We start from the raw sequence: 110,799 nt of genomic DNA, 5'->3' as shown, positions 1-110,799 counted from the left end.
GGTCATTTGCAAGCCGCGCTTCTTCCGCGAACTGACGATAGCGCTCGACGAGCTGTTGGGCGGTCCCCCGGATCTTGCCCTTCGCGCTCGTGCTCTCGAAGACACGGCTGCCGGGACCCTGCTGCTGCTGTGGCAAGCGGGGTTTGCCGGTTCGCCGTCTGTAATGTGGTTTCATGAGCCCATTTGATGAGGCAGCGGGAATGGCAGGGCGCTGCATCCTGCCGAGAGAGGCTGAAGCTGGTTTGTCAGCAAGAAAACATGAAAGCTTGGCAGCTTTTTCCAGGGTCGCTTCCATCGGATTGTGAGACGTCTATGCGGGGGACCGGAGTGGTTTGAGCCTTCCTGCATAGTTAACGGCCCGCCCGCATCCGCTTGACCGCAATGTCCCACCAGATGCGTTGGACCACGACCTCGATCTCCTCTGCCATGACGTCATAGCAGCAGAACGCAGACTTTAAGCTGGCCGGCGCCGTCACGATCATCGTGTCCAGCTCCTGTACGCCGTCACCAAGACAGGCGCTGACCCATCCCCGAAGAAAAGTGGCAAGGTCATCCTGGGCAGCAGCTTCGCCGCTCTGGTTGGAGGAATAAGCAGCGCGCGAGTGGCTAATAGTCGTGTCGGTCATCTGGCGTCCGCCGTGTTGCCGTCCGACCCTCGGGACGACTGTGAAAATCAGCAGCTCAGAACGTCAATCAACCGGCCTGTCGCTTTCCACAAAATGAATGGCGGGCCGGCACATGCAGAATGTGCAAAGAAGATCGTTTTGTCTATGCATAAGTCGCCGGCCTTAGCCGCAGACCTTCTCTGGCTCACGCACAGGTCCAAGCAGCGAAATCCGCCGCAACGAGTCCACCAGCACTGAGCCTATGGGTTCCGAGACCTTGCAGGCGCTGCCTTGTTGCGCCTGCCTGTAGTTCTTCAGGACCGCAATGATGCTGGGATCAATGATGCCCATCAGCGCACATCCTTCCGTTGTATTCTGCTCGACGTTTTCTTGTTTTGTGCGAGCATTTATTGAAACGACGTTACAAAGCGCAAGGGTTCCAAGGGTTTGATAAAAATCAGTCCTTGATATGCTGACCAAAAGGACAAGTTGCCCCTTACGTTAGCGTCAGACACAACTACTCCATCAGCCGGGCGGCACCTGTGTTGTTTTTATGTTTCCAAGTGTTCGCCGCCCGGCTGGAAGATCCAGCCAAGCCACGCTTCAGCGCTCAACCTGTGCCGGATCAGCAGCCTGTCCCCACCTTTTTGCCTTGTCGTGACCCGTAGTCCTTGACGATCAGGGGCATATCGGAACTATGACTAATGTTCACAGATTGTTCTGGGCCATGTTGCTTGATCTTCATTCTCTCAGCGTCACGCTGATCGACCGCGACTTGCCACTGACCGACATTCAGGTGCCAGCCGGTTTTCCCTCGCCTGCGGCCGACGATTTTGAGGACACGGTTGATCCTATGAAGTAGGTTGTTCGCCATGAACATGCGACCTTCTGGTGGCGCGTGTCGGGTGACAGCCTGGAGAGGTCGGTTCCTGTTCCATCCCAGTCACCGATCCATTCGCCCGCAGAGGGTCGCCACGATGCTGATGCGCCTGTCCGCAGGCTGCGTTGAGTAAGCGAGTGGGCGCTTGCAGCGAAAGAGATATCTTTCAATCCTAGATTCGGCTGGACATCGCGCCTCGCGTGGCGACCTGCGCGAAGGCGGCGAAGAGGCTGGTGGCATGGGCTCTGGCCTCTGCGTCGTCCAATGGGTCGTGGGGGTGCCCGATGCAGCCGCGATGAGGCTTTGGCAGGGGGCCTCTCGGATGCGGCCCTTTGGAAATCGGTCCTTCCGAAAACTCGCGGCCGGAGCGTCCGTTTCCTTTCGGTTTGGGCAGGAGGGGCTAGAAGGCCGTCGGAATGGCACAGACAAGGCAGGCAGAACATGACTCTCAGACGCTGGCTCGGCATCCTCATCGTCCTTGGGCTGGTCGCCGGCTCGTGGACCTGGTGGACGTCGCGCTCGACCGACGCGGTGGCCGAGGCGCCCGCGACGGTGCAGGTGGCACGGCAGGACGTGCGGCAGACCGTGCTGGCCTCGGGCGTCATCGAGGCGTCGCGGCTGGTATCGGTGGGGGCGTTGGTCAGCGGGCAGGTCCGGGCGCTGCCGGTGGAACTGGGGCAGCGGCTGAAGGCCGGCGATCTCGTTGCCCAGATCGACCCCGAAGACCAGCAGAACGACCTGCTGCGGGCCGAGGCCGCGCTGGCCCAGATCGAGGCGCAGATCGCCGCGCAGCAGGCATCCAACGTCGAGGCGCGGCTGGCGCTGGACCGCAAGCGCGAACTGGCGCAGCGCGGCTTGCTGACGACCCAGGACCTGGAGGCGGCCGAGGCGCAGCTTGCCGTGGCCGAGGCCAATGTGAAGGCCAGCGAGGCGTCGCGCGCGCAGGCTGAAATCGCCGTCCAGTCCGCCCGCGTGGCGCTGGAACGCACCCGAATCCTCGCCCCTGTCGATGGAACGGTTGTTGCCATCACCGTGCGCGAGGGGCAGACGATCAACGCCAATCAGTCCAGCCCGACCTTGGTCAAGATCGCCGACCTCGACACCATGGTCGTGAAGGCCGAGATTTCCGAGGCCGACATCGTCCATGTCCGCCCCGGCCAGCAGGCCAGCTTCACCCTTGCCGGCGATCCGAGCCGCAGCTACCAGGCCACGCTGCGGGCGCTGGAGCCCGCGCCTGCCGCCATCGCCGATGCAGACGAGATCGACACCAGCACCGCCATCTACTACCGCGCCGCTCTGGACGTGCCAAACCCCGAAGGCACCCTGCGGATCGGCATGACGGCCGAGGTCACGCTGATCCTGGCCGAGGCCGAGGACGTGCTGGCCATTCCCGGCACGGCCGTCCGCCCCACGCCCGAGGGCGGCGCGGTGGTGCAGGTCCACGACCCCGCGACCGGCGAGATCCGGCGGCGCGAGGTTCAGACCGGCATCGCCTCGGCCAGCCTGACCGAGATACGCGCCGGGCTGGAGGAGGGCGAACTGGTCGTCACCGGCCGCAGCGGCCGGCCCGGCAGCACTGCCCCGCAAGGTCCGCCCAGCGGCGGCGGCCGCATGGGCGCGCCGAGGCTCTTCTGACCATGGCGCCGCTGATCGAGCTGAAGGGCATCCGCCGCGACTTCCCCTCGGGCGACGAGATGCTGACCGTGCTGCATGGGATCAACCTGACCATCGAGGCGGGCGAGATGGTCGCCATCGTCGGCTCCTCGGGGTCGGGCAAGTCCACGCTGATGAACATCCTCGGCTGCCTCGACCGACCCAGCGAGGGAACCTATTTTTACGCCGGGCAGGACGTGGGGGCGTTGTCCGAGGAAGACCGCGCCCGGCTGCGGCGGCGGCATTTCGGCTTCATCTTCCAGCGCTACCAGCTGCTGCCCGACCTTGACGCGCTGGCGAATGTCGAGGTGCCCGCGGTCTATGCCGGCCATCCGGCAGGCGCACGCCGCACCCGCGCCGCGATGCTGCTGGAACGGCTGGGCCTCGGCCAGCGGATGGACCACCGCCCCCGCGCGCTGTCCGGCGGCCAGCAGCAGCGTGTTTCGGTCGCCCGCGCGCTGATGAACGGGGGCGAGGTGATCCTGGCCGACGAACCGACCGGCGCGCTCGACAGCCGCTCGGGCGCGGAACTGCTGGAACTGCTGCAGGAACTGAACGCCGAAGGGCATACCATCGTCATCGTCACCCATGACCGCGAGGTTGCGGCCCGCGCGGGCCGGGTGATCGAGATGCGGGATGGCCGGATCATCTCGGACAGCCGCAACCGCGCCCAGGCGGGGACAGGGCCGCGCGGAGCGGCCGGCCGCGAAGGGAACGGCATCGCGGCACGGATCGGCCGCTTCCTCGAAGCCTTCGTGGTGGCGGTGCGGGCGCTGAACGCACATCGCCTGCGCAGCTTCCTGACCATGCTGGGAATCATCATCGGCATCGCCTCGGTCGTTTCCGTCGTGGCGCTCGGTACCGGCAGCAAGGAACGAGTGCTGGAAAACATCTCGTCCCTTGGCACCAACACGATCACCGTGCGGCCCGGATCGGGCTTCGGCGACCGCCGGGCGCGGGCCATCGACACGCTTGTCGCGGCGGATGCTGACGCGCTGTCGGCCGAACCCTGGGCTGTCTCGGCCTCGCCCGAGATCCAGGCCACCGCCAATGTCACATGGCGCGGCACGTCGGCCAGCGTCTCGGTCCGCGGCGTGGGCACCGAGTATTTCGACGTCGGCGGCTTCACCGTGCTGGAAGGGCAGGCCTTCGGCCGCGAGACGCTGGCCCGGCGCAGGCAGGTGGCGGTACTGGATGTCGAGGCCGCATCCGCCTTCTTCCCAGACCCGGCCTCGGCCATCGGTCAGGTGCTGATGGTCGGCCGCGTGCCGCTGGAGGTGATCGGCGTCGCCTCGCAGACCTCGGCCGGGCCGGGGCCATCGTCCCCGCGGATCTTCGTGCCCTACACCACCGTCGCCATGCGGATCACCGGGCAGACGGTGGTGGATTCGATCTCGGTCCGCGTCGTTGACGACGCCGACATGGCCGAGGCCGAGGCCGGCATCGAGGCGCTGCTGACCGAACGGCACGGGAAGAAGGACTTCTTCCTGATGAACTCGGACACGATCCGGTCCTCGATCACCTCGACCACGCAAACGCTGACGATGCTGATCTCGTCCATCGCCGTCATCAGCCTGATCGTGGGCGGCATCGGGGTCATGAACATCATGCTGGTGTCGGTGACCGAGCGGACGCGCGAGATCGGCGTCCGCATGGCCGTGGGTGCCCGCCGGTCCGACATCGTGGCCCAGTTCCTGATCGAGGCCGTGCTGGTCTGCCTTCTTGGCGGATTGCTGGGCATTGCCCTGGCCCTGGGCGGCGGCATGCTGCTGGCGCAGCTGCAACCCGATCTTCGGCTCGTCTATTCGGCGCCGACAATGCTGCTGGCCTTCCTGTCCTCGACCCTGATCGGCATCGTCTTCGGCTTCCTGCCCGCCCGCGCGGCCGCGCGCCTCGACCCGGTGGAGGCGCTCAGCCGCGAATGACCGGCGCGTGTGCCGTCAGACAAATGCAAGTTCGTCTCAATGTTTGCAGATGATGGGTCTGGCGGCCGTGGGCCTCATGGCGGGACGAAGTGTAGGGTTTTATCTTGGCGGCGCCAAAAACGCGGCCTCCGCGGTGAAGACCACGGCTCAAGCGGCACAGCAAACCTTCAGGGGTGAGAACGCGATTGGTCGCAATGCGATGGCGTTTGCAGCGCATCTGGCGGTCTTCCGGGCGACAACAGGTGGGGCTGAGTTCATCAACCGGATGCAAGACAAGGCCCGCGCGTTGGTCAAGACATGACCCTGCTCGCGGGCAGTCGATCATGATGAATGGTGCTGCCCGGTGCATGTCACGATGACCACGGGCGCCAGAGCAGGGCCGCGACATCTGACAATCGCGTGCCGTGTCTGCGGCCAACAACGCCCTGTCGAAGCAATCACCGCAGAAGTTCAGCGGCACTGAGCTTGGCTGCCTGGACCAGAGCCCTCGCCAGTGCTGCGGCGTTTGCCGGTGCAAGGCAGGCAGGGCCCTTTGCGCAGTCTTGCGGCGCAAAGGGCGATCCGATGGGCACCCGGTAAGGGGTTCACTCAGCCGTCTGAGGGTCCTGCAGTTCCTGCGGCTGCTTGAGACATCTGCGCGTCCAGGCCCGCCTCCGGGCTGCGATCCTTATCCTCGTCCGGCGCGGTGAGGTCTTGGGACGCGGGCTCCCTGTCTGCCGCTGCACCGACCGGTCCAGCCTCTGACGCAGTCCTTGCCTTGCGTCCTCGGGTTGTCTTTGGCGCCTCGCCACCCTCGATGGCTGCAGCTTTCGGTTTGCGGCCCCTGCCCGATGCTGATGCCGCCGCCGGGGTTCCAGCTTCGGCCTTGGGAGGACGGGCGCGTTTTGCCTTTGGCGCCTCTGGCTCATCCCCTGCCGCAGCCTTTGGCTTGCGGCCTCGGGCCTTGGCCGGCTCCTCCGCGGCAGCATCCGCTGTCGGGCTGGCTTCCGGTCCCTGGCTTGCCTGTGCGGTTTTTCTGGCTTTCGTCGCTGCAGCCTTCGGCCTTGGCTTGCGGCCCCTCGCGGTCGTATCGGCCGAGGTGGCGGATGCTCGGGCCGCGTCTTCCGCGTCGATCTCGCGTTCCGCCTGCTGCCAATGCTGCGCGTCCCGGCCATGGGGCCGCCCCTCCATCTCCCAGAGGGAATGCGCGCGTTCCTCGATCCGCCGTGTGCGGTCTTCCATCATGATGAATCCTCGTGTGTGCGATCAACAACGTGTGGCCGTGTGATCAGGTTTCGGATCAGGACAGGTCCAGGTCGGCTGACCTTGAGGGCGGCATGCCTCGGTCATTCCTGGTCTCCCTTATGGCCTTGCTGTGCAGTCGATCATGAAAAAAGGCCAGGCAACATGCCTGACCTTGCTCGATGGTGTGTCCTCGCCAGGAGCAGTAAGGTGGTGAAGAAGGACGGCACCCTCGCTTACCCTGCTTGCAGATTGCCGGCCGACATCTTGCCCGCCGCTATCGGGCTGGATGAAGCCAAACCTTTTGGTGGCGTTGAAACATTTGACAGTCCCTGGGGCCATGATGGACCTCTTTCTGAAGAAGACTGCGGAACGCTGAGGCAGATGGCAGCGGAAGAGGTTTAGCAGTTATCCCAGCCGGATAATTGGATGAGGCATGCGCATTCTCTTGGGCGCATACCCCAAAAGTTAGAGCGAACCATCAGATCGCGAAATCGTCGAGCGACTTTCCGGCTTCCAGGGCCTCCGCAATCCAGCCGGGCTTTCGGCCGCGACCGCTCCAGGTCAGTTCGGGATTTGCGGGATGGCGGTATTTCGGCTCGGCCTTTTGCTTGGCGGGCTGAGCGGCCAGCATGTCTTCGAGCGAGGCAAAGCCCGCAGCCTTTGCGATTTCGGTCGCCTTCTGGATGGCTTCCTTTTTGCGACGGTTCTCGAAATCGGCAATGGCGGCTGCGGATTTCTTGTTGATCTCTTTCAGCTGCTCGAGTGACAGTTCGTTGTAATTGATGTCCATGACGGTCTCCTCTGATGCCTCTCGCAATACAGAAACCCTCTCTGGCAGGATAGTCTCCATCTACAGGGCTGGTTTGATCTTCAAGGAGAAATCGAATTACTTCATGTCGAGAACAATCAAACCGGCGCATGATCGCTGGCTTTCGGATGGCCGCGCATATTCACATCATCAGGAAAGAACATAAAGCCGGTGACCAAGACTGAGCTGCTTGCCACTATGGCCGAAAGTCTGGCATTGAGAAAAAGGATGTCTCTTCTATCTTTGATGCGCTGTCCGAGGTTGCGACCTCGATCGTGGCCGAAGGCGGCGCCCTCACCCTTCCCGGCCTGGGCAAGTTCTCCTGTCGGGATCGTCCCGAGCGACGGGTCCGCAATCCGTCAAGAGGCAAGGCGATGACAAAGCCTGCCCATCACGTCTTAAAGTTCACGGTGGCAAAGGCCCTGAAGGACAGCGTCAACTCTTAATCTCTGCCCACATGGCTTGCTCTCGCATGCAGTGCGGTCAAGCCGAAAAAGACAACCGGTCCATTCGGAGCCGTCCCGCCCGAGATGATTGCCAATCGGCATTGTTGGCTATCGTGTGTTATGGAATCTTCGGCCTGCGCGGGCTCAAAGGACACAGCACATCATGATTGGCGCCCTTGTCTCCAGGCATGGATGCGCGATGGTTAAATCCGTACCCCTCACATAATTTGCGACAAAGCCATGCCGTCCCGCCGCCACTTGATCCTTGCATTGCTTGCAGCCGGGCTCCCCTGGTCCTCTGCTGCAGGTTCTGGACGCGCCTTGTGGCAGATCTGGTGCGACCGCTATCTACGGGATGGACGCGTCGCTGACTGGCAACAGGGTATCAGCCATTCCGAAGGCCAAGGGTATGGCCTGCTGCTGGCCCAGGCAGCAGGGGATCGCGCTGCATTCGAGCAAATAGAAGAATGGACGCAGGTTCATCTGGCCGTGCGGCAGGACCAGCTGATGGCCTGGAGCCGACGGCATGAGGACGGGCGGATCGACTGGCATAATGCAACTGATGGCGACCTTTTCCGGGCCTGGGCGTTGCTGAGGGCGGATCGGGATTCAGGCTGGACCGGGCATCGGGACAAGGCGCTTGCCATTGCCCGCGACATTGCCGAGCTTTGCCTTGCATCCGATCCTCGTGCCCCGGCCGAATGGCTGCTGCTGCCGGGGGCCGAGGCGCGGCGGGCGCCGGCCCGCGTTCTGTTCAACCCCTCCTACATCATGCCCCGTGCCTTGCGCGAACTGGGCGATGCTTCAGGCGATCCGCGCCTTCTTCGGGCGGCTGATCATGGCGAAACGGTGCTTGCCGAACTGGCGGCGGCGGGGCGATTGTGGAACTGGGTGGATGTCGCCGCATCAGGCTTTCTGCCCCCCAAGGAACATCGGGCAACCTGGGGCTATGACGCGCTGCGGATCCCGCTTTACCTGGTCTGGTCAGGGCGTGGACGCCACCCGGCCGTCGCGGCCGCTCTGAAGAATCTTGAGGCAGGGGCCCAGCCCGGTCATGTCATCGTGACACGGGCCGAGGATGGCCGCCCCGAAACGCAAAGCGACCGCCCTGGCTTTCTTGCCTTGGGCGACGCTGCGCGTTGCGCGGACCTTCCAGGTGGGCCCTGGGACACGGGCGATTATTACTCGGACACGTTGCTTGCGCTCTGCCATCTCGCGCTTCGTGAAGGGGGATGTGCCGCCTGAGGAGGCGGTTTTCGGGATCCCTGAAAAGGCAGGTGACTCTTGGAATAACATCCTTACGTTGCATAAAAGTGCAGACAGCAACCGGAGCCCACTGATCCAATGAAATACAAGAGACTGATCCTTGGCCTGCTGGCCATCATCCTTGCCTTGTGGGTCATCGTGGGCGAACAGATGTCGGGCGCGACCGCAGATGCCGTGGTGAACGCGCCCATTGTCACCGTTCGCGCGACCGTGGCAGGAAACCTGACCGTGCCCGCGCGCCAACTGGGTGCCCGCGTGACACAAGGCGAGGTTCTGGCCAGCCTCAAGGATCCTGTCGTAGATCGGGTCCGGTTGGACGATCTGCTGATGGAGATGCGGCTGGAAGAGGCTGCGCGGACGCATATCGAGGCCTTGCTGGCCGAGACCGAAGCCGTGCATCAGGCCTTGATCGAACGCACGCAGATTTTCCGCGAACGTCGGCTTGAAGAGTTGCGCACCCGCCTTTCTCATGCAGAGGCACGGCTTGCAATCCTCGAAACTGGGGCCACGCTTGCGGACGAGACGCAGCAGCAGCTTCTGGCAGCGGTCGAGGATGGCATAGGGCGGCTGCCAGCCGAGCCACGGCTGGACGCCCTGGTGCTGGATCATGCGCGCGAGCGGGTCAAGGTGCTGCGGATCGCGCTGCAAGCGGCCGAGGAAAACGTCTTTCTTGGCGACGGCTATAACGACGCGCCGAACGCGGAACAGCGCGCGGTCGAATTGTCCAGCGAGATCGCAGCCCTCCAGACTCAGTTGGCCGAGGCCGAGGAACGGGTGGCCGCCTTGCGCGAGCGCGTTGACCGCGAACGGGTGCGCGTGAACAGCCTGACCGGCGGCGACTTGCAGTCCCCTGTGACAGGCATCCTTTGGGAGCTTCTGGAGGCAGATGGCGTCAATGTCCAACGGGGCGATCCGTTGCTGCGCCTTGTCGATTGCCGCGCAACGATGGTCACGGCCTCGGTGACCGAGCGTGTCTATAACAGCCTTTCGGTCGGGGATGCGGCGCGGTTCCGGCTGGGTGGGTCGTCCACCGTTTACGACGCGACGGTGGCCCGGCTGGCCGGCAGCGGAGCCCAGACGATCTATCGCAACCTTGCCGTTGCACCAAGCCAGCGTCATCTGGAACGATACGACGTTGCGCTGATCGTGCCGCAACTGGCGCAGCTAGAGGCCGAGGGCTGCATGATCGGGCGCACCGGTCGCGCCTTCTTCGAGGCGCGTCCGCTGGACGGGCTGCGCCGCCTGCTGCCATAAGATGCTGAACTTCCCGCTTCTCAGTGACCTTGGTTCCAGCACCGCGCATCTGCTGCTGGCAATCGGGATCGGGCTGACGCTGCCCTTCTGGGTCGATGTCCGAAACAACCTGCATCGCGGATTGCTGCTTTCCGCCGCCTTCCTGCTTGCGCTGCGCTATATCTGGTGGCGCGGGACCGAGACACTGGCGCCGGCGGGCCTGACCTTGGACATGCTGGCCAGCTACTCGCTGTTCGGCTTCGAGCTTTTGGCAATGGCCGGGACGGTCAGTTCCTATCTCATCATGTCCCGCATCACGCTGCGCTCGGAAGAAGCTGACACCCATGCCGGCTGGTGGGGCGAGAACGAGCCGCGCGTTGCCATCCTGATCGCCACCTATAACGAGGAACTTGAGATCTTGGAGCGGACCATCATCGGCGCCCGCGCCCTGCAGCATCGCAACAAGGAGGTGCTGGTCCTCGACGACAGCCGCCGTGACTGGCTGCGTGACTATTGTGCCGAGCAAGGCGTGCGCTACATGCGGCGCCCGGACAACAAGGGATCGAAGGCAGGCAATATCAACCACTGCCTCGACCGCCTGGCGGAAGATCCCGTGCCGCCCGACTTTGTTGCAGTCCTCGACGCCGATTTCGTGCCTCATCGCGGCTTCATCTCGCGGTGCTTGGCGTTGTTTCATGACCCTGAGGTCGGTCTGGTCCAGACGCCGCAGCATTTTTTCAACGCCGATCCCATTCAGCACAACCTGGGGATCAGCCACTCCTATCCCGACGAGCAGCGGTTCTTTTTCGATCACATGCAGCCCTCGCGCGACGGATGGGGCATTGCCTTCTGCTGCGGCACGTCTTCGGTCTGCCGCTGGACAGCCCTGCGCGAGATCGGCGGACTGCCGACGGAAAGCGTGACCGAGGACTTCATGCTGACGCTGGACCTGCAGGACAAAGGCTGGAAATCGGTCTATCTGGCTGAACCCTTAACTGAGGGGCTCGCCCCCGAGGGGCTGAAGGAATATGTCACGCAGCGTGCCCGCTGGTGCCTTGGGCTGATGCAGATCGCCCGCTCGCGCCTGGGGCCGTTGTCGAAAAACAACCTGCGCCTGCGCGACCGTTGGAGTGTCCTGGACTCGGTGCTGTTCTGGACCACCAGCTTCCCCTTCCGCATTGCCGTTGTCGTCTTCCCACTGCTCTACTGGTACTTCGGCACGATTGTCGTCGATGCGCAGTTGGCCGACGTTCTGACCTATTTCGGAGTCTTCTTCCTGTGGGGGCAGATGGTGCAGCGGGTGCTGATGCCCGGCATGGTGGTGCCGATCCTGCATGATGTGGGCCAGCTGATTGGCGCCATCCCGATCAGCCGGGCAGCCTTCACCGGCCTGTTCAAACCCAAGGGACACCCGTTTTCCGTTACAGCGAAGGGAGGCGACCGCACGAAGATCACCGTGCAGTGGCAGATGATGATGCCCTTCCTGATCCTGCTGGTGCTGACGCTGATCGCGCTGCTCTTGGGCATTTTCATGGACCGCTTCTCGTATCAGGATGCGGGCGACGGAAAGTGGGTGGTGCTGTTCTGGACGATCTACAACATATTCGTTCTGGCAATGACCGTGCTTGCCTGCATCGAACTGCCGCGCCGCGAGCGCCACATCGCCGACTTGCCGGACCGCGGCATTCTGGTGACCGACGGCGACATCCGCCGCTTATGGATCAGTTCGCTGACGATCGACCAGGCGCGGCTGCGCGGCAAAGGCTATCCCGTCGGCACCAAGGGGACATTGCGGCTGCGCGATGTCGGTGACATCCCGGTCGAGGTGATCGCACCCACAGTGGACGGCTGTCGGGTTCGGCTGCTGCCCACGGCCACGCAGCGCGAGGCATTGCTGGTGCGCTTTTACGCCGAGGGCGCGGCGCCAGGCACGGCGCGGGCTCAACTTGGCGGCCTGCTTGCGGGCCTCGGGCAGCGGTTATCGTTCAACTCTCGTCGCTGATGCGATCATGCTGAAGCCGCATCAGCGCCAATGAAAGCTGCGAAGCTTCCCGCGTTCCGCGCGAGATTGCGGGATATTCCTGCGACCCGTCTGCGATCCGCTCGGCCGAGGCGGCCAGCCGGCTCAGCGGCACCATGACTGCGCGCACGAAGGCAAGCGTCAGCAGCCCGATCCCCGCAATCATGGCTAGCAGCGCCCAATGCGCACCGCTTTGCATCAGGTCGATGCCGAATGGCAGTCGGCCTGCCTCGAGCCGCCCGATCATGCGCCAGCCGAAGTTCGGCAATTCGCCATGGGTCACCTGCGGCACCACGGTCGAGAAGTAGTCGCGTCCGTCCGGCCAACGTTCGCGCCCGCCCGCCTCGATCCCGGTCTGGGCCGCGCGCAGGATCTGCATCTCGCCAGCCGAGGGTGTTTCATTGGCCGAGGTGGCGGAAACATCACCTGCCGGGTTCAGCAGGTAAAGGTCCAGTCCATAGAGCTGCGCGGATGCGCGCAGTTCGTTCGTCAGCCAGGCGGCGTTGATATGCAGGCCCAGAACACCTGCCGGATTGCCGTTTTGATCCAACACCGGCAGCGCCAGATCGATAAAGCGCAATGGCTCGCCGCCCTCGCCCCCCAAAAGCTGGGCCAGCAGCACCGCATCATGAACGTCACCCGCAAATCCGCCGTTTAGCCCGCCCCTGAACCATGGTCGTTGGCTGACATCCTGGCCTTCCAGCAGTCCATTGGTCGCCGCGACCACAGTGCCGCCAAGATCGGCATAGCCCAGCCACGAGATACGGCTGCCATCGCCGCTGGCCCCCGTCAGCATGTGGCCCAACTCCTCGGGATTGAGCTGCGGCACCCGCTGCGCCAGGGCGAGCAGATCGCGCCAGTCGCGTTCAAGGGTGCGGGCAAGGTCCTCGGCTGCGGCATTGGTTCGGAAGCGGGCCGTATAATCCAGCGTGCTGTCGGTGAAGCGGTCTCCGCGCAGCAGGGCGAAGATCGTGGGCACAGCCAGCATCACCAGAAGGCAGGCCAATCCAAAGGCGATGCCAGCCTTGCGGAGCGTCAAGCGGGGATAATCGGTCATGGCGCCTCAGAACGTGTTGATGGAAAAGCCTGCGAAAACTTCATCTGAGCTGAGCTTGTAGCCAAGCCGCAAGCTGACCGGGCCGCCGGACAGGCGTTTCTGCACGGCAAGCGTGGTCTCGTGATAGGTCTTGCTGCCGCCCCGCGACAGTTCGATCCCAATGTCGGCCGGTGCATAAGTCAACTGACCCAGCAGGAACCAGGAGCGGTTGACCGTGCTGAAATCCCCCAGAAAATAGGCTGATCCGAAATCCGTGGGCACATAACGCTCGGCCACCAGCCGCAGACCGGCGGTCACATCGCTGCCCTCGTCCTCGTCGTCCTGAAAGCCAAGCGATGGGCCCAGCCGAAGGGTCGCGGGGGCATTGATGGGCAGGGCATAGGTCAGGCTGGCCGCGCCGGATCGGCCATCTTCGTATTTCGAGAAGTTCAGCCCATAGCTGAACTGTCCGCGCACCACTGTAGCAACAGCGGATTGAGTGCGTTCTCCGACATCAACCTGCAGGAACTCCCCATTCGCTGCCGCGGGCAGTGCTGGCGCCACTGCAATCCCCAAGGCAAGCGCCGCCAAGCCTGCGGGTTTCCTCCATACTGCCATTTCTGCCTCGTATCTGTGCCGTTGCAAGGATTATGCATGATTTTCGTCTGCATCAAAGAGTTGCATGAGAGATGCTTCTGCACGCCACGCGATAGATAGCGGAGCTGAGAGAACGCTTGACCTACAGCAGCCCTCACGTGAATCCTTGCTCAGGTGAGCTCTGCAACAACGCCTCTCCGATCTTCCCCGACCTGTATTGCAACATCATTCCCGATCAACCGGACAGCCCCTGGGTCGCAGCCTTTACTTACATCCGTGCCGCCATCGGTTTTTGCTATCTGGCCGTCATCCTGGATTCCTGCAGCCGCAAGGTCATGGGTATGCGCTGTCGCGGCACCTGCGTGACCGGCTGGTCGCCATCAGCCTTTACTTCTTAGACCTGGGCCTGGCGCACGAGACGGCCTTCCGCACCTATCTCGGCCTGAACCTGCAGGCGGCTGCGCAATCGCAGGATGGCAGAACACCCGGCCGTGGCGCCCGCCGCATCCAGGCCTTCATGCGTGTCTTGGAAGGGGAGACAAACATCCGTCCCGAACAAGCACGCTTCCTTGCTGCCGCTCCTGGCATGGCGACCGCGGCCGAGGCCATGATCGTGCTATTCGACATAGCAGGCCTGTTCGCTGAGGAGGCGCGGGCAGTTGTTGCAGAAACAGCCGAGGCCGTCTGCGACAGGATGCTGCCTTGGACATGAGGCCGGGACTCGGTTTTGAGATGCAGACTGGGTCCGAGCTACCGAAACGAACGACCCAAGATCTCCATGTAGGCAGTGGGTCACGATGGCCATAATAAGGGACAGTGTTGTCGCCATCACGAACGCTGTCACGCATATCTACCCTCGTATGTGTTAGAAAAAGCTCGCTGGAAGCTGCAACCTGTATCTACCGGCCTTGCTGGGAGCTTTCGTCATGTACCCATTGCCCCCCTCGGAGTCGGTATTGTTTGTCATCTACCTTGTTGCGATCACTGCGGAGGCGATGTCCGGTGCGCTTGCAGCGGGGCGGCGCAACATGGACATCTTCGGGGTAGCGGTCATCGCCTTTGTCACGGCGCTTGGCGGCGGCACTATTCGTGACCTGACCTTGGGCCGCTTTCCCATCGGCTGGACCCAAAAACCTGAATACGTTTATATCGTCATTCCGGACCGACCGAAGCCCGGTCGCCGCGGGCCGGCTTGGGGTCGGCGATCTGGTCGTGACCCGCGACGCGGGGCTTCAGCCGGTCCGCTGGGTGGGCAGGCGCCTTCTGGGCCGGGACGAGTTGGAAGCCGCGCCCCACCTGAGCCCCCTCCGCATTGCGGCGGGCGCCCTGGGCAAGGGCGTGCCCGAGGCGGACCTGATCGTCTCTCCCCAGCATCGGGTGCTGGTTCGTTCGCGGATCGCGCAGAAGATGTTTGGCACGGACGAGGTGCTGGTGGCGGCCAAGCAGCTTTTGCTGGTCGAGGGCATCGACATCGCCGATGACCTGGACGAGATCACCTATGTCCACGTCCTGTTCGACGACCATCAGGTGGTCTGGTCCAACGGCGCGGAAACCGAGTCGCTGCACCCGGGCCGGCAGGCCCTGGACATGATCGGCCAAGCCGCGCGCGAGGAGATCCTCGCCTTGTTCCCCGAACTGCGCGAGGCAGGCTTTGTACGGCCCGCTGCCCGGCCCATGGTGTCGGGCCGCATGGGCCGGAAGCTGGCCATGCGCCACGCCCAAAACCACAAGCCCCTGGTGGCGTGAGCGCAGGCGACGAAAAAGCAGGGACCCGCCCAAAGCCGGTCCTTCCAAGATCAATGGCCACCAAGGACATGCCGAACGCGGAACAACCGCTTCCGGTCTCAACGCTCTTCCCGAAAGCGCGGTCCCTGGAGGGAAGGATCTGGATCAGGACAGGCTAAGACTTTCCCGCTATAATCCGGCTGTCTGAAATCTTGAAGATGGGCTGAACCCTGTGGTGCCGCAGAACCGGTTGTCCGTGAAGATCGGGCAATGTCCCTAGCGCCCGCGTTAGCCAAGCGGGTCGATCCGCCCGGGCACGGCCCCATGGCGCTGCCCGGCGTGAATGACGGCACGGTCGGCAAGGACGCGATCACCATTCCTTGCGAACATGTCTTGCTGGCGCGGGTGAAGCTGCCGTCCGTTCCACGTCGCGATCGGCAGGCAGCCCTGCGTTCGGCCGTCGAGGATCTTCTTGCAGAGCCGCTGGACCAGGTCCATATCGCTGCGGGACCGGAACTTGGGCAGGATGAGCGTCTTGTCGCGGTTCTTCGGCACAGCGTCATGGCGGAATGGGCACTCCTTGCCGATGCAGGACATGCGCGTCTTGTCCCCGATGTTCTGGACCTGCCCGTCCCGCCCATGGGCAGCCTGCACGCGAGCGAGGCAGGCGGGCGGGTTCTGGTGCGGCTGCCCGATGGAACCGGCCTTGCGACGCGGACCGAGGTCTTTCCGACCTTCTGGCGTGCCGCGGGGATGCCGGGGATCGTGCTGTTCGGCGGCCAGTTGCCGCCAGAGCTTCAGATCGTCGCAGTGCAGGCAATGCCCGAGGACCCTCCCCCAGAGGCATTGACATTCGACCTGATGACAGACCGCTATGCCCGGAAGGGCCGGCGAAGGGTCAAGGGAATAGCCGCCGTCGCCCTGCTGGCGCTGATCGGGCATCTTGCAATCCTCGGCGCGGAAACGATCGCGCTTGAAAGGATTGCCCAGCGGCAGGCGGCCTTGGGGCGGGGCGAAGCTGCCGATTCCCCGACAGACCCGCAGACGATCCGTCCAGAGGCAGGACAGCAGCGGCAGGCAAACACGGCCCGCGAAGGACTGGCAACAGGCGGCGTTCTTCCGCTTCTGACCCAGGTCAGCGAAGCTCTGCCTGCCTTCGACGACGGAATGGTCGTCCGCACCCTGACGTTCGACGCCAGGACGGGCGAACTTGGAATGCTGGTCGAAGGACAGGATCTTGCCGCCTTGCACGATCTGGAAAGCCGACTTGGTGCCGCAGGGCTGAACATCTCCTCGGGGGCGGCAACAAGCAGCAATGGCACAGCCGAGATGCGGCTGGTCATCAGGGGGCCAATCCATGGACAATAGGCCGACATCGTTGCGGCTGCCTTTACGGGAATGGCTGAAGCTGAGCGGACGCGGGCGGATGGCAGCATGGGGCATGATCCTGGCTGTCACCGCCTTTCTGGTTCTGGACATCGCGTTGCGGCCCTTGCTTGCCGCCCGGTCCAAGGCCCTGGCCTCGATCGGAAAGCAGTCGAGATCGGCTGAACCGGCGCGTGCCTGGCACGATGACGGATCCGGGGATGTGCCGATTTCCGCCGTGGTCACCAGAACGGCCGCCGCCCGCGATCTGACGATCCGACGCATCGAAGCGGCAGATGAGGAAGTCGCACTGGCGATCGAAAAGGCGGACTTCAACGACATCGTCCGATGGATCGCCGAGCTTGAGATCGAACAAGGTCTGCGTGTCGTTGCCATGGATATGGATCGAACCACGGATCCAGGGATCGTGAATGCCACCATGACGGTGCGCCGGTGATGCCGGGAGTCCAGCCGGACAAGGTCCCCCTGCTGCCCTATGTCTTCGCACGGCGTCATGGTGTCCTGTTGCAAAACATCGAGGGTCGGACGACATGTCTGCACCGCTTCGATACGCCCCTCTTGGCCTTGGCCGAGGTGCAACGCGTCGCGGGATCCGCCATCGAGTATGAGGGTTTGCCCAACGCCCTTTTCTCCGAACGCCTTTCGCATCTTTACCGTGACGATGCGGTTTTGGCGTCTGCTGCGGCGGGGGATGCGGCGGGGGAGGGGGGCGGGCTTGGCTCTCTTGCGGACACGGCGGCGGTGGTGGACGATCTTCTGGACCGCTCGGGCGATGCGCCGGTGGTGCGGCTGATCAACGCGCTGCTGCTCGAGGCGATCCGCGAGCGCGCCTCCGACATCCATATCGAGACCGAGGAAAAGCGCCTGGTGGTGCGGCTGCGCGTGGACGGCATCCTGCGCCCGGTGCTGGAGCCCAAGCGCGCGCTGGCCCCCCTGCTGGTCAGCCGCATCAAGGTGATGGCGCGGCTCGACATCGCCGAAAAGCGCCAGCCCCAGGACGGCCGGGTGTCGCTGCGCGTGGGCCCCCACGAGATCGACGTGCGGGTGTCCACCATCCCCTCGCAGTTCGGCGAGCGCGTGGTCTTGCGGCTGCTGGACCGCGACCAGGCCCGGCTGGGGCTGGACCGGCTGGGCATGAGCGCGCGCGACGCCGAGGTCTTCGCCCGCCTGCTGGCGCGCCCCAGCGGCATGGTGCTGGTGACGGGGCCGACCGGGTCGGGCAAGACCACCACGCTTTACGCAGCCCTTGATCGGCTCAACGACCGGACGCGCAACATCATGACGGTCGAGGACCCGATCGAGTATTCGCTGGACGGCATCGGCCAGGTGCAGGTCAACCCGCAGGCCGAGCTGGGCTTTGCGCGCGGGCTGCGCGCCATCCTGCGCCAGGATCCCGACGTGATCATGGTGGGCGAGATCCGCGACCGCGACACCGCCCAGATCGCGGCCGAGGCGGCGATGACGGGCCATCTGGTGCTGTCCACGCTGCACACCACCACCGCCATCGGCGCGGTGTCGCGGCTGATCGACCTGGGGGTGGAACGGTTCCTGCTGGCGCCCATGCTGGTGGGGCTGGTGGCCCAGCGGCTGGTGCGCAGGCTGTGCCCGCATTGCCGCCGCCCCGACGCGGCCGGCCCGGCCGAGGCCGCCCTGCTCGAGGGCCTGGCCGTGGGCGAGCGGGTGTTTCGCGCCACGGGCTGCCCGGCCTGCCAGGGCCAGGGCTATGCGGGCCGCTTAGGCCTTTACGAGGTGATCGCCGTCAGCCGCGATCTCGAGGCGCTGATCCACGGCGGCGCCGCCGAGGCCGAGTTGACCCGCGCCGCCCGCCGCCACAGCCCCGGCCTTCTGGCCGACGGCCTGCGCAACATCCGAGACGCAAACACAACCGTCCAAGACGTCGCTCGCGTCTTCCAGGAGGAATGAGGCGACAAGGGCACCCCTGACCCCTTAGCCGAAGAATACTGCTCGGAATCAGTGGGAATGGTCGTGCTGATGCCCATCCGCATGGGTGTGACCGGACTGTCCGTGACCGGAGTGGTCGGCATGGTCATGACCCGCCGCCTCGGCGACCTCTTGCGGCTGGCCCAGCAGCTCCGTCTGCACCGCCAGGTAATGGATCAGATCCTCGACGTCGGTGTCGTTGAGCTGCAGGTTCGGCATGCGCACGGCCGGAAAGGCCTTGTCGAGTTCCACTGCCACCGGGTCCTTCCGGGCAAGCATCCGGTTGGGGACCTTCAGATAGGCTTTCAGCCATTCCCGGTCCCGGCGCAATGTCACGCCGGACAGGTCGGGTCCGACGCGGATGCCTTCGCCCACGGTGTGACATGCCGCGCAGGCGCTGAGAAACAGCCCCTCTCCGGGCGTGTCCTTGATGACCAGTTGCCCTGGGGTGATGGTCTCCAGGGAGGCGATGGCGGGTGGGAGCGTCCAGGCAGGGTCCAGCGACAGGATTTCCTCGGTCAGGACGACAAGGCTGCCCATCAGCGACGCGCGGCGCCATTCCCCTGTCGCGGCATTGCCGATGACCATGTCCGAACGATGCTGGGCCAGGCTTTCGCTGCGCTCTCCCATCTTGAAGCGGACGATGTCCACGTTCTCGGGACTGCCTGTCAGGAACATCCACCCGTCGGGCGCATCGAACGCATCTGCATAATCCCTGAGCCGCTGCGGCGTATCGGTTCCGGGATCGAGCGAGATCGAGTAGACGAAGATGTCCTTGCCGATCCGTTCGCCCAGCCAATCGACGACCTGGGCCATTCGCGCCGTCGACAACCCGCAGATGTCCGGGCAATCGGTATAAACGAAGTTCACGACCACGATCTTGTCGCGCAGAAGGTCGTCCCAGAAACGAAGCGTCACCCCATCCTGGTTCACCAGTTCGACATTCGGGAAGTAGGACCCGTCCCATTCCGCCTTGGCAGGGCCGATCGCTGTCACCGACAAGGTCGCGGCGCAGGCCAAGGCAAGCAGATGGCGGCGCATCCGTGTGATACGGCCCCAAACGGATCGGCATGTTTCTGACATGATCTGCCCTTTCAAGCGGCCAGCGACGCAAAACCGTCCCGGCTGTTGTCCACCATCAGGAAGGTTCCGGACCACCGCCCGTGCGGGTGGCGGTCCGGCTGTCTTGCCCGCGCGTGGGGACACGCGCCCGGTCCTAGATCCGGCCGCTTGGGAACGGGCGGAAGGATCGAGAGAAGGGGTTCCCTTCCGGCAGGATTTCCGGCGTCACATAAGTGACCCCGTTCGGGGACGGGTTCGGCGTCGGGATGACCGACCGATGGGTCTGGGAAACCTTGTCGTTCTTCTGGTCGGTCAGGATGTCATAGCGCATCACCATGGCCCAGTCCTCGTGGACGGTATTGTGGCAATGCGTCACATAGGCGCCGCCGAACTCGCCGAAGCGCACCTGGATCTTGAGCTTGCCGTTCACCCCAAGCCGCCAGACATCCTTGCGCGAGTTATGTTCCAGCGCGGTCAGGGCCTTGCTGCCCCGGCTGATGGTCCGGCCCTCCTCGAAATGCAGGTGCATCGGGTGATCCCAGCCGCCGCCGCCATTGATGATGGTCCAATGCTCCACCTCTCCGGGTCGGGGGATCAGCATCGAAATCCGGTTGGCGTTCAGGAAATGGTTCGATTCGCCGTTGATCCGAAGCGTATAGCCGAAACGCTCCTTTTCGCCGCAACTGGGGAAGCACTCGCCCGTCAGCTTGTCGAGTTCGCCGTCTGCGCCCTTGAATTCGATAACACGTTCGCGCACCGGCTGCTGGATCGGGATGACATCCGTCAGTTTCGCCGGAACGACGCTGCGATCGATGTCCGTGGCCCGATGGATCTTGCCCGGTGCATCCACGCTTTCGACCTGGCCCACGACGCGGAACTGCATCACGTCCCCGATGGCCGGGTCCCGGGACTTGCCTGCCAGCGTATCGGCAAGGCTCAGCTGCCCCGCCTGATCGTCCAGCAGATCCAGCGCGTCGTCGTCCGCAACACGGCGACCGCCGCAGCCTTCTACATGGAAAGCTTCCTGCATCCGCTGGTCGAAGGCTATATCGGCGACGAGGCTCCCTCTCCGGCCATCCGGCGCGCGTTGCAAGAGGTGCTGCCCGCAACCTCGATGGGCGACCGCATCCTGTCCTACAAGATCTGGCGCCCCGGAGGACTGGTCATCGAAGCCTCGGACGCGGACCTGATCGGAAAGACCTTCCCGCCCTCGGACGAGTTGCGCCAGGCCTGGGCCGGACAGGTCGCCGCGACATTCGAGGACGATGCCGAGGAGGAGGACGAAGCGGAACACGCGCTCGGGCTGCCGCTTCTGGAGATCTACAGCCCGATCCGCGCCGACTGGACCGGCGAGATCATCGCCGTGGCCGAGGTCTATGTCGCCGATCCCGCGTTGAAGGCCGACCTTGTCGCCGCGCGCAACAAGGCGCTGCTTTGGGTCGGCGGGGCGGGGCTGGCGCTTGGCTTGCTGCTTTACGCCATCGTCTATGGAGGCAGCCGGACCATCGAGGCGCAGCGCCGCGATCTCGACCGTCAGTTGGCAAACCTGCACAGGCTGTCCTCGCATAACGGGGCATTGCGCCGACGCGTGCAGGAAGCCGCGGCCCGCGCGGCGATCACGGCCGAACAGGGCTTGCGCCGCATCGGGGCGGATCTTCATGACGGCCCGGCCCAGTATCTGGCCTATGCCAGCCTGCGGGTGGATGCCCTTGGCCGTGCGATCGGGCCAGCGGCGCCGGAACTGGACGAGTTGCGCGATGCCCTGGCGCAAGCCATGTCGGAAATCCGGTCCATCTCGCGCGGGCTGGTGCTGCCCGACATCGCCGACATGTCGGCCCGGCAGATCGTCGAATTGGCGGTCGCGGCGCACCAGGCCCGCCATGGTCAGGTCGTGGTTCTGATGGTCGACCTGGACGGCACGGTGATCATGACCCCGGCATTGCAGGTCTGCCTGTTCCGCTTCACCCAGGAAGGCCTGAACAACGCCGCCCGCCATGCTCCCGGCGCGGAACTGGGGGTGGTTCTGTCCCGAAGCGGGTCGAACCTGCGGCTGGTCGTGCAGGACCGGGGTCCGGGACCGACCCCCGACAGTGTCCCGGGCCTGGGGCTCAGCGGACTTCGCGACCGGGTCGAGGCCCTGGGCGGACATTTCGGCCTTGAGCGCAAGAATGGAAGGACCGAACTGTGGATGGAGGTGGAGACATGACAAGGCACCGCGTTCTGGTCGCCGACGACCACCCGCTGTTTCGCGAAGGCGTTGCACGGACCCTGGCGGAAAGCACCTTGTTCGAGGTGGCGGGCACGGCCGCCTCCGGCGCCGAAGCGGTCGAGCAGGCGTCGCGCCTGGCACCGGACCTGGTTCTTCTGGACCTGTCGATGCCGCAGGGCGGATTGTGGGCCCTGGAACGGATCGCGCGGCTTGAACCCGCGCCGGTGGCCGTCATGCTGACCGTTTCGGAAGACAGCGAGGCCGTCTTTGCCGCCCTTGAAGGCGGGGCCCGGGGCTATCTTCTCAAGGGGATCGGCGGGACCGAACTTGTCGCCATCCTCCAACGCCTGATGGAGGGCGAAAGCCATGTGGCCCCCGCCCTGGCGGCGCGGATGCTGACCCGGATGCACAAGCCGCAAGACGCCCCGCCCGATCCGCTTTCAACCCTGACCGCGCGCGAGGAGGAGATCCTGCGCCTTGTCTCGGCAGGCCTGTCGAACAAGGAAGTCGCGCGCCGGCTGGATCTGCAGGAACGCACCATCAAGCATCACATGACCCAGATCCTGCAAAAGCTGCACCTGCGCAACCGGACCGAAGCCGCGATCCTCGCACAGCGCAGATGGGGCGACGGCTAACGCCATCGCCCCTCGATCCGTCGTTCGCGCGCTGCTCAGCGGGCGATGGCACCAAGGCGGTTGTAGTCCTGCCGGGTGGCGGGACGCTCGACCACCGTACGGTTCTGCGCATCCTTCAGTTCGTAGCGGCCGTTCTCCACCTCCTCGCGCCAGCCGTCGGAATAGGTCACCTCGATCCCGCGGTCCGAGCGTTCATAGCGCGTAGGGGTTGCATCCGGGGGGCTGCCGACCGATCCGCCACGACCTGCGGACCGGCCGCCACGATCGTCCTTCCCGCGGTCGTCCCCGCCGCGTCCACGCCCGCCGCGGTCATCGCCGGGGCCGTCATCACTGCCCCGGCCGCGTCCGCCGTGGTCATCCCCGGCGCGGTCATCGCCGCCACGTCCACGGCCGCCATTGTCATCGCCGCCACGTCCGTGGCCGCCGCCATGACCGCCGCCATGACCACCCCCGTGACCCGCGCCGTCATCGCCTCCGCGTCCGCCGCCATCGTCGCCGCCTCGGCCGCCGCCCCCTCCGTTATCGCCGCCGCCCCGGCCGCCGCCGCCATCATGGCCGCCGCCGTCGTCGCCGCCCCGAGCCTGGGCAAAGGCAAAGGACAGCGTTGGTCCCTTTCCGGGCGCAAAGTCGATCGTGACAGGCGCGGCAATCGCCGCCCCGGCCAACAGCAGCACCATCAGTCGCGATCTTGCCGAATGGCGCAGGAATGATGTTTGCAGTCGCATGAACGTGTTTCCTTCCTTGACCGGCCCCATGGCCGCTGATCACCCCTGCATTAAAGCACCGCGCGAGCCGCTGCGGATCGAACCAAGGTCCAGTCGATGCGGCGCAAAGGTTCGGCAAGGCCGCTGCCGGATGGACAGTTGCGGTGTCGCAGGCCTCGGCCTCTGCCATCCGATCGCTGCGACAAGGCCGCGTTCGGGGCGCCTGTCTGGACAGGCACGATCGACTTTGCGCCATCAAGGCGATGATGGACCGCGCTGCTGCCGCGGATCGCCTTGATTGACGCCCTGAACGGGCGTTGTTGCGGAACCTTCAAAACGTCACCGTGAAGGTCATCCAACGCCGGGGGCGTGTTTCCTCAGCCATGCCGCAGGCTGTGCAGCCTTGACGCGATGCCAGAGGATTCGGTCCTTCTGCGGCATCTGGACCGGCCGGACGGCATGGTGCAGGGTGCCGATACCACCCGCCCGGATTTGTCGCCGCATCCTTGGGCCTGTCGCGCATCCATGCCGACGACCTGAAACGACCGAAGGGCGGGATTCTGATCGGTGGCGCCCTGTGTCGCCGGGCACCGGACGCCACGAACGAGACCCGAAACTGGCCCAGTGCCGAGGCAGGAGCCGCGCCATGACCCATCCAGGAACACCGCCGGAAAAGGGCCAAGGGGACGACCCCACCGGCACTACCTTGCATCCCCCCCATCCTTCGCTGGCCGAGGCGACCCGAACCTGGGCACGCATCGCGCTTCTGTCCTTTGGCGGCCCGGCTGGCCAGATCGCCGTCATGCACCGGATCCTGGTCGAGGAAAAGCGGTGGATCGGCGACGGCCGCTTCCTGCATGCGCTCAACTTCTGCATGCTTCTGCCCGGACCCGAGGCGCAGCAGCTTGCCACCTATGTCGGCTGGCTGCTGCACGGCACGCGTGGTGGCCTGATCGCGGGGTTGCTGTTCGTCCTGCCCGGCGTGGTGGCGATCATGGCCCTCAGCTGGCTTTATGTCCTTTACGGGGATGTCGGCCCGGTCGAGGCGCTGTTCTTCGGCCTCAAGGCCGCCATCCTGGCCATCGTGCTGCAAGCCGTGGACCGCATCGGCCGGCGGGCCTTGAAGAACAACGCCATGCGCCTGCTGGCGGTGCTGTCCTTCGTGGCGATCTTCGCCTTTGACGCGCCCTTTCCGCTGATCGTGCTGACGGCCGCCTTGATCGGCTATCTTGGCGCGCGCGGCGGCCTGCGCGCCTTCTCCCCAGGCGGAGGGCACGGAGCCGTCGGCGGCACCCATGTCGATGATGCCGATACGCTTCTGGGCGAGGAAATGGCCGAGATGCCCCCCGCAGCACGGCGCGGCGCGATCCGGGCGGGCGGTGCGGCGCTGATCCTGTGGCTGGTCCCCGTCGTCCTGCTGGTCCTGGCATTGGGGAACGGGAATGTCTTTGCCGAGATCGCCGTTTTCTTCTCGAAGATGGCGGTCGTGACCTTCGGGGGGGCCTATGCGGTCCTGGCCTATGTCGCGCAGGAGGCGGTGGGAACCTATGGCTGGCTCCGCCCCGGAGAGATGCTGGACGGCCTCGGCATGGCCGAGACGACGCCCGGACCCTTGATCATGGTGTTGCAGTTCGTGGGCTTCCTTGGGGCGTTCCGCGGCGCGGGCTGGGACAATGCGCTTCTGGCGGGCACGCTGGGGGGTCTGCTGACCACCTGGGTCACCTTCGCCCCCTGCTTTGCCTTCATCTTCCTGGGCGCCCCCTACATGGAGCGGTTGCGGTCCAACCGGGCCTTGTCCGCCGCCCTTACCGCCGTCACCGCTTCGGTCGTAGGCGTGATCCTGAACCTGGCGATCTGGTTCGCGGTCCATGTCATCTGGCGCGAGGTGCAGCGGATCGAGGCAGGGCCCCTGTCCCTGGAACTGCCGGTTCCGGGCAGCATCGATTGGCTGGCGGCGCTGCTGTCCGTGCTTGCCCTGATCGCCGTGTTCCGGCTGAAGCTGGGAATGGCGACGGTGCTGGTGGGGGCGGCGGGGCTCGGCCTTGCTCTTTATGGTGCAGGCATGATCGCCTAAGCACAGCCTGAGCCGTGCCGAGGCAGGCGAGCGGGCCGACCATTATCTGTCCCGCGTGGGCGTGGCGCACCGGAAGGACGCCTATCCCGGCTTCCTGTCCGGCGGAGAGCAGCAGCGCGTCGCCATCGCCCGCGCCCTCGCGATGGAGCCGGATCTGATGCTGTTCGACGAACCGGCCAGTGCGCTTGACCCCGAGCTGGTGGGCGAGGTGCTCGTCATGCGCAGCCTGGCCGAGGAAGGCCGCACCATGATCGTCGTCACGCATGAGATGAACTTCGCCCGCGATGTCGCCCACCGGGTGGTCTTCCTGGACCAGGGCGTCATCGCCGAACAGGGTTGCCCGCGCGAGGTGTTGCGCAACCCCCGGACCGAACGCCTGCGGGGGTTTCTGGCCGCGCAGGCTGCGTGACCGGAAGGGCCGCCCCGACCAGGGGCGGCGCCGGCATCAGGCGGCCTGCGCGCCCTCGGCCCGGCAGATCATGCCGAACAGATCGCGGGGATCGTCGGGATCGGCGATCATGTCCAGGTCCTGGAAGAACCCCGTCCCGCGCAGGCGGCGGTGGATATGGCGCAGGGCGCTGAAATCCTCGATCGCGAAGCCCACGCTGTCGAACAGCGTCACCTGCGCCGCGTCGGTCCGGCCGGGCGCCTCGCCCGCAATGACCTGCCACAATTCGGTCACGGGATGATCGGGGCCGAGTTGCTGGATTTCGCCCTCGATCCGGGTCTGGGGCGGGTATTCGACGAAGATCTCGGCGCGATGCAGGATGGCCGGGGCCAGTTCGGTCTTGCCGGGACAGTCGCCCCCGACCGCGTTGATATGCACCCCGCCGCCGACCATGTTGTCGGTCAGGATCGTCGCGTATTGCTTGTCGGCGGTGCAGGTCGTGATGATCCGCGCCCCAAGGATCGCGTCCTCGGCGCTGTTGCAGGACACCACCCTCAGCCCCCTGCCCGCCAGGTTCGCCGCGCATTTGCGCGTCGCGGCAGGGTCGATGTCGTAAAGCCGCACCTCCTCGATGCCGCAGACGGCCTTCATCGCCAGGGCCTGGAATTCGGCCTGTGCGCCATTGCCGATCATCGCCATGACGCGGGCGTCGCGCGGGGCAAGCCATTTCGCGGCCATCGCGCTTGTCGCCGCGGTTCGCAGCGCGGTCAGGATCGTCATTTCGGACATCATCACCGGATAGCCGGTGGCAACATCGGCCAGAACGCCGAAGGCCGTGACGGTCTGCAGGCCCCGGCGCATGTTGCCCGGATGGCCGTTCACGTATTTGAAGCCGTATTGCTGACCATCCGAAGTGGGCATCAACTCGATCACGCCGATATCGGAATGGCTGGCGATGCGAGGGGTCTTGTCGAATTCCGGCCAGCGGCGGAAGTCGGCCTCGATGGCATCGGCCAGTTCGACCATCAGGCGTTCTACCCCTACATGAAGACAAGCCGCATCATGTTGTCAACGCTGACAAAAGGAACAAGAGCCTGGCGGGAAGGCGGGTTCATGCGGGTCTCCTTTTACACATGAACAGGTCGGGCGGCCGTTTTTGGCAGGATGCTGGACGAAACGGTCCAGCCACAACTGGACAATCTGTTGGTTCGGCATTAAAACTGGTCAAATCGGGCAGAGGGACTTTCCAAAGTGGACGATCTTGATCAGCGGTTGATCGCGGCCCTGCGTCGGGACGGCCGGGCTTCAGTCCAGCATCTTGCGGATCGCCTAGGGGTCAGCCGCGCCACGGTGCGGATGCGGATGGCCCGTCTGCAGGCGCGTGGCGAAATCCTCGGCTATACCGCCATTACGCGCGGCGACGTGTCGGACGCCCCCGTGCGCGGTCTGGTGCTGATCGGGATCGAGGGGCGGGGCGGCGACCGCATCATGGCACGCCTGTCGGGCATGGCACAGGTCTCGGCCGTGCATTCGACCAACGGCAAGTGGGACCTGATCGTCGAAATCTCGGCCGCTTCCCTTGCGGAACTGGACGAGGTGCTGCGCCAGATCCGCAACCAGGATGGCGTCGTCACATCGGAAACGAACCTCTTGCTGTCGTCACGCCGCACTGCAGCGCGTTGGACCTGACCGGAGGAATGCTGCCACCGCACCTGCGAAGGTCCCATCGGGACCTTGCTAGTACGAGGCTTGACATGCAAACTAGGCCCCCTGCCCTGCCTTGCTCAACGCATACGCCGTCGTCACCGGTGCTGTTCAACGTGAACACACTGATCCGCATTATAGCCGGTTGACGCGGATAAATTGAGACGGGCGTTGAGTGATGACGATCAGCGCAAGCCTCGAAGATGGCACCTGCCCTAGCCGATCTGATCCAACAGCGCCACAACCGCCGCCTCCAATCTGCGCCGGTCGATGGCTGAAAAATCACGCGGCAAGCGGATTTCCAGACAGCCGTTGGCAGCGATGCATTTCGCGTTGCCCTGCGGCCTCGGGATCTGGAAAGTGGTCTTAGCGCGGCCGGCGGGCGTCGCCGGACCGGACGCCTTGACAGGCGGCGCGTCTTCGGATGCGTCGGGCCCCTGCCCCGCGAAACGGCGCAGGACGTCCAGTTCATCCTTCACCGAACGGGTGTCCCAGTCCTTCAACTCGGCGGCGATGGCGGCGGCAAGACCCGGTATCTCGGCCAGGCGCTGCGCTAGGGCCAGACCCAATGCACGCGGGATCTCCTGAGGATAGAGCAGCACCTCTCCCAAAGCCTGGACCAAGGGGATGAAGTTTCGGATATAGCTGCGCTTCTGATATCCCGCCGACTTGAACAGGATTGCGACGGCGCGATCGGGATCATGTTCGGCCGTATGCGGGTCCATCGCGTAATGCAAGGCAAGCTGCGCCATTTCCGCAAACGAAATATCCTTGCGGACCATGTTCTCATCGACCATGCGGCGGTAAAGTTGTTCAAGGGCATCGCCTCGCGCCGCGATGCCGGCAGGAATGCGGCCCCAGGTTTCCGCATCGCCGGTTTCCTTCAGCAGCTGGCGATAGGCCGACAGGCGGCGCCATCCCTGGATCAGCTCAAAGCGCCCTTCCCTGCCCGGCTCAACCCGGATCGGATTGGACAGACCGATGTCTCGGATGGATTGCACCAGTTCTGCCAGTTCGAAGTCGGCCGCGGGCGCCCGGTCGCGGATCAGCTTGTGCGTGTCGATCGCATCCAGCGGGATCAGATCGACGATCAGCCCTGCCCGCTTCAACCTGACATGTTCCTGTGCCAAGGCATCGTTTTCGGCGCGGATTTCTGCTTCCAGGCGGGCGCGATCCCTCGTGGATTCGACGGTTTCGGCGATGGCCGTGGCCATGGGTCCGCGACGCTGCGGCTTGTCATCCTCCTTCCCCGCCGGGAAGGTTTCGGGCTCCTCGACAGGAACCTCGATATCGAACATGCGACGCTTGCGGCTCATGCCTTGTCCTCCAGCTTGGCCCAGGCCGCCAAGACATGCGACCGAAATTCCTCATATGCCTGGTCGAATGTGGCTCGGGCCCGCCGCCAGGTTCCCCGCGTCATCTCGCGATAGTCGATTTCATAGACCGAGCTCAAAAAACGCCCTGATTGCTCCACCGCGCGGGTCAATTCGATCGGATGTTGCGCCATGCGTTCGCCGAAGACCTGGCGAAAAGCGCCCAGCATAGCCTGATGCAGTTCATTGGCCGGTTCGAACCGAGTCATCAGGAAACGAATGTCCGCGAATGCCTTGGGCAAGGCGATCTTCCCCGTGGGGAAGTTTTCGAAGCCATGGGACAGATCCTCAAGCGCCTCGGCCAACTGGCCGATGAAGCTGGTGGTGGAATCGTATTCCCAGTAGCCGGGACCCGAGGGAATATAGAGCATGTCCGCCGCAAAGACGGCATTCATCGACTGATAGCCGATGGCAGGCGGGCAGTCGAACAAGATCAGGTCATAGGCGTCGTCCGGCAAGGCATCCAGGAACCGCGACACCGCGCCGAAGAAGGTCCATTCCGGGTTCAGGTGCCGATATTGGGCACTGGCAAATTCCACGAACGCCGCATTGGCGCAGCTTGGAACGATGTCGATGGTGGGCCAGGCGGTCTGCTTGATGAAATCACCGGGCCGCAACGACCCGAGACCCATGTCGCGGATCGAGGCCGGCAGCTTTCGCTGGGGCAGGGCCGTTCCCGATTCCGCACCGGCTGCGGCGGCGTTCATGCGGTCGGTCTCGCGTTCCAGATCGCGGGCCATGATGCCCCAGACGGTGTGATCCTCGCCCACGTCGTTCAGGCCCATGGAATGGGACAGCGTGGCCTGCGGATCAAAATCGACCACAAGGACGCGATAGCCATCCAGGGCCGCGGCATGGGCGAAGTGCAGCGCGACCGTGGACTTGCCCGCGCCGCCCTTGAAGTTCGCGATGGCTGCACGGAAGGCGCGCCGGTTGGCGGGGCGTGGCGGCATCAGGGATTTCTTGTTGACCCGTACACGCCGACGCAGTTCGTTGATCTCGTCCAGAGAGAACCACCGCTGGCGGCCGTCCTCCTCGACTTCCCCGAGGGGAAGGTTCGGATCAGCGGCCAGCTTGCCGCGGAAGGTGGACTGGTTCATGCGGAAGATCAGCTCGGCCACCTCCCAACTGGAGAAGCGACGAAGGGTCTTCTCATTGTCCGGGCTGAAGGTCTGCCGCCGAATCCAGCCCTGCATCTTCAGAGACTGGGCCTGCAAACGGGCGAGGTCTTGGTGTGTATACATCATGGGCCTTGTTTCGGTGGACGCAAATCATTGTCATCCCCGCTTTTACGCCGAATTTGCCACCTTGGCAAAAGGGATGTTTAGTCGATGCAAGAAGACGCCCATCTTCAAGGCAGACAGGACGAATCATGTCTGGCAGTCAATGACAGTTCGCCAAGTCATGACACGACAGATTGGGTGACGTGCCGCGTACAGCCACAACAAATAAGGGGACATTCCCTTCGGAATAGGGGACATCCAGCGCGGCCCCCTATACCAAAGATACCGTTTTTCGAGGGAAAGCAGCCCGGCCTATGAACCATCAAGACCGAATCTCTTGACAGAATCGGGAAGCAGGACGCAAATAGCGATGCGACGGTGAAAAGCGTTTGAGAGACGTCCCGGAAAGCAGGGGAACATCGTTGACGGGGCAGTTTCGGACGGACGGCGCGGCAAGAGGCGGGCAAGGGTATGGATCGGGTGCGGGCGGTCGGCCGAGAGGCGGCGGCAAAGAAGTACGACATCCTGTCGGCCATGGTGGCCCATGCTTTGGCGGGCGATCCGCAGGCACAGCGGCTGGTCCTCCGGCTGATGGCGCTGATTACGACCCGCTATAACTGGCAGGGGAACGAGTTGTCCATCGGTCAGCGCGAGATCGCGCGGCTGTGGTGCGTCGACGAACGGACCGTCAAGCGGGACATGGCGCGGCTGCGGACCATGGGCTGGATCACCGTCAAGCGTCAGGGCGCGCGGGGCAGGGTGTCGGTGCTGGGCCTGGATCTGGACCGGATCCTGCTGGACACGCGGCCGGCTTGGTCCAACATCGGTCCCGATTACGTCTCGCGGATGGGCGGCGCGGAGGCGGGCGAGGGCGGGGAACCCGACCGGACGGTGGTGCCCTTCCGCCGACCCGATATCGCCCCCGCAGAAGGGTTGTGGGGCGCGGCACGCCTGCGCCTTGCGGCCGAGGACAGGCCGCTGTTCGACGCCTGGTTCGCGGGCCTTTCCGATGGTGGGACGCAAAACGGCTGCCTGACCCTGATCGCGCCCAGCCGATTCCATGCCACCTATCTGCGGACCCATCTGATCGACCGTCTGCGGATTGCCGTCGGTCGCTGCGATGGTCGCGTGCGGGAGGTTCGGATCGAAGTGGCCTAGGACCCCCTCATCGCCCCAGCTTGGGCGCGCGGAAGATGCGGGTCCTGGCAAAGACGTCCTCGAGCCGGTTCAGGCGGTCCTGCACCTGATCGGCGCAATGGCCCTGGACGCGGCCAAGCAGCGCCTCGACCAGCAGCAGGATCGCGACGGTCGAATCCCAGGCCGCAGGCATGTCGATCCGGCAGGGCAGGGTGTGGTGGGCGTGCCCTGCCGCGGGGGACAGCCAGTGATCGGTCACAAGGATGACCCGCGCGCCCAGGCCCGCCGCCAGTTCGGCCATGTGCACGGCGTTGGATTCGTAACGGCGGATGTCGAAGATCACCACCACGTCGCCCGCCCGCAAATCCAGCAGCGCCTGCTGCCAGTCGGTCAGGTGGTCCGAGACATAGGTGACCCCCGGACGGATCACGCGCAGCAGGGTCGCCATGTAATCGGCATGGGCATGGGTCAGCCGCCCGCCCATCACCGCGACATGGCGGCAAGAATCGGCCAGAAGCGCCGCCGCTGCATCGAATTCCCCCGTCGCAATCTGGTCCAGGGTGGCATGGATGTTCGCGATCGCCTGTGCGGCGAAGGATTGCATAGGGTGGCGGCGGCGCTCCATCTCCGGCAGGTCCAGGGGCGCGGCCAGCAGGCGCCCCACCTCCGCCCGCAGGGCGGCCTGGTATTCGGCATAGCCCTTAAAGCCTAGCTTCTGCACCAGCCGCACGATGGTCGGCGCCGAGACCTCGGCCGCGCTTGCCAGCATGGTGATCGACCCCAGGGCCGACATCGGGAAATGCGACAGGATATGGGTCGCCGCCTGCCGTTCGGCGCGGGTCAGCGACGCAAGGCTGGCGCGCATCCGCTGTTCGATGGTCACGACGCCCCTCCTCGTTCTGGAATGATCCTATCAGAAGCAAACGAAAAGAAAAATTCTTGACAGAATGCAAGGACCGGGAGGACGCTGAACCAAAAACAGGGAGAAGAATCGTGGCCTTGCCACCATTTCAGCGCGTTTCCGCGCCCGATGACCTGTTGCCGCAAGGGGGCTGCTGATGCCGCCCCTGGCGCTTGGCTTCGTGCGCGTGGTCGAGGGGGTCAACCGCCGCATCGGGCGCATGGCCTTGTATCTGCTGTTCGTGCTGGCGGGCGTCCTGGCCTGGTCGGTCATCGCCAAAGCCTTCTTCCGGCCCGCCTTGTGGACGCAGGAAATGGCGCAGTTCACGATGATCGCCTATGTCGTCCTTGGCGGGGCCTATTCTCTGATGATGGGCGCGCATGTGCGCATGGACCTGCTCTATTCCCGCTGGTCCGCCCGGACGCGCGCGGCGGTGGATTGCGTGACGGTCTTTGCCTTGATCGTGTTCCTGGGGGTGATCCTGTGGGGCGGGATCGAAAGCACCATCTATGCGCTTGAGATCGGCGAACGGTCGCGCACTGTCTGGCGGCCCTATATGGCGCCGATCAAGATCGTGATCTGCCTGGGCACCTTGCTGATGCTGCTGCAATCGCTGGCCTTTCTGATCCGCGACATCGCCATCCTGCGCGGCACCCCCATCCCCGAGGGGCATGGCTGATGTCATACGAGCTGATCGCCATCTCGATGTTTCTGGGCATGTTGGCCCTGTTGCTGACCGGGCAGCGGGTCTTTGCCGGCATCGGCTTTGTCGCGGTGATCGCGGCGATCGCGCTGTGGGGGGACAGGGGAGGGCACGACCTGGCCTTCACCAGTGCCATCAAGCTGATGAACTGGTTTCCGATGCTGACCCTGCCGATGTTCGTCTGGATGGGCTATGTCATGTCGGAAACGCGCATGGCCGACGACCTTTACCGGATGTTTCATGTCTGGTTCGGCCCGGTGCCGGGCGGACTTGCCGTGGGAACCATCCTGCTGATGGTGCTGGTGTCAGCCATGAACGGGCTGTCGGTCGCGGGCCTTGCCATCGGCGCGACCATTGCCCTGCCGGAAATGCTGCGGCGCGGTTACGACAAGGTGATGGTCACCGGCATCATCCAGGGCGGATCGTCCCTGGGCATCCTGGTGCCGCCGTCGATCGTGCTGGTGCTTTACGCGATGATCGCGCGCCAGCCGGTCGGGCATCTGTGGCTGGCTGGCGTCTTTCCCGGCCTGTTGATGGCGGGGCTGTTCATCGTCTATGTGCTGATCCGCTGCGGCCTGAACCCGCGCCTTGCCCCGCGCCTGTCGTCCGACGAACTGGCCCAGATCACCTGGGGCGAAAGGCTGCGCCTGCTGCGGGCGGGCATCACCCCGCTGGTCATCTTCGGCGCGATGATGGGGCCCTTCGTCGCGGGCTATGTCAGCCTGGTCGAATCCTCGGTCGTGGGCGCGGTCATCGCCTCGGCGGTGGCGGTGATCAAGGGCCGCTGGACGCGGACCATCTGGGAAACCTGCCTGCGCGGCACGCTGAACGTGACCTGCATGTTCATGTGGATCCTGCTGGCCGCGCTTGCCTTTGGCGCGGTCTTCGACGGGCTTGGCGCGGTGCGCGCCATCGAATCCTTCTTCCTTGAGGAACTGGGCCTGACCCGGTGGCAGGTCATCATCCTGATGCAGGTGTCCTTCCTGATCATGGGGATGTTCCTGGACGACACGGCCATGCTGGTGATCGTCGCGCCCTTGTATATCCCGCTGGTGCGCGCGCTGGAATTCGACCTGATCTGGTATGGCGTCCTTTACACGATCACCTGCCAGATCGCCTATATCACGCCGCCCTTCGGCTATAACCTGTTCCTGATGCGGGCGCTGGCGCCGGACCATGTCACCCTGGGCGACATCTATCGGTCGATCGTGCCCATCGTCGGCATCATGATCCTGACGCTGGCGATCATCATGGCCTTCCCGCAGATCGCATTGTGGCTGCCCCAGCAGGTTTACGGACAATGACAACACGGGCGGGCCAAACCGCCCCTTTCCCCAACACATCGGAGGTTCGGATGACGACAAGACGCAAGTTTCTGATGACCGCCCCCCTGGCCGCAGGGGCCGCCACCCTGGCCGCGCCCGCCGTCCACGCCCAAGGCGCGCCGATCCGCTGGCGGATGCAGACCTATGCCGGCGCCGCCCTGGGCGAGCATGTGGTCAAGCCCGCCATCGACCGCTTCAACGCCATCGCCGAGGGCGAGATGCAGATCGAGCTTTACTATGCCGACCAGCTTGTCCCCACGTCGGAACTGTTCCGCGCCATGCAGAACGGCACCATCGACGCGGTGCAGTCGGACGACGATTCCATGCAGTCGCCCACCGAGGTGACGGTTTTCGGGGGCTATTTCCCCTTTGCCAGCCGTTACAGCCTGGATGTGCCGGTGCTGTTCAACCAATACGGGCTGAAGGAGATCTGGGAACAGGAATATGCCGCCGTGGGCGTCAGGCACATCTCGGCCGGGGCCTGGGATCCGTGCCATTTCGCCACCAAGGATCCGATCAACAGCCTGGCCGACCTGGAAGGCAAGCGGGTCTTCACCTTCCCGACCGCGGGCCGATTCCTGTCGCAATTCGGCGTCGTGCCCATGCAACTGCCGTGGGAGGATATCCAGGTCGCCCTGCAGACCGGGGAGCTGGACGGCATCGCCTGGTCCGGCATTACCGAGGATTACACCGTCGGCTGGGCGGACGTGACGCAGTATTTCCTGACCAACAACATCTCGGGCGCCTGGATCGGGCATTTCTTCGCCAATGCCGACCGCTGGGCCGAGGTGCCCGACAAGCTGAAGATGCTGATGGAGGTCTGTTTCGAGCAGTCACATTATTACCGCCAGTGGTGGTACTGGGGCGGAGAGGCGGATCTGCGCGTGAACGGGCCCAAGCTGCAACTGACCTCGATCCCCGACGCGGAATGGGCCACGGTCGAGGAACGCGCCCGTGTCTTCTGGGACGAGATCGCCGCCGAGTCCGAGGTTAAGGCCCGCGTGGTGGAAATCTTCAAAAAATACAACGACGTCATGGCCAAGGCGGGACGACCTTATCGCTATAGCTGATGCAGCCTGCCGCCGGGCGCGACAGCCCGGCGGCACGATCCTGGGAATGGACGATCATGCCTGCAAACCTGACACTCGACAGCCTGAAGACGGCCTTTGACGCCGGAGAGATCGACACCGTCCTGGTGGTCTTTCCCGACATGCAGGGCCGGCTGATGGGCAAGCGTTTCCATGCCGGCTTCTTCCTGGACGGCGGCCACGAGGAAACCCATTGCTGCAACTATCTGCTGGCCCTGGACATGGAGATGAACACCGTTCCCGGCTATCGCAGTGCGGGATGGGAACAGGGCTATGGCGATTACGTCATGCGCCCGGACCTGTCCACGCTGCGCCGCCTGCCCTGGCTGCCGGGCACCGCCATGGTCATCTGCGACCTGCTAGACCATCACACGCATGACGAGGTCGCAGTATCGCCCCGCGCCATTCTGAAGCGCCAGATCGCCCGTGCCCGCGACATGGGCTTCGACGCGATGATGGCGACGGAACTGGAATTCTACCTGTTCGACAACAGCTATGAAAGCCTGCGCGGCGGCATCGCCGGGCTGGTGCCGTCTTCCGGCTATAACGAGGATTACCACATCTTCCAGACCACGCGAGAGGAAGACGTGATGCGCGCGGTCCGCAACCAGCTTTACGGCGCGGGCATCCCCATCGAATGCACCAAGGGCGAGGCCGACGCGGGCCAGATCGAGGTGAACTATCGCTATTCCGACGCGCTCGACACGGCCGACAACCACACGATCATCAAGCAGGGCGTCAAGGAAATCGCCTGGTCGCGCGGCAAGTCCGTCACCTTCATGGCGAAATACGACACCGCCAAGGCGGGATCGGCGGCCCATGTGCACCAGTCGCTGTTCCAAGGCGGCCAGTCCGCCTTCCACGACCCGGAAGGCGATCACGGCATGTCTGCCACGATGAAGCATTTCCTGGCGGGCCAGCTTGCCGGGGCCGACCAGATGATGGTGTTCCTGGCGCCCTATGTGAACAGCTACAAGCGGTTCTGCACAGGGCTGTTCGCGCCCACCAAGGCCGTCTGGTCCTGCGACAACCGCACGGCGGGCTTTCGCGTCTGCGGCGAGGGGACAGGGGGCGTCCGCGTCGAATGCCGCATCCCCGGCGCGGATGCCAATCCCTATCTGGCCTGCGCCGCGCTGCTGGCCGCGGGCCTTGAGGGAATCGAGCGGAAGCTGGAGCTGGAGCCGGAAATCCGTGGCGACCTGTATCGGGCGCAGTCCGTGCGGGAAGTCCCCAAGACCCTGCGCGAGGCCGCGGAACGCCTGAAAACCTCGGATCTTTACCGCAGGGCCTTTGGCGATGATGTGGTCGATCACTATCACCACGCCGCCGAGTGGGAGATCGCCGAGACCGACCGCGTCGTCACCGACCACGACCTGCGCCGATTGCTGGAACGCGCCTGACAGGACCGACCATGAAAGACATCAACCTGATTTCCCCCATCGACGGATCGGTGCTGGTCCGGCGCACGCCGCTGGACCGTGACGCCGCCCAGGCCGCTGTGGCCCGCGCGCGTGCCGCGCAGGCGGATTGGGCCGCCCGCCCGCTGGATGACCGCATCGCCCTGGTCAAGGCGGGCGTCGCCGCGCTGACCGCGATGAAGGACGACATCGCCACGGAACTGGCCCGGCAGATGGGCCGACCCATCCGCTTCGGCGCGGGCGAGATGGGCGGCGTGAACGCGCGCACCGACTATATGGCCCAGATCGCCGCCGAGACGTTGGCGCCCAGGGTGATCGAGGACAGCGCCGGGTTCCACCGCCAGATCGCGCGCGAGCCGCTGGGCCTGGTCTTCGTGATCGCGCCCTGGAACTATCCCTATCTGACGGCGATCAACACCATTGTTCCCGCGCTGATCGCGGGCAATGCGGTGGTCCTGAAGCACGCAAGCCAGACCCTTCTGGCGGGCGAGCGTCTGGCCCAGGCCTTTCACGCGGGCGGCGTGCCAAGGGAGGTGTTCCAGAATGTCGTGCTGGATCACGGGACCACGGAAGGCCTGATCGCCGCGCGGGCCTTCGATTTCGTGAACTTCACCGGATCGGTCGCCGGGGGCCGCGCCATCGAACGCGCGGCGGCTGGTACCTTCGTGGCCCTGGGCCTGGAACTGGGCGGCAAGGATCCGGGCTATGTCCGCACTGACGCCGACCTGGATGCGGCGGTCGAGGGGCTGATAGACGGTGCGATGTTCAATTCCGGCCAGTGCTGCTGCGGGATCGAGCGGATCTATGTCCATGAGAGCCTGTATGACGCCTTCGTCGAAAAGGCGGTGGCCTGGACGAATGCGCTGAAGCTGGGCGATCCGCTGGACCCGGCCACGACGCTTGGGCCGATGGCGCATGTCCGCTTCGCGCAGACCGTGCGCGACCAGATCACCGAGGCCGTGGGGCAGGGGGCCCGCGCCCTGATCGACCCTGCCGGTTTTCCGCAGGACGACGGCGGCGCCTATCTGGCCCCGCAGATTCTGGTGGACGTGGATCATTCCATGCGCGTCATGGTCGAGGAAAGCTTTGGCCCCGTCGTGGGCATCATGCGCGTGTCGGGCGACGACGAGGCGGTGCGCCTGATGAACGACAGCCCTTACGGCCTGACCGCCAGCATCTGGACGCGCGACGACGATGCCGCAGCCGGCATCGGCGCGCGGATCCAGACCGGCACCGTCTTCATGAACCGCGCCGATTACCTGGACCCGGCGCTCTGCTGGACCGGCTGCAAGGATACCGGGCGCGGCGGCAGCCTGTCCTATCTGGGTTACCATTCCGTGACCCGCCCGAAATCCTATCACCTGAAAAGGGCGTGACATGAGCCTTGATGTCCCCAACCGCAACTGGTCCTATCCGACCGCCATCAAGTTCGGCGCGGGCCGGATTTCGGAACTGGCCGACCATGCCAAGGCGGCGAGCCTTTCCCGCCCGCTGCTGGTCACCGACAGGGCGCTTGCCGCCCTGCCCATCACCGCGGGCGCCTTGGATGTCCTGGACCGCGCGGGGCTGGGCCGCGCCGTCTTTTCCGACGTGGACCCCAACCCGACCGAGGCGAACATGCAGGCCGGGATTGCGGCCTTCAAGGCGGGCGGGCATGACGGGGTGATCTGCTTCGGCGGCGGCTCGGCCCTGGATCTGGGCAAGATGATCGCGCTGATGGCCGGGCAGCGCCCCGGCCTGTCCGTCTGGGATCTGGAGGATGTGGACGACTGGTACACCCGCGCCGATGCCGACGCCATCGCCCCCGTCGTCGCCGTGCCCACCACGGCAGGCACCGGCAGCGAGGTCGGGCGGGCGGGCGTGCTGACCAATTCCGAAACGCATCGCAAGAAGATCATCTTCCACCCCCGGCTGATGCCCACGGTGACCATCTGCGATCCCGAACTGACGGTCGGGATGCCTGCCTTCATCACTGCGGGCACCGGCATGGACGCACTGGCGCATTGCCTGGAATCCTATTCGTCGCCCCATTACCACCCGATGAGCCAGGGCATCGCGCTTGAAGGAATGCGCCTGGTCTTCGAGAACCTGCCGGTCGTCTATCGCCAGCCGGACAACCTGACGGCCCGCGCCCATATGATGAGCGCGGCGATGATGGGGGCCGTGGCCTTTCAAAAGGGCCTGGGCGCGATCCATTCGCTGTCCCACCCGGTCGGCGCCGTCTATGGCACCCATCACGGCACCACCAATGCGGTGGTGATGCCGGCCGTGCTGGACTTCAACCGTCCCGCCATCGAGGACCGCATCACCGCCGCCGCCGCCTATCTGGGCATCCCGGGCGGCTTCGACGGCTTCCGCAGCCGCATCGTGGAACTGTGTTTGGAACTGGGCATCCCCAAGGGTCTGGCCGCGATGGGGGTGGAGGCTGACCGCCTGGACGAATTGACCGAAATGGCGCTGGAGGATCCGTCCTGCGGCGGCAATCCGGTCGCCATGACCGCCCAGAACACCCGCGCGCTGTTTCAGGCCGCGATGTAAGGGCCGGGCGGCGTCCTGGGCCGCCCGGCGGGGCTGCCGCCTAGCGGCCGCCCTTTGTCTTGGGGTCGTGGGTGTGGTGGCTGTCGCGCACGCCGCCACCGCCCGAGACGTCCGAATCCGGGCCGTTGGTCGGCTCACCGGGCTTCGGGCCGCGGCCCTCCGTCGGGTCCGGCAGGTCGGGGCGCTGATGGCTGCTGCCGGGGCCGCCGTGGTGGCGGTTCGCGGCGTCGGTTTTGTCGGATGTGGACATTGTCTTACCTGTCCTGCTGGTGACCCTGGTTGGTCGTGTTCTGCTTGATGTTGCCCTGCCGGCCCTGCTGGTCCAGGTTCCGCTGGCGCTGATCGGGGATGTCGGCGTCGGTCTGAACATGGCCGCCGGGATCGCCGGGACCCTTGTCGCTGCGGTTTTCGGGCGGGACGGGTGGAAGTCGCTGGGACATGATGTTCCTCCTGTTCGTGGAAAGGAACGACTGGCGGCGAGATTTGTTTCATGCCCCCGCGAAGGGCAGGGGGTCAAGCCCCCGTCACCCGCCAGATCACGTCGCCCACATCGTCCGCCATCAGCAGCGATCTGCCGTCCGCGCCGACCACAACGCCGACCGGGCGTCCATAGGCCAGCTTCTCGTCCGGGGACAGGAAGCCGGTCAGGATGTCGCGGGGCGGGCCGGCGGGCGCGCCATTCGCGAAGGGCACGAAGATCAGCTTGTAGCCGCTGAGTTTGGACCGGTTCCAGGATCCGTGCTGCCCGATGACCATGCCCTCTCCAAAGCCCGGCAGCGTGCCTGCGGGCATCCAGCACAGCCCCAGGGATGCCGTATGCCCGCCCAGGGCGTAATCGGGGGTGATGGCGCGGGCCACAAGCGCCGGATCCTGCTTCACCCGGTCGTCCACGGTGCCGCCCCAATAGGAATAAGGCCAGCCATAGAAGCCGCCGTCGCGGACCGAAGTCAGGTAATCCGGCGGCGTTTCATCCCCCAGGCCGTCGCGTTCGTTGACCACGGTCCACAGCGTGCCGGTCGCAGGCTCCCACGCCATGCCCACGGCATTGCGCAGGCCGGATGCGAAGATCCGGGCCTTTTCGCTGGCCACATCCAGTTCCCAGATCGCGGCGCGGCCTTCCTCGGCCTCCATGCCCATGTCCCCGATATTCGACAGCGACCCCACGCCCGCATAGACCTTGGTCCCGTCAGGCGAGGCGATCAGGCTGCGCGTCCAATGCCCATGCGGCTTGAAGCTGACCAGCTTGCGTCCCGCACCCGTCAGAGAGGTCGCGCCGGGCGTATAATCGAAGACGACAATGCCGTCGGTATTGCCCAGATAGAAGCGATCCCCGATCAGCGCCATGCCGAAGGGCTGGTTCTGGTCCTGGACAAACACCTCTTGCACCTCGGCCACCCCGTCGCCATTGGCGTCGCGCAGCAGCGTCACGCGGTTGGCGCTGTCGCCGATGGCCTTGGCGCGGCGCATGGTGGCCTGCGCGGCATGATCCATCAGCGTCCTGGGCGGGCCCGCCTGTTCCTTGGATTCCGCCACAAGCACGTCGCCATTGGGCAGAACCTCGATCCAGCGGGGATGGTCGAGGCCGGTGGCAAAGGCATTGACGGCCAGGCCCGGCGCGCAGGTGGGGACATGCCCTTCCTTCCAGCCCCGCGCCACGGGCATCTTCAGGGTCATGATCCCCTGCGCCTTGGCTTCCGGGATCTGCGGGCTTGGGCCCATGGCCTGATGTCCCGGTGCTCCGATCCGGCGGACAAGCGCGACCGCGCCGCCCACCACCGCAGTCGCCCTTGCGATGAATTCCATGTTTGTCTCCAAGCTGTCGGGGGAATGATAAAGGCAGGGATGGCGGCATGACAGGGGGTTTCTGCCGGACGCCACGCCGGTCGAACGCGTTTCCATGGGGGCAGGTTTCAGCCCGAAGGCACCCCTGTCGCATGGCACCTTGACCCCGCTGCCGCTTCGGCCATGACTGTGGCGCATGATAGACCATGACGCGACACATCAACTGGCAGCCCTGCGTTCAGGCGCCATATCCGCCCGCGAACTGATGGCGGAAACGCTGGACCGGATCGACCGGGTCAATCCGGCCATCAACGCTATCGTGGCCCTGCGCGACCGCGACACGCTTCTGGCCGAGGCGGCGACCGCGCCACCCGGCCCGTTGCAGGGCCTGCCGGTGGCGATCAAGGACCTGGCGGACACGGCGGGGATCGTGACCACCTATGGATCGCCCGCGTTCCGCGATCATGTACCGAAGGCGGACAGCCCGATGGTCGCGCGGCTGCGCAGGGCAGGGGCGGTGATCATCGGCAAGACCAACACGCCGGAATTCGGCCTGGGATCGCACAGCTACAACCCGGTGTATGGGGTGACGCGCAACCCTTATGACACCGCGCGTTCGGCGGGCGGGTCCAGCGGCGGCGCGGGGGCGGCGCTTGCGGCCCGGATGGTGGCGCTTGCCGACGGGTCCGACATGATGGGATCGCTGCGCAACCCGGCGGGATGGAACAACGTCCTGGGTTTCCGCCCCAGCTATGGCCTTGTGGCAGGGGGAGGGCCGGGGGATCTGTTCCTGGCGCAATTGTCCACCGACGGTCCCATGGCGCGGTCGATCCGCGACCTGGAACTGCTGCTGTCCATCCAGTCCGAACACGACCCGCGCCATCCCCATTCCAGCGGGCCATACCGCCCGCAGCCGCCGGGCCGCAGGCTGCGGATCGGCTGGCTGGGCGACTGGGGCGGCGCCTATGCGATGGAGCCGGGCGTCCTTGACCTGTGCGAGACGGCGCTGCGCGTCTTCGCCGATCTGGGCCATGAGGTGACGCCCCTTGCGCCGCCCTTCCCGGCCGAGGCGCTGTGGCAGGCCTGGACCACGCTGCGAAGCTGGACCATCGCCGGCAATCTTGAGGTGCTGCTGCGCAGCGCGCCCGACATGGTCAAGCCCGAACTGCGGTGGGAAATCGAGCGCGGGCTGACCTTCTCGGCCGCCGATATCCGCCGCGCCAGCACCATCCGGTCAGACTGGTTCCGCCGCACCGCCGAGATGGAGGTCGATGTGCTGGCCCTGCCATCGGCGCAGCTTTTCGCCTTTGACGCCGACTGGCACTGGCCGCGCCAGATCGCCGGGACGGCCATGGACAGCTATCACCGCTGGATGGAGGTGGTGGTGCCGGCGTCCCTGACCGGGCTGCCGGCGCTGTCGGTTCCGGCGGGCTTTGGCCCCTCGCCCATGGGCCTGCAACTGATCGGTCATCGCGGCCAGGATGCCGCCATCCTGAACCTGGGCCGGGAATACGAGGCGGCCACCGACTGGATCGTACGGGTGCCTGCGATCTGAAAGCGTTCTGCCTTGCCGTGGCGTGGTCTTCAGGACCGGTTCCTGCCGCTTAGCGCTGTCCAAAGGATGCCGCAGCCCACGGCGCAGGCGATTGCGGCGGCGCCCCCGCGCAACCGGCCGGGCCGATAGGCTGTCACATGGGATCGCGCATCGTCCCCGAACCGGCCCGAGGCGCCGTGATCGCGGTCGGCGTCCATCGGGGCGAACAGGTTGTCGGGCCGGGGATGGGCCGCTTCCTCGGTCTGCTGCCCGGAATAGCCCTGGCTGGACAGGATCCGGTCCACAAGCGCAGGGGCGGCAGCATCGCCCAGGATCGCCTTGACCGCCGAACCGGCCAGCCAGACTTCCCTTGGGGCATCAAGGGACGCGCGATAAACGGCGCGGGCGATGGCCTCGGGGGAGTGGATCGGCGGCACCGGCTGGGCCTTGCGGGGCATCTTGTTGCGCGCCCAGTCGAACTGGGGCGTGTTGACGGCGGGCAGGTGGATCTCGGTCAGGCGGATGGGGCTGTTTTCGTGCAGAAGCTCGGTCCGCAGGGAATCCATGAAGCCGCGCGTGGCGAACTTGGCCGCGCAATAGGGCGCCTGCAACGGGATGCCGCGATAGGCCAGGGCCGAACCGATGCTGACGATGGTGCCACGGCCCTGGGCGCGCATGTGGCGCAGGGCGGCCTGGGTGCCGAAGACCTGGCCCAGATAGGTCACCTCAGTAACGCGGCGGAATTCGTCGGGCGTGACCTGGGACACCGGCGCCAGCACGGTCGCCATGGCGGCGTTGATCCACAGGTCAATCCGGCCCCAGCGGTCCATCACGGCCTGGGCCGCGTCATCGACCGCGCCCGCATCCGCGACATCGGCGGGCAGAACGAGGGCTTCGCCGCCTCGTTCCTCGGCATCGGCCCGCGCGCCCTCCAGGCCCGCCCGGCCCCGGGCCACAAGTCCCAAGCGCCAGCCATGAGCCGCGAATTCCCGTGCCACCGCCCTGCCGACCCCGGCCGAGGCGCCTGTGATGACCGCGATGCGCGGCTGCTGGCTGATCCCATCCATAGGCTTCTCCTTGTCCTGCTTGTCCTGCCGCTTTCCAACGCGCGGGCGGAGCAGGGGTTCGCCGGGACGTTGCCGGCCCTTGGGTGAACCGATGCCTTGGCGGTTGCGTTCGGCCCAGGACACCCCCTTGGGGCAAGCCGGATCACGGGAAAAAGGAGCCTGCATGGATATCAGCCGCACAGGCGATGTTTGGTGGAAGAACGCCGTCATCTACTGCCTTGACGTCGAGACCTTCCAGGACAGCAACGGCGACGGCATCGGCGATTTCGCCGGACTGACGCGCCGCATCGACCACCTGGCCCGTCTGGGCGTGACCTGCATCTGGCTGATGCCCTTCTATCCGACCGCGAACCAGGACGACGGCTATGACATCACCGACTATTACGGGGTCGATCCGCGCTTGGGGACGCTGGGCGATCTGGCGGTCTTCCTGCGCACGGCCAGGGACCGGGGCATCCGGGTGATCGCGGATCTGGTGGTCAACCACACCTCGGACCAGCATCCCTGGTTCCGGTCGGCGGCGTCGGACCGCAACTCTCCCTATCGCGACTGGTATGTCTGGCGCGACGAGATCCCCGAGGACGGCCCCGACGAGGTGATCTTTCCCGACCAGGAAGACAGCATCTGGGAATGGCACGAGGAAACGGGACAGTATTACCTGCACCGCTTCTATGCCCATCAGCCGGACCTGAACATCGGCAATCCCCTGGTCCGCGAGGAGATCCACAAGATCGTGGGCTTCTGGCTGCAGCTTGGCTTGTCGGGGTTTCGCGTCGATGCCGTGCCCTATCTGCTGGACACCCAGGGCCTGAAGGCGCCCCCCGACCTGGATCTGCACGACTGGCTGCGCGACCTGCGCAGCTTCGTTCAGCGCCGTTGCGGCGAGGCGGTGCTTCTGGGCGAGGTGAACCTGCCCTATCAGGAGACCCGGCGCTTCTTCGGCGACGACGGCGGGGGCGAGCTGAACATGTGCCTGGACTTCAACATGAACCAGGCGATGGCCCTTGCCCTGGTGCGCGAGGATGCGGGACCGCTGGTCCATTCCCTGCGGGCCATGCCCGAGCTCCACCCCGACGACGGCTGGGCGCATTTCGCGCGCAACCACGACGAATGGACGCTGGACAAGCTGACCGAGGCCGAGCGCCAGCAGGTGTTCCGCGCATTCGGTCCCGACAAGGACATGCAGTTGTTCGGACGGGGCTTGCGCCGCCGCATTCCCACCATGCTCAAGGGAAACGATGACCGGATCCGCTTGGTCTACAGCCTCGTCTTCGCGCTGCCCGGCGCGCCCGTCCTGTTCTATGGCGAGGAGATCGGCATGGCCGAGAACCTCGACATCCCCGGCAGGCTGAGCGTCCGCAGCCCGATGCAGTGGTCGGATGGGCCGAATGGCGGCTTTTCGACCGCGCCGCCCGACAAGATGCTGCGGCCCGTGGTTTCGGGATCCCGCTGGGGACCGGAGGCCGTCAATGTCGCGGACCAGGAACGTGACCCGGATTCCTTGCTCAACTGGCTGGAACGCCTGATCCGCCGCCGCCGCGAGATGCCCGAGGTGGCCTTCGGCGAATGGAGCTTCATCCCCTTTCCCGATGCCGCGATCTTCGCCCTGCGCTATGACTGGGGGGATCGCACGGCGCTGCTGCTGCACAACCTGGGCAAGCGGGCCTGCAGGTCCCGATGCCGCCTGGACGGGGGCAAGCCCATGGGCCGCCTGACCCGCATCCAGGGCCAGGGGCGCCTTGACCTGGACGCGGACGGGACCGCCAGCCTGGACCTGCCCGGCCATGGCTGCCTTTGGCTGCGGGCGGATCCAGCAGGCGAGGCCGGCTGACGGCCGCCGCCGTCGGAAGATGCCTGTTGCACCGGGCGGTCCCACCCTGTCACATGACGGTCCGACAGCCAGGGGGGGCATGATGACATTCGACAGTCTTGTTTCCGCGATGCTGGACGCGGATACCGTGCCGCCGCTTCTGGGCAGCGTCGTCGCCGGTGCCCTGATCGGCACGGACCGTGAATTCCTGGGCAAGCCTGCGGGCCTGCGGACGCATATCCTTGTCTGCTTCGCCTCGGCGCTGATGACGCTTTTGGGGCTGCGCATGGGGGAATGGACGGTGGTCTTTCCCGAAGGCACGCAGATCGTGTCGGACATGGCGCGGATGCCCCACGCCATCCTGACCGGGATCGGCTTTCTGGGGGCGGGGGTAATCTTCCGGTCGGGCTTTTCGGTCCACGGCCTGACCACGGCCGCATCGCTGTGGCTGACGGCATCGCTGGGCATCGTCTTCGGCGCGGGCCTGATGGAGCTTGCCACCATCGCGACGGTGATCTGCCTGGCCGTCCTTGTGTTCCAGCGGGCCTTGCGCCGGATGGCGCCGCCGCAGCCGGTCTTGCGGATCCGGGTCGTCGTGGATGCCGGAAGTTCCTATGACAGTGCCCGGCTGGCGGCCATCCTGGCCTCGGGCGGGATGCGCGCGGGGCCTGCGTCCATCAACCAGGCGCGGGCCAGCGGCCAGCGGTCCTATACGCTGCTGGCTTCCGCCTATCAGGACGCCCCTGATGTCGAACGCCTGGCGCGGGCGATCCGGGAAGACCCCGCCGTCCAGGAACTGGCGATCACGCCGCTGGAAAACGAACGGGCCTGACGGGGGGCGGGACAGTGATCAGGATTCGCCCGAACCGCCGCCGACGGGAAACATGTCCTCGCCGTAATGATGCAGCTTCATGTGGTGGCGACGGCACAGCCACCTGACCTCAAGCGGCTGGTCATAGCGGTCGTGATGCGCATCCACCTTTTCGATGCCGCAGACCTCGCAGGCCTGCCGTTCAAGCTTGCCCGTGGCAATGGCCTGCTGGACGGCAAGATGCGCCGAATACTTGGCCGGATTGGCCAGGCGCCAACTGGTCTGGCGGGTCTTGCTTTTCAGCATCGGGGCCTCTCGTTGGTCGGTGTCAGGCGCGGCAGCCTTGGGGGCGGTCATGTCTGCGATCCAGCGTCAGCGGTCTTCGGGTCAGTGCACCATAATGGAAGACGAAGGCCAATGCATCAAGCATTCTGTTCTAGGGGCGTGCGGACACCATCAGGAAGTCCCGCAGAAGGGCGTTGAAGGCCGCCGCGGATTCGACATTCACCAGATGCCGCCCCGGCAAGCCATGGTGGCGGCCGTCCGGAACGCCCTGGGCGATCGCCTGCAGATCGGCTGGCGGACAGACCGGGTCGTCGTCGCCCGATACGGCCAGGACCGGGACCGTGATCCGCGCCAGATCGTCCCGCAGATCCGCTTGCGCCAAGGCGGCGCAGCATCCCACATAACCCTCGGCCGAGGTGGTGGCGAAGGTCGAAAGGATGGCTTCCACTTCGCCAGGCCGGGTTGCGCTGAAGGCAGGGGTGAACCAGCGTTCGGCGGTGGCGGGAACAAGCCCGGCAAGGCCGTTGGCGCGCACGTCGGCCATGCGGGCGGTCCAGCTTTCGGCAGTGCCGATGCGGGCCGCGGTGGCGCAGACCGCAAGGCGGTCCAGCCGCGCGCGGGAATGGATGCCCAGCCATTGCCCCGTCAGCCCGCCGATGGACAAGCCGCAGAAATGGCTGCGCGGGATGGACAGCGCGTCCCACAGCGCAATCACGTCGCCGCCCAGGTCGGACAGGGCATAGGGGGGCGGCGGGGTGCCGGACTTGCCATGTCCGCGACGGTCATAGCGCAGGATGCGGAAATCCCCTGCCAGATCGGCGATCTGGGCGTCCCACATGTGCAGGTCGGTGCCCAGCGAATTGCAGAAGGTCAGCCAGGGCTTGCCCCCTTCCGCGCCGTCGATGCGGTAGTGGAGGAGATGGGTGGGCAGGTCCAGATAGGGCATGGCAGGATTTCCAATGGCAAAGGGCGCGCGGCCGACAGGGCCGCGCGCCATTGTTTCGTCGGGATCAGGCCGCGGCAAGCTGCGCGTTTTCGCGAACCCGGTTGTTGGCAAGGGCGAAGACCAGCATCGCCAGTGCCGAGACCGCCGCGGGGATCGCGAAGATCAGGAAGTTCTGGCCCAAGGGCAGTTCGCGCGCCAGCAGAACCCCGCCCAGGGTCGGCCCGACGATGGCGCCGATCCGGCCCACGCCCGAGGCCCAGCCAAGGCCCGCCCCGCGGACCGACAGGTTGTAAAGCTGGGCCACGCTTGCATAAAGCAGGATCTGCGTGCCGATGGTGGTGGCGCCCGCCACGAAGACCAGGGCGAACAGCAGGCCCGGCGCCGGGTTCATGCCGATCATCGCGATGGACAGCGCGGCGGCGGCGAAGAAGCCCACCACGACCTTGGGCAGCCCGAAGCGGTCGCCCATCCGTCCGCCCAGGATCGCCCCGGCCATGCCGCCGAAATTCAGCGAGAACAGCGACAACAGGCTGGCGCGTTCGGCATAGCCCGCCTCTTGCAGAACCTTGGGCAGCCAGGACGACAGCAGATAGACCAGCAGCAGGCAGCAGAAGAAGGACAGCCACAGCATCAGCGTGCGCAGGGCCCGGCCATGGCGGAACAGTTCGGCGATGGACGCCTTGGCGCCCTTGGCCTCGGTGAAGACCAGCCGGTCATCGGCGACCAGGGGTGCGGTCGGGTTGATGCGGGCGAAGATGCGCCTCGCTTCCTCCTGCTTGCCCTGGCGGATCAGGAAGCCCAGCGATTCCGGCAGCTTCCACAGGATCAGCGGCAGCAGCGCCAGGGGCAGCGCGGCGATGAAGAACATGGGCTGCCACCCGAAAGAGGGGATGATCCCGATGCCCAGCCCCGCCGCGACCATGCCGCCCACGGAATAGCCCGAGAACATCAGCGCGACCATGGTGCCGCGCAGGCGCTTGGGCGCATATTCGTTCATCAGCGCCACGGCATTCGGCATCAGCCCGCCGCAGCCCAGGCCCGCGATGAAGCGGAAGATCTTGAACTGCTCGGGCGAGGTGGCGAAGCCCGTCAGCACCGTGGCCGAGGTGAACAGCACGAAGCTGATCGCCACGCCCTTCTTGCGGCCGATCCGGTCGGCCAGCGGCCCCAGGATCAACGCGCCGAACATCATCCCGAACAGCGCCCAGGCCTGCAGCGCACCCGCCTGCGGCTTGGTCAGGCCCCATTCCGCGATCAGCGTGGGCAGGACGGTGCCCGCGACGAAGACGTCGTATCCGTCAACGATCAGCAGCGCGCCGCACAGCGCGACCACCATCCACTGAAAGCTGCCGAACGGGCCTTTGTCTATGGCCTCGCTCACGTCTATGCTTCTCATTGTCTTCTCCTCCCTTGTTGTTTGCTTGTGGGTCCGTCGGCCCGTGTCGCCTCCCGCGACGCCTATCCCGTGTCGCCTCCGGCGACGGGCAGCACAGAGCCGGTGATGTAGGACGCCTCGTCCGAGGCCAGGAACAGGATCGGCGCGGCCTGTTCCTCGATGGTGGCATAGCGGCGCATGAAGGCCGATTGCTTGACCTGTTCGACCACCTCGGCCATCCAGGCCCTTTCGGCCTCGCTGTCGCCCTCGGCGTTGCGGGGGATGCGGCGGGGCGGGGCCTCGGTCCCGCCGGGGGCGGTTGCGACGACGCGGATGTTCTGGCCCGCCATCTCCATCGCCAGCGACTGCGTGATGGCGTTCACGCCGCCCTTGGCCGCCGAATAAGGCACCCGATGGATGCCGCGCGTGGCGTTCGAGGACACGTTGACGATGGTACCGCCGCCCCGCGCCAGCAGATGCGGCAGCACCGCGTGGCAGCAGTAAAGCGTGGGCATCAGGGACCGGCGGATCTCGGCGTCGATCTGGGCGGGTTCGAATTCGACGAAGGGGCGCATTCGTATCGCGCCGCCCACGTTGTTGATCAGGATGTCGATGCCGCCAAAGATGTCGGCGGCATGGGCCATCGCCGCATGGGCGCCATCCCAGGTTTCCAGGTCGGCGGTGAAGGCCGCCGCATCGCGCCCGGCCTCGGCCGCGACATCCGAGACGAAATCGGCGCGGTCCACGAACAGGACGCGGCCGCCCTCGGCCGCCGCGCGCAGGGCCACGGCGCGGCCGATCCCCTGCGCGGCGCCGGTCACGACCAGCACCTTGCCCGCGAAGCGCCCGGCAAAGACCGCCCCCGTCATGCGCTGGCCTTCAAAGGCGCGTTGGGGGTGAACTTCTCGTAATGGAAGCTGGCCGGGCGGACGCCCTTTTCGTCAAGGTAATGGCGCACCGCATCGACCATCGGCGGGGGGCCGCACAGATAGACGTCCACCTCTCCGGCGGCCAGCATGTCCTCGGGCATGTGCTGGGTGACCCATCCCTTGCGCGGATGGGCCGAGGCGTCATCCGCGACCACCGTGGCGAAGGTGAAGTTCGGCAGGCGGCGCGCAAAACCCGCGATCCGGTCCACCAGCACCAGATCCTGGTCGCGCGTCACGCCATAGATCAGGTGGATCTGCTGGCGCGACCCGGCGCGGGCCAGAACCTCCAGTATCGACAGGAAGGGCGCAAGGCCGGTGCCGCCGGCCAGGAACAGCAGCGGACGGCCCGCGTCGCGCAGATAGAAGCTGCCCATCGGCCCGGTCAGATCCAGCTTGTCGCCGGGGGCGGCGCGGGCCAGCCAGCTGCTCATCAACCCGTCGGGGATCTTCTTGATCAGGAATTCCATCCGCCCTTCCGCCGGGGCCGAGCTGAAGGAATAGGACCGGCTGGCGGTGCTGCCCGGCACGCCGATATTGACGTACTGGCCGGGCAGGAAGGCGGGGGGAACGGCGCCTTCCTCGATCTGAAGCTCCAGCACGACCGCGGCATCCTTGTGCGGCTCGATCCGGGCGACGGTGGCCCCGATCTTCTGCTGGCCGGTCTTGCAGGACGCGGCCGTAACGGGCACCGACAGCACGCAGTCGGAGGACGGCACCATCTGGCAGGTCAGGACCAAGCCTTCTTCGGCCTCGTCCTCGGTCAGGGCGTCCTCGATATAGTCCTCGCCCAGGTCATAGGCGCCGCTTTCGGCGCGGCACTTGCAGGTGCCGCAGACGCCGTCCGAACAGTCCATCGGCAGGTTGATCTTGTTGCGGAAGGCCGCATCAAGAACCTTCTCGCCCTGCTTGCAGTCGATGAAGCGGGTGATCCCGTCCTCGAAGTTGAGCGCGATCGTATAGCACATGGTCGCCTCCTCCTTGCGTTGTGCTTGGTCTGGCGGCCGTCAGACGTGATAGACGTCGATGACCTGGCGGATGTAGTCGTTCTTCAGGACGATCTTCTTGGCGGCGATCACCAGCCCGTCATCCGTCCGGCGCAGGGTCACGAACATGGTGCCGAAGAACTGGTCCGTGGTCTTGTAGCGGTGGTTCAGCGTGTGGAAGTTGTAGCGCACGTCCACCTCGGACCCGCGATCCGCGACCACCTCGACATTGCTGACCGTGTGGCTGGTGCGGGGTTCGGGCGTCGATGCGCCGGACCGTTCGGTCTTGATGCGGAACACCCGATCCTCAAGCCCCTCGCGGTTGGGGTAATACATCAGCGAGATCTGGGACTGCGGATCCTCGGTGATCTGGTCGTTGTCGTCCCAGGCGGGCATCCAGTAGGTCACATCGGGCGCATAGCAGGTCAGCCATTCGTCCCACTGGCGGTCGTCCAGCAGGCGCGCCTCGCGATACAGGAAGGCGCAGATGGTGTTCATGTCCAGGCTGGTGCTGGTGATGGCGTGATCCAGGCTCATGCCGCTTCTCCCTTTTCGCCGGCCTTCTCGGCGGCAAGCGCTTCGCGCATGGCCTTGGCCCAGTATTCGTGCTGCACGACGAACAGGCCCTCGTCCTCGCTGCGTTCGCCCGACAAGACAGGGTTCAGGCCCATGCGGCGGGCGTTTTCATCGGGGCCGTGGACCCACAGGGGCGCACCGCGCGACATGTCGTTCCACAAGGGCGCGGCATAGGCGGTCTGGCAGGCGCGGAATTCCTCGAGGTCGTCCGAGGTGCCCATGCCCGAGACGTTGAAGAAATCCTCGTACTGGCGGATGCGGGTCGTGCGGTCGGCGGCGCTTTCGCCCTTCGGGGCAAAGCAGAAGATCGTGATTTCGGTCTTGTCCACCGACAGCGGGCGGACGACGCGGATCTGGGTGCTGAACTGGTCCATCAGGAACACGTTCGGATAGATGCCCAGGTTGCGGGTCTGGTTGACGATGAAGCCCGCCTTCTCCTCGCCCAGGCGGGCGACCAGGTCGTCGCGGCGGTTCCAGACCGGGCGAACCTCGGGGTTGCGGGTGTTGGTCCAGAGCAGGATATGGCCGTTCTCGAAGCCATAGACGCCGGCGACCGACTTGGACCAGCTGTTCGCGTCCACCGCCTTGGTGCCGGTTTCGCTGCGCCGTTCCATGGTGGTGGCATAGTTCCAGTGGACGGAACTCACGTGATAGCCGTCGCAGCCGTTCTCCATCTGCAGCTTCCAGTTGCCGTCATAGATGTAGGAGGAATTGCCGCGCAGCACCTCCAGACCCTCGGGCGCCTGGTCCACGATCTGGTCGATGATGACCTTCGTCTCGCCCAGGAAATCCTCCAGCGAGGCGACGTCGGGGTTGAGGCTGCCGAACAGGAAGCCGCGATAGCTTTCGAAGCGCGCCACGCGGGTCAGGTCGTGCGAGCCGTCCTGGTTGAACTGCTCGGGATATTGCGTGGTCTTCGCGTCCTTCACCTTCAGCAGCTTGCCGGTGTTGGAAAAGGTCCAGCCGTGGAAGGGGCAGGTGAAGCTGCCCTTGTTGCCCTGCTTGCGGCGGCACAGCATCGCGCCCTTGTGGGCGCAGGCGTTGATGACGGCGTTCAGCGCTCCGGTCTTGTCGCGGGTGATGACGATAGGCTGGCGGCCGATCCAGGTGGTGTAATAGTCGTTGACTTCCGGGATCTGGCTTTCATGCGCCAGATAGACCCAGTTGCCTTCGAAGATGTGCTTCATCTCCAGCGCGAACAGGTCTTCGTTGGTGAAGATGTCGCGGCGGCAGCGGAACAGTCCCGCCTCCTTGTCGTCCTGGACGGCGACGTCCAGCAGCTGGTCCAGGTCGCGGGCCTTTTCGATGATCGCGGACATGAGTTCTCCTCCCCAGGGGTGCGCCTGTCGCGGACGGGCCCCTGCCGATGTCGGTGATGAAAGATGGGGTAGGGGTGGACGGCCCTCCCCTCCAGGGGGCCGTCCGGGATGCGCTTACGCTGCGGCGCGGCGGCGCTGTTCGTTGACCTGGTTGTCGATGCCTTGAACCAGGGCGGTCAGGTGGATGTCGAAGCTGATCTCGGCGAAGGGACCGTTGAGGCCGTTGGCATGGATGCTGTCCTCGTCCGTCCGCTCGATCACATGGGGGACCAGGCCTTCGCGGGTGGCATAGGCGAAGTCGTCGTCGATCAGCGGATCGCCCTCGATGTTGATCTGGGTGGTCAGCTTGCGGTGCTCGTCGGCGCTGACGAAGAAGTGGATATGCGCGGGACGCTGGCCGTGGCGGCCAAGGGCGGTCAGCACCTTCTCGGTCGGGCTGCCGGGGGGCACGCCATAGCCCGAGGGCAGGATGCTCTGGAACTTGTAGCGGCCGTTTTCGTCGGTGATGATCGTGCGGCGCATGTTGAAGGGCGCCTGCTTGCCGGTCGGATCGAAGTGGGAATAGAAGCCCCGCGTGTCGCAGTGCCAGACCTCGACCTTGGCGCCGGCCAGCGGCTTGCCGTCGGACCCGTGGACCGTGCCGTGCATGATCAGCGTCTGACCGTCCGTGTCCGAGCCGTCATCCAGGCGGGCGAAGCCCACCGATTCCGGGGCGCCGGCGACGTAAAGCGGGCCTTCGATCGTGCGCGGGGTCGGGTTCTCGATCCCCAGTTCGGCGTCGATGGCGTCCAGGCGCTCGTCCAGGAAGTGGTCGATCCCCAGGCCCGGCGAGATCAGGCCCGCCTGACCGGCGGCGCCCAAGTCGTTCAGCCAGGCCACGCCGGTCCAATATTCGTCGGGGGTGATGTCCAGGTCGTCGATGGCGCGGAACAGGTCCGACATCAGGCGATGCACGATCTGCTTCATGCGCGGATTGCCATCGCTGCTGTTCATGCCGCTGAGTTCCTTCAGGAACTCCTGCACGTCGGGACGGTCGAAAATCTTGACGGTCATTCTTCTCTCCTCCTGGATTCGCTTGGAAACTGGGCAGGACGGCCCTCGCTCCGTCCCGTTTGGGGATGGCTTCAGGTATCGTCGTCCCGGATCGCGGACGGGTGACGCAGCAGCGGCGTCACGGCGATGTCCATGAAAGGGAACAAGGGCAGGCCCGACAGGATGTCGTGCAATTCGTCGTTGTCGCGGACGTCGAAGATGCTGACGTTGGCGTATTGCCCGGCGATCCGCCAGATGTGGCGCCATTTGCCCTGGGCCTGCAGATCCTGCGAATAGGCCTTTTCGCGCGCAAGGATGTCGGCGCGTTCATCGGCGGGCAGGTCGCGGGGGATGTTCACATCCATGGTCACATGAAACAGCATGGTCACGCCTTTCCGGGCAGGCTGATGGTCTTGCGGATGCCGTCGCGTGCGAAGAAGGCCACGCGATCCTCGTCCAGCGTCAGGCCAAGGCCGGGGCCACCCGGCACGGTCAGTTCGAAATCGCTGTAATCCAGAGGCCCGGCCAGGATGTCCTCGGTCAGCAGCAGCGGGCCGAACAATTCGGTGCCCCATTGCAGATTGGCGAAGGTGGCGAAGGCATGGGCGGAAATCACCGTGCCCACCGCGCCTTCCAGCATCGTGCCGCCGTAAAGCCCGATCCCTGCCGCATCCGCGATGGCCGCGACGCGAAGCGCGTTGAAGGCGCCGCCGCTTTGTTCCAGCTTGACGGCAAAGACATCGGCGCCCTGGACGCGGGCGATCTCGAAGGCGCTTTCGGGGCCGGTCAGGGATTCGTCGGCCATCAGCGCGACGGGGAAGCGGCGCACCAGCCGGGAAAGGGCTGCGGCCGATGCCACCGGCTGTTCGACCAGGTCGCAGCCCGCGTCCGCCAGGGCCGCCATGCCGAAGGCGGCCTCGCCTTCCGACCAGGCCATGTTCACATCGACGCGCACCGCCGCACGGTCGCCAAGCGCGGCCTTGATCGCCGCAACATGGGCGATGTCGTCGCGGAGGGGGCGGGCGCCGATCTTCAGCTTGAAGATGTTGTGGCGGCGCAGGTCCAGCATCCGTTCAGCCTCGGCGATGTCGCGGGCCGTGTCGCCCGACGCCAGCGTCCAGGCCACCGGCAGCCGGTCGCGGCGCCGCCCGCCCAGAAGCTCGCTGACCGGCAGGCCCAGGCGCTTGCCCTGGGCGTCCAGCAGCGCACATTCCACGGCGGATTTGGCGAAGCGGTTGTCCTTCACCATCTTGCCGATCCGCGCCATCAGCGCCTGCACCCGCGTCGCGTCCTGGCCCATCATCACCGGGGCGAACCAGGTGTCGATGTTGGTCTTCATGCTTTCGGGGCTTTCGCCGCCATAAGCCAGCCCGCCGATGGTGGTGCATTCGCCGATGCCGGTGACGCCGTCGCTGCAATGGACGCGCACCAGCGTCAGGACCTGACCGTTCATGGTGGCGACCGACAGCTTGTGCGGACGGATCGTCGGCAGATCGAGGATCACCGTCTCGACCCCGGTAACGACCGGGGCGACGAGGGCTGCGGACAGGGGGGCGTATGGCTGGTTCATGGGTTGAATGTGCATGGCCCTGCCGCCTTGCGTCCAACACCATTTTGGTTTGAAACCATACCCGGAAGGTATAATGGATGCTAAACTGTTGAGGATGGGGGTGATCGTCAGCCGAAAGATACCCAAACCGACCTGAATTTTGCTCTCTCGGGACCGGAGAAAAGCCGTGGATCTGCGTCAATTGCGTTACTTCGCCGCCGTTGCGCGGGAACGGAACTTCACCCGCGCGGCCCAGGCGCTGAACATCGCGCAGCCCCCTCTCAGCCGTCAGATCCAGTTGCTGGAAGAGGAACTGGGCGTCGCCCTGATCATCCGCAGCAGCCGGCCGATCAGGCTGACCGATGCGGGGCGGCTGTTCTATGAACAGGCGTTGCAGGTGCTGGGACGGGTGGACCAGATGAAGGACGCCACGCGCCGGGTGGGGGCGAACCGCAACCGGCTGCTGTCCATCGGCTTCGTCGCCTCGACCCTGTATGGCGGCTTGCCGCTGCTGGTCAGGAAGCTGCGCCAGAACGCGCCGGAACTGGACATCCAGTTGCTGGAAATGCTGTCGATCCAGCAGATCCCGGCGCTGAAGGAAGGCCGGATCGACCTCGGCTTCGGGCGGTTGCTGCACAACGACCCCAACGTCACCAGCACCGTCCTGCGGGAAGAACGCCTGGTTGCTGCGCTGCCCCGGGGGACCGCGCTTGCCCGGGAAACGGGACCGCTGGCGCTGGCGGATCTGACGGGCCAGAAGCTGATCGTCTATCCCAAGGAGCCGCGCCCCAGCTATGCCGATCAGGTGCTGGCGCTGTTGCAGGATCGGCTGGTGCAACCCGCCGAGGTGCTGGAGGTGCGCGAAATCCAGACCGCCCTGGGCCTTGTCGCGGCCGAATCGGGGATCTGCATCATCCCCTCGTCGGCCCGGCAGATGCGGTCGGATGTCGAATACCGCCTGATCGGCGACTCCGGTGCCTTGTCCCCGGTCATCCTGAACCACAGGGCCGGGGACAATTCACGCTATCTGGCAATGGTCAAGGCGCTGATCGGGGACATGTATGCCGAAAACCCTGCCTGGCTCGAGGCAAACAACCTTCCGCGTCGCCCCTAGGATTGCGGATCATCGCCGGACTTGCTTATGGAACCCGACCCGCTAACCTTCCGGGTGTCTTAACAGTGAACATTGGGGGGTTTCCATGCCGGATGGCAGCATCGCGCCGTCGCGCCGCAGCGTCGTCGTCACCGAGTTTACCAACAGTGTCCTCGATCCCGCGGCAGCCATGCTCGGCCCGGTCGAGAATGGCGGCACCATCATTGCCAACACCGCGCCCGGCTGCTGGGGTCCGATGATCACGCCCCGCCTGCGCGGCGGCCACGAGGTCACGACGCCCGTCCGCGTCAACGGGGCCGAGGTGGGCGACGCCGTTGCGATCCGCATCCGCGACATCACCGTGACCTCGGCGGCCACGGCGTCCGGCCACGACAGTTCGCCCGAGGGGTTCTGCCTGGGCGATCCCTATGTCGCCGCCCGCTGCCCGGTCTGCGACACCGTCTGGCCCGAAACGCATGTCGAGGGGATCGGCCCCGATGCGGTGAAATGCGACCGCTGCGGCAACCCGGTCACGCCCTTCCGCATCGTCCACGGCTATACCGTCACCTTCGACGAGACCCGCAGCGTCGGCCTGACCCTGCCCGCCGGGGCGGCCGAAACCATCGCGCGGGACGCGGACAGCTTTGCGGCCCTGCCCGACGGCAGCCGCCAGCATTCGATCCTGACCTTTGCCCCGTCGGACATGCCGGGCACGCTGGTGCGGATGCGGCCCTTCCTGGGGCAGCTTGGCACCTGTCCTTCGACCGCGATGCCCGACAGCCACAATGCGGGCGATTTCGGCGCCTTCCTGGTCGGCGCGCCCCATGACTATGCCATCAGCGCCGAGGATCTGGCACGCCACAAGACCGACGGGCACATGGACATCGACGCGGTGCGCGCGGGCGCGATCATCGTCTGCCCGGTCAAGGTGCCGGGCGCGGGCGTCTATATGGGCGACATGCACGCGGGCCAGGGCGACGGAGAGATCGCCGGGCACACCATGGACGTGGCAGGCAGCGTGACGCTGCAGGTCGAGGTGGTGAAGGATTATCCCATCGACGGCCCGGTCCTGTTCCCGCTGGCCGAGGACCTGCCGCCCCTGGCCCGCCCCTTCACACCGGCCGAGATGGCGAAGGGACAGCGTCTTGCCGCGAAATGGGGGGCAGGAGAGATCGAGCCCCTGGCCCCTGTCAGCGTGATAGGCACCGCCCCGAACCTGAACGCCGCCATCGAGAACGGCCTGGAACGCGCGGCCACCCTGCTGGGCATGACGGTCCCCGAGGTGCGCAACCGCGCCACCATCAATGGCGCGATCGAGATCGGGCGCGCGCCGGGCGTGATCCAGGTCACCTTCCTGGCCCCACTGGCCAGACTGGATGCGGTAGGCCTGGGCGGCTACGCGCGCGAGCAATACGGGCTGTGACGAAGGCTTGGCGCCGGGGTGACGATTTCGTGGCCTGCGGCGGCAGTGCGCAATGGTCGATGGATGAAACGGCGGAGGGTGCCCGTCCGTAGAGCCGGCAAAAGCCCCCTTTGGATCACCCGTGTTTGCAGACTGCGGCCCTGACATGTTGCGATGGAGGGTGTTCGCACGACCCTCCACCGCATCCGTTTCATGTATGGCGGATCTCGGTCCCAAGAACCTTGAGGCATTCGCGCATGAAGGCCGCAAGCCCGGTCCAGCCCTTGGCCGAGACCATGGTGCCGTCCACATAGGCCTCGTGCGGCTTGACGTCGATATAGGTGCCGCCGGCCAGGATCACCTCGGGCTCGCAGGCGCCAAGGGCCGCGACCTTCTTGCCGCGGATCACGCCATCGACCGCGACCAGGATCTGCACGCCGTGGCAGATGGTGAAGATCGGCTTTCCGGTTTCGTGGAAATGGCGCACCATCGTCTGGATGCGCTTGTCGGTGCGGATGTATTCCGGTCCCCGGCCGCCCGCGCAATAGACGGCGTCATAATCCTCCAGCACGATTTCCGAGAAGGTCTGGTTGATCTCGGCCAGGTGCCCGAAGCGTTCGATATAGGTCTGGTGTCCCTCGAAGTCGTGCAGGCTGGTCTGGATCATCTCGCCCTTCTTCTTGTCGGGGCAGACGACATGGACGGTATGCCCGACGGCCTCCATGCCTTGCTGGAAGACGAAGATTTCATATTCCTCGGTGAACTCGCCGCAGAGCATGAGGATTTTCTTGCCACTCATCCGTGGTCTCCTTGTGTCAAATCGAAGCCGGAGGCCGCTGGGCCTCCGGCGCAGTCGTCAGAACGGGCTGTCGGGGAAATAGAACTGGTCGGCGTTTTCCGGCGTGATCAGCGGCGCATCCAGCTTGAAGTTGCCGCGCATCGGCGCCTGGCCGGAAAACTGCGCCGCCGTCATGTAGATGGCCGACTTGATCATTGACGGAGGGTAGGGGGTCGAGATGGGCGTGACGGGATCGCCCGCCTTCACCATCTCGATCACGTCCTTCATGCCGTTGCCGCCCAGGGCATACTTGATCTCGGTCCGGCCCGACTGCTTGACCGCTTCCAGCACGCCCAGAAGCATGTCGTCGTCATTGGCCCAGACCGCGTCGATATGCGGATACTTGGCCAGGTAATCCTGCATCAGGCTGAAGGCCTCGTCCTGGTTCCAGTTGGCATACTGGATGTCCAGGATCTCGATGTTGGTGTCCTTCATCACGTCGGTGAAGCCCTGGATGCGTTCGTCGTCGATGACGGTGGGGATGCCGCGCAGCACGACGACCTTGCCCTCGCCGCCCAGCTTCTCGGCCATCCATTTCGCGGTATTGGCGCCCACGGCGATGTTGTCGCCCGCCACATACAGATCCTGGATCGTCGGGTCGGTCAGGCCCCGGTCCACGACGGCGATATAGGTGCCGTTCGACTTGACCTGCTCGACCGGGCCGGTCAGTTCCTCGGAGGTGAAGGGCAGGATGACCAGGGCGTCCAGGGTCTGCCCGGCGGACAGGTCTTCCAAAGCCGATACCTGGGCCGTCGCGGAAGGCGAGGTCTTCACGATCACGTCGATATTCGGGAATGCGGCCTCGATCTCCTTCTCGGCCTGTTCGGCGTGATAGACCACGCCGCCGGTCCAGCCATGCGTCGCGGCCGGGATCGAGACGGCGATGGTGCGCTTGTCCTGGGCCACCGCCCCGCCTGCGGTCAGCGCCAGCAGGCTTGCGGCGGTGGCCAGTGTCAGGGCGCGTTGGGTCAGTCTTTTCATTGTCGTTCCTCCCTTTGGAAAAATCCTCGCCTCTCCCTGGGCGATTACTTGATGAAGCGGTGTGCCAGCATGGCCAGGATGATGATCACCCCCTGGACCGCCGCGACGAGGTATTCGGAGACCATGTTCGACAGCACCATCAGGTTGGCGATCACTTCCAGGATCAGCGCACCGGCGACCGTGCCCCAGATGCGGCCCTTGCCGCCGCGCAGAAGGGTGCCGCCGATCACCACGGCGGTGATGACCTGCAATTCCCACAACTGCCCGGTCGTGGGGGTTGCTGCCCCCAGGCGAGGGATATAGCAGATCGCGGCGATGGCCACGCACAGCCCCTGGATCACGAAGGCCGTGGTCCGCACCCGCGCCACTGAAACGCCCGAAAAGCGCGCAACATCGGCGTTCGACCCCGCCGCCATGCAGCGCCGCCCGTATTTGGTGCGATACAGGATGAAGGCGCCGACTAGGACCACGGCCAGCGTCACGACCACGGGCAGGGGGATCCCCAGCACATTGCCGAAATAGACGGGACGATAGGGGTCGCGCAGCGCCCGGTCGATGGGGATGGATCCGCCGTCCGACATCCAGGTGATCAGCGCCCGGAAGATGCCCATCGTGCCCAGCGTGGCGATGAAGGGCTCGATCTTGCCCACCGTCACGATCAGCCCGTTCAGCAAGCCGCAGAGCGCGCCGACGATCAGCCCGAAGCCCGCGCCGACAAGGATGGCATTGGCCCCCATGGTCGGTTCCAGCCGGTTCATCGTCAGGATCATCACGCCCGTCACGAAGGCCATCATCGAGCCCACGGACAGATCGAGGCAGCCGGACGAAATCACGAAGGTTGCGCCCACGGCGATGATGGCGATGAAGGCCGAGCGGGTCACGACATTGGCGATGTTGGTGCCGGTCGCGAAATTGGTGTTGATCAGCGTGCCGATCAGCACGACAAGGGCCAATGCGATGAAGGGGCCCATGTCGGCCCAGCGGATGCGGCGCGGTGCGCCGGCAATCTCCGTGGTGACGCTTGTCATCCGGGTCTCCTCCCCCCTGACGTCCGGTTCAGGTGTGTGTTCTGGCCGCCGGGTCATGCGGCCCGGCTTCTTGTTTTTCGCCACTGGTCGCCGCATAGACGACGTTCTGTTCGGTGATGGCCTCGCCTGTCAGTTCCGCGACGATGCGCCCCCCGCGCATCACCAGGACCCGGTCCGACAGGCCGACCAGTTCGGGCAGTTCGGACGAGACGACGATCACCGCCTTGCCCGCCCGCACCAGCCGGTCGATGAAGTCATAGATCTGGCTCTTGTTGCCGATGTCGATGCCGCGGGTCGGTTCGTCGATGATGACCACGGCGGGATCGGTCAGCATCACCTTGGCCAGAAGCAGCTTCTGCTGGTTGCCGCCCGACAACTGGCCCGCCGACAGGTGGCGGTTGCGCACGCGGATGTCATAGGCGTCCACGGCGCGATCAAGGGCGCGATCTTCCCCTGCATGGTCAAGCCGCGTGCCGGGATGCACGCTGTCCAGGGCCTGAAGGGTCAGGTTGGTGGCGAGGGGCTCGTCCAGAAGCAGCCCCTTGCCCTTGCGATCTTCGGTCAGATAGACCAGCCCCGCCGCCTGCCAGTCGCGCACGCTGCGATGCGTGACCTCGTGCCCACCCAGCGTGATCCGCGCGGCCTGCGAGGGCCGAAGGCCCATCAGCCCCTCGAACAGCTCGGTCCGACCCGATCCGATCATGCCGCCGATGCCCAGGACCTCGCCGGGGCGCAGCACCAGGCTGGCTTCCACCGCGCCGTGTTCGACGGACAGGGCGTCGATCACAAGCTGGGGCGCGACTGCGGGCAGGGCGCGCTTGGGCGGATAAAGCGTGCCCAGTTCCCGGCCCACCATCAGGTCGGCCATGGCGCGCTGCGTCAGCCCGGCGGGCCAGGTGCCGATCATGCGCCCGTCGCGCAGCACGGTCACGCGGTCGGCCAAGGCCTCGACCTCGTCAAGCCGGTGCGAGATATAGAGGACGGCCGCGCCCCGTGCCCGAAGGCCGCGCACCACGTCCAGCAGCGCCGCGACCTCGTCATTGGCCAGAACGGCCGTGGGTTCGTCGAAGATCACGACGGTGCGCGGCTCCAGCAGCGCCCGCGCGATCTGCACCAGCTGGCGCTGCGCCAGGGGCAGGGACCCCACGCGGTCGCGCGGATGGCAATGCGCGCCGATCGAGGCCAGGACCTCGGCCGTGCGGCGGCTCATGGCGCGGTCGTCCACCATCGGACCGCGCGTCAACTCGCGGCCCAGAAACAGGTTTTCGGCCACGGTCAGGTCGGGGGCCAGCAGGATTTCCTGATGCACCAGAACGACGCCCGCCGACTCGGCCGCGGCGGCATCGGGAAAGGCCACCGGCGCTTCCCCCATCAGCAGGCGCCCGGCCGAGGGCGCGACATGGCCGGATAGCAGCTTCATCAGCGTGGACTTGCCCGCCCCATTCTCTCCGATGACGGCGTGAACCTCGCCCGGCAGGATGTCCAGCGTGACATCCGACAGGACCGTGACCGGCCCATAGGCCTTGCTTAAGCCTTCGGCCCGAAGGGCAGGCCGGGCAAGGGCGGTGGCCGACACGGGCATGGTCGCCGCGTTCATTCGAAAGCCAGCATCAATCGGTCGCGCGAGCGCGAGATATGTTCGTGCATCGCCGCCTGCGCCCGGGCGCCGTCGCCGGCGCGAAAGGCGGCCAGCAGGTTCTCGTGTTCTTCAAGCGCCTCTTGCGTGACGCGGCTGTGGAACATCAGGCGGAACAGGTGCAGGTGCACATGCTGGTCGGCGAAAGCCTGGCGGATCACCTCGTTCCCGGCGATCTTCAGGATCGCGTCGTGGAAATGCGCATCGGCGCGGGCAAAGCGGGAATAGCGGCTGTTGCGGTCCACCGGCGCCTCGCCATGGCCCATGTCGGCGGCTGCTTCCTCAAGTTCTTGCAGGCTGTCCGGGGTCAGGTTCTGCGTGGCGATCCGGGCGCATTCCGGTTCCAGCAGAAGGCGAAAGGCGAACAGATCCTCGAACGCCTTGCGCGACAGTTGCGGCGCGGCGCTGTAGCCGATCAGATGCGCCTTGCGCACCAGGCCTTCACGTTCCAGCCGGGACAGGGCCTCGCGGACGGGGGTCTGGGACACGCCCAGGTCTCGGGCCACGACATCCACGGGAATGCGGGCGCCAGGCGCGATCTCCAGGGACATGATGCGTTCGTAGATGCTGTCATGGACGCCATCCACGATGCTGGCCGGTCGAACCATCTGGATGCCCTGGCTTTCCGCTGCGCTTCCCAATTCTGCACCTTTCATCTGCGGTGTTTGCAAGACGATGGTTTACAAAGATCGGATCGGATGTCAAATACAATATCATATAGGATACGATAAGCAGATCGGGACGGGCATGGTGGGTCGCGTCCTTGTTCAAGCGGCACATGAAGCGGGAGAGGAACAGAATGACGCATTTCGGCACGATCAGGCCGCCGCGAGAGATCATCTTCGGCCCGGGTCAGCGGCAGGTGCTCGGGCAGGTCGCTGCCAGGCTGGGGCGCCGCGCTCTGGTCGTCACCGATGCCCGCTTGGCCGGCGATCCCCAGTTCCAGGCGATGCTGGCGGATTTGAACGATCACGGGCTTGCGGTGCAAGTCGAAAGCGGAACCCTGCCGGACGTTCCGGTGGACAGCGCCCTTGCCGCCAGCCAGGCCGCGCGCGGCTTTGCGCCCGATCTGGTCGTCGGGATCGGGGGCGGATCCTGCCTCGACATGGCGAAATGCGTGGCCCTGTTGCTGACCCATGGCGGGCAGCCGCAGGACTATTACGGAGAGCTGAAGGTGCCCGGGCCGATCCTTCCCCTTATTGCCCTGCCCACGACGGCGGGCACCGGATCCGAGGTCACGCCGGTCGCCGTCCTGTCCGATTCGGCGCGCAGCCTGAAGGTCGGGATCTCCAGCCCGCATCTGGTGCCGACGGCGGCGATCTGCGATCCCGACCTGACGCTGACCTGTCCGCCCGGTCTGACGGCCATCGCCGGGGCCGACGCCCTGACCCATGCGATCGAGGCGTTTACCGCCATTCGTCGTCCCGTCACCGCGACCTTGACGCAGGAACGGGTCTTCGTGGGAAAGAACGCGCTGTCCGACCAATTCGCCCTGACCGCGATCCGCCTGCTGTGGCAGGGGCTGGAACGCGCCTGCCGGACGGGCGCGGATGCCGAGGCGCGTGCCCGGGTGATGCAGGGCGCGCTGTTCGCCGGGCTGGCCTTCGGCGTTGCGGGCACCGCCGCCGCCCATGCGATCCAGTATCCGGTGGGTGCCCTGACGCACACCGCGCATGGTGCCGGCGTGGCCTGCCTGATGCCCTGGGTCATGGAATGGAACCGCCCGGCCATCGCCCCTGAACTGGCGCAGATCGCCGAAGCGATGGGCCTTGCCTCGGCCGACGAGGTGATCCCCGCCGTCCGATCCCTGTTTTCTCGCATCGGGATCCCTGAGACGCTGTCGGGCCTGGGCCTGCCCGAGGATCAGATCGGCTGGGTGGCCGACCAGTCCTGCGGCATCGAGCGACTGATCCAGAACAATCCGCGCCCGATCGACCGCGCCGACATGACCCGCCTGCTGCAGGCCGCCTTTTCCGGCGACGCCCGCATCCTCCAGTAAGCCCGAAAGGACTGGCCATGAGCCTCGACACCCTGAACGCGACGGATTTCGCCGATCCCGGCCTTCATGCGGCTGGATTGTATATCGGCGGCGAATGGCTGCCCGGCGGCGGCATCCCGGTCGTGAACCCCACGACGGCGGGAACCCTGGCCGAGGTGGCGGATGCCACGGTCGCCGATGCCCTGCGTGCCGTGGACGCGGCCGAGGCCGCCGCTGCCGGCTGGCGCGCGACCCCCGCCCGCCAGCGGTCCGAGATCCTGCGCCGCTGGTTCCACCTGATGACGGACCATGCCGAGGAACTGGCCCAACTGATCTCGCTGGAAAACGGCAAGGCGCTGCCCGATGCGCGGGGCGAGGTCGCCTATGCGGCCGAGTTCTTCCGCTGGTATGCCGAGGAAGCCGTCCGCATCGCGGGCGAATTCCGCCATGCGCCGTCGGGCGCCAACCACATCCTTGTCGATCACGACCCGATCGGCATCGCGGTCCTGATCACGCCCTGGAACTTTCCGGCGGCCATGGCCACGCGCAAGATCGGCCCGGCCCTGGCCGCCGGCTGCACCGTGATCCTGAAGCCCGCCAGCGAGACGCCGCTGACGGCCTATGCCATGGCCCGGCTGGGGGCCGAGGCGGGGGTGCCCCCCGGCGTGGTCAACGTCCTGACGACCAGCCAGCCCGCGCCCGTCACCAATGCCATGCTGGCCGATCCGCGCGTGCGCAAGCTGTCCTTCACCGGCTCGACCGGGGTGGGACGCGTGCTGCTGGCCGAGGCGGCGAAAAGCGTGGTGTCCTGTTCGATGGAACTGGGCGGCAACGCGCCCTTCCTGGTCTTCGACGATGCCGATCTGAACGCGGCATTGGACGGCGCCATGATCGCCAAGATGCGCAACGCAGGAGAGGCCTGCACGGCCGCGAACCGCTTCTATGTCCAGTCCGGCATTCACGACGCCTTCGTGGCGGGGCTGACCGAACGCATGGCCGCGCTGAAGGTGGGGCCGGGGACGGACCCCGCCACCCAGGTCGGGCCGATGATCACGACGCGGGCCGTCCAGAAGATCGGCCGCCTGGTCGAGGAGGCGGTCGGCCTCGGAGCCCGCGTCACCACTGGCGGCGCGGCGCTGCCGGGGTCCGGCTTCTTCTTCCCGCCGACGGTGCTGGACAATGTCAGCCCGGATGCAGCCATTGCCCATGAGGAGATTTTCGGCCCCGTCGCGCCGGTTTACCGCTTCGAGACCGAGGACCAGGCGATCCGGCTGGCCAATGCCACGGAATACGGGCTGGCGGCCTATGTCTATTCGGGCGATCTGTCGCGCGCGCTGCGGGTCGGCAAGGGGATCGAGGCGGGGATGATCGCGATCAACCGCGGCCTGATGTCCGACCCGGCCGCGCCCTTCGGGGGGACCAAGCAAAGCGGGCTGGGACGCGAGGGTGGCGTGACGGGGATACTCGAGTTCATGGAGCCGAAGTATTTCGCGGTCGCGTTCTGACGGGGCGCAGGATGCAGGATCTGTACCGGAACCGCGACTTCATCCCGGATTTCGATGCCGTGATCCAGGAAACGGCCGCACGCTCTCGGGCCATTGCGGACACTGTGCGGATCATTCGCGATCTTCCCTATGGCAGCCGGTCTCGGGAAAGGATGGACATCCTTCTGCCCCGGGATCCTGAACCGGGGGCGCCGCTGCACCTGTTCATCCACGGGGGCTATTGGCGGTCCGGCAGCAAGGAGGACCACCACCTTGTCGCGGCCCCGGTCCTGGCCGTCGGTGGTGTCGCGGCGATCGTGACCTATGACCTGATGCCGGGCATCCGGCTTGGGACCATTGTCGCGCAGGTCAGGGCCGCCGCGCGGCATCTGGTGGCGATGGCGCCCGGACTTGGCGCGGATCCGGCGCGGCTGACCGTCAGTGGGCATTCCGCAGGGGCGCATCTGGCCTGCTATCTGGCCGGGCATGGCCCTGGCGAAAGGACCCGGCCCAACCTGCCCGCGGTGCGCGGCCTGCTGCTGGTCAGCGGCATCTATGACCTGTCGGACATACCCGGCAGCTTCCTGAAGGACGAGGCCCGGATGACCCATGAGGAGGCGAAGGCCTGGTCGCCCCTGACCTCCCGCCACGATCCGGCGCCCCGGCGGATCATGACCCGCGGGGCGGATGAGACAAGCCCCTTTCACAGCCAGGCCTCGGCAATGGCTGACCTGCTGAAGGAAGGCGGCGCCAGCGTTGAACTCAGGTGCGAGCCGGGGCTCAACCACCTGACCGTCGTTCAGGCCCTGGCCGATCCGGCGGCGCCGCTTGGGCGTCTGCTGGGGGAACTCGTCGCCTCGAGCTGAAGCGGCGGCCGACACCTTTGCCACCAAGAAAAGACGTGCCTGGCGCAGTGGATCGCCAGGCACCGTTGGAACCGGCAGCCTTGCAGGTCAGGTCCTGCCTTGCCGCCGGCAGGACGTCACATCACCCCCGGCCGCCGAACAGCTTGTTCAGCAGGCGGCTGAAGACCGATCCGCCTTCGGCAGCCGGTTGCGGCGACGGGGCAGGGCGATGCGGCGCCGAGGACGCGGCCGGTTTCGGCTGGGCGGGCGCGGGCTCGGGGCTTTTGCCGGCAGGGGCCGAAGGCAGTTTCCCCTCTCGCTTGGCGACATGGGTGGCGATGGCGTCCATCAGCGGCGGGGAAAGGGTGTCATAGGGGGTCAGCCCCAGTTCGCGCAGGCGCGCGCGGATGCCGTCCATGCGGGACGGCGCGACACCCGATTCGATCACCGAACTGACGAAGGCCGCGAATTCGGGTGCGGCCCATCCGTCTTCCTTCGACAGTTCGGTATGGACGAAGTCCAGGCCATAGAAAGGATGGTCCTTGTTCTCGATCCGGCCATACATGTGCACGCCGCAGCCGGTGCAGGCATAGCGCTGGATCGGCGCATCCTTGTTGACGATCTGCAGCTTGTCGCCGTTTTCCACAACCTCGATCGCGTCGCGCGACACGACCGCGACCTGGCTGAAGATCGCGCCCTCGGGCTTCCAGCACTTGGTGCAGCCGCAGACGTGGTTATGCGCCGTCTGCGCCCCGACCCGGACCTTGACCGGGTTTGTCGTGCATTTGCAGGTAAGCGTGCCGCCGGAAAAATCCGGCCTGGCTCGTTTGATGCCGCCATCGACGGCAGGGTGAATAAGGACGGCCTGTGTATTTTCCATGGGCATCTCCTCCGGTGACCAGATCATCCCAGTCTCTCTCCCGCCGGGATGAAGGGCAGACTAACAGAAAACTATGGTTTGGGCATTTGGACTTAAGGGTGTTCTAGCCAGAGGTCCAAGGCAGGCCGTATGCCGGATTGCCGGGATGATGTCGGCAGACCGGCTGTTCATGCCGCTGCGTCCATCGTCGGAACCAAAGACTGGCCAGGCAAAGGCCTTGAAAGGTCGCACTGGCGCCCAGGTCACCCCGCCGGTGCCGCCGCGGTCGAGCGGCGCACCACGATTTCCACGGGCAGGGTGGTCAGCGTCTCGGCCAGGGGCTTGCCCGACAGGCTGGACAACAGCCGCTCGGCGGCGATGCGGCCCAGGCGGCGGCGGTCTTGGCGGATCGTGGTCAAGGGCGGGCGGGAATAGGCGGCAAGCGCGATGTCGTCGAAGCCCACAACGGACACGTCCTGGGGGACGCGGACGCCCAGTTCCGACAGGCCGGAAATGCAGCCGATCGCCAACTGGTCGGAACTGCACAGGATGGCGGTGGGCCGGGACGGCATCCGCATCAGGTCGCCCGCCGCGCGAAAACCGTCGCGGATCTCGAAGCTGCCGCCGGCGATTCGCGAAGGGGGAAGCGACAGCCCCGCCTGCGCCAGGGCGGCCTCGGCCCCTTCGCGGCGTTCGCGGGTCAGCACGTTGCCCTCAGGGCCGGTCAGCAGCGCGAAGTCGCGGTGGCCCAGCCCGACCAGGTGCTGCACGGCCAGGGCCATGCCCGCGCGGTTGTCGCTGCGCACCACGGGAAAGCCGCGCCCATCGGGCCATTCGCAGGCGAAGACCACGCGGCCCGCCACGTCGCTTGCCGCAAGATCGTCCAGGATGCCCGCCGGCAGGGCGCCGTCCAGGCAGATCAGCCCGTCGGCCCGCGCGGCCTGCAGATGGGTGACGGGCGATTGCCGCCGCGCCTGCTGGGACAGGCTGTCGGTCACCAGCAGATCCAGGCCCGCAGGCGTCAGGCCGTCCTGGATGCCCGCGATGATCTCGGAAAAGAACGGGTTGCCCAGGTTCGGCACCAGGGCCAGCACCGCGTCGGCCCGGCGCACCCGCAAGGATCGGGCGAAGGAGTTCACGCGATAGTCGTGTTCCTCGACCACGGCCATGACCTGCGCCCGCGTTTCGGGCGAGACGCGGCCCGGATGAGACAGCGCGCGGCTGACCGTCGCCGTCGAAACCCCCGCCAGCCGAGCGATGTCCTTGATGCCGATAGCCATGATGTCCCGCCGATAGGTTTGCATGTAAAGGATTACATTTTTTCTTGACGGAAAGGCAATGGTCATGAGATGCAGTTTGCAGCAATCGTTTACATCGGCAGGGAAGAGGCTGAACCGGTTGCTGCCTGCGCGAGACCCGCGCCGGGACAAACGGGAGGATGACAATGCAAAAGATTTCGATGCGCCGCCTGCTGGCGGGCGTTGCCGTGACAATGTTGCCTGCGACGGCGATGGCGGCCGATCTTGAGGTGACGCACTGGTGGACCTCGGGCGGCGAGGCTGCGGCCGTGCAGGAACTGGCCCGCATCTTCGAGGAACAGACTGAACATAGCTGGGTCGATGGCGCCATCGCCGGTTCGGGTTCGACCGCGCGGCCGATCATGGTGTCGCGCATCATCGGCGGCGACCCTATGGGCGCCACGCAGTTCAACCACGGCCTTCAGGCGCAGGAACTGGTCGAGGCCGGGCTGATGCAGGACCTGACCGAGGTGGCCGAGGCGAACGGCTGGCGCGACACCATCAACCCCGTCTCGCTGCTGGACGCCTGCACCTTCGAGGGCCGCGTTTATTGCGCGCCGCTGAACATCCATTCGCCGCAATGGATGTGGACCTCGCTGTCGGCCTTCGAGAAGGCGGGCGTCGAACCCGCGACCACCTGGGAGGAACTGAAGGCCGCCGCCCCTGCGCTGCGCGAGGCGGGCATCCTGCCCCTGGCGCAGGGGATGCAGGGCTGGCAGACGGCGCTGCTGCTTTACGGCATGATCTCGGGGATCGGCGGGGCCGATTTCTACAACCAGGTCTTCGCCGAGCGTGACGAGGAGGCGCTGAACAGCGACACGCTGAAGAACATCTTCGCCGAATATGCCATCGCCCGCAACCTGGCCTCGGGCGGCAATCTCAGCGACTGGAACATGGCCACCAACCGCATCATCGAGGGCACGGCCGCGGCGCAGGTGATGGGCGACTGGGCGCAGGGCGAATTCGCCCTGGCGGGCAAGACCGCTGGCACGGATTACGGCTGCCATATCGGCCTGGGGGGCGAACCCGTCATCGCGACCGGGGGCGACGCGATCTATTTCCCGGTGAACAGCGACGCGGCCGTGACCGAGGCGCAGCGCGCCCTGGCCCAAGTGATCCTGTCCGAGGAAGCGCAGGTGGCCTTCAACGCGGCCAAGGGATCGCTGCCGGTGCGCGGCGACATCGACCTGGCTTCGGTCAACGAATGCACCCAGGCGGGTCTGGAAACCCTGAAGGCCGGCAACACGATCCCGACCATCGACCTGGTGATGTCGTCGGATTCGCGTGGCCAGATCGAGGATCTGACGGCCGAGTTCTTCGGATCGGACCTTTCCGCCGAGGACGCGCATGCGCGCTTCGTCCAGATCGTCCAGTCCGAAATGTGATGCCGTGCCCGGCCCCCTGCGGGCCGGGTCTTTTCCCCTGACCGGAGGCACCCTCATGGCCCGATCCGGCCCTCCCATCCGATTGCTCCAGAACTGGCCGGCCAAGCTTGCCGCGGCCCCGATGATCCTGACGGCCCTTGTGGTCTTCATCGGCTGCTCGCTCTGGACAGTGGTCCATTCCTTCACCAATTCGCGCCTGCTGCCCCGGCTGGATTTCGTGGGCCTGGCGCAATACGAACGGCTGTGGTCCACGCCCCGCTGGCAGGTGTCCATCGAGAACCTGGCGATCTATGGCATCTGCGCCCTGGTGCTGACGCTGGCGATCGGCTTTCTGCTGGCCGTGCTTCTGGACCAGAAGATCCGGTTCGAGGACGGCTTCCGCACCATCATCCTGTTCCCCTATGCCCTCAGCTTCATCGTCACGGGCGTCGTCTGGCAGTGGATCCTGAACCCCGATTTCGGGTTGCAGCACATCGTCCGCGGCATGGGCTTTTCGGGCTTCAGTTTCGACCCGCTGAACGATCCCAACCTGGTCATCCTGGCGCTTCTGGCGGCGGGCATCTGGCAGGGCGCGGGGCTGACCACGGTCATCATGCTGGCCGGCCTGCGCGGCATCGACGAGGATGTCTGGAAGGCCAGCCGCGTGGACGGGATCCCCGCCTGGAAGACCTATCTGTTCATCATCCTGCCGATGATGAAGCCGGTCTTCGCCACCTGCGTGGTCCTGATCTCGGCCGGGATCATCAAGCTTTACGACCTTGTCGTCGCCCTGACGCGCGGCGGGCCGGGCATCGCCTCCGAAGTGCCCGCTAAATACGTCTATGACTACATGTTCGGCAACCAGAACCTGGGGCAGGGCTTCGCGGCCTCGACCATGATGCTGGCCGCGGTGCTGGCGATCATCATCCCCTTCGCGCTGTTCCGCATGGGAAGGAAACGCCATGTCTGACGCGGCATACCCCGCGGCCGCCGCCGCACCGCCCCGCAGCGCCGCCCCGCGCGGCCGGCTGCTGGACGGACCGGCCGGCCTCGTCCCCACGCGCCGCCTGTCGGGCAAGCGCATCATGATCTATGGCGGGCTTCTGATCTTCTCGGCCTATTACCTGCTGCCGCTGTGGGTGATGGTCATGACCTCGCTGAAGGGAATGCCCGAGATCCGCATGGGCAACATCTTCGCCCCGCCGGTCGAGATCACCTTCGAACCCTGGGTCAAGGCCTGGTCCTCCGCCTGCACCGGGCTGAATTGCGACGGGCTGTCGCGCGGCTTCTGGAACTCGGTCGCCATCGTCATACCGGCCACGATCCTGTCGATCGCGGTGGCGGCGGTGAACGGATACGCCCTGGTCAACTGGCGCTTCCGCGGGTCCGAGGTGTTCTTCACCATCCTGATCTTCGGCGCCTTCATCCCTTATCAGGTGATGATCTATCCCATCGTCATCATCCTGCGCGAAATCGGGCTGATGGGGTCGGTCTGGGGGCTGGTGCTGGTCCATGTGGTCTTCGGGATGCCCATCATCACGCTTCTGTTCCGCAACTACTTCTCCTCGCTGCCGCCGGAACTGTTCAAGGCCGCCCGCGTGGACGGCGCAGGCTTTTGGGGCATCTTCCTGCGCGTGCTGGTGCCGATGTCGCTGCCGATCTTCACGGTGGCGGTGATCCTGCAGGTCACGGGGATCTGGAACGACTTCCTGTTCGGCGTGATCTACACCCGGCCCGAAAGCTATCCGATGACGGTGCAGCTGAACAACATCGTCAACTCGGTCCAAGGCGTGCGCGAATACAACGTCAACATGGCCGCGACCCTGCTGACCGGCCTTGTTCCGCTGACGATCTACTTCCTCTCTGGCAAACTCTTCGTCCGCGGCATCGCCGCAGGCGCCGTGAAAGGCTGACCCATGGCACAAGCACTCCGCGCCGAACCCCGACCGGAACTGGACGGCGTCTCCGTCTCGATCCGCGACCTCAGCCTCGCCTATGGCGCGGTCGAGGTTCTGGGCGACCTGAACCTGGACGTGAACGAGGGCGAGTTCCTGGTGCTGCTGGGCGCCTCGGGCTGCGGCAAGTCCACGCTGCTGAACTGCATCGCCGGGCTGCAGCCCGCGACCAAGGGGCAGATCTTCATCTCGGGGCAGAACGTCACCTGGGCCGAGCCGTCGGAACGCGGCATCGGCATGGTCTTCCAGTCCTATGCGCTCTACCCGCAGATGACGGTCGAGGGGAACCTGTCCTTCGGCCTGAAGAACGCCCGCGTGCCGCGGGACGAGATTGCCCGCCGCATCGCCCGCGCCGCGTCCACGCTGCAGCTTGAACCGCTGCTGAAGCGCAAGCCCGCGGCCCTGTCGGGCGGTCAGCGCCAGCGGGTCGCCATCGGCCGCGCCCTGGTGCGCGACGTGGACGTGTTCCTGTTCGACGAGCCCTTGTCGAACCTGGACGCCAAGCTGCGGGCCGAATTGCGCGTGGAACTGAAGCGCCTGCACCAGAACCTGGGCAACACCATGATCTATGTCACCCATGACCAGATCGAGGCGATGACGCTTGCCGACCGCATCGCCATCATGCGCGGCGGCAAGATCCAGCAGCTTGCCACGCCCGACGACATCTATCGCCGCCCCGCGAACCTTTACGTAGCGGGCTTTATCGGATCGCCGCCCATGAACCTGCTGCCGGGCCGGCTGGAAGGCAACATCTTCCACGGCCCGCTGGTGGCCGATGTCACCGGCTATGACTTCACCACCCGCCCGCGCGGCGGCGAGGCCGTGCTGGGCATCCGCCCCGAGCATGTGCGCACCGGCGAGGCGGCGGCAGCCCTGCCCATCCGGGCCCAGGCCCGGGTCGAGGTGGTCGAGCCGATGGGCGCTGACACCCTGGTCTGGACGCGGCTTGGCGACACCCCTTTCCGCGTCCGCCTGGACGGCGAGGACCGCGTGCGCGCGGACCAGATGCTGTCCATCGGCTTTGACCCCGCCAGCCTGTCGCTGTTCGACGCGGCGACCGAGACGCGGATCTGAGACTTTCCCACGGAGAAGATGATGAAACTGTCCCTGCAACTTTATTCGGCCCGCTTCGCCACGCCTTATGCCGACGTGATCCGCCGTCTCGGCGCACTTGGCTATGACGCGGCCGAGGGCTATGGCGGCGTCTTCGACGACCTGCCCGCCATCGCCGAGGCCCTGTCGGCCGCAGGCATGACCATGCCGTCGCTGCATGTCTCGCTGGACCTGATCGAGGAAAACCCCGACCGCGTGGCCCAGATCGCGGGCCAGGTCGGCGCCACGATGATCTTCGCCCCCCATATCGGCCCCGACCAGCGTCCCGCGGATGCCGCAGGATGGCAGGCCTTCGCCGCCCGCCTTGCCGCCGCGCATGGGGCGATGGCCCAACGCGACCTGACCTTCGGCTGGCACAATCACGACTTCGAGTTCCATGCCCTGCCCGACGGCCGGACGCCCATGCAGATCATCCTGGACGAGGCCCCGATGATCGACTGGGAAGCCGACATCGCCTGGATCGTGCGCGGCGGCGGCGATCCGCTGGACTGGATCGCCCAATACGGCCCGCGCATCACCGCCGCCCATTTCAAGGACATCGCGCCTGCGGGCGAAAAGACGGACGAGGACGGCTGGGCCGATCCCGGCACCGGCACGATGGACTGGCCCGCGATCCTGGATGCCCTGCGCGCCCAGGCCCGCGTCGAGGTTCTGGTGGCCGAACATGACAAGCCCGCCGATTTCGACCGTTTCGCGACCCAGGCCCATGTTGCCTGGCAGACCCTGAAAGGCTGACACCATGAGCGATCTTAGACTGGGCCTGATCGGGGCCGGCAACATCTCGGCATCCTATCTGGGCCGGGCGCCGCATTTCGCGGGCATCCGCTTCGTCGCCGTGGCCGACATGAACCAGGCCGCGGCCGAGGCGCGGGCGACCGAATACGGGATCGAGGCGCGCGGCGTGGACGCGCTGCTGGCAAGCCCCGACATCGACCTGATCGTGAACCTGACCATCCCGGCCGCGCATTTCGACATCTCGAAACGCGCGCTGCAGGCCGGAAAGCACGTCTATTCCGAAAAGCCCTATGTGCTGACGCTGGAGGAAGGGCGCGAACTGGCCCGCATCGCCGCCGAACGCGAGCTGCGGATCGGATCGGCGCCCGACACCTTCCTGGGCACCAGCCACCAGCTTGCCCGGCATATCGTGGACAGCGGCGCCATCGGCCGCGTCACCTCGGGCACCTGCGCGGTCATGTCCAGCGGCATGGAAGGCTGGCACCCGAACCCCGATTTCTTCTTCCTCAAGGGCGGCGGGCCGGTTCTGGATCTGGGGCCCTATTACATCTCGAACCTCGTGCAGCTTCTGGGGCCGGTGGCCCGCGTCGCGGCGCTTGCCTCGACCCCCAGCCCGACCCGGACCATCGGATCGGCGGCCCGCAAGGGCGAGGAGATCCCGGTCGAGACGCCGACCACGATCCACGCCCTGCTGGAATTCGAAGGCGGCGCGGTCATCAGCTTCCAGTCCAGCTGGGACGTCCACCAGCATGACCTGAAGCCGATGGCGCTTTACGGCACCGAAGGCACGCTGCACATCCCCGACCCCAACTTCTTCGACGGAGAGGTGCGTGTGACGCGCCGCGCCGATCCCGCCCCGCTGCCCGCCTGGGACCACCCGCTGGGGCCGCCGAACCGAGAGACGAACAACGGCAAGAGCGTCGCCGACTATCGCGCGTCGGGCCTTGCGGACATGGCGCTTGCCATCGCCGAAGGCCGCCCGCACCGCTGCAACGACGAACTGGCGCTGCACGTGGTCGAGGTGATGACCGCGATCCTGCAATCGGGCGAGGAAGGGCGCTTCGTGCCCATGACCACCACCTGCGCCCGCCCCGAGGCGCTGGATCCACAGGCCGCCGCCAGCCTTCTGGCCCAGCCCGTGCCGGCGTAGGAAAGGAACCATCATGGCAACCGACACGCAGCGGGGCATCAAGGGCCCCGCAATCTTCCTGGCGCAGTTCGCGGGCGACGCCGCGCCTTTCGACACCCTGCCGAACATTGCCCGATGGGCGGCGGACCTGGGCTATCGCGGCATCCAGGTGCCGGTCGATCCGCGCTTCATCGACCTGGACCGCGCCGCCGAGTCGAAGGACTACTGCGACGAGATCGCGGGCACCTGCCGCGAGGCGGGGGTCGAGATCACCGAGCTTTCGACCCACATGCAGGGCCAGCTTGTCGCCGTCCATCCGGCCTATGCCGCGCAGTTCGACGCCTTCGCGCCCCAGGCGCTGCGGGGCAAGCCGCGCGAGCAGTCGGAATGGGCGGCGGGGCAGGTCATCAAGGCCGCCCGCGCGTCCCGCCACCTGGGCCTGGACGTCCAGGTGGGCTTTTCGGGCGCGCTTGCCTGGCCCTATCTCTATCCCTGGCCGCAGCGTCCGGCGGGCCTGGTCGAGGAAGCCTTCGCCGAACTCGCCCGCCGCTGGAAGCCGATCCTGGACGCGCATGAGGAACAGGGCGTGGATTACGCCTATGAGTTGCATCCGGGCGAGGATCTGATGGACGGTGCCAGCTTCGAGCGTTTCCTGGAGGAAACCGGCAACCATCCCCGCGCCGCGATCAACTATGACCCGTCGCATTTCGTGCTGCAGCAGTTGGACTACTTGGGCTTCATCGACCATTACGCCAGTCGTATCCGCGCCTTCCACGTCAAGGATGCGGAATTCCTGCCCTCGGCCCGGCAAGGGGTCTATTCCGGGTTTTCCGGCTGGACGGACCGGGCGGGCCGCTTCCGCAGCCTGGGTGACGGGCAGGTGGATTTCGCGGGCGTCTTTTCGCGCCTGACGCTGGCCGGCTATCGCGGTTGGGCGGTGCTGGAATGGGAATGCTGCGTCAAGTCGGCGGCCCAGGGCGCGGCAGAAGGCGCGCCCTTCATCGAGGCGCATCTGATCCAGCCGACCGAGACCGCCTTCGACGACTTCGCCGGGGGCGAGGCGTCCGACCGTGCCGCGCTGCGCGCCATGCTGGGCCTGGGCTGAGGGATGCAGCGCATCCCCTTGGGCATGGTGGGCGGCGGCCATGGCGCCTTTATCGGCGCCGTGCACCGCATCGCGGCGCGCATCGACGACCGCTTCACGCTGGTGGCCGGGGCGCTGTCCTCGGACGCCGCCCGTGCTGCGGCCTCGGCCGAGGCCATCGGGCTTGGGCGCAGCTATCACGACTGGCGCGAGATGGCACGGGCCGAGGCTGCGCGGCCCGACGGCATCCGCGCCGTGTCGGTCGTGACGCCCAACCACCTGCACCTGCCGGTCGCCCGCGCCTTTCTGGAAGCGGGCATCCACGTGATCCTGGACAAGCCCCTGACCGCGACCCTGCCCGAGGCCGAGGATCTGGCCGGGGTTGCCAAGGACAGCAAGGCGCTGCTGATCCTGACCTACAGCTATTCCGGCTATCCGATGATCCGCGAGGCGCGGCGGCTGGTGGCCGAGGGGACGTTGGGCCGCATCCGGCTGGTCCATGCCGAGTTCGTGTCGGACTGGCTTGCCCGTCCCGGCCGCGCCGAACAGCAGGGCTGGCGCGCGGATCCCGCCCTTGGCGGCGAAGGCGGCGCGATCGCCGACATCGGCACCCATGCGGCGCATCTGGCGACCTATGTCTCGGGCCTGCCGATCGAAGCGGTCGCGGCCGAACTGACCGCCTTCCTGCCGGGCCGTCAGATCGACGACAACGGCCATACGATGCTGCGCCTTGCCCAAGGGGCGCGGGGGATGCTGTGGACCAGCCAGGTCGCGGCGGGGTCCGACAACGAAGTGCGTCTGCGCGTCATGGGCGACAAGGCGGGACTGGACTGGACCCATGCCGATCCCAACCGCCTGCGCCTGACCCGGCTGGGCGAGCCGTCGCAGATCCTGACGCGCGGCGGCCCCGAATTCATGGGCAGCGCGCGCCTGCCCTCGGGCCATGCCGAAGGGTATCTCGAAGCCTTCGCCTCGATCTATACCGACGCGGCCGACGCCATCGGGGCGGGGCGGGTGCCGCCCGGCCTGCCGGGGATCCAGGATGGCCTTGACGGAATGCGCTTCGTTGCCGCCTGCATCCAGTCAAGCCGCGCCGACGGGGCGTGGCAGCCGCTTTAAGCGCAGCCCCGGACGACTGTCATTCCGTTCACGCCGACCGGGGGGCTTGTCGCCGCTGCTTGCCCTTTCGTCATCGCTTGTGGTAATACTTCCAGGTATTACTGCACTTCGTGAAGGATGGGCCATGCGCATCACGACAAAGGGTCAAGTCACCATTCCCCAAAGCGTGCGTGACTTTGCCGGGTTTCGACCGGGGGACGAGGTTGATTTCGTCATCGGCGACGACGGCGTGGTCCGGGTCCTGCCAGCGGGGCAAGGTGTGCGCCACAAGGCAAGCCGCCTGCAATCGGTCATCGACGGATTGCGCGGCAGTGCGGATACCGGACTTTCCACGGATGAGATCATGGCGCTGACCCGCGAATGACGCCGGTCTTGGTCGATGCCAATGTCCTGATCGACATCGCGACCGGCGATCCCGAATGGGCGGAATGGTCGGCGGAGTCCCTGATGCAGGCGGGGCGCGATGCCCGGCTTGTCATCAATCCGCTGATCTATGCCGAAGTTTCGGTCGCCCACAGCCGGATCGAGGCGCTGGAGGCGCTGCTTCCCGAAGATGTCTTCCACCGCGAACCCCTGCCCTGGCCCGCCGCCTTCCTGTCGGGCAAGGCCTTCCTGGCCTATCGACGCCGGGGTGGGGTGCGGCGCTCTCCTTTGCCGGATTTCTATATCGGCGCCCATGCTGCCATCCGTGGCTATCGGCTGCTGACCCGCGATCAAGGGCGATACACGACCTATTTCCCGTCGCTGGACGGGATCTCGCCCCAGTAAGGCGCACATCATCCAATCCGTCCGTTTTGCCGGCCCCTGAAGAAGCGGTCGGCTGTGACGTTTTTCAGCTTATGCTTGACAGAAGTCACGATCTGGTTTTTACAAATGTCAGGAGGCGGTTGAATTTGGTTTTCGTGCTGTGACGGAGGGGCGATGACACCACGGATCGACGAACCGCTGCTGCGGGCGGTCGGCTTCCGCAAGTCGTTCAGCGGCGTTCCCGCATTGCGCGACGGGCAGTTCACGCTGATGCCGGGTTCGGTCCACGCGCTGTGCGGCGGGAACGGCGCGGGCAAATCGACCTTCCTGAAGATCCTGATGGGCATCCACCATCGCGACGCCGGCACGCTGCTGCGCAACGGCCGCGAGGTTTCGTTCGACAACCCCTCGCAGGCGCTTGCCAACGGCATCTCGATCATCGAGCAGGAACTGAGCCCGGTCCCCGCCATGACCGTTGCCGAGAACATCTATCTGGGCCGCGAGCCGGTCGGCTTCCTGGGCCGCATCCGCTTCGCCGAGATGAACCGCAAGGCCCAGACGCTGCTGGACAGTTTCCATTTCGGCATCCGCGCCGACAGCCTGATGATGGATCTGACCGTGGCCCAGACCCAGCTGGTCGAGATCGCGAAGGCGCTCAGCTATGACGCCGAGGTGATCATCATGGACGAGCCGACCTCGGCCCTGGGCGAGGCCGAGGCCGACCAGTTGTTCGCCGCCGTGGCCACGCTGAAGGCGCGCGGCAAGGGCGTGATCTATGTCAGCCACCGCCTGTCCGAGATCTTCTCGATCTGCGACAGCTATACGGTCTTTCGCGACGGCGCCTTTATCGAGACGGGAAGCCTGGCCGACATCACCAAGGACCACCTGATCCAGTTGGTCGTGGGCCGCCCCCTGACCGAGGAATTCGTCAAGGAAAACACCCCCGCACCCGCCCCCGTGCTGTCGGTCCGTGGACTTGCCGCCGATCATGGCGTCCGCGACGTGACCTTCGACCTGAAGCGCGGAGAGATCCTGGCCCTTTACGGTCTGATGGGATCGGGGCGCAGCGAAATCTTCGACCGCCTGTTCGGCCTGTCCAGGCAGACCGAAGGCCGGATCGAGATCGACGGCGCGCCTGTCACCATCCACTCGCCCCAGGATGCGATCCGGGCGGGGCTGGCCTATGTGACCGAGGATCGGAAGGGCTCGGGGCTGGTGCTGACCAGCGACGTGCGGTCGAACCTGTGTCTTGCCACCCTTGGGCGCCTGTCGGCAGGTCCGGTGATGAACGCGCGGGCGGAACGCGGCGCGGCCCAGCGGATGATCGACGACTTGAAGATCAAGACCGCCTCGGATCGGCTGAACGTGTCCAACCTGTCCGGCGGCAATCAGCAGAAGGTGGTCCTGGGCAAGTGGTTCCTGACCGAACCCCGGATCCTGCTGCTGGATGAACCGACGCGCGGCGTCGATGTGGGCGCCAAGCGCGAGATTTATCGCGTGATGTCGGATTTCGCGCGGGCAGGCGGCTCGGTCATCATGATCTCGTCGGAAACGGACGAGGTTCTGGGCATGGCCGACCGGGTGGTGGTCATGCGCGACGGCGGTGTTGCCGGACAATTGGAACGGGCCGAACTGTCGGCCGAAGGATTGCTGCATCTGGCGGCCTGACCGGGCGCACCGGCGCCTGACCAGGACCGCAGAGGGAGGATGGACGTGGACAACCAGATCAAGGCTGCCGTGCCTGCGGGGGCTGGAACGGAACAGCCGCGCACCCTGTCGTCGCGGATCGGGCCGGTGGCACAGCGCTATGGCATCCTGATCGCGCTTGCGGTGCTGTGTGTCGTGCTGTCGCTTGTCAGCGACAACTTCCTGACCTCGCGCAACATCATCAACGTGCTGCGCCAGACCTCGATCAACGGGATCCTGGCCATCGGCATGACCTTTGTCATCCTGACGCGCGGGATCGACCTGTCGGTTGGATCGGTCGTCGCCATGGCAGGCGTCGTGTCCGCCAGTTTCGCCACCACCTCGGCGGTGGGCTTCATCCCCGGCGCGCCCTATGTCGCGGCCGTGCCGCTGGCCGTGGGGGTGCTGACCGGGATCGCCTTGGGCGCGCTGTCTGGCCTTGCGGTGGCGCGCTTTGCGGTGCCGGCCTTCGTGGCCACACTGGGGATGCTGTCGGCGGCACGCGGCCTGACGCTGATCTATTCGGGCGGCCGCCCCATTCCGGCGCTGACCGACGGCTATCGCTGGATCGGGACCGGCGACATCGCGGGCATCCCCGTGCCGATCATCCTGTTCGGCCTGGTCTTCGCCCTGTCCCATTTCGTCCTGACCCGCACCCGCTTTGGCCGCCATGTCTATGCGGTGGGGGGCAACCCGCACGCGGCCAAGGTGTCCGGCCTGCCGGTCCGGCGCATCCGCTTCCTGGTCTATGTCATCTCGGGCGGCTTGGCGGCCATTGCGGGCATGATCCTGACCGCGCGGACCGGATCGGCGCTGCCGCAGGCGGGCGTGGCCTATGAACTGGACGCGATCGCGGCGGTCGTGATCGGCGGCACCAGCCTGGCTGGCGGGATCGGGCGGGTGACCGGCACCGTGATCGGCGCCCTGCTGATCGGGGTCATGAACAACGGCCTCGATCTGCTTGGGGTCGAATCCTATTACCAGCAGGTGATCAAGGGCGGGCTGATCGTGGCCGCCGTGATGCTGGACCGGTCCCGCCGGACCGAGGAATGAATCCGGCCCTCAGGGGCCGCGATCCGAACCGTTTAGCTTGTCACTGAGGGAGGAAATCCAGATGAAGGCACGGACGACGATGATGACGGCAAGCGTTCTTGCGCTTGCGCTTGGCACCGCCGCAACCGCGCAGGACACGATCAAGATCGGTCTTGCCCCTTATGGCCTGAACGCCGAGTTCATGCAGCTTTGGACCAATGCCGCCGAACAGCACCCCGCCGTCACGTCGGGACTGGTCGAACTGACGGTGTTCGACGGCCGCTATGACGCCCTGGTCCAGCAGGACCAGTTCGAAACGATGATCACCCAGGGTTTCGACGCGATCGTCTTCGCGCCCATCGATGTCGAGGCCGGGGCGACCGCCGTGCAACTGGCCCATGACGCAGGCATCCCCGTGGTCGGGTCGAACACGCGGGTGAACAGCGACCTTCTGACCTCCTATGTCGGGTCCGACGATGTGCAGGCCGGATACCTGGAAGCCAAGGCGGTGCTGGACAAGATGGGCTGCACCGGGGCAGTCGTCGTGATCGAGGGCCCGATCGGCCAGTCCGCCCAGATCCAGCGGGGCGAGGGCAACGAGAAGGCTTTGGCCGAATGCCCCGAGGTGACGGTGCTGGAACAGCAGACCGCCAACTGGTCGCGCGCCGAGGCCCAGAGCCTGATGGAAAACTGGCTGACCTCGCATGGCGAGAATATCAAGGGCGTCATCGCGCAGAACGACGAGATGGCGCTTGGCGCGATCGAAGCGATCAAGGCCGCGGGCATGGACGTGTCCGACTTTGCAATCGCGGGCGTGGACGGCGTGACCGATGCGCTGAACGCCGTGAAGGCCGGCCAGATGGCCTCGATCCTGCAGGACGGCGCGGCCCAGGCCCAGGGGGCCATCGACGTGGCGATCAAGGCGGTCAAGCCCGACTATGAACCCATGTCCGAGATCTGGAGCCAGTATCCCGACATGCCGTGGAACGGCGGCACGGACGCGGAATACAACGTGCCCTGGACCCCGGTCACGGCCGAGAACGTGGACGACCTGCTGGCGGCACGCCAGTAACCGTCTTCCCCCCGGCGGCCTCGGTGCCGCCGGGGATTGTCGCGGACCATGCCCCCGCGATCACGCACGTCATTTTGCAAGGAGCCTTTTCCATGCCAGCACCCCTCGATTTCTCTCTGGCGGGCAAGACCGCCGTCGTGACCGGCGCCGCCTCGGGCATTGGCCTGGCCATCGCGCAGGCCTTCGCCGCCAAGGGCGCGGCGGTCGCGCTGCTGGACATGAACGCCGACGCGGCATCGCGCCATGCGGACACGCTTGGGAACAACGCCCGGGCCTTCGCCTGCGACGTTTCCGACAACGGCAGCATCGCGGCAGCGGTCGAGGGTGTCGTCGAGGCTTTCGGGGGTATCGACATCCTGGTCAATTCCGCCGGGATCGTTGACCTGGCCCCGGCCGAGGATCTGTCGGACACCGCCTGGCGGCGCACCATCGACATCAACCTGACCGGCAGCTTCGCCATGGCCCAGGTGGTCGGCCGCAGGATGATCCAGGCCGGAAAAGGCGGGCGGATCATCAACCTGGCCAGCCAGGCGGGATCGGTCGCGATCGACGGCCATGTCGCCTATTGCGCGTCCAAGTTCGGCATCATCGGCGTGACGAAGACCCTGGCGCTTGAATGGGGGCGCCACGGCATCACGGTCAATTCGATCTCTCCGACGGTGGTGATGACCGACCTGGGCCGCAAGGCCTGGGAAGGCCCCAAGGGCGAGGCGATGAAGGCGCAGATCCCCACGGGCCGCTTTGCCGAACCCGAGGAGATCGCCGCGGCGGCGGTGTTCCTGGCCTCGGACGCGGCGGCGATGATCAACGGCGCCGACCTGCTGGTCGATGGCGGCTATACGGTGAAATGAGGGGCGATCCGATGGATGCGATGTCAGGAAAACGGGCCATGCAGCGTTTCGTGAACGACCCGGACGATCTGGTCGATGAAACGGTTGCGGGGTTCCTCAGGGCCCATGCGGATCTGGTCCGGCGCGATCCGACCAATCCGCGCGTGGTCGTCTCTCGCCAGGCGCCGCAAGAGGGGCGCGTGGGGATCGTCACGGGGGGCGGGTCGGGGCATGAACCCGCCTTCATCGGCTATACCGGCCGCAACCTGGTCGATGCCGTGGCCGTGGGCGAGCTGTTCTCGTCCCCCACGGCGAAAAGCTTTGCCGATGCGATCCGCGCCGCCGATGGCGGGGCAGGGGTCGCGGTGCTGTACGGCAATTATGCGGGCGACAACATGAACGTCCGCATGGCGTCCGAGATGGTCGCCGCCGAGGGGATCGAGGTCGCGACGGTCGTGGCCAACGACGACGTCTGTTCCGCGCCCTTGTCCGAACGCGACCGGCGCCGGGGCGTCGCGGGCGAGATCTTCATGTGGAAGATCGGCGGCGCCAAGGCCGCGCTTGGCGGAACCCTGGCCGAGGTCCAGGCGGCGGCGCAGCGGGCGATCGACGCCTGCCGGTCCGTCGGGGTGGGGCTTGGACCCTGCACGCTGCCCGCCGTGGGCCATCCGAACTTCCAGATCGAACCCGGCACAATGGAGGTCGGCATCGGCCACCACGGCGAACCCGGTGCGCGTGTGGAACCCCTGAAGGCCGCCGACCAGGTCGCCGACGACATGCTGAACATCGTGCTGGAGGATCATGGCCTGGCACCGGGAACCGAGGTCGCGGTGCTGGTTTCGGGCTTGGGCGCGACCCCGGTGAACGAACTGTACGTTCTTTATGACCGGATCGAGGTCGGCTTGGAAAAGGCCGGGCTGACGGTGCATCGCGCCTTCGTGGGCAACTATTTCACCTCGCTTGAAATGGTGGGGGCGACGCTGACGGTGATGGCGCTCGATGCGGACCTCAAGGCGCTGCTGGACGTGGAATGCGCCTCGCCCGGCCTGACGGTTCTGGGCACGCCCGTCGCGCCGGTGGCGCAGACCGCTGCTGCCTCGCGTCGTGCCGTGCGGGACGCCGGCGCGGGCGACGACACCCCCCGCGCGCCCGAGGCCCTGGGCGCGCCGCGCCTGCCGCTGTCGGACGGGTCGGGGATCGTGCGGGAACTGGCATCTGTCATCGTCGCGAACCGGGCCTATCTGTCCGAGATCGACGGGTTGATCGGCGACGGTGACCACGGCATCAACATGGCCAAGGGCTTCGGCCGCGCGGCCGAGCGTCTGGAAGGCCGGGACCAGCCGCTGGATCAGGCGCTGAACGTGCTGTCCGATGTGTTGATGTCGGAAATCGGCGGGTCGATGGGGCCGCTTTACGGCTTCCTGTTCGGCAACATGGCCCGGTCGGTCGAGGGCCGCGCAGCCGTCGATGCCGAGGGCTTTTCCGTCATGCTGAACGCAGGCCTTGCCGGGGTCCGCAAGACAGGATCGGCGCAGGTCGGCGACAAGACCCTGATGGACTGCCTGATCCCCGCAGTCGCGGCCTTCGACGCAAACCGGGGACAGGGCTTCGTCCCGGCCCTTGCGGCCATGGCCGAGGCGGCGCGGCAGGGACGCGACAGCACGGTGGACATGGTGGCCCGGCTGGGACGGGCCAGCCGCCTGGGCGAACGATCACGCGGGGTTCTGGACGCGGGGGCCACCTCCTGCTGCCTGATCCTGACGACGCTTGGCGACAGCGTGGCGCGGCGGCTGCGGGAGGGCTGAAGGACAGGTCCGACGCCACCGCTTGCCACCCTGCGCGGCACCATGCCATGAGGTTGCCATGCTGATGTTCACGCGCACCGACCTTTCCGACCTGTTCCGCAGCCTGGCCGAGCGTATGGCGGCGGAACAGGATACCCTGGCCGAACTGGACGGCGAGATCGGCGATGCCGACCACGGCGTTGCCATGGCCCAGGGCTTCGCCGCCGCCACGCGCGCCCTGATCGAAGCCGAGGCTGACGGCCAGACCCTGGCAGACGGGCTGACCCTTGCGGCAACGACGCTGCTGAACGCGGTCGGCGCGACCACCGGGCCGCTTTACGCCAGTGCCCTGCTGCGGGCCGCGCAGGTCTTCGGGGCGCAGCAGGGGGTGCCCTTTGCCCGGCTTGCCGACCTGATCCCCGCCATGGCCGGCGGCATCGTCGATCGCGGCCGGGGCAAGCCGGGCGACAAGACCATGGTGGACGCCTGGCTTCCCGCCGCCCACGCCGTCCAGGATGGGCAAAGGCGCGGGCTGGACACCCCCGCCATCCTGCGCGCCGCCGCCCTTGCCGCAGCCGAAGGGGCCGAGGCCACCCGCGCCATGATGGCCGCCCAGGGACGGGCCGCCCGCCTGGGACCGCGCAGCATCGGTCACCTGGACCCCGGCGCGGCCTCGGCGGCGGCCCTGCTGGACAGTCTGGCCCGCTGGGCCGAAACCGCCGCCGGACGGAGGGGCTGATGGCGCAGAACCCTGCCCAGCGGACCCCGCCGCCCTTGATCCCCTTGCGTTTCGGTGAGGACGCGCTGCTTTGGGCGGCCTGGCTTTACTATGTGGACGGGCTGACCCAGAACGACATCGCGGCACAGATGGGCATATCCCGCGCCTCGGTGAACGCCTATCTGGCCGATGCGCGGACCCGCAATATCGTCTCAATCGAGATCGACCCCGACCGTTATCGCGCGCTGAGCATCGCCCAGGCCCTGCGCGACCATTTCGGGCTTCAGGATTGCCTGGTGATCCCGTCCGGGGCGGGCGACCGGCCCTTGATCGACCGGCTGGGGGCGGCGGGCTCTCAGGCCCTGTCGCGTCTGGTCCAGTCGGGCGACACCATCGCGGTGACCTGGGGGCGCAGCGTGCTGGCCCTGGCACAACAGCTTGACCGCGGCGGGTTGCAGGATCTGCGCGTGGTCCAGGCCACCGGCGGCACCACCGCCAAGATCCCCTGGACCCCCGAGGCCTGCGCGACCCGCCTGGCCGAAGCGCTTGGCGCGCGCTGCATCCCGATATCGGCCCCGGCGATCGTGTCCGCGCCCGAGATGCGCGGCCTGCTGCTGTCCGAGGCCGTGGTGGCCGAGCAGATGCAGGTGCTTTCCCAGGCCAACCGGATCGTGTTGGGCATTTCCTCGCTGCGGCCGGAAAGCACCATCCATACCAGCGGCTTCTTCGACGATGTGGCGATGCATTCGCATTACCACGCGGCGGTGGGCAGCATCGCAGGGCGCCTGATCTCGGCCCGGGGGGAGCCGGTGGATGGGCCGCTGGAGGGCCGGACGATCGGGATCGAGCTGTCGCAATTGAAGACCATTCCCTGCCGGATCGGCGTGGCGGGCGGCATGGACAAGGTGCAGGCGATCCTGGCCGCGTTGCGGGGCGGCTATGTCAATGTGATGGTGACGGACGCCGACACGGCGCGCGCCATCCTCGCCTCGGAAGGCTATGACGAGGTGCCGGGCAGCCGGCGCGAGGGGGAACGGCCGCCCCTGCCGGAACGCACAGGGGTCAAGAAATTCCTGAACCGCCCGCAGGACGCCGTCAACGAAACCGTCGCCGGGGCGCTTCTGGCGCATGAAGGCGTGCTTGCCGCCGTGGACGGCGCGCCCAGGGCGCTGCGGGCCGTTCGCGGGCCACGGCCGGGCAAGGTCGGGCTGGTGATCGGCGGCGGGGCGGGCCACGAGCCGGGCTTCTTCGGCTATGTCGGAGAGGGTCTGGCCGATGCGGTGGCCATCGGCAATGTCTTCGCCGCCCCGCCCCCGGATCCGATCCTTGCCGCCACGCTGGCCGCGGATGGCGGTGCGGGCGTGCTGCACATCTTCGGCAACTTCTCGGGCGATCTTCTGAACTTCGAGATGGCCGCCGAAATGGCGGCGGCAAGGGGCGTCCCCGTGCGCGCGGTGGTGACGACCGACGACATCGCCTCGGCCCCCGCCGACAACCGTGCGGCGCGGCGCGGGGTGGCGGGCAATGTCTTCGTCTTCAAGGTGGCGGGCGCTGCCTGCGACCGGATGATGCCGCTGGACGCCTGCGCGGACATCGCCCGGCGGGCCAGCCAGCGGTGCTATTCCATGGGCATCGCGCTGGAACCGGGCGCGCTTCTGGATTCGCGCAGGCCCAGTTTCCAGCTTGGTCCGGGCGACATGGAGATCGGCGTGGGCGTGCATGGCGAACGCGGCATCGCCCGCGCGCGGCTTGCCTCGGCCGATGCGGCGGCCGACCTGATCCTGGACCGAATCCTGGATGAGATGCAGCCCGCCGAGGGCGACCGGGTGGCGCTTCTGGTCAATTCGCTGGGCAGCACCCCGCAAATGGAACTGTATATCCTGAACCGTCGCGTCCGGCAGCGGCTGCGCGCGCGCGGGATCGAGGTCCATCGCACGCTAATCGGCCATTACTACACCTCGCTGGACATGGCCGGGGTGTCGATCACCGCGCTGCATCTGGACGACGAACTGGTTTCGCTGCTGGACCACCCTTGCCGGTCGCCCGCCTGGACGCAGCCCTGAGGGGCGCGTCGTCCGTCAGGCCAGGCGTTCCAGCAGGTCGCTTGCGACGTCCAGCCGATCCTCGGGGCCGGGATGGTGCAGCGTCAGGCGCCGGTCCTCGACCGCCAGCCCTTCCAGCCCGCAAGCCAGCGGCGCGCGGTCATCCATGCTGACGCCTTCGCGGAAACACAGCGAAACCCCTTCGGGACCAAGGCTGAGCGTTTCGACCCCCAGCACGGCCCCAAGGGCGCGCATCCCGGCCGCGCGCAGCAGCGTCTCCACCGGCTCGGGCAGGGGGCCGAAGCGGTCGGCGATCTCCTCGGCCAGGCGGGCCACCTCGTCAGCGTCGGCGGCGCGGGCGATCCGGTGATACAGGTCGAGGCGGTTTTCCGGTTCCGGGACATAGTCGGCGGGGATATGGCCGGGTTCGCCCGGCACCTGCGGGGGCGGGGGAACCTCGGCCTCTCCCTTGGCGCGGCGCAGGGCTTGGGCCAGCATGTGCTGGTAAAGGCCAAGGCCAATCCGCTGGACATGGCCCGCCTGCCGGTCCCCCAGCAGATCGCCCGCGCCGCGCCGGTCGAGGTCGGCGGCGCTGATGGCCATGCCCGCGCCAAGACGGTCCATGGCCTGCAGCGTTCCCAGGCGCTTTCGCGCATCCTCGGACAGATCCTCGCCTTCGCCGGTCAGAAGGTGGCAATAGGCCTGCACCGGGCCACGCCCGACCCGGCCGCGCAACTGGTGCAACTGCGCCAGGCCGAACAGCGCGGGGCGCAGGATCACCATGGTGTTGGCGCGGGCCACGTCCAATCCGCTTTCGATGATCCCGGTCGCCAGCAGGACATCGCCGTCGCCCGCGGCGAAGCCCACCATCACCTCGTCGATCTCTTTCGCCGAAAGGCTGCCATGGGCCACGCGCAGCCGCAGACGGGGAAGCAGGCGTTCCAAGCGTTCGGCCACCGGCGCGATATCCTCGATCCGGGGAACGACGACAAAGCTTTGGCCGCCGCGGCGGTGTTCGCGCAGCAAGGCCTGGCGCAGGGTCGTGTCCCCGTCATCGGCCAGAAGCGTGCGGATCGGGCGGCGACGGGCGGGCGGCGTGTGAAGAACGCTGAGATCCTGCAGGCCCACCATGGCGGTCTGCAGGGTGCGCGGGATGGGGGTCGCGCTCATCGACAGGACGTGCAGGCCCTGGCCCAGTTCGCGCAGCTTTTCCTTGTGGGCCGCGCCGAAGCGCTGTTCCTCGTCGATCACCAGAAGGCCAAGATCGGCGAAGCTGACGTTCCTGCCCAGCAGCGCATGGGTTCCGACCGCGATGCGGACGGACCCGTCGGCAAGCCCCGCGCGCAGGGCGGCGGCGGGCTTTCCGGTGACCAGTCGGGACAGGTGGCCCACGGTGATCCCGAAGGGGGCGAAGCGGCGGCGGAAAGTGTCGTAATGCTGCCGCGCCAGGACGGTGGTGGGGGCGCAGATCGCAACCTGACGCCCGCTCAGCGCCGCCGCCGCTGCTGCGCGCAGGGCGATCTCGGTCTTGCCGAAGCCCACGTCGCCGATCACCAGCCGGTCCATCGGCCGACCCGAGGCCATGTCGGACAGCACCGCGCGCACCCCCGCCGCCTGGTCGGGGGTGGGCTGGAAGGGAAAGCGGGCGATGAACCGTTCATAATCGCGGACAGGGGGCACCAGTTCCGGCGCCTTCGCCGCGTCGCGCGCCCGGGCGAGCGCCACAAGATGATCGGCAAGCCTTGCCAGGGTCTCGGCCGTGGCATCGCGCCGCTTCGCCCAGGCCGTCCCGCGCAGCCGGTCCGGCTTGACCCCCGCATCGGCGCTGCCATAGCGCCAGATCCGGCCCGCGTCATGGGTCGGCACCATCAGCCGTTCGTCGCGGGCGAAGGTCAGGCGGATGGCCTCGCTGCCCGGGTTGTCGGGGTCCAGGGGTTCCAGCCCCTCAAGCCGCGCAAGGCCGTGGTCTTCGTGGACGACGATATCCCCCAGGTCCAGCCCGGCCGAAGGCAAGGCCTGCAAGGCGACCATCCGGCCGCCCGACCGGGCGCGGCTGCCCAGCAGATCCTGGGCGGTGATGACGGCCACGTCTTCCGCCACCGCCCCTTCCGCCAGATCGGCCAGAAGAACCGCCTTGTCATGGCGCAGGGCCTCGGCCCAGCCGGCGACGGGGACGGGTGGCTGTCCGCCTGCCTGCGTCGCCATGCGGGTGATGCGCGCCCCTTCCCGATCCGAGCCTGCGACAAAGACCACCCGCCGTCCCGCCACCGCGTCGCTGTCCAGAAACTGCGCCAGCCGGGCCCGGGGACGAGCGACGGCGGCGAATGAGGGCACTGGGCTCCATTCCCCTGGCGAGAGCACTTCGATCCGCGACGCCAGATCCGCCCATTCCGCCGGTCCCAGATACAGGGCGTCGGCCGGCAGGGGATGGGCGCCATCGGCTTCGGCCTCGGCGCGCGCTTCCCCTAACCGCGCAAGCCGCCGTTCCGCCAGGGCCAGGGTCCCCGGAAGCGCCAGGATGCGCGCATCCGGCATGTGGTCGGGCAATGTCGCCAGGGACGGCCATGCCTTGGGCAGGCGATGTTCGGCGCCGCGTTCCCACGGATCATCGGCAGGGGGCAGTTCCGTCACCGGCACGATGTCCAGCCGGTCGATGTCGCCGGTGGACCGCTGGGTCACGGGATCGAAGCAGCGCAGCGCCGTCACGACACCGTCCGACAGCTCGATCCGGCAGGGCAGGGCATCGCCACCGGCAAAGACCTCGATCGTGGCGCCGCGCAGGGCGATCTCGCCGGGTTCGTCGATGCGGTCGTCGGTGACATATCCGGCGTCCCGGGCAAAGGCGTCGAGGGCGGCCGTGTCCAGCCGATCGCCGGGCCGGATGCAAAGGCTGCGCAGCGCTTCGGGCGGCGGCAGGCGTTGCAGCAGGACGGACAGGGGGACCACCACGATGTCGCCGGGTTGCGGATCCTGCAGCCGATGCAGGACGGCCATGCGGCGGCCCATGGCATCGGGCGTCGGCGAGGCCCCGTCGAAGGGCAGGCAATCCCATGGCGGCAGGAACAGCACCCGGCGGTCCGGCAGCGCACCGGCCAGGAAGGCGGCCAGGGCCTCGGCCGTCCGTTCGTCGCGGGCCACATGCAGGATGCGGTCGGCCGGGCCAATCGCGCGCAAAAGGGTCAGCGCCTCGACGCAGGGGGGAAGGGGATCGGACATCTGCACCTCTGATCGTCGCTGTGGTCAGGGGATCTGCCCGCGTCTTCTGCCTAAATCCGTCTGCCATGCCGCAGGTTCCGCTTCACGCGGGGGCAGGCCGCCCGGATTGTTGCCGCGATCCAGCAGCATGGTTGCAGGGACAGGGGCAATGGGGTGGCTTGATTATCATAATAGTATGATCTTAAATCATTGAACCTTGCCTTTTGGCATAAGGACTCGTCGGGGGGCGGACGCATGCGAACGGCAGGATCGGTGGCAAAGGGCGACAGGATCGCGGTGATCGGCGGCGGGCTGATCGGGACGAGCTGGGCGGCGCTGTTCATGGCCTGGGGACATGATGTCGCCCTGTTCGAGCATGACGAGACGTCCCGCAAGGCCATCCCCCGGGCGATCAGGGGGCCAATCGGGCAGGTTGCGGAACTGGCGTCGGGTCTTCCCGCGCCGGGACGCCTGCATCTGGCAGACAGCCTTGAGGACGCGGTCACGGGCGCGGCCTGGATCCAGGAAAACGTGCCCGAGAAGGTTCCCCTGAAGCGGGCGATCTATGCCGCGATCGAGACTGCGGCCCCCGCGGGCGTCACCATCGCCTCCAGCACGTCTTCGCTGGTCTGGTCGGAACTTTCGGCCGACATGGCCGACCCTTCGCGGCTGATCACCGCCCATCCCTTCAACCCGCCCCACCTGATGCCCCTGGTCGAAATGTTCGGCCCCGACGCCGCGCGCGTCCAGGCGGCCGCCGCCTTTTATCGCAGCCTGGGCCGCCACCCGGTCTTTCTGCGGCGCGAGGCCGTGGGCCATATCGCCAACCGCCTGTCCTCGGCCCTGTGGCGAGAGGCGGTGAACATGGTGGCGGAAGGCATCGCCGACGTGGACCAGATCGACGCGGCCCTTGTCCATGGTCCCGGCCTTCGGTGGTCGGTGGTGGGGGCGCACATGGCCTATCACCTGGGCGGCGGGGCAGGGGGCATCGGGCATTACCTGTCCCATCTGGGTCCCAGCCAGGAAAGACGCTGGCAGGATCTGGGGCAGCCCCGACTGGACGCGGCAACCTGCGCCAGGCTGGTCGATGGCATCGCGGCCGAGGCCGGGGGCCGCGACATCGCCACGCTGGAGGCCCTGCGCGACGCGGGACTGATTGCGGTCCAGCGGGCCTTGCGGGAAAAACGGCCCTGACCCGCCGGTGCTTTCGACATAAGAACGGGAAAATGGCTTGCCGGAACAGCCTGCAATCCCCGACCCCAGCAAGGTGATGCCGACATGTCCAGGACGAATTCCCCTACGCCGCTTTATCACCGGGTCTATGCGGTGATGAGAGAGCGGATCGTCAACGGCTATTATCCCGACGACGTGCCCGTTCCCAGCGAGGCGGAACTGTCGGACAGCTTCGGCGTCAGCCGGATCACCATCCGCAAGGCGATGGAGATGCTGTCGGCCGAAGGGCTGATCACCCGGATGCGCGGGCGCGGCACCTTTGTCACCGACCGGGCGCAGAAATCGGCCCTGAACCGGGCGGTCGTGTCCAACATCAACGGGCTGTTCAGCTATCTCAACACGGTGGGCCAAAGCACGCGGCTGAAGGTCATCAGCCTGGATCGGGGCGAGGCGCCGCCCCGGATCTGCGCGCAGATGGGGATCGCCCCCACCACCGAACTGGTCCGGTCGGTCCGGGTGCGTGAACTGGACAAGCGGCCCTATTCGCTGTCGATGGCCTATCTTCTGCCCGATGTCGGGGCCGGGCTGACCCGGCAGGATCTGGCCACGACCAACATGATCGACCTGGTGCAGCGCGAGGGTGCCGTGGTCGAACAGGTGGAACAGGTGCTGACCGCGACGCTGGCCGACGAATATGCGGCCGGGCTTTTGCAGGTGCCGATCGGTGCGCCGCTGATGCGCGTCAACCGCTTCTTCTTCAACGACCGGATGGTGCCCTTCTATGCGGCCGAGATTCTGTATTGCGCCGACCGCTATGAATACCGCGTCTCGCTGAAGCGCGAACAGGGACGGGATTTCCTGCTGGACGGCTCTCAGCCGGGCTGAGGCGCGAAGCCTTGGCGCAGCACGCGGCCAAGCTGCTGCGCAAGATCGGGGCCGGTCTCGTCCAGCAGGCGACAGGTCTGGTGGAACGGCTCGTCCCCGCCCCAAGCCGCCCGCATCAATGCGGCGGCTTTGGTCCGCACCTCGGATCGGGACAGGGGACGGGAACTGTCGCCCTTTGGGGCCATCACCTCGGCCTGGACCTGGCTGCCGTCGGTCAGGTCAAGGGTGACGCGGGCCGGGCGGTTTTCCGGGTAAAGCGCATCCAGCCGGGGATCCGCGACCAGCCGGACACGCGCCGCCATGGCTTGAACCTCGGGGCGGCGCAGGCGGTCCGGCGAAAAGCCGTCATGGTGCAGCGGGCCGAGGCACAGCGACAATGCCGCCGCATGACGAAAGCTGAAGCGCGCGGCAAGATCCGTCCGGGGGTCGGGGGAATCGTATTGCAGCGCCGTGGAATAGACTTCGATCGTGACGGCTGCGATCCGGTCGGGGTCGATCCCCTTGGGCGTATCGCGCAGCGCCTCGATGCAGTCGAGCATCGGTCCCAGATGGGCGCAGACCGGATGCCATTTCAGATAGGCCGACAGGATCTCGGACCGTGACCAGCGACCGTCCGCGCCGATGCCTTGGGTCAGCAGGGCAGGGTCGAAGCCCTCCCCCGCGCGTGGACCGAAGAAGCGTTACAGGGTCGCGCGGGATGGCGCCAGACCCGCAAGGGCTGCGCGGGCGGCGGTGATGCCGTTCTGCGCGCCAAGGCCCACGAACAGGTGATGCACCCCCGCGCCTTCCATGCAGGTGTCGCGAAAAGGAAACAACGCCACCGTGGCGGCATTGCCGATGGCGGCTTCGATCAGCCGTGCGCGTGCCTCGCCGTCGAGGCCGCGTCCCAGGATAAAGGCGGCGGCGACAGCCGCGCCGATGCAGCCGAAGGTGCCCGTGTCGTGCAGCAAAGGCTGCATCCCGCCAAGCGCCGCGCCGATGCGGGCCGAGACCTCGTAGCCAGCTACGACGGCGTTCAGGAAATCGCCGGTCGTGGCACCCGTTTCTTCGGCCATGGCTAAGGCGGCAGGCAGGACATGGCTCATCGGATGGCCCCGCGCGCGGCGGTGGCCGTCCTGAAGCTGCAGAACCGTCATTGCCATGCCGTTGGCAAGGGCGGCGGTTCCTGCGGATGCACCCTGCGTAAAGCCCATGACGGAGGCCGGCCCGGCGCCGCCGGCAGCCACGACGGCGCTGCGTGCGTCGCTGACCGAGGGATGCGCGGCCCCCGCCGCCATGACGGCAAGGGTGTCGAGGATGAAGTCGCGCCAAACCGCCTGCTCCTGACGGGGCAGGGCGCCGAAGTCGCTGCGGGCGGCGGCAAGCGACAGGATGCGCGCGGCGTCCGCCATCTCAGCCCTTGGCCTGGGCTTCGGCCTGGGCGCCTGCCTTCATCATGGCCCGCAGCATGTCCAGGCGCGGCTCGACCGGCGCGGGGTATGCGGCGCGGCCATGGCGCAGGCCAAGCGCCAGGAAGGCCTCGACCAGCTTGTAGGTCAGGGGACCGGGGTTCACCACGGGAACGGGCAGGTTCGCGGCCAGGTATTCGCCCGCCTGGTGCATGGTGGTCGAGCCCAGGCAGATCACCTCGGCCCCGTCCTCCTCGATGCAGCGCAGGGCCACGTCGCGCATCCGGGGGAAGACTTGGTCCTCTTTCCCGCCCAGCAGGTTCGCAAAATCGGGCGGCTGGTCGAAGCTGCGGACGGATGCGCATTGCCGGTCGAAGCCGTATTCGCGGATCGCCTTGCGATAGCGCGGCAGCGCCGGTTCCCATTGCGCCAGGACGGAAAACCGCCCGCCCAGCGTCAGCGCATACAGCATGGACGCCTTGCCCGCGCCGATCACCGGGATGTCGAGGACCGACCGCAGCATGACCATGCCGCTGTCCGACATGGTGTCGATGCAGACCGCGTCGAAGCCTTCGTCCTGGGCGGTGCAGCCCGCCTCGAAGATCGCCATGTCCATCAGGCCCCAGTCATGGGGCGACATGAAGGACGTGGGCCCGCAGGTCACGGGGCGATAGGTCAGTTCCCAGTCGGCGGGCAGGGGGACGTAACCCGACTGCGCCTCTCGGTTGCGGATGCCCTCGGCATCCAGGGCGAAGGGGACGATGACAAGGATGCGGGTCATGCGCGGTCCTCCAGGAAGGCGGCCCCGGCGGCGCCGATGGCGCGGATCATGTCGTGCTTGGGGGCCAGCGGCGCGGGCCAGGTGGCCTTGGAATGGGTCAGCCCCAGATCCAGCGCGACCGAGGCCAGCTTGTAGGTCAGCGGGCCTGGATTGATGACCGGCACGTCCAGGCGGCTTGCCAGCCAGTCATGCGCCTCGTGCATGGTGGTGGATCCCAGGATCAGCACCTGCGCGCCGTCCTCGTCGATGCATCTGCGCGCGGCATCCAGCAGCAGGGGAAAGACCTGATCCTCTTTTCCCGACAGCAGCGCCTTGTTGTCGGGCGTCACGCCGATGGACCGCATCGAGGCGCATTTATGCTCCATCCCCAACTCGCCCAGCGTCTTGGTGTAGAGCATCTTCCAGCGGTCCCACATCATCAGGATCGAGAATTTTTCGCCCAGCATCTGCGCGACCAGCATCGAATGCCGCCCCGGCGCGATGACCGGGATGTCCAGGACCGACCGCAGCATCGCCATGCCGCTGTCGGACATGGTGTCGATGCAGACGGCATCGAACCCCTGCGCCTGTGCGTCCAGTCCTGCGTCCAGGATCGAGAAGTCGGCAAGCGCCATGTCGTGCTGGCTGGAATAGTTCTTCGGTCCGACGCGCACGGGGCGATAGTGGAACTCGATCCCCGGACCCAGGTCCACGGCGCCCATCTGCGCCTGCCGCCGGGCCAGATCCTCGTCCCCCATCGGGAAGGGGACGATCACCAGGACTTTTCTCATCGTCTTCTCCATTCGTGTCAGCCCCCTGCCGCGATGCGCGCGGCGGTGATGCCGGCAAGGCGCCCGAAGGCCGTGGCCGACAGCAGCCCGTTGCCGGACAGGTAGCCATAGTTGGAATCGCCCGACAGGCCGCGCGCCGCGCCACCCCCCGCCATGAGGTTCGGCAGCGGCGTGCCGTCCGTCCGCAGCACCCGCGCGTCGTGGTCGATGACCAGACCGCCCTGGGTGTGGAACAGCGCGCCGTTCACCTTGACCGCGCGGAAGGGCGGGGCCAGCACCTGGTCGGGCGCGAAGCTGCGGCCCAGGCGGTCGGGTCGGCCCGATGCGGCGGCGGCGGCGATACCATCCAGTTCCGCCTGCAGCGCATCCAGCGGCAGGCCGGTCGCGGCGGCCAAGTCCCCGACCGTGTCGGCGGACTTCACCGCGCCCAGCTTGCGGATCTCGCGATAGTCGTGGAAATCCAGCGCGGCTTCCTCGCAGCGGGCATCGAAGATGTCCCAGGCGACATGGCCGGGCTGCGCCGCGACCTCGGCCCCGTGTTCGGAATAGCCGCGCATTTCGTTGGAAAAGCGGCGGCCGTCCGTGTTGACCAGGATGCCGCCCTGCGTGACGACCGCCCAGGTCAGCGGCAGTCCGTGTGGATGGGCGACCGATCCGTGGCCCTGATACGCGCCCATGTCGGCCAGTTGCGCGCCCAGTTCCGCGCCCCATTTCACCGCATCGCCCGTGTTCGACAGGTGCCCGCAGCATTCCGCATCGGCGATCTCGGGAATGTGGCGGCGCACCATGTCCGCATCGCCCGCGAAGCCGCAGCAGGCCAGCACCAGGGCCTTGCAACCCAGCGTTTCCATCGCGCCGTCTGGGCGGCGGAACCTGACGCCGGTGGCCCGGCCTGTCCCATCCACGAACAGATCCTCGACCGATGCCCCCGTCAGCAGGTCGATGCCCGCGCGCGACACAGCCGACAGCAGCGCCTGTTCCAGATCGGCCCCGGTGCGGCTGTCCGGCCCGTGCATCCGCATCCGCGAATGGCCGGGATAAAGAAAGCCCGTCACCAGCCGGAAGCCCACGCCGTGGTTGTCCATCAGCCAGTCGATCATCGGCCCCGAGGTCCGGGCCGCCAGCAGCGCCATGTCCTGCGGCGTGCGGCCGTGGGTCTTGGCCACGATGTCGGCGGCGAACAGGTCCGGGTCGTCGTCGATCCCGGCCTCGCGCTGCAGCCTTGTGCCGGCCGCCGGGATCAGCCCGGCGGACAGCGAGGTCGAGCCTTGCGGGTTGTCGTCGCGTTCCAGGATCATCACCTCCTGTCCCGTGTCATGGGCGGCAAGCGCCGCGACAAGGCCGCAGGCGCCCGCGCCGACCACCACGACCGGCATCTCGAAGTCGAAATCCACGCCATCGGCGGAGAGAACGGCCATCTGGGTAATCCTTATGGTCAGTAATCAGTGCGGCTGTTTTCCGGGGTGCCGTAGCGGGCTTCCAGTTCCTGGACCTCGGCCATGCGGGCGGTGTCGAAGAACTGCTTGAAGCTCATCACATGGGGGGCGACCGAGGCGATGGTTTCCTCGCGCTTCAGCACCTCCAGCGTCTTGCGCGCGGCCTCGCAAGCCGACAGCAGCAGCCAGTTGGGATAGATGATCAGCTTGAAGCCCAGAGCCTCGATTTCCGAGCGCGTCAGGAACGGCGTCTTGCCCGAGGTCGCCATGTTGTAAAGCAGCGGGATGCCCGGAAAGCGCGGCGCGATGTGCGGCAGGTCGTCGGGCAGGGGGCTTTCGATGAAGATCACGTCGGCGCCCGCCTCGCGATACATCTCGGCCCGGTCGAAGGCGGCGTTGCGGCCGTGCAGCGCCAGGGCGTCGGTGCGGGCGATGACCACGAAGTCGGGGTCCACGCGGGCGTCCACGGCGGCCTTGACCTTGGCGACCATGTCTTCCGCGCTGATCAGCTGCTTGCCCGACAGGTGGCCGCAGCGCTTGGGCAGCACCTGATCCTCAAGGTGGACTGCCGCCACGCCGCCGCGTTCATACAGCTGGATGGCCCGGCGCACGTTCAGCGGCCCGCCAAAGCCATTGTCGGCATCCGCGATCAGCGGCAGGTCCGAGGCGTCGGCGATGCGGGTGGCGTTGTCCACCATCTCGGTCATGGTCAGCAGGCCCACGTCGGGATAGCCCAGCCGCGTGGCCGAGGTTCCGGCCCCGGTCATGTACATGGCTTCGAAGCCTGCCTCGGCGACAAGGCGGGCATACATGGCGTCCACCACCCCTGGGGCCATGAGGGCCCGTTCGCCTGCCAGGGCCTGGCGCAGGCGGCGCGTGCGTGTCAGCGACATTTCTTCGTTCTCCGTTTGCGTCTGTTGTGCCGCCGGACGACGCGCGCCCGGCGGGCGGGCCGTCAAAGACCCAGATAGGCCTGGCGCAGCTGCGGGTCGGCCAGCATCCCGGCGGCGCCCCCCTGCATCACCAGATGGCCCTGTTCGATCACATAGGCCCGGCTTGCGACGTTCAGCGACTGCATCACGTTCTGTTCCACCAGCAGCACGGCGCAGCCCTCGGCGTTGATGCGCCCGATCAGGCCGAACATCTCCTCGACCATCAGGGGCGACAGGCCCAGGGACGGTTCGTCCAGGATCAGCAGCTTGGGTTCGGACATCATGCCGCGCCCGATCGCCAGCATCTGCTGTTCGCCCCCCGACAGCGTGCCCGCAAGCTGGTCCAGCCGTTCGCGCAGGCGCGGGAAGATCGTGCAGATGCGGTCGAAGTTCTGCTTGCGGTTGGCGGTGGCGCGCCGGAAGGCGCCGAGTTCCAGGTTTTCCGCGACCGACAGGTTGGGGAAGATCTTGCGGCCTTCGGGCACCTGGGCGATGCCAAGCGCCACGATGTCGCGCGGCTTCATGCCGGTGATCTTCGCGCCCTCGAACCGGACCTCGCCCGCACTGGGGCGGATGAAGCCCGAGATGACGTTGTTCAGCGTGGTCTTGCCCACCCCGTTCGACCCCAGCAGGGCCACGATCTCGCCCGCCTCGACGCGCATGTCGATGCCCTGCAGCACGGCCATGGAGCCATAGCCCGCGCGGATGCCGGAAATCTCAAGCATGGTTCCCCTCCTGCAGGCGGGCGGCGGCGCCGTGGCCCAGATAGGCCTCGACCACGCCGGGATCCTGGACCAGTTCCCTGGGCGTGCCATGGGCGATCATCTTGCCGTGGTTCAGCACATAGGCGGTCTCGGCCAGGCTCATCACGGCCTGCATCACATGTTCGATCATCAGGAAGGTATGCCCTTCGTCGCGGATCTGGCGGATGATGCCGACGATTTCCGACACTTCGGACGGGATCAGGCCCGCCATCACCTCGTCCAGCAGCAGCAGTTTCGCGCCGGTGGCAAGCGCGCGGGCCAATTCCAGCCGCTTGCGCCCCGCGATGGTCAGCGACGAGGCCGGGCGGTCCAGCATCGCGCCCATGCCCAGCCGCTTGCCGACTTGGCGCGCCACGGCCATCGCCTCGGCCCGGTCGTGGTGGTGCAGGTATGCGCCGACGGCGATGTTTTCCTGGACCGTCAGGCCCGCGAAGGGCTGCACGATCTGGAAGGTGCGGATCATGCCCATGGCGCAGATGCGGTGCGGGGGCAGGCCGGTGATGTCCTGGCCCATGAAGCGCACCGTGCCCTCGTTGGGCTTGGTGAAGCCCGCGATCATGGTGAAGCAGGTGGTCTTGCCCGCGCCGTTCGGACCCAGCAGGCCGACGATGCCGCCTTCGGGCACGTCCAGGGATGCATCGCTGACCGCCTTCAGGCCGCCGAAGCTTTTGGACAGGTTGCGGACCTCAAGCATTGTCGTCCTCCTTCTTGCGGAAGGTGCCGATGCGACCGGCAAGCCCCATCAGGCCCTGCGGCAGGAAGCGCAGCGCGCAGATCAGGACCACCGCGTAAAGCACGAAGTTCAGGCCCGGCGCGTTGTGCAGCAGGTGTTTCGCGCCTTCGCCCAGCAGATGCAGGCCCAGCGTGCCGATCAGCGGTCCCCAGACGGTGCCCGCGCCGCCGATGATCGGGCCGATCAGCGCCTCGATCGAGACGGCGCTGCCATAGACGACGGCGCTGTCGATGAACAGCCAGACCTGCAGGTAAAGCACCCCCGCCAGACCCGCGAAGGCGCCCGAGATCGCCATGGCCTTGACCTTGATGCGATAGGTGTCGATGCCAAGGGCGCGGGCCGCGTCCTCGTTTTCGCGCACGGCGATCAGATAGGCGCCGAAGCGCGAATATTTCAGCCAGGCGGTCAGCGCCATGACCAGGGCCACGATCACCAGCAGGATCGTATAGACCACGGTACGGTCGTTGAACTGCAGCGTGGACAGCCCCGGATCAAGCCGCAACTGCAAGCCGCTGCCGCCGCCGGTGATGGCGAATGACGACGCGCAGATCCGCAGCACCTCGGCAAAGGCCAGCGTGACAAGCGCGAAATACGACCCCTTCAGGCCATAGCGGAAGGCAAGCGCGCCGATGAAGGCGCCCATGGCCGCGCCCGCCACGATCCCGGCCGCAAACGCGATCCAGGCGTTGATGCCATACTGCACCTGCAAGATGGCCGAGGCATAGGCGCCGGTCCCGTACATCGCGGCATGGCCGAAGGACGCCATGCCCCCGAAGCCGCCGGTGATGTTCCAGGCAAGCGCCACGACTGCGACGATCAGCGCGTTGATGGTGAAGCCCATCCAGACGGGCGAGGACATGAAGTAAAGGCTGGCCAGATAGATCAGCGCAAGGGCGATCAGGACCGCCTGTCCCATGGATTGCGGTTTCATCACGCGGCCCTCCGGCCCAGAAGACCCGAGGGCTTGAACAGCAGGATCAGGATGAAGGCGGTGAAGATGCCGATCTGGCCCAGGCTCTCGCCCAGGAACAGCCCGCAGAGCGACTCGATCACCCCCAGCAGCAGCCCCGCGATCAGCGCGCCGGGCAGGCTGCCCATGCCGCCCAGGACGACGGTGGTAAAGGCCACCAGCACGAAGGTGTAACCCACCTGCGGCGTCACATAGAAGGTCGGCAGCAGCAGGCAGGCGGCAAGCGCCACGCAGGCCGTGCCGATGCCGAAGCAGATGGCATAGGTGTGGTTCACGTCGATGCCCACGATCTCGGCCCCGCGCTTTTCGATGGCGACGGCGCGGATGGCCGATCCGGTGCGGGTGCGGGTCATGAACAGCCACAGCAGGGGCGCGGCGGCAAGGGCCGCGAAGAAGGCGATCACCCGGCCCAGCGGCAGATAGGCGCCCAGGAATTCCACCGTGTTATAGGCATAAGGGATGTCCACGCTGCGCGTGTTCGACGTCCAGAAGTAAAGCGCCAGGTTGTCGATGATCAGGGCAAGCGCCAGCGTCACCAGCAGGACGTTCTGTTCCGACCCGCCGCTCATCGGGGCGATCACCCAGCGTTGCAGGACATAGCCCAGGCAGAAGAACACCGGCAGCAGGATCGGGATCGCCAGATAGGGATCCAGGCCCATGTGGACGAACAGGAAATAGGCCGCATACAGCGCCAGCATCAGCAGGCTGCCATGGGCGAAGTTGATGATGTGCAAAACGCCATAGATCAGGGTCAGGCCAAGCGCGACAAGCGCATAGACGGCCCCCATCGTCAGGCCGCTGAGCACGGCGGGCAGGATCAGGCTGGACATGGACACTCGCTTGTCAGGGGTCGGCCGGTGGCCCCCGCCTGCCGGCGGGGGCCTGGTCGGATCAGCCTTCTTGCGGGACCGGGAAGACCGGCTCGGCGGTGGCGTATTCTTCGGGGAAGACCAGCTCGATCTCCTCGCCCCGGATCTGGGTGTTCACCGGCTGCGAGTTGACGTTGTCGCCATTGACGAACTTGGTCGGGCCGTATGGCATGATAGAGCCGTCGTAGGTCGAGGCCGCCAGCGTCTCGATCATCGCCTTGCGGTCGGTCGAGGCGCCGCGTTCCAGCGCGTCGGCAATGACCTGGATCGTGGCATAGGACACCATCACGTCATAGGTCAGGTCCAGACCGGCCTGCGCCACGCTGGCCGCAAGCGCCTTGGATTCCGGCTTGTTGGGGTCGTACCAGTGGTTGCAGTCCATCACATACTGCGCCACGTCGTTGTTTTCGCGCACGAACTTGATGTTGGACGCGGCCCCGCCCAGGATCGAATAGATCGCCATCAGTTCCGCCCGCTGCTGGCGCAGGGCGCGGGCCATCAGCGTGTATTCGTTCAGGTAGTTCGACGGGATCAGGATATTCGCGCCCGACGCCTTGACCCGCAGCGCGATGTTGTTGAAGTCGCGATGCGGCGTGGGGTGGGAAATCGTCTCGACCACCTCGATGCCCTGCTGGGGAAGCTGCTCGGCCATGATCTTGGCCATGTTCGACCCGAAGGGGCCGTCCTCGTGGACGATGGCGGCGGTCTTGACGGGATTGCCAGCGGCCGCGTTCAACTGCTTGAGGTTTTCCAGGGCGACGCTGGTGCATTTATTCACGCCAGGGGTGAAGCGGAAGACGTTGGGCAGCCCGCGTTCCACGATCGTCTCGGCGGTGCCGATGGAGAACACCTGCGCCAGGTCGTATTTCGCCGCCGCCTGCGACGAGGCAAGCCCCAGGGCCGATGCGCTTGCGCCGGTGAAGGCCACCACGCCCGCCTCGGCCAGGGTGTCCACGGCGGAGGCCGCGATCTCGGGGCGGCTTTGGGCATCGACGACGACCAGTTCGATCTGCGCGCCGCCCATGCTCTTGATGCCGCCTGCGGCGTTGATCGCGTCGGCGGCGAACTTCGCGCCTGCCGCGCATTGCGTGCCGTTATAGGCCAGGTTGCCGGTCAGCGGCTCCAGCACGCCGATCTTCACGGTCTGGCCCTGCGCGCGCAGGATCGAGGGCATGGACAGCCCGCTGACAAGGGCGGCCGCGCCCGAGGCCTTCAGCAAGCCGCGGCGATTGAGTGTGAATGTCATTGTCGTCTCCCTGCTTGTTATGTTGTGTGACTGGGTAAAGGCGTGGGCCGGGCGTCGTCAGCGCCCCAGCCAGGGGTTCCGGGCCATCCTTTCGGCCTCGAAAGCCGTGATCCGGTCCATGTAGGTGAAGGTCATCTCGATCTCGTCCAGGCCCTGCAAAAGGCAGTCGCGGGCAAAGGCGTCGATGGTGATCGGGTGGGCGCCAAGATCGCCGGGCAGGATCACCTGCGCGGCTTCCAGGTCCACGGTGACGGTGGCTTGCGGGTCGGCGGCCAGGCGGTCCGCCAAGGCCTCGCAGGTGGCAACGGGCAGGCGGACAGGGACGATGCCGTTCTTCAGCGCGTTGTTGAAGAAGATGTCGCCGAAGCTGGGCGCCAGCAGCGCGCGGATCCCCGCATCGGCCAGGGCATAGACCGCGCCTTCGCGGGACGACCCGCAGCCGAAGTTGTCCTCGACCAGCAGGATCCTGGCCCCCTCTGCGTCGGGACGGTTCAGCGGAAAGCCGGGGTCCAGGTTGCCGTCCGCGTCGCGGCGGATGTCGTGGAACAGGAACTTGTCGTAACCCTCGGCCCGGTCGGCCTTGAGAAAGCGGCCAGGGATGATCTGGTCGGTGTCGCAGTTGACGCCGGGAACATAAGCGACGGTCGAGGTTTCGCGGGTGAAGGCCTTCATCGCATCCTCCTTACAGCCTGCGGACATCGGTCAGCCGCCCGGTGATCGCGGCGGCGGCGGCCATGGCCGGGCTGACCAGATGGGTTCGCGCGCCCGGCCCCTGCCGCCCCACGAAGTTCCGGTTCGAGGTCGAGGCGCAGCGTTCGCCCGGCCCGACCACGTCGCCGTTCATCGCCGCGCACATGGAACAGCCCGATTGCCGCCATTCGAAGCCCGCCTCGCGGAAGATGCGGGCCAGGCCCTCGGCCTCGGCCTGTTCGCGGACCTGGGTGGAACCGGGGACGACGATGGCGGGAATGGCTGCCTTGCGGTCCTTGAGGATGGCTGCGGCGGCGCGCAGATCCTCGATCCGGCTGTTGGTGCAGGAGCCGATGAAGACCCGGTCGATGGGCAGGCCGTCCAGTTCGGTTCCCGGCGCTAGGTCCATGTATTCCAGCGACTTGGCGGCGGCCTTGCGCTTATCCGCGCTGGCAAAGCTGGCGGGGTCGGGAATGCGGCCGGTGATCGGGACGGCATCCTCGGGGCTTGTGCCCCAGGTCACCATGGGCGCGATGGCACCGCCGTCCAGTTCCACCTCGCGGTCGAAGGTCGCGCCGTCGTCGGTCGGCAGCGCCCGCCACTGCGCCATGGCCAGATCCCATTCCTGGTCGGTGGGCGCATAATGGCGTCCGGCGACATAGCGGAAGGTGGTTTCGTCCGGGGCGACCATGCCCAGGCGGGCGGCGGCCTCGATCGACAGGTTGCACATGGTCAGCCGCGCCTCGATCGACATGTCACGCACCACCTGGCCTGCATATTCGATGGCGTGCCCGCCTGCGCCCGCAGCCCCGATCCGTGCGATCAGCGCCAGCATCACGTCCTTGGCGGTGACGCCCTGGCCCAGCCGTCCGTCCACCGTCACCCGCATGGTCTTGGGCCGCATCTGCCACAGGGTCTGGGTCGCCAGAACATGGGCGTTTTCCGACTGTCCGATCCCGAAGGCGATCGCGCCAAGCGCGCCTTGGGTCGAGGTGTGGCTGTCCGAGCAGACGATGGTCAGGCCGGGCAGGGTGATGCCCTGTTCGGGCGCCACGACATGCACGATGCCCTGTTCGCGGCTGGCGATGCCGAAATGGCGCAGGCCCCCCCATTCCATGTTCTCGTCAAAGGTGCGGATCATCCGGGCGATGGCGGGGCTTGCCGCATCGTCTGCGCTGCGCCCCAGGGTGGGGACGTAATGGTCGGCGATGCCGAAGATCTGCTGCGGACGGCGCGGGCGCAGATTGCGACGCTTGAGGTCGGCGAAGGCGTGGAAGCTGCCCTCGTGGATCAGGTCGCGGTCGATATACAGAAGCGACTGCCCGGATGGGTGCCGCAGGATTTCATGCGCATCCCAGATCTTGCCGAACAGGGTTCGCGGCGTGGTGTCGGATGCTGGCGTCATGGCGATCCGTTCCTTGTCAATGCAGGCCCGTCAGACCTGGCTTTCGGCCGCGGCGGCGATCTGGCCCACCGGGGCGGTCCAGACGCCGTCATGGCCTAGGATATAGTCCAGCACCTCGCGCAGGTATTCGACGCGATAGGGCATGCCCGACACCCAGGAATGCAGCGGCAGGCTCATCACCCGGCCGCCGTATTCGGCGCTTTCGCGATACAGCACGTCGAAGCGGTCCTTGACCTGCTGGACCCATTCAGGCTCGGACTGGAAATATTCGTTGGCGACCACCCGGTCGTCGGTCTCATAGGCCAGCGGCATCGCCAGAAGCGCGCCGTCCGCCGTTCGCATCCGATAGGGCAGGTCGTCATTGGCCCAGTCCAGGTTCCAGCGGATGCCGTTGCGGGCCAGCAGTTCGGGCGTGTTGAAGCCTTGCGCCCGGCCCGGCGACAGCCAACCCTCGACCGGCTGGCCGGTTGCGCCGCGCAGCAGGCGCAGGGTTTCGGCGATGATGGCGTTCTCATCCTCGACCGACAGGCCCGAATGATGGACCTTGCCCATGTCCAGGCCATGGGCCACGACCTCGTGCCCGCCTTCCACCACGGCCTTCAGCAGCGCGGGATAGCGGGTGGCGATGCAGCCGTTGACGGCAAAGCTGGTCTGCAGCCCCTTTTCCGCCAGCAGCCGCAGGATGCGGAACACGCCGATCCGGTTGCCATAGTCGCGGTTGGTGAAATAGCGGAAATCGGGATAGGGCATCGACAGCGCGCCCGGCGCCTTGAAGGGCTTGGCGGGCATGTCCAGCGGGAAATGCTGCACATGGGTGACGATGGACAGCGCGACCCGCGCGCCGCCGGGCCAGGCGATCGGCTTGCGCGCGAACATGTCGGACCAGTCGTAGCGGTCGTGGTCCATGCCATAGCGGCGGGCGGGATAGTGCAGGTAGTCTTCGGGAAGCGACATCAGCGGTCCCCCTGTGCGTGCCGGGCGGCAGCGGCACTCATCGCGTCATAGGCGCCGCTGGCGTGATAGGCCTCGGCGATTTCGCGGCCCGTGGCCTGCCAGACGCCATCATGGCCGGCGATATAGTCGATGGCCTCGGCAAAGGCGTCGATGCGGTGCGGCTGGCCCACCAGATAGGGGTGCAGCGGGATGCACATGACCATGCCGCTGTCGTCGGATTCCCTGTAAAGCTGGTCGAACTGCCGGCGGATGATTTCGCCGTAATGGCGCGGCGTGACCTTCTGGCTGTTATACACGATCACGTCGTTCATCTCGAGCGAATAGGGCATCGAGATCAACTTGCCCGACCTGACCTTCACGGGCATTGGTTGGTCGTCGTGGAACATGTCGCAGGTGTACTGGATCCCCGCCTCGGCCAGGATGTCCATGGTCCACAGGTTGTTCGACAGCGCGGGCGACAGCCATCCCGCCAGTTCCTGCCCGGTATGCTTCCTGACCGTGTCGAAGGCGTCGCGGATGATCCGGCGTTCCTGGTCCACCGTCATGTTATAGACATAGCGGGTGTTGTAGATGCCGTGGGAAAAGAACTCCCACCCCCGGTCGGCGCAGGCGCGGATGATTTCCGGGTGATGATCGCACAGCGCGACGTTCAGCGACACCGATCCGCGAAAGCCCGCCCGGTCCATCGCCGCCATCATCCGCTGCCATCCCGCGCGGTTGCCATAGTCGCGATGGGAATATTGCAGCACATCGGGGTTCGGGCGTCCCCAGGGGGTGCGGGTCGGGTTGTTCGGCGGATCGTATTCGTAGAATTCGATATTGGGCGCGATCCAGACGGCCAGCTTCTTGCCGCCGGGCCAGGTGATCTTGGGCCGTCCGGGCCAGGGCAGATAGTCGTAAAGCCCCAGGTCCGACTGCATCGGTTCCGCGCCCATCTCAGCGCGCCTCGGGCTGATAGGCGTCATACCAGGCGATCGCCTCGGCCACCGGGATCACGTCGCCATACTTGACCGAGATGTCGTAGAGATTGGCGAAATGCGGGCTTTCGTGCTTGTCAGCCACGCATTCCTCGGGGACGATGACCCGATAGCCGCGAGAGATCGCGTCCACCACGCAGGCCCGCACGCAGCCCGAGGTGGACCCACCGGTCAGCACCACCGTGTCGCAGCCGTGCCAGACCATCAGCGATTGCAGGTTCGTTTCGTGGAAAGGCGATGCCATGCGCTTGTTGATGACGATGTCGCGGTCGTGGTCGATCTTCAGGCGCGGATCGAATTCCGCGCGGCGCGACCCCACCTTGATGTTCTGCAGCGAATCCGGCGTGTCGGTCCGCGTGCCCCAGACGCCGCAATCCTCGCCCGACTGCATATAGGCGACATAGGTCCAGGTGATCGGCAGGCCCTTGGCGCGGGCCAGGTCGGCCAGCTGGTTCACATAGTCCAGTTGCTTGGGGTCGGTTTCGTAAGCCGTCGCGAATTCGCCCAGGCCGGTATAGGCCAGTTGCAGGTCGATGTTGATCAGCATCGGCTTCTTGCCAAAGCCGAAGCGGCGGCGTGTGGGATTTGCCTTGGCATGTTCGTAAAGCTGCCGGGCCGTCAGCGACGACATTTCCATTCCTAGACCTCCTCTGCCTGCGCCTGCGGATCGGGCCTTGGCTTGCCCTCGGAGCCTGCCTCCTCCACGCCGGATCCACGACTGCCTTTCATTTATTGTTATCTCTTTATGTCATTTGTAAAGGAAAATTTTCAGCCGAATATCAAGAGGAAGATATCGCATGCGGCGGTTGGGGGTTCCGCTGGGGGATACGGCAACCCGCGCGTAGACCACCTGCATTTTATGCTGTGGGAGGTCTTGGCAGATCGGAAAACGACATGCCCGGCGATGCGGCCGTCGCCGCCGAGTTGGACCGCGATCCGGTCTGACCGCGCCTAACTGACCTCGGCTGCCAGCCAGTCGCGGAAATGGATCAGCGGGCGCGATTCGGCCCGCGTCCTGGGCCAGACCAGCCGATAGGCCCCGCGTCCGGGAACCGCCTGTTGCAGGACAGGCAGCAAATGGCCTTCGGCGATTTCCTGGCGGGCCAGATAGTCGGGCAGAAGCGCCACCCCCAGTCCCGATATGGCGGCCTGGATCATCATGGAGAACTGGTCCATCACCATCCCGCCCGAAGGAACCGCCTGCGCCCCCTGCCCATGGAACCAGTCGGCCCAGGCACCGGGCCGGGTTTGCAGATAGAGCAGCACCAGACCCGCCATGTCGCCCGGCTGCGTGATCGGATTGGCCGCCAGGAAGGCCGAACTTGCGCAGGCCGTCAGGCTTTCGCCGAACAGAAGCAGGCTGTCGTCAGGCGCGGTTTCGCCCTGGTGATAGATGATCGCGGCATCGAAGGGCTCGTCGCTGAAGGACACCGGCTGGAAGCGCGTGGTCAGGTTCACCATGATCCCCGGATGCCGGGTCATGAAGCCCGGCAGGCGCGGGGCCAGCCAGCGGGTGCCGAAGGTCGGCAGCACCGCCAGGTTGATGCTGCCCCCTTCGGGATTGGCGATCAGCGACATGCCGCCGCGCTGGATCAGGTCAAGCGCGGCCGAGATGTCGGCGTGATAGCGCGTGGCCGCTTCGGTTGGGATCAGGCGGCGGCGGTGGCGCGAGAACAGCGGCTGGCCCATCTGCTCCTCCAGCGTCTGGACCAGGCGGCTGACGGTGCTTTGCGTCAGGCCCATTTCCTGCGCGGCGGCCGTGACCGACCCGTGCCGCATGACCCCGTCAAAGGCCAGAAGCAGGCTGAGGTTCGGCAGGTATCGCCTGATCCGCATGATCATTCATCCTATACATGATCTCATGGAAATTTATCATTTTTGATGTGGCTGACAATTGGATACCCTTGCCGCAACAAGGCAGGAGCTTGCGATGTCCACCAAATCCCACAAAGGCGCGGCGTTCGACTGGGCCGATCCGTTTCTTCTGAACGAGCAACTGACCGAAGAGGAACGGATGATCCGCGACAGCGCCGCGGCCTTTGCGGCCGACCGGCTGGCCCCGCGCGTCACCGACGCCTATCTGAACGAGACGACCGACCCCGAGATCTTCCGCGAGATGGGCGCGGCGGGGCTGCTGGGCGTGACGGTGGACGACGCCTATGGCGGGGTCGGCGCCTCCTATGTGGCCTACGGCTTGGTGGCGCGAGAGATCGAGCGGATCGACAGCGGCTATCGGTCCATGGCCTCGGTGCAGAGTTCGCTGGTGATGTTCCCGATCGAGGCCTATGGCAGCGAGGAGCAGAAGCAACGCTATCTGCCGAAACTCGCCAGTGGCGAATACATCGGCTGCTTCGGATTGACCGAACCGGATGCCGGGTCCGACCCGGCGGGCATGAAGACCCGCGCGAAGAAGACCGAGGGCGGCTATGTGCTGAACGGCGCGAAGATGTGGATTTCCAACAGCCCCATCGCCGATGTCTTCGTGGTCTGGGCGAAATCCGACGCCCATGGCGGCAAGGTGCGCGGCTTCGTGCTGGAAAAGGGCATGAAGGGACTGTCTGCGCCCAAGATCGAGGGCAAGCTGTCGCTGCGCGCCTCCATCACCGGAGAGATCGTGATGGACGACGTCGAGGTCGGCGAGGACGCGCTGCTTCCGAACATCGAGGGCATGGGCGGGCCCTTCGGCTGCCTCAACCGCGCGCGCTATGGCATTTCCTGGGGTGCGATGGGGGCGGCCGAGGATTGCTGGTTCCGCGCCCGCCAGTATGGGCTTGACCGCCACCAGTTCAACCGTCCCCTGGCCGCGACGCAGTTGTTCCAGAAGAAGCTGGCCGACATGCAGACGGAAATCGCCCTTGGCCTGCAGGCGTCCCTGCGCGTCGGCCGCCTGTTCGACGAAGGCCGCTTCGCGCCCGAGATGATCTCCATCGTCAAGCGCAACAACTGCGGCAAGGCCCTGGATATCGCGCGCATGGCCCGCGACATGCATGGCGGCAACGGCATTTCCAGCGAATACCACGTCATCCGGCACGCCCAGAACCTGGAAACCGTGAACACCTACGAAGGCACGCATGATGTCCACGCGCTGATCCTGGGCCGCGCGCAGACCGGGATCCAGGCCTTTGGCTGATGCGCCGCTGAAGGGCCTGCGCGTGGTCGAACTGGCCCGCATCCTGGCCGGTCCCTGGATCGGCCAGACGCTGGCCGACCTGGGCGCCGAGGTCATCAAGGTCGAGGCCCCCGAGGGCGACGACACCCGCCGCTGGGGCCCGCCCTTCATCGACCGCCCCCGCGCGGATGGCACCACTGAAAAGGTCGCGGCCTATTTCCACGCCGCGAACCGGGGCAAGACCTCGGTCACCTGCGACTTCAACGACCCGGCCGACCTGGACCGGCTGCGTGGCCTGATCGACGATGCCGACGTGGTGGTCGAGAATTTCAAGGTCGGGGGCTTGCGCCGCTTCGGGCTGGACTATGACACGCTGTCAGTGCGCAATCCAAGGCTCGTCTACGCCTCGATCACCGGCTTCGGGCAGGACGGGCCGCGCGCGACGCAGCCGGGATACGACTTCCTGATCCAGGGCATGTCTGGGATCATGGACCTGACCGGCGCGCCCGACGGAGAACCGCAGAAGGTCGGCGTGGCCTGGATCGACATCTTCACCGGGCTTTACGGGGTGATCGCCGTGCAGGCGGCTCTGGCGGAACGGGAACGGTCGGGCCGTGGGCAGCATCTGGATCTGTCGCTGCTGGATTGCGGGGTGGCAGTGCTGGCGAACCAGGCCACGAACTTCCTGCTGGGCGGAACGGTGCCGCATCGGCTGGGCAACGCGCATCCCAATATCGTGCCCTACCAGCTGTTCCCCGCATCCGACGGCCATCTGATCGTGGCCTGCGGCAACGACCGGCAATTTGCGGCATTGTGCCGTGTGCTGGACCTGTTGGACCTGCCCACGGATCCCGACTTTGCCACCAACCCGGCCCGCGTTGCCCATCGGGACAGGCTGGTGCCGATGCTGTCGGACGCCACCCTGCGCCGGACTCGCGCCGACCTGATCGCCGCGATGGAGGCTGTGGGCGTGCCCGCAGGCCCCGTCAACGACGTGGCCGAGGCGCTGTCCGAACCGCAGATCGCGGCGCGCGGCCTGCGGGTCGCACCCGAAGGCATTGCCGGGCTGCGCACCCCCATCCGCTTTGGCCGCAGCAGGCTGACCCATGACCGCGCGGCCCCGGCCCTGGGTGACGGGGAATGGCGGTTTGCCGAGGATGTCGGGCCATGACGATTCAGACGGTTGGCGTGATCGGTGCGGGCCAGATGGGCAACGGGATCGCGCATGTCTTTGCGCTTGCCGGATACGACGTGGTGATGACCGACATCAGCCAGGATGCGATGGACAAGGCCCTGTCGCTGATCGACCGCAACCTGGAACGCCAGGTCGGGCGCGGCAAGATCGACGCCGATGCGAAGAAATCCGCGATGGCGCGGATCCGCACCACGCTGCGGCTGGCGGACCTCGGCCAGTGCGACCTGGTGATCGAGGCCGCGACCGAGCG

Annotated in this window: 106 protein-coding genes and 5 pseudogenes; 55 read left to right on the top strand and 56 right to left on the bottom strand. The window is 66.4% G+C overall.

Features of this window, described 5'->3' with window-relative positions; genetic code table 11:
• The 4 genes from IEX25_RS20430 to IEX25_RS14360 form a co-directional block, all read right to left on the bottom strand.
• On the bottom strand, window positions 1-175 hold a 175-nt coding region (locus tag IEX25_RS20430), incomplete at its 3' end, for a DUF4167 domain-containing protein (protein WP_368856827.1).
• Between the two features lie 175 nt (window positions 176-350).
• Window positions 351-626 (bottom strand): hypothetical protein, encoded by a 276-nt coding sequence (locus IEX25_RS14370; RefSeq protein ID WP_188715822.1) that lies wholly within the window; start codon window positions 624-626, stop codon window positions 351-353.
• A 162-nt stretch (window positions 627-788) separates the two neighbouring features.
• Window positions 789-956 carry a hypothetical protein gene (locus IEX25_RS14365; RefSeq protein WP_188715820.1) on the bottom strand — a complete coding sequence of 56 codons (168 nt, stop codon included), beginning with the start codon at window positions 954-956 and terminating at the stop codon, window positions 789-791.
• Window positions 957-1,230: 274 nt separating this feature from the next.
• Entirely contained in the window at window positions 1,231-1,485 is a 255-nt protein-coding gene (locus IEX25_RS14360; protein ID WP_146038742.1) for a hypothetical protein, read from the bottom strand.
• 441 nt (window positions 1,486-1,926) lie between these two features.
• Here IEX25_RS14360 and IEX25_RS14355 point away from each other — a divergent pair, with 441 nt between their 5' ends.
• From IEX25_RS14355 to IEX25_RS14345, 3 genes are read left to right on the top strand one after another with little or no spacing between them, the layout of a single operon-like run.
• Complete coding sequence (locus IEX25_RS14355; protein WP_158248111.1) at window positions 1,927-3,120, top strand: efflux RND transporter periplasmic adaptor subunit; 1,194 nt, start codon at window positions 1,927-1,929, stop codon at window positions 3,118-3,120.
• Between the two features lie 2 nt (window positions 3,121-3,122).
• Complete coding sequence (locus IEX25_RS14350) at window positions 3,123-5,063, top strand: MacB family efflux pump subunit (RefSeq protein ID WP_103175025.1); 1,941 nt, start codon at window positions 3,123-3,125, stop codon at window positions 5,061-5,063.
• A gap of 52 nt (window positions 5,064-5,115) precedes the next feature.
• Window positions 5,116-5,364 (top strand): hypothetical protein, encoded by a 249-nt coding sequence (locus tag IEX25_RS14345; RefSeq protein ID WP_188715817.1) that lies wholly within the window; start codon window positions 5,116-5,118, stop codon window positions 5,362-5,364.
• A 287-nt stretch (window positions 5,365-5,651) separates the two neighbouring features.
• Here IEX25_RS14345 and IEX25_RS20425 read toward each other — a convergent pair whose 3' ends face one another.
• The 3 genes from IEX25_RS20425 to IEX25_RS14330 all read right to left on the bottom strand — a co-directional run bounded on the left by IEX25_RS20425 (window position 5,652) and on the right by IEX25_RS14330 (window position 7,137).
• Entirely contained in the window at window positions 5,652-6,284 is a 633-nt protein-coding gene (locus tag IEX25_RS20425) for a DUF2934 domain-containing protein (protein WP_368856826.1), read from the bottom strand.
• Window positions 6,285-6,404: 120 nt separating this feature from the next.
• The gene (locus IEX25_RS20420) at window positions 6,405-6,626 is read right to left on the bottom strand and encodes a cold-shock protein (RefSeq protein ID WP_188715813.1); all 222 of its coding nucleotides are present in this window, start codon (window positions 6,624-6,626) and stop codon (window positions 6,405-6,407) included.
• A 139-nt stretch (window positions 6,627-6,765) separates the two neighbouring features.
• Window positions 6,766-7,137 (bottom strand): H-NS histone family protein, encoded by a 372-nt coding sequence (locus tag IEX25_RS14330; RefSeq protein WP_188715811.1) that lies wholly within the window; start codon window positions 7,135-7,137, stop codon window positions 6,766-6,768.
• Between the two features lie 156 nt (window positions 7,138-7,293).
• Here IEX25_RS14330 and IEX25_RS14325 point away from each other — a divergent pair.
• The 4 genes and pseudogenes from IEX25_RS14325 to IEX25_RS14310 all read left to right on the top strand — a co-directional run bounded on the left by IEX25_RS14325 (window position 7,294) and on the right by IEX25_RS14310 (window position 12,042).
• Window positions 7,294-7,541 (top strand): annotated as a pseudogene (locus IEX25_RS14325) (HU family DNA-binding protein).
• Between the two features lie 240 nt (window positions 7,542-7,781).
• On the top strand, window positions 7,782-8,786 hold the full coding sequence (locus IEX25_RS14320) for a glycosyl hydrolase family 8 (RefSeq protein ID WP_103175002.1): 1,005 nt from the start codon (window positions 7,782-7,784) through the stop codon (window positions 8,784-8,786).
• A gap of 99 nt (window positions 8,787-8,885) precedes the next feature.
• Window positions 8,886-10,061 (top strand): HlyD family secretion protein, encoded by a 1,176-nt coding sequence (locus IEX25_RS14315; protein WP_188715809.1) that lies wholly within the window; start codon window positions 8,886-8,888, stop codon window positions 10,059-10,061.
• A 211-nt stretch (window positions 10,062-10,272) separates the two neighbouring features.
• Window positions 10,273-12,042 carry a glycosyltransferase gene (locus IEX25_RS14310; RefSeq protein WP_229665258.1) on the top strand — a complete coding sequence of 590 codons (1,770 nt, stop codon included), beginning with the start codon at window positions 10,273-10,275 and terminating at the stop codon, window positions 12,040-12,042.
• Here the strand turns inward: IEX25_RS14310 and IEX25_RS14305 are convergent.
• Both IEX25_RS14305 and IEX25_RS14300 read right to left on the bottom strand, forming a co-directional pair.
• The gene (locus tag IEX25_RS14305) at window positions 12,026-13,117 is read right to left on the bottom strand and encodes a cache domain-containing protein (RefSeq protein WP_103175005.1); all 1,092 of its coding nucleotides are present in this window, start codon (window positions 13,115-13,117) and stop codon (window positions 12,026-12,028) included. The two genes, IEX25_RS14310 and IEX25_RS14305, sit on opposite strands and share 17 nt — an antisense overlap.
• 6 nt (window positions 13,118-13,123) lie before the next feature.
• Window positions 13,124-13,687: a hypothetical protein gene (locus tag IEX25_RS14300; protein ID WP_188715808.1), complete on the bottom strand. Its 564-nt coding sequence runs from the start codon at window positions 13,685-13,687 to the stop codon at window positions 13,124-13,126.
• A gap of 223 nt (window positions 13,688-13,910) precedes the next feature.
• Between IEX25_RS14300 and IEX25_RS14295 the strand changes: the two genes are divergently transcribed.
• The 6 genes and pseudogenes from IEX25_RS14295 to IEX25_RS14270 all read left to right on the top strand — a co-directional run bounded on the left by IEX25_RS14295 (window position 13,911) and on the right by IEX25_RS14270 (window position 18,727).
• Entirely contained in the window at window positions 13,911-14,405 is a 495-nt protein-coding gene (locus IEX25_RS14295) for a hypothetical protein (protein ID WP_188715806.1), read from the top strand.
• Between the two features lie 214 nt (window positions 14,406-14,619).
• Window positions 14,620-14,838: pseudogene (locus IEX25_RS20325) on the top strand (trimeric intracellular cation channel family protein); the annotation flags it as partial.
• Window positions 14,828-15,439 carry a Hint domain-containing protein gene (locus IEX25_RS14285; protein WP_188715839.1) on the top strand — a complete coding sequence of 204 codons (612 nt, stop codon included), beginning with the start codon at window positions 14,828-14,830 and terminating at the stop codon, window positions 15,437-15,439. The pseudogene IEX25_RS20325 and the gene IEX25_RS14285, both read left to right, overlap by 11 nt.
• Window positions 15,440-15,742: 303 nt before the next feature.
• The gene (gene gspL, locus IEX25_RS14280; RefSeq protein WP_229665255.1) at window positions 15,743-16,786 is read left to right on the top strand and encodes a type II secretion system protein GspL; all 1,044 of its coding nucleotides are present in this window, start codon (window positions 15,743-15,745) and stop codon (window positions 16,784-16,786) included.
• Window positions 16,776-17,240, top strand: coding sequence for a type II secretion system protein M (locus IEX25_RS14275; protein WP_188715802.1), 465 nt, complete (start codon window positions 16,776-16,778; stop codon window positions 17,238-17,240). Before gspL ends, IEX25_RS14275 begins: the two co-directional genes overlap by 11 nt.
• Complete coding sequence (locus IEX25_RS14270; RefSeq protein ID WP_103175116.1) at window positions 17,240-18,727, top strand: GspE/PulE family protein; 1,488 nt, start codon at window positions 17,240-17,242, stop codon at window positions 18,725-18,727. The genes IEX25_RS14275 and IEX25_RS14270 overlap by 1 nt, the downstream gene beginning before the upstream one ends.
• Before the next feature lie 48 nt (window positions 18,728-18,775).
• Here the strand turns inward: IEX25_RS14270 and IEX25_RS14265 are convergent, their stop codons facing one another.
• The gene (locus IEX25_RS14265; RefSeq protein WP_158248095.1) at window positions 18,776-19,786 is read right to left on the bottom strand and encodes an SCO family protein; all 1,011 of its coding nucleotides are present in this window, start codon (window positions 19,784-19,786) and stop codon (window positions 18,776-18,778) included.
• 175 nt (window positions 19,787-19,961) lie between these two features.
• Complete coding sequence (locus tag IEX25_RS14260) at window positions 19,962-20,690, bottom strand: multicopper oxidase domain-containing protein (RefSeq protein WP_229665253.1); 729 nt, start codon at window positions 20,688-20,690, stop codon at window positions 19,962-19,964.
• Between IEX25_RS14260 and IEX25_RS14255 the strand changes: the two genes are divergently transcribed.
• Window positions 20,634-22,013, top strand: a complete 1,380-nt coding sequence (locus IEX25_RS14255; protein WP_229665252.1) for a sensor histidine kinase — start codon at window positions 20,634-20,636, stop codon at window positions 22,011-22,013. The two genes, IEX25_RS14260 and IEX25_RS14255, sit on opposite strands and share 57 nt — an antisense overlap.
• Window positions 22,010-22,651 carry a response regulator gene (locus IEX25_RS14250; RefSeq protein WP_103174071.1) on the top strand — a complete coding sequence of 214 codons (642 nt, stop codon included), beginning with the start codon at window positions 22,010-22,012 and terminating at the stop codon, window positions 22,649-22,651. The genes IEX25_RS14255 and IEX25_RS14250 overlap by 4 nt, the downstream gene beginning before the upstream one ends.
• Window positions 22,652-22,686: 35 nt before the next feature.
• On the opposite strand, the gene IEX25_RS20320 is transcribed toward IEX25_RS14250, so the two are convergent.
• Window positions 22,687-22,821 (bottom strand): hypothetical protein, encoded by a 135-nt coding sequence (locus IEX25_RS20320; protein WP_256388155.1) that lies wholly within the window; start codon window positions 22,819-22,821, stop codon window positions 22,687-22,689.
• Complete coding sequence (locus IEX25_RS14245; protein WP_188715796.1) at window positions 22,818-23,240, bottom strand: hypothetical protein; 423 nt, start codon at window positions 23,238-23,240, stop codon at window positions 22,818-22,820. Before IEX25_RS14245 ends, IEX25_RS20320 begins: the two co-directional genes overlap by 4 nt.
• Before the next feature lie 761 nt (window positions 23,241-24,001).
• On the opposite strand from IEX25_RS14245, the gene chrA reads away from it, so the two are divergent.
• Together chrA and IEX25_RS14235 are read left to right on the top strand one after the other, a co-directional pair.
• On the top strand, window positions 24,002-25,429 hold the full coding sequence (gene chrA, locus IEX25_RS14240; protein WP_188715794.1) for a chromate efflux transporter: 1,428 nt from the start codon (window positions 24,002-24,004) through the stop codon (window positions 25,427-25,429).
• 1 nt (window position 25,430) lies between these two features.
• Window positions 25,431-25,838: pseudogene (locus IEX25_RS14235) on the top strand (amino acid ABC transporter ATP-binding protein); the annotation flags it as partial.
• A gap of 36 nt (window positions 25,839-25,874) precedes the next feature.
• On the opposite strand, the pseudogene ocd reads toward IEX25_RS14235, so the two are convergent.
• Window positions 25,875-26,932 (bottom strand): annotated as a pseudogene (ocd, locus tag IEX25_RS14230) (ornithine cyclodeaminase).
• A gap of 136 nt (window positions 26,933-27,068) precedes the next feature.
• Between ocd and IEX25_RS14225 the strand changes: the two are divergent.
• The gene (locus IEX25_RS14225; RefSeq protein WP_103174079.1) at window positions 27,069-27,506 is read left to right on the top strand and encodes an Lrp/AsnC family transcriptional regulator; all 438 of its coding nucleotides are present in this window, start codon (window positions 27,069-27,071) and stop codon (window positions 27,504-27,506) included.
• A gap of 230 nt (window positions 27,507-27,736) precedes the next feature.
• Here the strand turns inward: IEX25_RS14225 and IEX25_RS14220 are convergent, their stop codons facing one another.
• Together IEX25_RS14220 and IEX25_RS14215 are read right to left on the bottom strand one after the other, a co-directional pair.
• Window positions 27,737-28,837 carry a ParB/RepB/Spo0J family partition protein gene (locus IEX25_RS14220; RefSeq protein ID WP_188715792.1) on the bottom strand — a complete coding sequence of 367 codons (1,101 nt, stop codon included), beginning with the start codon at window positions 28,835-28,837 and terminating at the stop codon, window positions 27,737-27,739.
• Entirely contained in the window at window positions 28,834-30,138 is a 1,305-nt protein-coding gene (locus IEX25_RS14215) for an AAA family ATPase (protein WP_103174066.1), read from the bottom strand. The genes IEX25_RS14220 and IEX25_RS14215 overlap by 4 nt, the downstream gene beginning before the upstream one ends.
• 450 nt (window positions 30,139-30,588) lie before the next feature.
• On the opposite strand from IEX25_RS14215, the gene IEX25_RS14210 reads away from it, so the two are divergent.
• Window positions 30,589-31,275 carry a hypothetical protein gene (locus IEX25_RS14210; RefSeq protein ID WP_103174065.1) on the top strand — a complete coding sequence of 229 codons (687 nt, stop codon included), beginning with the start codon at window positions 30,589-30,591 and terminating at the stop codon, window positions 31,273-31,275.
• 7 nt (window positions 31,276-31,282) lie between these two features.
• Here IEX25_RS14210 and IEX25_RS14205 read toward each other — a convergent pair whose 3' ends face one another.
• On the bottom strand, window positions 31,283-32,137 hold the full coding sequence (locus IEX25_RS14205) for a MurR/RpiR family transcriptional regulator (protein WP_229665250.1): 855 nt from the start codon (window positions 32,135-32,137) through the stop codon (window positions 31,283-31,285).
• A gap of 175 nt (window positions 32,138-32,312) precedes the next feature.
• On the opposite strand from IEX25_RS14205, the gene IEX25_RS14200 reads away from it, so the two are divergent.
• Genes IEX25_RS14200 through IEX25_RS14175 form a run of 6 tightly spaced genes read left to right on the top strand, consistent with a single transcriptional unit; the run spans window position 32,313 to window position 39,227 of the window.
• On the top strand, window positions 32,313-32,834 hold the full coding sequence (locus tag IEX25_RS14200) for a TRAP transporter small permease subunit (protein WP_103174064.1): 522 nt from the start codon (window positions 32,313-32,315) through the stop codon (window positions 32,832-32,834).
• Window positions 32,834-34,162 (top strand): TRAP transporter large permease, encoded by a 1,329-nt coding sequence (locus tag IEX25_RS14195; RefSeq protein ID WP_103174063.1) that lies wholly within the window; start codon window positions 32,834-32,836, stop codon window positions 34,160-34,162. Before IEX25_RS14200 ends, IEX25_RS14195 begins: the two co-directional genes overlap by 1 nt.
• 50 nt (window positions 34,163-34,212) lie before the next feature.
• Window positions 34,213-35,253: a TRAP transporter substrate-binding protein gene (locus IEX25_RS14190; protein ID WP_188715790.1), complete on the top strand. Its 1,041-nt coding sequence runs from the start codon at window positions 34,213-34,215 to the stop codon at window positions 35,251-35,253.
• Window positions 35,254-35,309: 56 nt separating this feature from the next.
• A complete protein-coding gene (locus IEX25_RS14185; protein WP_188715837.1) occupies window positions 35,310-36,671 on the top strand; it encodes a glutamine synthetase family protein in 1,362 nt (453 codons plus the stop codon).
• Window positions 36,672-36,682: 11 nt separating this feature from the next.
• Window positions 36,683-38,065: an aldehyde dehydrogenase family protein gene (locus IEX25_RS14180; protein ID WP_188715788.1), complete on the top strand. Its 1,383-nt coding sequence runs from the start codon at window positions 36,683-36,685 to the stop codon at window positions 38,063-38,065.
• 1 nt (window position 38,066) lies between these two features.
• Window positions 38,067-39,227 carry an iron-containing alcohol dehydrogenase gene (locus IEX25_RS14175; protein WP_188715786.1) on the top strand — a complete coding sequence of 387 codons (1,161 nt, stop codon included), beginning with the start codon at window positions 38,067-38,069 and terminating at the stop codon, window positions 39,225-39,227.
• A gap of 40 nt (window positions 39,228-39,267) precedes the next feature.
• On the opposite strand, the gene IEX25_RS14170 is transcribed toward IEX25_RS14175, so the two are convergent.
• The 3 genes from IEX25_RS14170 to IEX25_RS14160 all read right to left on the bottom strand — a co-directional run bounded on the left by IEX25_RS14170 (window position 39,268) and on the right by IEX25_RS14160 (window position 41,030).
• The gene (locus IEX25_RS14170; protein ID WP_188715785.1) at window positions 39,268-39,477 is read right to left on the bottom strand and encodes a hypothetical protein; all 210 of its coding nucleotides are present in this window, start codon (window positions 39,475-39,477) and stop codon (window positions 39,268-39,270) included.
• Between the two features lie 4 nt (window positions 39,478-39,481).
• Window positions 39,482-39,667: a hypothetical protein gene (locus IEX25_RS14165; protein ID WP_103174058.1), complete on the bottom strand. Its 186-nt coding sequence runs from the start codon at window positions 39,665-39,667 to the stop codon at window positions 39,482-39,484.
• Between the two features lie 73 nt (window positions 39,668-39,740).
• Window positions 39,741-41,030 carry a PQQ-dependent sugar dehydrogenase gene (locus IEX25_RS14160; RefSeq protein ID WP_103174076.1) on the bottom strand — a complete coding sequence of 430 codons (1,290 nt, stop codon included), beginning with the start codon at window positions 41,028-41,030 and terminating at the stop codon, window positions 39,741-39,743.
• Window positions 41,031-41,205: 175 nt separating this feature from the next.
• Between IEX25_RS14160 and IEX25_RS14155 the strand changes: the two genes are divergently transcribed.
• Complete coding sequence (locus IEX25_RS14155) at window positions 41,206-42,564, top strand: amidase (protein ID WP_188715783.1); 1,359 nt, start codon at window positions 41,206-41,208, stop codon at window positions 42,562-42,564.
• Window positions 42,565-42,593: 29 nt separating this feature from the next.
• Here IEX25_RS14155 and IEX25_RS14150 read toward each other — a convergent pair whose 3' ends face one another.
• Window positions 42,594-43,610 carry an SDR family oxidoreductase gene (locus tag IEX25_RS14150; protein WP_188715781.1) on the bottom strand — a complete coding sequence of 339 codons (1,017 nt, stop codon included), beginning with the start codon at window positions 43,608-43,610 and terminating at the stop codon, window positions 42,594-42,596.
• A 163-nt stretch (window positions 43,611-43,773) separates the two neighbouring features.
• On the opposite strand from IEX25_RS14150, the gene IEX25_RS14145 reads away from it, so the two are divergent.
• Complete coding sequence (locus IEX25_RS14145) at window positions 43,774-45,441, top strand: alpha-amylase family protein (protein ID WP_188715779.1); 1,668 nt, start codon at window positions 43,774-43,776, stop codon at window positions 45,439-45,441.
• Between the two features lie 82 nt (window positions 45,442-45,523).
• Window positions 45,524-46,252, top strand: coding sequence for an MgtC/SapB family protein (locus tag IEX25_RS14140; protein ID WP_188715778.1), 729 nt, complete (start codon window positions 45,524-45,526; stop codon window positions 46,250-46,252).
• Between the two features lie 18 nt (window positions 46,253-46,270).
• Here the strand turns inward: IEX25_RS14140 and IEX25_RS14135 are convergent, their stop codons facing one another.
• From IEX25_RS14135 to IEX25_RS14090, 10 genes are all read right to left on the bottom strand, one after another.
• On the bottom strand, window positions 46,271-46,588 hold the full coding sequence (locus IEX25_RS14135; protein ID WP_229665248.1) for a hypothetical protein: 318 nt from the start codon (window positions 46,586-46,588) through the stop codon (window positions 46,271-46,273).
• A gap of 79 nt (window positions 46,589-46,667) precedes the next feature.
• Window positions 46,668-47,513 (bottom strand): 3-oxoadipate enol-lactonase, encoded by an 846-nt coding sequence (pcaD, locus tag IEX25_RS14130; protein WP_229665246.1) that lies wholly within the window; start codon window positions 47,511-47,513, stop codon window positions 46,668-46,670.
• Window positions 47,514-47,526: 13 nt separating this feature from the next.
• On the bottom strand, window positions 47,527-48,858 hold the full coding sequence (locus IEX25_RS14125; RefSeq protein ID WP_188715776.1) for an MFS transporter: 1,332 nt from the start codon (window positions 48,856-48,858) through the stop codon (window positions 47,527-47,529).
• Window positions 48,859-48,920: 62 nt separating this feature from the next.
• Window positions 48,921-49,706 (bottom strand): benzoate diol dehydrogenase BenD, encoded by a 786-nt coding sequence (gene benD, locus IEX25_RS14120; protein WP_188715774.1) that lies wholly within the window; start codon window positions 49,704-49,706, stop codon window positions 48,921-48,923.
• On the bottom strand, window positions 49,703-50,731 hold the full coding sequence (gene benC, locus IEX25_RS14115; protein ID WP_188715772.1) for a benzoate 1,2-dioxygenase electron transfer component BenC: 1,029 nt from the start codon (window positions 50,729-50,731) through the stop codon (window positions 49,703-49,705). Before benC ends, benD begins: the two co-directional genes overlap by 4 nt.
• 39 nt (window positions 50,732-50,770) lie before the next feature.
• Window positions 50,771-51,286, bottom strand: a complete 516-nt coding sequence (gene benB, locus IEX25_RS14110) for a benzoate 1,2-dioxygenase small subunit (RefSeq protein ID WP_229665244.1) — start codon at window positions 51,284-51,286, stop codon at window positions 50,771-50,773.
• Complete coding sequence (locus IEX25_RS14105; protein WP_188715770.1) at window positions 51,283-52,644, bottom strand: SRPBCC family protein; 1,362 nt, start codon at window positions 52,642-52,644, stop codon at window positions 51,283-51,285. The genes benB and IEX25_RS14105 overlap by 4 nt, the downstream gene beginning before the upstream one ends.
• A 114-nt stretch (window positions 52,645-52,758) precedes the next feature.
• Window positions 52,759-53,697, bottom strand: a complete 939-nt coding sequence (catA, locus tag IEX25_RS14100) for a catechol 1,2-dioxygenase (protein ID WP_188715769.1) — start codon at window positions 53,695-53,697, stop codon at window positions 52,759-52,761.
• Between the two features lie 71 nt (window positions 53,698-53,768).
• Window positions 53,769-54,059, bottom strand: coding sequence for a muconolactone Delta-isomerase (gene catC, locus IEX25_RS14095; protein WP_188715833.1), 291 nt, complete (start codon window positions 54,057-54,059; stop codon window positions 53,769-53,771).
• 2 nt (window positions 54,060-54,061) lie between these two features.
• On the bottom strand, window positions 54,062-55,246 hold the full coding sequence (locus IEX25_RS14090) for a muconate/chloromuconate family cycloisomerase (RefSeq protein WP_188715767.1): 1,185 nt from the start codon (window positions 55,244-55,246) through the stop codon (window positions 54,062-54,064).
• A gap of 166 nt (window positions 55,247-55,412) precedes the next feature.
• Here IEX25_RS14090 and IEX25_RS14085 point away from each other — a divergent pair, with 166 nt between their 5' ends.
• Entirely contained in the window at window positions 55,413-56,339 is a 927-nt protein-coding gene (locus IEX25_RS14085) for a LysR family transcriptional regulator (protein ID WP_188715765.1), read from the top strand.
• Window positions 56,340-56,424: 85 nt separating this feature from the next.
• Window positions 56,425-57,741, top strand: coding sequence for an acetamidase/formamidase family protein (locus IEX25_RS14080; RefSeq protein ID WP_188715763.1), 1,317 nt, complete (start codon window positions 56,425-56,427; stop codon window positions 57,739-57,741).
• A gap of 190 nt (window positions 57,742-57,931) precedes the next feature.
• Here the strand turns inward: IEX25_RS14080 and IEX25_RS14075 are convergent, their stop codons facing one another.
• The 5 genes from IEX25_RS14075 to IEX25_RS14055 are packed head-to-tail and all read right to left on the bottom strand — an operon-like array spanning window position 57,932 to window position 62,844.
• A complete protein-coding gene (locus IEX25_RS14075; protein WP_188715761.1) occupies window positions 57,932-58,519 on the bottom strand; it encodes a DJ-1/PfpI family protein in 588 nt (195 codons plus the stop codon).
• 57 nt (window positions 58,520-58,576) lie between these two features.
• Complete coding sequence (locus IEX25_RS14070; protein ID WP_188715759.1) at window positions 58,577-59,539, bottom strand: substrate-binding domain-containing protein; 963 nt, start codon at window positions 59,537-59,539, stop codon at window positions 58,577-58,579.
• Window positions 59,540-59,583: 44 nt separating this feature from the next.
• Window positions 59,584-60,567, bottom strand: coding sequence for an ABC transporter permease (locus tag IEX25_RS14065; protein ID WP_103174041.1), 984 nt, complete (start codon window positions 60,565-60,567; stop codon window positions 59,584-59,586).
• A gap of 28 nt (window positions 60,568-60,595) precedes the next feature.
• Window positions 60,596-62,164, bottom strand: a complete 1,569-nt coding sequence (locus IEX25_RS14060; RefSeq protein WP_188715757.1) for a sugar ABC transporter ATP-binding protein — start codon at window positions 62,162-62,164, stop codon at window positions 60,596-60,598.
• Window positions 62,161-62,844, bottom strand: coding sequence for a GntR family transcriptional regulator (locus IEX25_RS14055; protein WP_229665242.1), 684 nt, complete (start codon window positions 62,842-62,844; stop codon window positions 62,161-62,163). Before IEX25_RS14055 ends, IEX25_RS14060 begins: the two co-directional genes overlap by 4 nt.
• Before the next feature lie 158 nt (window positions 62,845-63,002).
• Between IEX25_RS14055 and IEX25_RS14050 the strand changes: the two genes are divergently transcribed.
• From IEX25_RS14050 to IEX25_RS14040, 3 genes are read left to right on the top strand one after another with little or no spacing between them, the layout of a single operon-like run.
• A complete protein-coding gene (locus IEX25_RS14050) occupies window positions 63,003-64,202 on the top strand; it encodes an iron-containing alcohol dehydrogenase (RefSeq protein ID WP_188715753.1) in 1,200 nt (399 codons plus the stop codon).
• A gap of 17 nt (window positions 64,203-64,219) precedes the next feature.
• A complete protein-coding gene (locus IEX25_RS14045; RefSeq protein ID WP_188715750.1) occupies window positions 64,220-65,686 on the top strand; it encodes an NAD-dependent succinate-semialdehyde dehydrogenase in 1,467 nt (488 codons plus the stop codon).
• Window positions 65,687-65,697: 11 nt separating this feature from the next.
• Window positions 65,698-66,531, top strand: a complete 834-nt coding sequence (locus IEX25_RS14040) for an alpha/beta hydrolase (protein ID WP_188715748.1) — start codon at window positions 65,698-65,700, stop codon at window positions 66,529-66,531.
• Window positions 66,532-66,814: 283 nt separating this feature from the next.
• Here IEX25_RS14040 and gfa read toward each other — a convergent pair.
• Together gfa and IEX25_RS14030 are read right to left on the bottom strand one after the other, a co-directional pair.
• Window positions 66,815-67,390: pseudogene (gene gfa / locus IEX25_RS14035) on the bottom strand (S-(hydroxymethyl)glutathione synthase); the annotation flags it as partial.
• A 242-nt stretch (window positions 67,391-67,632) separates the two neighbouring features.
• Window positions 67,633-68,673: a LacI family DNA-binding transcriptional regulator gene (locus tag IEX25_RS14030; RefSeq protein ID WP_229665240.1), complete on the bottom strand. Its 1,041-nt coding sequence runs from the start codon at window positions 68,671-68,673 to the stop codon at window positions 67,633-67,635.
• Between the two features lie 140 nt (window positions 68,674-68,813).
• Here IEX25_RS14030 and IEX25_RS14025 point away from each other — a divergent pair, with 140 nt between their 5' ends.
• From IEX25_RS14025 to IEX25_RS13945, 17 genes are all read left to right on the top strand, one after another.
• Window positions 68,814-70,052 carry an ABC transporter substrate-binding protein gene (locus IEX25_RS14025; RefSeq protein ID WP_229665239.1) on the top strand — a complete coding sequence of 413 codons (1,239 nt, stop codon included), beginning with the start codon at window positions 68,814-68,816 and terminating at the stop codon, window positions 70,050-70,052.
• Window positions 70,053-70,173: 121 nt separating this feature from the next.
• Window positions 70,174-71,001 (top strand): carbohydrate ABC transporter permease, encoded by an 828-nt coding sequence (locus tag IEX25_RS14020; protein WP_229665237.1) that lies wholly within the window; start codon window positions 70,174-70,176, stop codon window positions 70,999-71,001.
• Entirely contained in the window at window positions 70,994-71,944 is a 951-nt protein-coding gene (locus IEX25_RS14015) for a carbohydrate ABC transporter permease (RefSeq protein WP_188715739.1), read from the top strand. Before IEX25_RS14020 ends, IEX25_RS14015 begins: the two co-directional genes overlap by 8 nt.
• 3 nt (window positions 71,945-71,947) lie before the next feature.
• Entirely contained in the window at window positions 71,948-73,060 is a 1,113-nt protein-coding gene (locus IEX25_RS14010) for an ABC transporter ATP-binding protein (protein ID WP_188715738.1), read from the top strand.
• A 21-nt stretch (window positions 73,061-73,081) separates the two neighbouring features.
• On the top strand, window positions 73,082-73,834 hold the full coding sequence (locus IEX25_RS14005; RefSeq protein ID WP_229665231.1) for a sugar phosphate isomerase/epimerase family protein: 753 nt from the start codon (window positions 73,082-73,084) through the stop codon (window positions 73,832-73,834).
• Between the two features lie 4 nt (window positions 73,835-73,838).
• The gene (locus tag IEX25_RS14000) at window positions 73,839-74,984 is read left to right on the top strand and encodes a Gfo/Idh/MocA family protein (RefSeq protein ID WP_188715736.1); all 1,146 of its coding nucleotides are present in this window, start codon (window positions 73,839-73,841) and stop codon (window positions 74,982-74,984) included.
• A 13-nt stretch (window positions 74,985-74,997) separates the two neighbouring features.
• A complete protein-coding gene (locus IEX25_RS13995) occupies window positions 74,998-76,068 on the top strand; it encodes a sugar phosphate isomerase/epimerase family protein (RefSeq protein WP_188715735.1) in 1,071 nt (356 codons plus the stop codon).
• Between the two features lie 3 nt (window positions 76,069-76,071).
• Complete coding sequence (locus IEX25_RS13990) at window positions 76,072-77,166, top strand: Gfo/Idh/MocA family protein (protein ID WP_188715734.1); 1,095 nt, start codon at window positions 76,072-76,074, stop codon at window positions 77,164-77,166.
• A gap of 124 nt (window positions 77,167-77,290) precedes the next feature.
• Window positions 77,291-77,530 (top strand): AbrB/MazE/SpoVT family DNA-binding domain-containing protein, encoded by a 240-nt coding sequence (locus tag IEX25_RS13985; RefSeq protein ID WP_188715733.1) that lies wholly within the window; start codon window positions 77,291-77,293, stop codon window positions 77,528-77,530.
• Window positions 77,527-77,934 (top strand): type II toxin-antitoxin system VapC family toxin, encoded by a 408-nt coding sequence (locus IEX25_RS13980; protein WP_188715731.1) that lies wholly within the window; start codon window positions 77,527-77,529, stop codon window positions 77,932-77,934. The genes IEX25_RS13985 and IEX25_RS13980 overlap by 4 nt, the downstream gene beginning before the upstream one ends.
• A 153-nt stretch (window positions 77,935-78,087) precedes the next feature.
• On the top strand, window positions 78,088-79,581 hold the full coding sequence (locus IEX25_RS13975) for a sugar ABC transporter ATP-binding protein (protein ID WP_188715729.1): 1,494 nt from the start codon (window positions 78,088-78,090) through the stop codon (window positions 79,579-79,581).
• Window positions 79,582-79,626: 45 nt separating this feature from the next.
• Window positions 79,627-80,652: an ABC transporter permease gene (locus tag IEX25_RS13970; RefSeq protein WP_229665230.1), complete on the top strand. Its 1,026-nt coding sequence runs from the start codon at window positions 79,627-79,629 to the stop codon at window positions 80,650-80,652.
• 61 nt (window positions 80,653-80,713) lie between these two features.
• Window positions 80,714-81,703: a substrate-binding domain-containing protein gene (locus IEX25_RS13965; protein ID WP_103174101.1), complete on the top strand. Its 990-nt coding sequence runs from the start codon at window positions 80,714-80,716 to the stop codon at window positions 81,701-81,703.
• A 92-nt stretch (window positions 81,704-81,795) separates the two neighbouring features.
• Window positions 81,796-82,554 (top strand): GolD/DthD family dehydrogenase, encoded by a 759-nt coding sequence (locus tag IEX25_RS13960; protein WP_188715725.1) that lies wholly within the window; start codon window positions 81,796-81,798, stop codon window positions 82,552-82,554.
• Between the two features lie 38 nt (window positions 82,555-82,592).
• Window positions 82,593-84,338: a dihydroxyacetone kinase subunit DhaL gene (gene dhaL, locus IEX25_RS13955; RefSeq protein WP_188715724.1), complete on the top strand. Its 1,746-nt coding sequence runs from the start codon at window positions 82,593-82,595 to the stop codon at window positions 84,336-84,338.
• A gap of 58 nt (window positions 84,339-84,396) precedes the next feature.
• Entirely contained in the window at window positions 84,397-85,056 is a 660-nt protein-coding gene (gene dhaL, locus IEX25_RS13950) for a dihydroxyacetone kinase subunit DhaL (protein ID WP_188715722.1), read from the top strand.
• Window positions 85,056-87,098 carry a bifunctional sugar-binding transcriptional regulator/dihydroxyacetone kinase subunit DhaK gene (locus IEX25_RS13945; protein WP_188715720.1) on the top strand — a complete coding sequence of 681 codons (2,043 nt, stop codon included), beginning with the start codon at window positions 85,056-85,058 and terminating at the stop codon, window positions 87,096-87,098. Before dhaL (IEX25_RS13950) ends, IEX25_RS13945 begins: the two co-directional genes overlap by 1 nt.
• 15 nt (window positions 87,099-87,113) lie before the next feature.
• On the opposite strand, the gene IEX25_RS13940 is transcribed toward IEX25_RS13945, so the two are convergent.
• Entirely contained in the window at window positions 87,114-90,293 is a 3,180-nt protein-coding gene (locus IEX25_RS13940) for a DEAD/DEAH box helicase (protein ID WP_188715718.1), read from the bottom strand.
• 234 nt (window positions 90,294-90,527) lie between these two features.
• Between IEX25_RS13940 and IEX25_RS13935 the strand changes: the two genes are divergently transcribed.
• The gene (locus IEX25_RS13935; RefSeq protein ID WP_188715716.1) at window positions 90,528-91,466 is read left to right on the top strand and encodes a 3-hydroxyacyl-CoA dehydrogenase NAD-binding domain-containing protein; all 939 of its coding nucleotides are present in this window, start codon (window positions 90,528-90,530) and stop codon (window positions 91,464-91,466) included.
• A gap of 84 nt (window positions 91,467-91,550) precedes the next feature.
• Window positions 91,551-92,330, top strand: coding sequence for a GntR family transcriptional regulator (locus IEX25_RS13930; protein WP_188715714.1), 780 nt, complete (start codon window positions 91,551-91,553; stop codon window positions 92,328-92,330).
• Here the strand turns inward: IEX25_RS13930 and IEX25_RS13925 are convergent.
• The 17 genes from IEX25_RS13925 to IEX25_RS13845 form a co-directional block, all read right to left on the bottom strand.
• A complete protein-coding gene (locus IEX25_RS13925; protein WP_268236153.1) occupies window positions 92,318-92,905 on the bottom strand; it encodes an MmgE/PrpD family protein in 588 nt (195 codons plus the stop codon). The genes IEX25_RS13930 and IEX25_RS13925 overlap by 13 nt on opposite strands.
• Window positions 92,906-93,010: 105 nt before the next feature.
• Complete coding sequence (locus IEX25_RS13920; protein WP_188715712.1) at window positions 93,011-93,721, bottom strand: MmgE/PrpD family protein; 711 nt, start codon at window positions 93,719-93,721, stop codon at window positions 93,011-93,013.
• A gap of 1 nt (window position 93,722) precedes the next feature.
• Window positions 93,723-94,499, bottom strand: a complete 777-nt coding sequence (locus IEX25_RS13915) for an aspartate/glutamate racemase family protein (protein ID WP_188715710.1) — start codon at window positions 94,497-94,499, stop codon at window positions 93,723-93,725.
• On the bottom strand, window positions 94,496-95,269 hold the full coding sequence (locus tag IEX25_RS13910) for an aspartate/glutamate racemase family protein (RefSeq protein ID WP_188715707.1): 774 nt from the start codon (window positions 95,267-95,269) through the stop codon (window positions 94,496-94,498). Before IEX25_RS13910 ends, IEX25_RS13915 begins: the two co-directional genes overlap by 4 nt.
• A gap of 17 nt (window positions 95,270-95,286) precedes the next feature.
• Entirely contained in the window at window positions 95,287-96,687 is a 1,401-nt protein-coding gene (locus IEX25_RS13905; RefSeq protein WP_188715706.1) for an FAD-dependent oxidoreductase, read from the bottom strand.
• A 17-nt stretch (window positions 96,688-96,704) separates the two neighbouring features.
• Window positions 96,705-97,598, bottom strand: coding sequence for an isocitrate lyase/PEP mutase family protein (locus tag IEX25_RS13900; RefSeq protein ID WP_103174091.1), 894 nt, complete (start codon window positions 97,596-97,598; stop codon window positions 96,705-96,707).
• Between the two features lie 62 nt (window positions 97,599-97,660).
• Window positions 97,661-98,362, bottom strand: coding sequence for an ABC transporter ATP-binding protein (locus tag IEX25_RS13895; RefSeq protein WP_103174090.1), 702 nt, complete (start codon window positions 98,360-98,362; stop codon window positions 97,661-97,663).
• Window positions 98,355-99,095 carry an ABC transporter ATP-binding protein gene (locus tag IEX25_RS13890; RefSeq protein ID WP_103174089.1) on the bottom strand — a complete coding sequence of 247 codons (741 nt, stop codon included), beginning with the start codon at window positions 99,093-99,095 and terminating at the stop codon, window positions 98,355-98,357. Before IEX25_RS13890 ends, IEX25_RS13895 begins: the two co-directional genes overlap by 8 nt.
• Entirely contained in the window at window positions 99,088-100,065 is a 978-nt protein-coding gene (locus IEX25_RS13885) for a branched-chain amino acid ABC transporter permease (protein ID WP_103174088.1), read from the bottom strand. Before IEX25_RS13885 ends, IEX25_RS13890 begins: the two co-directional genes overlap by 8 nt.
• Complete coding sequence (locus tag IEX25_RS13880) at window positions 100,065-100,934, bottom strand: branched-chain amino acid ABC transporter permease (RefSeq protein WP_229665227.1); 870 nt, start codon at window positions 100,932-100,934, stop codon at window positions 100,065-100,067. Before IEX25_RS13880 ends, IEX25_RS13885 begins: the two co-directional genes overlap by 1 nt.
• A gap of 61 nt (window positions 100,935-100,995) precedes the next feature.
• Window positions 100,996-102,219, bottom strand: coding sequence for an ABC transporter substrate-binding protein (locus IEX25_RS13875; protein ID WP_103174086.1), 1,224 nt, complete (start codon window positions 102,217-102,219; stop codon window positions 100,996-100,998).
• 57 nt (window positions 102,220-102,276) lie between these two features.
• On the bottom strand, window positions 102,277-102,891 hold the full coding sequence (leuD, locus tag IEX25_RS13870; protein WP_188715702.1) for a 3-isopropylmalate dehydratase small subunit: 615 nt from the start codon (window positions 102,889-102,891) through the stop codon (window positions 102,277-102,279).
• 10 nt (window positions 102,892-102,901) lie between these two features.
• Entirely contained in the window at window positions 102,902-104,314 is a 1,413-nt protein-coding gene (gene leuC, locus IEX25_RS13865) for a 3-isopropylmalate dehydratase large subunit (RefSeq protein ID WP_188715700.1), read from the bottom strand.
• A 30-nt stretch (window positions 104,315-104,344) separates the two neighbouring features.
• On the bottom strand, window positions 104,345-105,268 hold the full coding sequence (locus IEX25_RS13860) for a polysaccharide deacetylase family protein (RefSeq protein ID WP_188715698.1): 924 nt from the start codon (window positions 105,266-105,268) through the stop codon (window positions 104,345-104,347).
• Window positions 105,268-106,203 carry a polysaccharide deacetylase family protein gene (locus IEX25_RS13855; RefSeq protein ID WP_229665225.1) on the bottom strand — a complete coding sequence of 312 codons (936 nt, stop codon included), beginning with the start codon at window positions 106,201-106,203 and terminating at the stop codon, window positions 105,268-105,270. Before IEX25_RS13855 ends, IEX25_RS13860 begins: the two co-directional genes overlap by 1 nt.
• A 1-nt stretch (window position 106,204) precedes the next feature.
• Window positions 106,205-106,882 (bottom strand): isochorismatase family protein, encoded by a 678-nt coding sequence (locus IEX25_RS13850; RefSeq protein WP_188715696.1) that lies wholly within the window; start codon window positions 106,880-106,882, stop codon window positions 106,205-106,207.
• A 314-nt stretch (window positions 106,883-107,196) separates the two neighbouring features.
• Window positions 107,197-108,081 carry a LysR family transcriptional regulator gene (locus IEX25_RS13845; protein WP_188715825.1) on the bottom strand — a complete coding sequence of 295 codons (885 nt, stop codon included), beginning with the start codon at window positions 108,079-108,081 and terminating at the stop codon, window positions 107,197-107,199.
• A gap of 94 nt (window positions 108,082-108,175) precedes the next feature.
• On the opposite strand from IEX25_RS13845, the gene IEX25_RS13840 reads away from it, so the two are divergent.
• From IEX25_RS13840 to IEX25_RS13830, 3 genes are all read left to right on the top strand, one after another.
• Complete coding sequence (locus IEX25_RS13840; RefSeq protein ID WP_188715694.1) at window positions 108,176-109,375, top strand: acyl-CoA dehydrogenase; 1,200 nt, start codon at window positions 108,176-108,178, stop codon at window positions 109,373-109,375.
• A complete protein-coding gene (locus IEX25_RS13835) occupies window positions 109,368-110,525 on the top strand; it encodes a CaiB/BaiF CoA transferase family protein (RefSeq protein ID WP_188715692.1) in 1,158 nt (385 codons plus the stop codon). The genes IEX25_RS13840 and IEX25_RS13835 overlap by 8 nt, the downstream gene beginning before the upstream one ends.
• Window positions 110,522-110,799 (top strand): 3-hydroxyacyl-CoA dehydrogenase NAD-binding domain-containing protein (locus IEX25_RS13830; RefSeq protein WP_229665223.1); only part of this gene is annotated, 278 nt, incomplete at its 3' end. The genes IEX25_RS13835 and IEX25_RS13830, both read left to right, overlap by 4 nt.

It is taken from the genome of Paracoccus acridae, from assembly GCF_014642735.1.
GTDB lineage: Bacteria > Pseudomonadota > Alphaproteobacteria > Rhodobacterales > Rhodobacteraceae > Paracoccus > Paracoccus acridae.
The sequence above is the reverse complement of the archived record's forward strand: the minus strand, read 5'-3'. Positions and strand labels throughout refer to the sequence as shown.

What these genes read in the sequence shown, in the direction of transcription:
- IEX25_RS14370 (WP_188715822.1), bottom strand. Translation starts at nt 626, where the DNA reads ATGACCGACACGACTATTAGCCACTCGCGCGCTGCTTATTCCTCCAAC.
- IEX25_RS14365 (WP_188715820.1), bottom strand. Translation starts at nt 956, where the DNA reads ATGGGCATCATTGATCCCAGCATCATTGCGGTCCTGAAGAACTACAGG.
- IEX25_RS14360 (WP_146038742.1), bottom strand. Translation starts at nt 1,485, where the DNA reads ATGTTCATGGCGAACAACCTACTTCATAGGATCAACCGTGTCCTCAAA.
- IEX25_RS14355 (WP_158248111.1), top strand. Translation starts at nt 1,927, where the DNA reads ATGACTCTCAGACGCTGGCTCGGCATCCTCATCGTCCTTGGGCTGGTC.
- IEX25_RS14350 (WP_103175025.1), top strand. Translation starts at nt 3,123, where the DNA reads ATGGCGCCGCTGATCGAGCTGAAGGGCATCCGCCGCGACTTCCCCTCG.
- IEX25_RS14345 (WP_188715817.1), top strand. Translation starts at nt 5,116, where the DNA reads ATGGGTCTGGCGGCCGTGGGCCTCATGGCGGGACGAAGTGTAGGGTTT.
- IEX25_RS20425 (WP_368856826.1), bottom strand. Translation starts at nt 6,284, where the DNA reads ATGGAAGACCGCACACGGCGGATCGAGGAACGCGCGCATTCCCTCTGG.
- IEX25_RS20420 (WP_188715813.1), bottom strand. Translation starts at nt 6,626, where the DNA reads ATGGCCCCAGGGACTGTCAAATGTTTCAACGCCACCAAAAGGTTTGGC.
- IEX25_RS14330 (WP_188715811.1), bottom strand. Translation starts at nt 7,137, where the DNA reads ATGGAGACTATCCTGCCAGAGAGGGTTTCTGTATTGCGAGAGGCATCA.
- IEX25_RS14320 (WP_103175002.1), top strand. Translation starts at nt 7,782, where the DNA reads ATGCCGTCCCGCCGCCACTTGATCCTTGCATTGCTTGCAGCCGGGCTC.
- IEX25_RS14315 (WP_188715809.1), top strand. Translation starts at nt 8,886, where the DNA reads ATGAAATACAAGAGACTGATCCTTGGCCTGCTGGCCATCATCCTTGCC.
- IEX25_RS14310 (WP_229665258.1), top strand. Translation starts at nt 10,273, where the DNA reads ATGCTGGCCAGCTACTCGCTGTTCGGCTTCGAGCTTTTGGCAATGGCC.
- IEX25_RS14305 (WP_103175005.1), bottom strand. Translation starts at nt 13,117, where the DNA reads ATGACCGATTATCCCCGCTTGACGCTCCGCAAGGCTGGCATCGCCTTT.
- gspL (WP_229665255.1), top strand. Translation starts at nt 15,743, where the DNA reads ATGGCGCTGCCCGGCGTGAATGACGGCACGGTCGGCAAGGACGCGATC.
- IEX25_RS14275 (WP_188715802.1), top strand. Translation starts at nt 16,776, where the DNA reads ATGGACAATAGGCCGACATCGTTGCGGCTGCCTTTACGGGAATGGCTG.
- IEX25_RS14270 (WP_103175116.1), top strand. Translation starts at nt 17,240, where the DNA reads ATGCCGGGAGTCCAGCCGGACAAGGTCCCCCTGCTGCCCTATGTCTTC.
- IEX25_RS14265 (WP_158248095.1), bottom strand. Translation starts at nt 19,786, where the DNA reads ATGCGCCGCCATCTGCTTGCCTTGGCCTGCGCCGCGACCTTGTCGGTG.
- IEX25_RS14255 (WP_229665252.1), top strand. Translation starts at nt 20,634, where the DNA reads ATGGATCTTGCCCGGTGCATCCACGCTTTCGACCTGGCCCACGACGCG.
- IEX25_RS14260 (WP_229665253.1), bottom strand. Translation starts at nt 20,690, where the DNA reads ATGCAGTTCCGCGTCGTGGGCCAGGTCGAAAGCGTGGATGCACCGGGC.
- IEX25_RS14250 (WP_103174071.1), top strand. Translation starts at nt 22,010, where the DNA reads ATGACAAGGCACCGCGTTCTGGTCGCCGACGACCACCCGCTGTTTCGC.
- chrA (WP_188715794.1), top strand. Translation starts at nt 24,002, where the DNA reads ATGACCCATCCAGGAACACCGCCGGAAAAGGGCCAAGGGGACGACCCC.
- IEX25_RS14220 (WP_188715792.1), bottom strand. Translation starts at nt 28,837, where the DNA reads ATGAGCCGCAAGCGTCGCATGTTCGATATCGAGGTTCCTGTCGAGGAG.
- IEX25_RS14215 (WP_103174066.1), bottom strand. Translation starts at nt 30,138, where the DNA reads ATGTATACACACCAAGACCTCGCCCGTTTGCAGGCCCAGTCTCTGAAG.
- IEX25_RS14210 (WP_103174065.1), top strand. Translation starts at nt 30,589, where the DNA reads ATGGATCGGGTGCGGGCGGTCGGCCGAGAGGCGGCGGCAAAGAAGTAC.
- IEX25_RS14200 (WP_103174064.1), top strand. Translation starts at nt 32,313, where the DNA reads ATGCCGCCCCTGGCGCTTGGCTTCGTGCGCGTGGTCGAGGGGGTCAAC.
- IEX25_RS14195 (WP_103174063.1), top strand. Translation starts at nt 32,834, where the DNA reads ATGTCATACGAGCTGATCGCCATCTCGATGTTTCTGGGCATGTTGGCC.
- IEX25_RS14190 (WP_188715790.1), top strand. Translation starts at nt 34,213, where the DNA reads ATGACGACAAGACGCAAGTTTCTGATGACCGCCCCCCTGGCCGCAGGG.
- IEX25_RS14185 (WP_188715837.1), top strand. Translation starts at nt 35,310, where the DNA reads ATGCCTGCAAACCTGACACTCGACAGCCTGAAGACGGCCTTTGACGCC.
- IEX25_RS14180 (WP_188715788.1), top strand. Translation starts at nt 36,683, where the DNA reads ATGAAAGACATCAACCTGATTTCCCCCATCGACGGATCGGTGCTGGTC.
- IEX25_RS14175 (WP_188715786.1), top strand. Translation starts at nt 38,067, where the DNA reads ATGAGCCTTGATGTCCCCAACCGCAACTGGTCCTATCCGACCGCCATC.
- IEX25_RS14170 (WP_188715785.1), bottom strand. Translation starts at nt 39,477, where the DNA reads ATGTCCACATCCGACAAAACCGACGCCGCGAACCGCCACCACGGCGGC.
- IEX25_RS14165 (WP_103174058.1), bottom strand. Translation starts at nt 39,667, where the DNA reads ATGTCCCAGCGACTTCCACCCGTCCCGCCCGAAAACCGCAGCGACAAG.
- IEX25_RS14160 (WP_103174076.1), bottom strand. Translation starts at nt 41,030, where the DNA reads ATGGAATTCATCGCAAGGGCGACTGCGGTGGTGGGCGGCGCGGTCGCG.
- IEX25_RS14155 (WP_188715783.1), top strand. Translation starts at nt 41,206, where the DNA reads ATGATAGACCATGACGCGACACATCAACTGGCAGCCCTGCGTTCAGGC.
- IEX25_RS14150 (WP_188715781.1), bottom strand. Translation starts at nt 43,610, where the DNA reads ATGGATGGGATCAGCCAGCAGCCGCGCATCGCGGTCATCACAGGCGCC.
- IEX25_RS14145 (WP_188715779.1), top strand. Translation starts at nt 43,774, where the DNA reads ATGGATATCAGCCGCACAGGCGATGTTTGGTGGAAGAACGCCGTCATC.
- IEX25_RS14140 (WP_188715778.1), top strand. Translation starts at nt 45,524, where the DNA reads ATGACATTCGACAGTCTTGTTTCCGCGATGCTGGACGCGGATACCGTG.
- IEX25_RS14135 (WP_229665248.1), bottom strand. Translation starts at nt 46,588, where the DNA reads ATGACCGCCCCCAAGGCTGCCGCGCCTGACACCGACCAACGAGAGGCC.
- pcaD (WP_229665246.1), bottom strand. Translation starts at nt 47,513, where the DNA reads ATGGCGCGCGGCCCTGTCGGCCGCGCGCCCTTTGCCATTGGAAATCCT.
- IEX25_RS14125 (WP_188715776.1), bottom strand. Translation starts at nt 48,858, where the DNA reads ATGAGAAGCATAGACGTGAGCGAGGCCATAGACAAAGGCCCGTTCGGC.
- benD (WP_188715774.1), bottom strand. Translation starts at nt 49,706, where the DNA reads ATGACGGGGGCGGTCTTTGCCGGGCGCTTCGCGGGCAAGGTGCTGGTC.
- benC (WP_188715772.1), bottom strand. Translation starts at nt 50,731, where the DNA reads ATGTGCTATACGATCGCGCTCAACTTCGAGGACGGGATCACCCGCTTC.
- benB (WP_229665244.1), bottom strand. Translation starts at nt 51,286, where the DNA reads ATGAGCCTGGATCACGCCATCACCAGCACCAGCCTGGACATGAACACC.
- IEX25_RS14105 (WP_188715770.1), bottom strand. Translation starts at nt 52,644, where the DNA reads ATGTCCGCGATCATCGAAAAGGCCCGCGACCTGGACCAGCTGCTGGAC.
- catA (WP_188715769.1), bottom strand. Translation starts at nt 53,697, where the DNA reads ATGACCGTCAAGATTTTCGACCGTCCCGACGTGCAGGAGTTCCTGAAG.
- catC (WP_188715833.1), bottom strand. Translation starts at nt 54,059, where the DNA reads ATGCTGTTTCATGTGACCATGGATGTGAACATCCCCCGCGACCTGCCC.
- IEX25_RS14090 (WP_188715767.1), bottom strand. Translation starts at nt 55,246, where the DNA reads ATGAACCAGCCATACGCCCCCCTGTCCGCAGCCCTCGTCGCCCCGGTC.
- IEX25_RS14080 (WP_188715763.1), top strand. Translation starts at nt 56,425, where the DNA reads ATGCCGGATGGCAGCATCGCGCCGTCGCGCCGCAGCGTCGTCGTCACC.
- IEX25_RS14075 (WP_188715761.1), bottom strand. Translation starts at nt 58,519, where the DNA reads ATGAGTGGCAAGAAAATCCTCATGCTCTGCGGCGAGTTCACCGAGGAA.
- IEX25_RS14070 (WP_188715759.1), bottom strand. Translation starts at nt 59,539, where the DNA reads ATGAAAAGACTGACCCAACGCGCCCTGACACTGGCCACCGCCGCAAGC.
- IEX25_RS14065 (WP_103174041.1), bottom strand. Translation starts at nt 60,567, where the DNA reads ATGACAAGCGTCACCACGGAGATTGCCGGCGCACCGCGCCGCATCCGC.
- IEX25_RS14060 (WP_188715757.1), bottom strand. Translation starts at nt 62,164, where the DNA reads ATGAACGCGGCGACCATGCCCGTGTCGGCCACCGCCCTTGCCCGGCCT.
- IEX25_RS14050 (WP_188715753.1), top strand. Translation starts at nt 63,003, where the DNA reads ATGACGCATTTCGGCACGATCAGGCCGCCGCGAGAGATCATCTTCGGC.
- IEX25_RS14045 (WP_188715750.1), top strand. Translation starts at nt 64,220, where the DNA reads ATGAGCCTCGACACCCTGAACGCGACGGATTTCGCCGATCCCGGCCTT.
- IEX25_RS14040 (WP_188715748.1), top strand. Translation starts at nt 65,698, where the DNA reads ATGCAGGATCTGTACCGGAACCGCGACTTCATCCCGGATTTCGATGCC.
- IEX25_RS14030 (WP_229665240.1), bottom strand. Translation starts at nt 68,673, where the DNA reads ATGCAAACCTATCGGCGGGACATCATGGCTATCGGCATCAAGGACATC.
- IEX25_RS14025 (WP_229665239.1), top strand. Translation starts at nt 68,814, where the DNA reads ATGCAAAAGATTTCGATGCGCCGCCTGCTGGCGGGCGTTGCCGTGACA.
- IEX25_RS14020 (WP_229665237.1), top strand. Translation starts at nt 70,174, where the DNA reads ATGATCCTGACGGCCCTTGTGGTCTTCATCGGCTGCTCGCTCTGGACA.
- IEX25_RS14015 (WP_188715739.1), top strand. Translation starts at nt 70,994, where the DNA reads ATGTCTGACGCGGCATACCCCGCGGCCGCCGCCGCACCGCCCCGCAGC.
- IEX25_RS14010 (WP_188715738.1), top strand. Translation starts at nt 71,948, where the DNA reads ATGGCACAAGCACTCCGCGCCGAACCCCGACCGGAACTGGACGGCGTC.
- IEX25_RS14005 (WP_229665231.1), top strand. Translation starts at nt 73,082, where the DNA reads ATGAAACTGTCCCTGCAACTTTATTCGGCCCGCTTCGCCACGCCTTAT.
- IEX25_RS14000 (WP_188715736.1), top strand. Translation starts at nt 73,839, where the DNA reads ATGAGCGATCTTAGACTGGGCCTGATCGGGGCCGGCAACATCTCGGCA.
- IEX25_RS13995 (WP_188715735.1), top strand. Translation starts at nt 74,998, where the DNA reads ATGGCAACCGACACGCAGCGGGGCATCAAGGGCCCCGCAATCTTCCTG.
- IEX25_RS13990 (WP_188715734.1), top strand. Translation starts at nt 76,072, where the DNA reads ATGCAGCGCATCCCCTTGGGCATGGTGGGCGGCGGCCATGGCGCCTTT.
- IEX25_RS13985 (WP_188715733.1), top strand. Translation starts at nt 77,291, where the DNA reads ATGCGCATCACGACAAAGGGTCAAGTCACCATTCCCCAAAGCGTGCGT.
- IEX25_RS13980 (WP_188715731.1), top strand. Translation starts at nt 77,527, where the DNA reads ATGACGCCGGTCTTGGTCGATGCCAATGTCCTGATCGACATCGCGACC.
- IEX25_RS13975 (WP_188715729.1), top strand. Translation starts at nt 78,088, where the DNA reads ATGACACCACGGATCGACGAACCGCTGCTGCGGGCGGTCGGCTTCCGC.
- IEX25_RS13965 (WP_103174101.1), top strand. Translation starts at nt 80,714, where the DNA reads ATGAAGGCACGGACGACGATGATGACGGCAAGCGTTCTTGCGCTTGCG.
- IEX25_RS13960 (WP_188715725.1), top strand. Translation starts at nt 81,796, where the DNA reads ATGCCAGCACCCCTCGATTTCTCTCTGGCGGGCAAGACCGCCGTCGTG.
- dhaL (WP_188715724.1), top strand. Translation starts at nt 82,593, where the DNA reads ATGCAGCGTTTCGTGAACGACCCGGACGATCTGGTCGATGAAACGGTT.
- dhaL (WP_188715722.1), top strand. Translation starts at nt 84,397, where the DNA reads ATGCTGATGTTCACGCGCACCGACCTTTCCGACCTGTTCCGCAGCCTG.
- IEX25_RS13945 (WP_188715720.1), top strand. Translation starts at nt 85,056, where the DNA reads ATGGCGCAGAACCCTGCCCAGCGGACCCCGCCGCCCTTGATCCCCTTG.
- IEX25_RS13940 (WP_188715718.1), bottom strand. Translation starts at nt 90,293, where the DNA reads ATGTCCGATCCCCTTCCCCCCTGCGTCGAGGCGCTGACCCTTTTGCGC.
- IEX25_RS13935 (WP_188715716.1), top strand. Translation starts at nt 90,528, where the DNA reads ATGCGAACGGCAGGATCGGTGGCAAAGGGCGACAGGATCGCGGTGATC.
- IEX25_RS13930 (WP_188715714.1), top strand. Translation starts at nt 91,551, where the DNA reads ATGTCCAGGACGAATTCCCCTACGCCGCTTTATCACCGGGTCTATGCG.
- IEX25_RS13920 (WP_188715712.1), bottom strand. Translation starts at nt 93,721, where the DNA reads ATGGCGGACGCCGCGCGCATCCTGTCGCTTGCCGCCGCCCGCAGCGAC.
- IEX25_RS13915 (WP_188715710.1), bottom strand. Translation starts at nt 94,499, where the DNA reads ATGACCCGCATCCTTGTCATCGTCCCCTTCGCCCTGGATGCCGAGGGC.
- IEX25_RS13910 (WP_188715707.1), bottom strand. Translation starts at nt 95,269, where the DNA reads ATGAGAAAAGTCCTGGTGATCGTCCCCTTCCCGATGGGGGACGAGGAT.
- IEX25_RS13905 (WP_188715706.1), bottom strand. Translation starts at nt 96,687, where the DNA reads ATGGCCGTTCTCTCCGCCGATGGCGTGGATTTCGACTTCGAGATGCCG.
- IEX25_RS13900 (WP_103174091.1), bottom strand. Translation starts at nt 97,598, where the DNA reads ATGTCGCTGACACGCACGCGCCGCCTGCGCCAGGCCCTGGCAGGCGAA.
- IEX25_RS13895 (WP_103174090.1), bottom strand. Translation starts at nt 98,362, where the DNA reads ATGCTTGAGATTTCCGGCATCCGCGCGGGCTATGGCTCCATGGCCGTG.
- IEX25_RS13890 (WP_103174089.1), bottom strand. Translation starts at nt 99,095, where the DNA reads ATGCTTGAGGTCCGCAACCTGTCCAAAAGCTTCGGCGGCCTGAAGGCG.
- IEX25_RS13885 (WP_103174088.1), bottom strand. Translation starts at nt 100,065, where the DNA reads ATGAAACCGCAATCCATGGGACAGGCGGTCCTGATCGCCCTTGCGCTG.
- IEX25_RS13880 (WP_229665227.1), bottom strand. Translation starts at nt 100,934, where the DNA reads ATGTCCAGCCTGATCCTGCCCGCCGTGCTCAGCGGCCTGACGATGGGG.
- IEX25_RS13875 (WP_103174086.1), bottom strand. Translation starts at nt 102,219, where the DNA reads ATGACATTCACACTCAATCGCCGCGGCTTGCTGAAGGCCTCGGGCGCG.
- leuD (WP_188715702.1), bottom strand. Translation starts at nt 102,891, where the DNA reads ATGAAGGCCTTCACCCGCGAAACCTCGACCGTCGCTTATGTTCCCGGC.
- leuC (WP_188715700.1), bottom strand. Translation starts at nt 104,314, where the DNA reads ATGACGCCAGCATCCGACACCACGCCGCGAACCCTGTTCGGCAAGATC.
- IEX25_RS13860 (WP_188715698.1), bottom strand. Translation starts at nt 105,268, where the DNA reads ATGTCGCTTCCCGAAGACTACCTGCACTATCCCGCCCGCCGCTATGGC.
- IEX25_RS13855 (WP_229665225.1), bottom strand. Translation starts at nt 106,203, where the DNA reads ATGGGCGCGGAACCGATGCAGTCGGACCTGGGGCTTTACGACTATCTG.
- IEX25_RS13850 (WP_188715696.1), bottom strand. Translation starts at nt 106,882, where the DNA reads ATGGAAATGTCGTCGCTGACGGCCCGGCAGCTTTACGAACATGCCAAG.
- IEX25_RS13845 (WP_188715825.1), bottom strand. Translation starts at nt 108,081, where the DNA reads ATGCGGATCAGGCGATACCTGCCGAACCTCAGCCTGCTTCTGGCCTTT.
- IEX25_RS13840 (WP_188715694.1), top strand. Translation starts at nt 108,176, where the DNA reads ATGTCCACCAAATCCCACAAAGGCGCGGCGTTCGACTGGGCCGATCCG.